We start from the raw sequence: 112184 nt of genomic DNA on the forward strand, positions 1-112184 counted from the left end.
GGGGGCGGGGGGGGGGGGGGTGGGGGGGGGGTGGGGTGTTAGGCGCCTCTGAGGGCTCTCAGCGGCGGTGGCCATGTGCAGGTCGGGGGTGTTGTGGGGGTGCTGGGGTCGTAGGAGGCGGCGTTCGGCTGGGCTGGGTTGTTGTGTCAGCACATCCAGCAGTGGATCGTCTGGCCCTGGATGGTGGCGGCTCGTGCCATGGCAGCGAGGTCGTGGAAGATGCCGGTTACCTGAGCTGCCGCCTCCTATGGGTTGGATGCCCCGTGGTCGGCTCCGTGGTGGTGCGCCCAGCGCAGGGCTGCGCCTGGGAGCGCGGCCGGTTCTGCGGTGGCGAGTGCTGCCTGCAGTTTCGGTGGGATCGCGATGACCATGTTTCGGGTGTCGTCGACCTGGGCGACGATGGCGAGGGCGTCGAAGGCGCGGGCGTAGTCGGGATGGTTGTCGCCGGTCAGGATGCTCTCCCATTCGACGAGTGCGGACAGGACATCGAAGTTTCCGTACCGCAGCGCGTCGTATTCGCCGATCGCGTCGGGTCCGCCGTGGAGGGCGGCGGCCGCCGTCACGGCGTCGGGCGCGGTGAAGAACTCGATGATGACGCTCATCCGAGCAGGATGGCCGGTGGCTGATCCGGTTGTCGAATGCCGTCGCCGTGCAGGGATATGGACCGCCTGGGCGGCACGCCGTCCCGGGTGTGGGGCTCTGACACTGCGAGTGATGCCTTGGCCGGGTTTGAGTGGTGCGCACCTCTGGGGGTGCTAGAGCGTGTCCTGTGATCATGTGATGACAGTGAGCAGGAGGTCGTCACCGACTGCGCCGGGAAGGTGGACCGCGGCCAGTGCCGGCGTGTTGCGCGATTACGAGGGCGAAGCCGTAGCCGCAGGGTCGTGCTAACACCGAGGAAACACGTCCCGCCCTAGAACTGTGGCTCGACATCTGAGTTTTCGGACTTCCACAGGGGGAGACTTCATGGTTTCGCGTCGAGCGGCAGTGGCACGCATCGCCTCGGTGGCGTGCGCGGCGCTGGCTCTGAGCGTGGCCGCGCCCGCCACCGCCTCGATATCTACCGACCCCGTCAAGGTCGGGGACGTGCAGAAGGCGATGGAAGCCTTGGTGAAGACGGGCCATGTAGTGGGCGCCATCGGCGAGGTATACGTGGACGGCAAGCGGGTCGGGAAGGGATCGGCCGGGTCCCGCCTACTCGACGGCAAGGGCGGCGCGATCCCATCGAACGCCCGCTACCGGATCGGCTCGCAGACCAAGGGCATGACCGCCACCGTGGTGCTGCAACTGGTCAAGGAGGGCAAGCTGAGCCTGGACGACAAGCTCAGCGCGGTCCTGCCGAAGGTGGCGGAAAAGGATCTGGTGGAGCGGGCCGACGAGATCACGGTACGCAACCTGATCCAACTGACCTCGGGCATCCCCGACTACATCGGCGCGGACGTGGATCCCCTGGACCCCACGCGTAACTACCGCCCGGCTGACCTGCTGGCGGCCTCGCGCAAGAAGCCTCGGCCCGTGGAGATCGGGACGTTCAGCTACTCCAACACCAACTACATCCTGCTCGGCATGATCATCGAGAAACTGGCGGGGAGGTCACTGGCGGCCGAACTCAACCGCAGGCTCTTCGCTCCGCTCGGAATGCGCGATACCTACCTGCCCGCAAAGGCGCCCGAGGGCATCAAGGGCCCACACGGGTACGGCTACACCCCGGACGAGACGGGCACACTGCGCGATGTCGACAGGCTCAACGTCACCACCATGCTCGGCGCCGGCGGCGTGGTCTCCACCGCGCGCGACGTCAGCGCCTTCCAGCGCGCCTTCCGCCAGGGCAGGCTCCTGCCGGAGTCACTGCGAAAAGTGATCACCGATCCGGCGCCTGGCATGCCGCCGCTGCCCTCGGGCGGCCCGTGCGCGGGCAACCCCGAGTTCGCCCCGGGAGGCGGGGGCAGCGCCCCCGGCTTCACCGCCGCGACCTACACCTCCTCCGACGGCCGGCTGCAGTTCGCCGTGTCCCTGACACTGGCCATGGACGATGCCGAGCGCAGCACCACGCCGTCGCGCATCACCAACGCCCTCAAATCGGTGTTCTGCCCGGCGACATAGAGCGTGTCCTGGTATCACGATCGAGGCGACATCGGTCAGAGCATGACGTTTCAGAGGTTCCTCATCCACGCTCATGCTCTACACCAAACCGGCGCCAAAGATCACAGGACACTCCCTAGTGCTCCTAGTGGGTGAACAGGGTTTGGATGGCTGTGGCGGCGGCGCCGCGTGCCCACTGTTCGAACGGGCGGGGTCGCAGGACGATGCGGCAGTCGGCCGCCGCGCCGAAGGCCTGGGCGGAGAAGGAGCTTCTGAGCTGCTCCTCGAAGCGGTCGTAGGCGGTCAGCCCGTGCACGTCGCCGGTCACGATGATCCGCTCGGGGCCGAACAGGTTGGCCATGGCGGCCATGGCCAGGCCGATCGCGTCGCCCGCCGCCGCCAGGACCTCGGCGGCACCGCGATGCCCGGCGTGCGCGGCCTCGATAGCGCCGTCGATGGTGAGCTCGGGGTCGCCTGTCGCCGCGCGGGCGGCGGTCACGATGGGCGCGGTGCCCGCGATGGCCTCTGCGCAGCCGCGCCCGCCGCAGTGGCACGGCGGCTCCGACCCGCCGACCGGGATGTGGCCGATCTCGCCCGCCACGCCGCGGGATCCGGCCACCACCTGGTCGGCCACGACGAGCCCGCTGCCGATGCCGACGCCCACCGTGACGAGCGCGAAGGACGAGGCCCCCACGCCCTCGCCGAACCACTGCTCGGCCACTGTCAGCGCCTTGACGTCGTTCTCCACGGTCACGGCCAGGCCGGTGGCCCGGGCGGCGAGCTCGCCGAGCAGGACCTGGCGCCAGCCGAGGAAGGGCGAGTAGCGCACCAGGCCTGCCGAGGTGTCGACGTCGCCGGAGACGGCCAGCCCCAGGCAGTGGCAGCGCTCACGGTAGGCGGGATCGGCGGCGAGCAGGTCGCGCACCAGCGAGGCCAGCGCGGCCACGACGCCGTCGGCTTCGCGGGTGGCCAGAGGGCGGCGGGCGGAGGTCACGACCTGGGCGCGCAGGTCGGTCACCACGCCGATGAGCTCGTCGTCGGTGATCTTCACGCCGGCGAAGTACTCGCGGTCCGGTTTGACCGCCAGCGGGCTCGCGGGCCGCCCCGCGCCCGGCCCTGACCGCTCGGTCGCCTCCAGCTCCTCCAGGTATCCGGCGTCGAGGAAGGGCCTGGCCGCCTTGGTCACGGCGGCCGAGGACAGCCCGGTGCGCTTGGCGATCTCCACCCTCGACACCGGGCCCTGCTTCAGGACCATGCCGAACACCGTGGCCGCCGCGGGAGTCATCAGCACGACCCGGAGCCTAGCATTAATTAACTTTGTCAAGAATTGAATTGGCTCGTTCTTGCACCTAGGCTCCTCTTTCATGCAACCGGTGACCTTCGACGCGGCCAGCCGTACGTGGCTGCTGCGCACGCCTGCCACGAGCTACGTCCTGCGCCTCGACGCCGGCGACGTGCCCGTCCACCTGCACTGGGGCCCGGTGCTGACGCTGGAGCAGGCCGCCGCACTGCCCTCGGGGACACGGCAGAGCAGCAGCTTCGACGGCACCGGGGCGCTCGACGAGCTCGTCACCGAGGCGGGCGCCCGCTTCCACACGCCGTCGCTGCAGATCGTCTTCCCCGGCGGCGTACGCGGCGTGGACTGGCGCTTCAAGGCGCACGAGAGCGACGGCGGCCACCTGGTGCTGCGCTTCGGCGACGCGCACGAGCCGCTGGAGCTCGAGCTGCACTACCGCGTGCACGACGACAGCGACGTGATCGAGCGCTGGACGCGGCTGGTGTGCCGGGTGCCGGTGACGCTGCTGCGCTGCGACTCGGCCGCGTGGAGCGTGCCGATGCGGGACGGTTACCGGCTCAGCCACGTGACCGGCGACTGGAGCGCCGAGCACGGGCTGCACCGTACCGAACTGGCCGCGGGAGAGACCACGCTCACCAGCAGGCGCGGCCTGACCAGCCACGCCGCCAACCCGTGGGTCATGCTCGACGCCGGCGACGCCACCGAGCGGCACGGCGAGGTCTGGAGCGGCGCGCTGGCCTGGAGCGGCAGCTGGCGGATCACGGTGACGCGCGACGCGGCGGGCCGCGCCGGCTGGACGGGCGGGTTCGGCCACGAGGGCCTGTCCTGGCGGCTCGAGCCGGGCGAGGAGTGGGTCACGCCGGTTTTCGCCGGGCTCTACTCGGCTCACGGGCACGGCGGCGCCAGCCGTACCTGGCACGACTACGTGAGCAGGCACGTCCTGCCCGAGCCCGGCGAGCTGCGGCCGGTGGTCTACAACGCCTGGGAGGCGGTCGGGTTCGACGTGGGCGAGGCCAACCAGAAGGAGCTGGCCGCGCTGGCCGCCCAGGTGGGGGCCGAGCTGTTCGTGATGGACGACGCCTGGTTCGGCGGGCGCACCAGCGACAGGGCCGGGCTCGGCGACTGGTGGCCGAACCCGGACCGCTTCCCCGGCGGGCTGGCGCCGCTGATCGACGAGGTGCACCGGCACGGCATGCGCTTCGGGCTGTGGGTGGAGCCGGAGATGGTCAACCCCGACAGCGACCTCTACCGCGCCCACCCCGACTGGGTGCTGCACCAGCCCGGCCGTCCGCGCACCGAGCTGCGTCACCAGCTCGTGCTCGACCTGTCCAGGCCCGAGGTGGCCTACTGGGCGCAGGAGTGGCTGAACCGGCTGGTCAGCGAGCACGAGATCGACTTCCTCAAGTGGGACTGCAACCGAGCCTTCACCGAGGTCGCCGACGACCGGGCCTGGATCGGCCACGTCCGCGCCGTCTACGCCATCCTCGACCGGCTTCGCGCCGACCACCCGCACCTGCGCGTCGAGGCGTGCGCGGGCGGTGGCGGCCGCACCGACCTGGGCATCCTGGCGCGCACCGACCAGGTGTGGACCTCCGACAACACCGACGCCTTCGACCGGATCGCCATCCAGCACGGCTTCAGCCAGCTCTACCCGGCCCGCGTGATGGCCGCCTGGGTCACCGACAGCCCGAACCCGCTCACCCGCCGCCGCACCCCGCTGGCCTTCCGCTTCCACGTCGCGATGGCCGGCGCGCTCGGCATCGGCGGCGACCTGCTGCGGTGGAGCCCCGAGGAGCTCGACCAGGCCGCCGCGCTGGTCGCCGTCCACAAGGACATCCGCCCTGTCGTGCAGCTCGGCGTCCAGCACAGACTGCCGTACGGCATGCAGTACGCGCACGAGGACCGCGTGGTCGTCCTGGCCTGGCGTGGCCCGGTCAGGCACGGGACGCCGGAGCCCCGGCTGCGCCTTGAGGGGCTGGACCCGCTCGGCCGCTACACCGACGAGGACAGCGGCGTGCTCCACCACGGCGCGGTGCTCATGTCCGCCGGGCTCCCGCTCGACCTGCCCGCGGACGACTACGCCAGCGCCCTGGTCCGCCTGCGCCGCGAGGCCTGAGGGCGCCCGCTCAGCCGAGCGAGCCGATTCCCCTGATGGCGATCTCGACCGCGCGGACCATCGCGGCGCCCATCTCCTCCAGCGAGTCGCCCTTGGTGACGCTGACCATCGCGGCGAGCTTGGTGGCGCCGACGAGCGCGCCGATGGCGGCCGCGGCCTCCACCTCGTCCAGCTCGTCGGGGTAGGTCTTGTGCAGCGCCTCGGCCAGCCTCACCTGGCTGTCGAACAGCAGGTGCAGCGCCCTGGCCTGCAGCGCGGGCTCCGACATGACGAGGCGGATCCGCCGCGGCGCCACCGCCAGGTCGAAGTCCTCGTCGTGGGCGGCCCACTCGAAGCTGGACCTGATCAGCCGGATCAGCAGGTCGGCCAGCGATTCGCCCGGCTCGCGGCTCGCGATCAGGTCCAGCGTGCGCTCCAGGCGCGCCGGGGCGTCGAAGAAGAGCACGTCCTCCTTGCCGGCGAAGTAGCTGAAGAACGTGCGCGTGGACACCTCGGCCTCGGCGGCGATCTCGGCGAGCGTGGTGTCCTCGAAGCCCTTCTCGTCGAACAGCCGGAGCGCGGCTTCGATCAGCGCCCGGCGTGTGCGCTGCTTCTTGCGCTCCCGCAGTCCTACCATGCGCGAACTTTACTACACACGTATGTGTTTTTCATCGGTTGAAGTTTTGCATCTGATGCTGTTTTGTGGTGATGAAGGGACCGGAAAAGGAGCGCAGACATGTCCGAACTCACTCTTCCCACCGCGAGGCAACGTCCGTTCGACCCTCCCGACGAGCTCATGAAGCTTCGAGAACAGGCGCCCATCCACCGCATGCGGTTCGGCGACGGCACCATGGGCTGGCTGATCACCGGCTACTCGCTGGCGCGCGCCGTACTCGCCGACTCGCGATTCAGCAACAGGCCCGAGCTGGCGCACCCGCCGATCGCCGCGCGGGCCGAGCTGAGCGCGCAGCTGAGGCAGCAGGAGTTCAAGATGCCGCCCGGCATCTTCCTGCGTACGGACGCGCCCGAGCACACGCGCTACCGCAAGCTGCTGACCGGCCAGTTCACGGTCCGGCGGATGAAGATGCTGGAGCCGCGCATCGCGCAGATCGTCGAGGACCACCTGGACGCCATGGCCGCCGGTGAGCGCCCGGTCGACCTGGTGGAGGCCTTCGCGCTGCCGATCCCGTCGCTGGTGATCTGCGAGCTGCTCGGCGTGCCGTACGAGGACAGGGAGCAGTTCCAGTACGACTCCAAGAAGCTGCTCGCGCTGGAGACCAAGGCCGAGGACGCGATGACCGCGCTTGGGCGGGTGTTCGGCTACCTGCACGGGCTCATCAAGCGCAAGCGTGCCGAGCCCGACGAGCACCTGCTCAGCGGGCTCATCGAATCCGGCGAGCTGAACGACGAGGAGCTCACGGGGGTCGCGTTCATCCTGCTCATCGCGGGGCACGAGACGACCGCCAACATGCTCGGTCTGGGGACCTATGCGCTGCTGAGCAACCCTGACCAGCTGGCCCTGGTGCGCGACGACCCGTCCGCGGTGGACAACGCCGTCGAGGAGCTGCTGCGCTACCTCACGATCATCCACATCGGGCCCGTACGCACCGCGCTGGAGGACGTCGAGCTGGACGGCGTGATCGTCAAGGAGGGCGAGGGCGTGGCGCTGTCGCTGCCGGTGGTCAACAGGGATCCCGCGCGCTTCCCCGATCCCGAACGGCTCGACCTGAGCCGGCAGGCCGGCGGGCACCTGACCTTCGGGCACGGCATCCATCAATGCCTGGGGCAGCAGCTCGCTAGGGTGGAGATGCGGATCGGCTACCCGGCTCTGCTGCGGCGCTTCCCCGGCCTCCGGCTGGCGGTACCGCCCGCGGAGGTTCCGATGCGCACTGACATGTCCATCTACGGCGTTCACCGCCTTCCCGTTACCTGGTAGGTCCACGATGGAGATCAAGGCAGACACTTCGGTTTGTATCGGCGCGGGCATGTGCGCGCTGACGGTGCCCGAGGTGTTCGACCAGAGCGAGGACGAAGGCACGGTCCTCGTCCTGCAGCCCAACCCGCCGCAGGACAAGGAGGCGGCCGTGCGCCGCGCCGTGACCCTGTGCCCGTCGGGGGCCATCTCGGTGGTCTAGCGGGCCGCCTGTCGTCAGTAGGCTGGCGATCGTGAACCATGTGCTGACGACCGGGCGGCTCGTGCTGCGTCCGGCGACCGTCGAGGACCAGGGCTGGCTCCTTGAGCACTGGACGGCGCCGGACGTGCGGCGGTTCCTGTTCGACGGCGAGGTGCTGGCCGAGGCGGAGATCGCCGGTGCCGTCGCCGACAGCACGGCCGACTTCGCCGCGCACGGCTACGGGCTCTGGCTCGTCCTCGAGGCCGGCGGCGACTCCCCGATCGGCACGGCCGGGCTGCGGCCGCTGGAGGAGCTGGGGCTGGAGGTGTTCTACAGCCTGGTGCCCCCGGCCTGGGGCAAGGGGTACGCCACCGAGGCGGCGGGGGCCGTGGTCGGCCACGCGCTGGGCGTGCTCGGGCTGCCGGAGGTCCTGGCCGAGGTCGACGAGGGCAACAAGGCGTCCGTCGCCGTGGTCTCCCGGCTCGGCATGGAGCCTTTCGAGGTGGTCAAGGGCGAGCTCGGCCCGATGACCCGTTACCGCACCACGGGGTTCCGCGCGCCGTAACGGCGGCCGGCCCCGTGTCACCTGAGGAGCGTCTCCCTGGACAGGGGCCGGCCGAAGTGCGGCGGGTGGCGGTGGGGCGGCCTGCCGTACCGCTAAATCCTGTGATAGGCGCCGCGGACGTGCACGGGGACGCCCTTGCCGAGCATGGCGGGCAGGGCCTGGGCGACGTTCATCGGCATGCGGACACAGCCGTGCGAGGCCGGGTACAGCGGCACCGACAGGGCGCCGTGCAGCGCGATGCCGCCGTTGAAGAAGATCGGGTTGTAGAGCTGGCCGAGGTAGGACTTGTGCCAGCCGGTGGCCCGCCAGGTGGTCTTGTAGTCGCCGGTGGGCGTGCGGGCCGAGCCGCAGAAGCGCTGGCTCTTGCCCTGCCACGTGGCCTGCTGGCAGTAGGGGACGCCGCTGCCCGAGGAGATGTGGGTGATCAGCTTCACCTGGCCGTCGACGTAGTACACCATCACCTGCTTGGTGAGGTTGACCTCGACCCGGGTGGGGGCGCCGTCCTTGATGAGGACCTTCGGCGCCTTCGGGTGCTCCAGGGCGGTCCAGGTGCGCTTGCCCACGATGCTGCTCGGGTGGATGCCGTTGACCTTCTGGAAGGCCCAGACGGCGGTCAGCGTCGAACCGCCGTAGCGGCCGTCGGCGCGGCCGGGGCGGTAGCCGAGCTGTGCGAGCCGCTTCTGCAGCCACGTGACGGCCTTGCCCTTCGAGCCGAGCTTGAGCCTGCTCGTCGGCGCCTGGACCTCGGGGCTCGGGGTCACACGCGCGCCGGCCGCCGTCAGCGCGACCGGCTTGGTCGCGGCCTGCGGTCGCTCAGCCTGAGCGGAGCCACAACCCGTGAACGCGACGACGCCAGCCGTCGCCAGTGCAGCCAGTCCGAGCAGCCGTCGTGCCGACACCCGTACCACCCCTCATATGATTAACAATCGAGTCAAAGGACCCTACACCACCAGCAGGGCCAGGTAATCCAGCGGTCAACTTGTTTAGAGTGTCGACATGTCCGAGAAGTTGCCCGCCAATGCCATCGTTGTTGAATCCGCCCTGCGCGAGCTCGGGGCCACCGGGGAGATCGTGGTTCTCCCCGAGAAGGCGCCCACCGCGGCGACCGCCGCCGCCCAGCTCGGTTGCGAGGTCGGCGCCATCGCCAACAGCCTGATCTTCGACGCCGACGGCGCACCGCTGCTGGTCCTGACCAGCGGCGCGCACCGCGTCGACGTCGAACTGATCGCCCGCACCGCGGGAGTTCAGCAGGTACGGCGGGCCACCCCCGAGTTCGTCAGGCAGGCCACCGGCCAGCCGATCGGCGGCGTGGCGCCCGTCGGCCATCCGGCCCCGGTGCGCACGCTGGTGGACAACTGGCTGAGCAAGCACGAGGTGGTGTGGGCCGCGGGCGGTCATCCGCACACGGTCTTCCCCACCACGTTCGACGAACTCATCCGCATGACCAATGGCACGGCGGTGGACGTCGAGTAAGGTGCGACGCGTGATCGAATTTCGCGGGGCGGGACCGGCCGAGTTCGTGGAGAAACTGGACACGGTCCTGGATATCTACACGGCCGCCATGCGCCCGCCCGCGGACCAGATCAACGGCCGCAAGGCCATCATGCGCAATCACGCCACATACCCCCATTTCCAATGCTATTTCGCCGAATTAAGAGATATGTCGGCTTTTGGGGCGCTTTCTGGGAGTGTTTCGCTGGACGATGCGCCCGGGGCGCCCCGCATCGTGGGCTTCGCCTACGGTTTCCACGGCGTGCACGGCCAGTGGTGGCATGACGTCGTCTTCCGCGCCCTGGACGCGCAGAGCGGCAGGAACGTGGCCGAGGCCTGGCTCGGCGACGCCTTCGAGCTCGCCGAGATCCACGTCCACCCGGACTACCAGGGCAAGGGCATCGGCCGAGCCATGATCAGGACCCTGTGCGCCGGGCGCAGGGAACGCTCAGGCGTCCTGTCCACCCACGACCAGCCCACCGCGGCTCGCCACCTCTACCGCAGCTTGGGCTTCCAGGACCTGCTGGCGCAGTTCATCTTCCCGGGAGGATACGAGCACTACGCCATTGTCGGCCGCCCTCTCCCCCTTGACTGACGTTTACCCAGGCATCACACAGGGCACCTCTAACAATACGTAGAGTAAGCCCTCCTTTACCCTCCGCCACCCGCCCGATCCCCCTGCGGGCGGGTGGCCACCATTCACCGGTCATCAGAATGTGTTCTGAATCAGGGCCGAACGACAGCACCGCCTGCGAGGAGAGCCGGCGACGCATCGTCACAACGGCCGCAATCTCGAGCAGTGGGAATTCGAGATCACCAGTGGTGGGCGCGTCCGGTATGTCATCGACGCACCGTCTGGATCGTTCACGCGTCGCCTCGGCATCCCAAGGACACCGACGCCTAGACGGCGTCCGCGGGATCGGAGTAGCCGTGCATGTGGGTGACCTGGGAGTTCTCGAAGGTGCAGACGTCGGCGACCATGGCCTCGTGAGGCGTGCCGTCGGCGAGGGCGCCCTCCACCCGACGTCGGGATGCGGCGGGGCGATGGCCTGGCAGGAGGCCAGGTCCGCCTGGTCCGGGTTCGGGTCGGCTCCATGTCCAAGAGAGCTTGTCGGGGCCGGTCCGGGACTCAGGACTGCGGGTCCTCGACCATGCCGCAGGCGAAGGGAAACGACTCCAGGTACTCCCGCCTTCCACGGTCTGGCTCGGCCTCGGCAAGGTCTTTGAGCACCTGCAGGAACCGGACGCGCTGGTCCGCCGGCAGTCGCAGCAGCACCCAGCTCACGCTCTCCATCATCTTCACCGCGGAGTCGGGATCCACCACGTCGTCCTCGCAGGTGTCGAGGAACCAGGCCATGTCGACGACAAGCCCGGCAAGCACCGGCACCAGCGGATCCATGTCAGTCATCCGGGCAACCTATCCGACGCCAGAACATCGCCTCGACCGGCGCGGACTCCCCGCTCGCCATCCCAGAAAGAACACCTCACATGACCGACAGCCCCACCGCCCTTGTTGCGACAGGGCACACGACGACCGCATCCCACTGACGCTTCCCGAAGTCCGCCGGCTGCTGGCCGCCCTCGTCCTGGCCACAACGCACACGATCACGGGCATCCTGCGGTGGTCAGACTGGCGCCGCCGCCATCAGGCAACAGCCCGACACTGCCACTACCAGCGCAGATCCCAACCATGATCGCGGGTGTGATCGGCGGGGTAGCCTGATCCGTCTCGGCAGGGCAGGTTCGGAGGGGGCGTGTATCCATGGTGCGAAAGCTGTCAGTGTTACTCGGGTTGTTCGGCTTCGGGCTGGCTGGACTGACGCTGGGAGTCTTCGTGAGCCGGGGCTATGGCAGCATCCGCGGAACAAACGTCGACCCTCGTCTGGTGGGCGGATACGTTCTCGGTGTAGCTCTCACCGCGGGAGCCCTCATCGTCCGGATCAGGCCTGGTGTGGCGAAGTCGATCGTCCTACTGGGCGGTATCGGAACATTTGCCGTGCTCCTCGCTCTTGGTGGCTTCTTCGTCTCTCTCGCCGTTTATTTCGAGTGACGCCAATCTCTCACTGGGCGCGCGTACGGCTTCGGGCGCTGGCACTAAAGATCGCGAAGTGTCACTGGAGTACTCGGGGAGGCGATCGAACGGGCCTGTCGAGCACTAGATCCGGCGTTTCGGCGAGTGAACCTTGAGGTCCTTGGAAACACCGACGCCTTCCCCCACGCGCATGTCTGGCCGCGTTACGAGTGGGAGCCTGCGCACCTGGTCAGTCACCCGGTATGGCTGTATCCGCGCGAACGCTGGAGTGACAAGCAGTTCGCTCTCAGTCCGCAGCACGATTCCGTGCGCCATGAGATCGGCCGTGAACTTGACCTGTGTCCGGCGGAGGGATATCGAGCTGGGTGTGAGCTGCATCAGGCTCTGTACGGTTCCCTCTACGTGCGCCCGCACACGAAGATCGGGCTGGCCTGGTCTACAGCAGCGTCAGCATTCGCCTCGTCTGAGCGGCTTTGGTCTCTCCGCTGGACCGTAGCAGCCAGTACAGCGCGAGAAGGCGGCGGCACTCGGTGAACCTGGCGGCTTCGTCAGCGGTCAGCTCCAGCTTCTCCAGCACCGCGGTCATGCCGGAGGTGTCGTTGCGCCACACCGATATGTGCTCGATGACCTCGGCGAGCTCGAATGCGCGGTCACTACGGCCGGAGTACTCAAAATCGATGACCCGGATGTTGGTTCCGTCCCACAGGTAGTTGGCCAGGTTCCCGTCACCGGTGCCGAACACTGGAGTGCCCGGTTGCGCCATCAACTCGTCCAACCAGGGCTGCTCCGCCCAACTCCCGGCCTCGCGAAGCGCGTCGGTGACCTCGGGATCCCCGTCGGAAGGCAGCGCCGGCGCGCACCACGATCGAACTTGCTCGAGGAGCTCAACCGGATGGCCGGCGCGAGCAGGCACCCGTTCCAGGACATGCCGAGGGATCGCCTGCTGAACCCTGTCGACGGCCTCGGCCAAGGCATCAGCCAGTTGTCCCTTGATCGGCCCATGCACGGCACCGCCGCCCAGTCGGGACATCACCACAGTCGGCGGATCAGCGTCCAGATCGGCGGTCACCGGCGCGGGCGCAAGCCCGGGCGTGTGCTCATGGAGCAGCTCCAATGCTCGCCATTCCCGTTCAGGCTGCCCATGGGTCAACGATCGGTATCGCTTGATCACCACATCGGACCGCACTTCGATCGTGTGCTTGCCCTCCTGGCCGCCCATGCGCTCTCCGATCTTCGTCGAAGGTCATGACCCTACCGGGGCATCGGCAGGCTTTCGATCACCGCGGGCGCTGCCAGTTCTCACCAGCATTTCAGCCCTTAGTGATCACCACGTGCTGCCCAGACTCACCAACATCCGCTGCTGTCCCCTGCAAAGTCACGACGGCCAGGTCCCCGCAGCCTGCCTCGCCCCCACGAGCAGGCATGATCACCAGCTCATGCCGAAGACCTCCGTCCACAACGTGCAACACCAGTTCAGCAGCGGGATTGGGAACTCCTGCCCTCCCTTGACACGTGGGTTCGGAGGGTGGGGGCGTCCTGTCCGCCGGGCCTGGCCCCGGCTCGATCCTTGCTCCCGGCGGGGCGGTCTCGCCTCAGGGGTGGGCGTCGGGCGGGTAGGGGGCCAGACGGGTTCGGGGTGGGGCCCAAGAAGCACTGTCCTCGCGTCAGCGAGGGCCTTTGCGCGCCGCAGGCGCGAAACCCTGAATCAGCACAGCCCGAGCCGGAGGCGAGGTCGGCGCGGGTGCAGGGGCGCGCCCCTGCCAGGGGGTCGTGGGGGCTGGGCCCCCCCACGGAGAACAGCCCGTAGCTGATTCGCGCGAAGCGCTGCCAACAGCGAGGGCCATGCCTTTGGAGGGGCCTAGGCGGTGAGGGCCGGGGCTGGGTGGAGGCGTTGGAAGACCTCGCGGGAGGCGCTTGAGCGGTTGAAGGTGATGAAGTGGATGCCGGGCGCGCCCTCGTCGAGGAGGCGCTGGCAGAGTTCGGCGCCGTGGTCGATGCCGAGTTGGCGGACCGCGGCGGGGTCGTCGGCGACGGCTTCGAAGCGGGCCGCGACGTCCGCAGGGAAGGGAGCGCCGGAGAGCTGCTCCGAGCGGGCGATGGTGCTGATCTGGGTGACCGGCATGATGCACGGGATGATCGGCGTGTCGCAGCCCTCCGCCGCGACGCGGTCGCGCAGGCGCAGGTAGTCCTCAGCGCGGAAGAACATCTGCGTGATCGCGTAGTCCGCCCCCGCCCGACATTTCTGGACGAAGTAGGAAGTGTCGGACTCGATGGAGGGTGAGCGCGGGTGCTTGTAGGGGAAGGCCGCCACCCCCACACAGAAGTCGCCCGCCTGGCGGATCAGGCGGACGAGCTCCTCGGCGTAGAGCACGCCGTCGGGATGCTTCACCCACTCCGCCGCCGGGTCGCCGGGCGGGTCGCCGCGCACCGCCAGGATGTTGCGCACCCCGGCGTCGGCGAAGCGCCCGACCAGGTGGCGCAGCTCGCGGATGGAATGGTTGACCGCGGTGAAGTGCGCCACAGGCGTGAGCGTGGTCTCGTGGGCCACCCGCTCGACGATGTCGACCGTGCGGTCGCGGGTGGTGCCGCCCGCGCCGTACGTCACGGACACGAACGTCGGCCGCAGCGACTCCAACTCGCGGATCGCCCGCCACAACTGCCGCTCGCCCTCGTCGGTCTTCGGGGGGAAGAACTCGAAGGAGAAGGACCGCTGGCCGGAGGCCAGCAGCTCTCGAACGGTGGGAACACGGTCCGGCAGGGTGGAAGGTCGACCAAGCGCCATGGTCACAAGGTTACCGCCCCGAGGCCCGCCTCAAGGGCAGGGAGATCGAAGCGTCTCCGCTCGGCCACTAGTCTCAAAGCATGACGAGCATGGACGCCCTGCGCACGCAGGTGGATCGTTCCCTCAGGGAGTTCGTGGAGCGGCAGGTGCCCGCCCTCGGCGATCCTGACCTCGAACCGCTGCTCAGCGCCGCGAACGAGCTGCTGTCAGGCGGTAAGCGGCTGCGCCCCGCCTTCTGTTACTGGGGCTGGCGCGGCGCGGGCGGCGCGGACATGCCGGAGATCTTCACCGCTGCCGCGTCGCTCGAGCTGCTGCAGGCCAGCGCGCTCGTGCACGACGACGTCATGGACAAGAGCGACCTGCGCCGCGGCATGCCGTCGGCGCACCGCCGTTTCCAGACGCTGCACGAGAAGGGCGGCTGGTACGGCTCGGCCGAGCAGTTCGGCGAGGGCGCGGCGATCCTGCTCGGCAACCTGCTGCTCATCTGGTCGGGCGAGATGTGGCGCACCAGCGGCCTGCCGTACGAGGCGCTGCAGGCGGCGCAGCCGGTGCACGACCACATGCGCACCGAGCTGATGTGCGGCCAGTACCTGGACCTGCTCGAGCAGGCGCACGGCGAGAACACCTTCGAGTCGGCGCTGCGCGTGGCGCTGTTCAAGAGCGGCAAGTACTCGGTCGAGCAGCCGCTCAGGCTGGGCCTGGTGCTCGCGGCCGGCGCCGCCGAGCAGTGGATCGACGACCTCTGCGTCGCCTACGGCCGGCGGGTCGGGATCGCCTTCCAGCTCAGGGACGACATCCTGGGCGTGTTCGGAGATCCCGCCCAAACCGGCAAGCCCGCGGGCGACGACCTGCGCGAGGGCAAGCGCACCATGCTGATCGCCCGCACGCTGGCGGCCGCCTCCGACGACGACGCCCGGATCGTGCGCCGCCTGCTCGGCGATCCGCACCTGGACGAGCAGGGCGTGGCCACGCTGCGCGGCATCATCGACGACACCGGCGCCCTGCAGGAGTGCGAGGACCTGATCGGCGACTATCTGGGCGAGGCGCTGGCCTCGCTCGACGACGCGCCGATCACGCCGGAGTCCAGGTCGGCCCTGGCCGACCTGGCGGTGGCCGCGACGGCTAGGAAGACCTGAGCCGCTTGGCGAACTCGGCCGCGGCCGCGCCCGGGTCCTCCGCCTCGGTGATGGCCCGCACCACCACGACCCGGCTGACCCCGTAGGACATGACCTCGTCGAGGTTGTCCAGGTCGATGCCGCCGATGCCGAACCACGGCCGGTCGGTGTCCAGCGAGGCCGCGTGCCTGAGCAGCGACGGGCCGGGCGCGTGGCGGCCGGGCTTGGTGGGCGTGGGCCAGATCGGGCCGCAGCAGAAGTAGTCGACGCCCTCCTCCACCGCGGCGGCGGACGCCTCCGCGATGGAGTGGGTGGACCTTCCGATGACCACGCTGTCGCCGAGTATCTCTCGCGCGACGGTCACGGGAAGGTCGTCCTGCCCCAGATGGAGCACGTCTGGACGGGCCGCGTAGGCGATGTCGGCTCTGTCGTTGACCGCCAGCAGCTTGCCGTGCCGGTCGCAGGCGTCACGGAAGACCTCGAGCAGCGCGAGCTCCTCGCGCGCCTCGAGACCCTTCTCCCGCAGCTGGACGATGTCCACGCCCGAGGACAGCACGGCGTCCAGGAACGCGGGCAGGTCACCGCGTTCCCGGCGGCCGTCGGTGCAGAGGTAGAGCCGAGCGTCAGAAACCAAGGGCCTGGGCACGCCGCTTGACCTCGGTATGACGACCCGCCCTGATCGCTTCGACAGGCGACCCCGGCAGTGATTCATCAGGAGTGAAGAGCCAGCGCAGCGCTTCGGCGTCGTCGTAGCCGGCGTCCAGCAGCACGGTCAACGTGCCCGGCAGGCCCTTCATCACATCCTTTCCGTCGAGGAAGATGGCGGGCACCTGGGGCCCGCCGCCGCCCCGCCGTACGCCGAGCAGCTTGTGGTCCTTGAGGAGTTGCTTGGCCCGCCCCAGTGAGAGGTCGAGGCGCTTGGCCACTTCGGGGAGCGTCAGCCAGTCGTGGACGAGCTGGTCCGTCTCCCGGTCGATCTGTGCAACAGAAAGCGTCACGAAATCACAACTACCACACGTCGTCCTTGCCTAAACAACACAATCCCGTAGAGCTACCTCGGGATCTACCAGGCGTTCCACATCCATCCGGGCGCCCGAGTCGATGATTCTACGACCCTGGACGAGGTCTCGCGGACGGTCGACGGCCAGGACCGCGACGAGGGTGTCGTCCTCGCCGAGCCAGACGGCCGACCACTTGCCCTGGGGTTCGCCCCGGTACAGCAGGCGGGCCGCGGCGGGGTGGTGTCCCGCGTACTGGACCATGTGGCCGAACTGCTCGGACCAGAAGTAAGGAACCGGGTCGTAGACCGCGTCCTCGCCGAGCAGGGTGGCGGCGGCGACCTCGGGGGCGTTGAGCGCCACGTCCCAGTGCTCGACGCGCAGCCTGGTCTGAAAGCGGCGCGACCACCAGTTGGCGCAGTCGCCGACGGCGACGACGCCGGGCATGGAGGTGCGCAGGTGCTCGTCGACGACGACGCCGTTGTGCAGGTCGATGTCGGCGTCGGACAGCCATTCCACGGTGGGGCGGACGCCGATGCCGGTGACGACCACGTGCGCCTCGACGAACTCGTCGCCGACCAGGCGGACCCCGCCCTCCTCGACGGCGCCGACCATCGTGTCGAGCCGCAGGTCGATGCCCTCGTACCAGGGCTGGGTGCGGGCGCCGATCTCGGTGCCGACGGCCTGGGCGAGCGGGGTGGGGCCCGCCTCGATGACGGTGACGTGGCATCCGGCGCGGCGCGCGGCGGTGGCCACCTCGGCGCCGATCCAGCCGGCCCCGATGATCGCCACCCTGGCGCCCGCCACGAGGCGCGCCCGCAGCTCCAGGGCGTCGTCGAGACTCCGCAGGACGTGCTGGGGTCCGTCGCCGCGCAGCGTGATCGGCTCGGCTCCGGTGGCGATCACCAGGCCGTCGTAGTCGAGGTCGCCCTCGGTGGTCTCGACCGTGCCCGCTCTGAGCGCCTTCGCCGAGACGCCGGGCCTGAAGTCGACGTTCATCGCGTCCAGGTCGGAGTCGACGAAGCTGGAGTCGGCGTCGCCGAACAGGACCGCCTTGGACAGCGGTGGCCGATCGTAGGGACGGTGCCGTTCCTCACCCAGCAGGGTGAGCGCACCGTCGTACCCCCGTGCGCGCAGCGCCTCGACGCTCCGCATGCCTGCCAGCCCGGCTCCCACCACCACGACGCGATTCACGGTGTTGACCTTAGCCGGGCCGGTGCGAGGTGTCTGCGGGGAGGCCGTAGGCTGGGGTCGTAAGACGCGCGGGAGTCCGGCCGTGACCGGGCTGAGAGGAAGGCTGCCGATCGGGCCTTCGACCGCAAGACACCTGATCCGGATCATGCCGGCGAAGGGAGCGGATGTGCATGTGATCGTGGGTGGCGGGATCGTCGGTCTGACGATCGCCTGGCGCCTGAGCCGCCGGGGAAAGCCCGTCACCGTCGTGGATCCCGCACCGGCCTCGGGCGCCTCGCACGCCGCGGCGGGCATGCTGGCGCCCGTCAGCGAGGTCACCTACACCGAGGAGCCGCTGCTGCGGCTCGGGACGGCCTCGCTGCGCCGCTGGCGGGAATTCGCGGCCGAGCTGGCCGAGGAGAGCGGCGCGGACCTGGACTACCGGGCCGAGGGCACTCTCGACGTGGCCTTCGGCTCCGACGACCTGGCGGCGCTGGACGAACTGGCCGCCTTCATGGACAAGCTCGGCCTGCCCGTCGAGCGGCTGACCGGCCGCGAGTGCCGCCGCCTTGAGCCGATGCTGGCGCCCTCGGTCCGCGGCGGGCTGCTCGCGCCGGGCGACGCCTGGGTCGACCCGCGCCGCGTCACCGGGGCGCTGCTGGCGGCGCTGGAGCGCCGCCAGGTGCCGCTGATCCGGGCGCGCGCCACCGAGCTCCTCCGCGACGCGGGATCCGTCCACGGCGTACGGCTGGCCCCGGCGGGACCCGAGCCGCGGGAGCCGTACGAGCTGGCGGCCGAGCACGTGGTCCTGGCGGCGGGAGCGTGGAGCGGCGAACTGTTCGACCTGCCGGTGCGGCCGGTCAAGGGGCAGATCATGCGGCTGCGCTCGCGCGAGCCGCTGCTGGCCAGGACGGTCCGCGGCAGCGTGCACGGCTCGCCGGTCTACCTGGTGCCGCGCGGCGACGGTGAGCTGGTCGTGGGCGCCACGCAGGAGGAGCTGGGCTTCGACCGGCGGGTGACCGCGGGCGGGCTGTACGAGCTGCTCAGGGACGCCCGCGAGCTGGTGCCCGGCATCACCGAGCTTGAGCTGGGCGAGGTGGTGGCGGGGCTGCGGCCGGGCACGCCGGACAACCTGCCGATCATCGGCCCGAGCGGCGTCGGGGGGCTCGAGCTGGCCACCGGGCACCACAGGGGCGGGGTGCTGCTCGCCCCGCTGACCGCGGCCATCCTGCAGGGCGAGGAGAGCGAGCTGGCGGCCCTGTGCGCGCCAGGGAGGTTCGCATGAAGGTGACGATCAACGGGGCCGCCCACGAGGTGGCCGAGGGGACCACGGTCGCGCAGGCCGTGCGGAATCTGACGCCGGCCACCACGGGCGTGGCCGTCGCGGTGAACGACGAGGTGGTCACGCGCAGCTCGTGGGAGACCACGGCGCTGGCCGACCAGGACAGGATCGAGGTTTTGACGGCGGTGCAAGGTGGATGACCTGATCATCGGCGGGGAGAAGTTCTCCTCCCGGCTCATCATGGGCACCGGCGGCGCCCCGTCGCTCGAGGTGCTCGACCAGGCGCTGGCCGCCTCCGGCACGGAGCTGACGACGGTGGCGATGCGGCGGCTCGACCCCGCCGCCCGCGGCTCGGTGCTCGACGTGCTGCGCGAGCGCGGCATCAAGGTGCTGCCGAACACGGCCGGCTGCTTCACCGCCGGCGACGCGGTGCTCACGGCCAGGCTGGCCAGGGAGGCGCTGGGCACCGACTGGGTCAAGCTCGAGGTCATCGCCGACGAGCGGACGCTGCTGCCCGACCCGATCGAGACGTTCGACGCGGCCGAGCGGCTGGTGGCCGACGGGTTCGTGGTGCTGCCGTACATCGGTGACGACCCGGCGCTGGCGCGGCGGCTGGAGCAGGCCGGATGCGCGGCGGTGATGCCGCTGGGCGCGCCGATCGGCTCCGGGCTCGGCATCCGCAACCCGCACAACATCGAGCTGATCGTGGAGGCCGCGGGCGTCCCGGTGATCCTGGACGCGGGCATCGGCACGGCCAGCGACGCCGCCCTGGCGATGGAGCTCGGCTGCGACGCGGTGCTGCTGGCCACGGCCGTCACCCGGGCGCAGCGGCCCGACCTGATGGCCTCGGCGATGAAGCTGGCGGTCCTGGCGGGCAGGCAGGCCTACCAGGCGGGCAGGATCCCGCGCCGCCGCTACGCGGAGGCGTCCTCCCCGATGACCCCTTAGGCGGCCCAGGACGGAGTCGTGACGGCGAGCAGGCGTCACCGAGGGCGGCGCGTCGTAACATATCGACCAATCCCCGCTGCCAGGGGTAACGGATAAGTACACGAGCACCCGCCGGGTAGCAAAAGGGCCGTAAACTCGGGCCCGTGGACACGACGACTGCGGACCCCCTCGTCGGGCGGCTTCTCGATGGGCGCTATCGCATCGAGTCCAGGATCGCCAGGGGCGGCATGGCGACGGTCTACCTCGCGCTCGACGTCCGGCTCGACCGCACCGTCGCGCTGAAGGTGATGCACCGCTCGCTCGCCGAGGACCCGTCGTTCGTGCGGCGCTTCATCGGCGAGGCCAAGTCGGTGGCGAGCCTGTCGCACCCGAACGTGGTGCACGTCTTCGACCAGGGCACCGACACCGACGTCGTCTACCTGTCGATGGAGTACGTGCCGGGCAAGACCCTGCGCGACGTGCTGCGCGAGCGGGGCAGGCTGCCCGCCCGCGAGGCGCTCGAGGTGATGATCCCGGTGCTGGCCGCGCTCGGCGCCGCCCACCAGGCCGGCATGGTGCACCGCGACGTCAAGCCGGAGAACGTGCTGCTGACCGACGACGGCCGGGTCAAGGTGGTGGACTTCGGGCTGGCCAGGGCGATCGAGGCGACCAACCAGACGCGCACGGGCGTGATGATCGGCACGATCGCCTACATGGCGCCCGAGCAGGTCACGACGGGCGCCGCCGACGTGCGCAGCGACGTCTACGCCGCGGGCATCATGCTGTTCGAGCTGGTGACGGGCCAGCAGCCCTACGACGGCGAGACGCCGATGTCGGTGGCCTACCGGCACGTCCACGACACCGTACCGCCGCCGTCGTCGCTGGTGCCCGGCGTGCCGCCGCTGATCGACACGCTGGTGGCGCACGCGACGGCCCGCGAGCCGCGCGACCGTCCTGCCGACGCCACGGCGATGCTGGTGCAGGCGGTGGACGCGCACCGCATGCTGCCGCGCGTGACGGGCGCGCACTCCCAGCCGAACCAGGCGCCGCGCTACTCCGCGCCCAACCCGACCCAGGTCCTCCAGCGCACCGAGGTGCACACCGCGCCGCCCGGGCCACCCATGCCGCCGGCGACGGGGCGCAAGCCGTTCAAGCCGAACTGGTTCCTGATGGTGCTCGCCGCGGTGATGGTGGTGGCGATCGCGCTGACGGGCTGGTTCTTCGCCCAGCCCAAGTACGTGCCGGTGCCCGACCTGGTCGGCAAGAACGTGGCGCTGGCCGAGACGAGCGCCGCCCAGCTCGGCTTCCGGGTGAAGGTGGCCGCCGGCCAGTACAACGACAAGATCGGTGAGGGTCAGGTGCTCAGCACCGACCCGGTCGCCAAGACCGATGTGGAGAGCGGCGCGGTCATCACGCTGGTGCCGTCGCTCGGTCCCAAGCTGGTGCTGGTGCCCAAGACCGAGGGCATGGGCGAGGCCGACGCCCGCACCGCGATCGCGAAGGCGGGGCTGGAGGTCGGGCAGATCCGCCGGACGCAGAACCTGCAGGTGGCGCGGAACACGGTGGTCAACTCCCAGCCCGACGCCGGGGAGAAGGTCAAGGCGGGCACGAAGGTCGACATCACGATCAGCGCCGGGCTGGTGATGCCCGACGTGAACGGGATGCCCAAGGACGAGGCCGCCAACTTCCTCGGGCAGCAGGGCTTCCAGGTGCAGGTCAACGAGGTCGACGACGACGCCGAGCCGTGCACGGTCATCGCGCAGCTGCCCAAGGCCAAGGCCGAGGTGGACAAGGGCGCGCAGGCCACGATCACGGTGTCGCGCTGCCAGGACTTCTGGCAGTGGTTCCAGCACGGCGAGAACGACGAGGCCACCGACCAGTCCGACAACAGGCTCGTGCCGACCGTGGTGGGCAAGAACGTCAACGACGCCAGGGCCGAGCTGGGGCAGCAGGGCTTCCATGTGAAGGTGCGCAAGCTGCAGCACGGCGGGGTGGTGCTGTTCCAGCGGCCGCTGCCCAACAGCGAGCGGCCCGCGGGCTCGACGGTCTACCTCTGGGAGTAGGGAACCTGGCGGCGCCCGCGACGGTATGAGACGTGTGATCCGTCGATTCGGCCTGCTGCTGGCCCTGCTCGTCCTGTCGTGTTCGCCCACGCGGGCGCCCGCGCCACCGCCGCCCACGCCCGCGAGATCCGCGCCGCTGGCGCCGCTGACGGGGGTGGCTCCGCCGGGGCCGACGGGGGTGCGGCTGCTCGCGACGGGTGGCGAACCATTCGTGTACGACGTCGACAGCCGCGCCAGCACCCCGGTATCGGGGCTGCCCAGCGGGGATTCCTGGGGGTTCGGCGCCGGTGCGCGGGCCGTCATCGGGGTGGGGACGCGCGGGCTCTACGCGCTCGCGCCGGGCGCCAGTCGCGCCCGGTTCCTGACGGCGGCCGACTTCGCGCTGGCGAGCGCCGACGGTGGCGGCGTCTGGGTGCAGTCCGGCAAGCGCTGCAGGGAGCTGCGCTTCGGCGGCGGGTCCAGGACGGCGGCCTGCGCGGGCGGCGTCGACGCCGACACGCAGCTGGGGCTGCTGATCCGGCCCGAGAGCGGCGACATGCGGCTGGCGGACCCCGCGACCGGCAGGGTCCTGCTGCGGGCGCAGCAGATCCTCGCCGTGGCCCGCGGGCAGGCGCTGGTCTCCGACGGCGGGCGCTTGACCCTGGTAGACGTGCCGAGCGGGCGCAAGCGCGCGCTCGACTCCCCGCGCACCGAGGGGTCCGCGTCCCATGGCCTGCCCAGCCCCGACGGGCGGTGGATCGCGGTGCCCTTCGGCGACCCGGCCTGGCCGGGGCCGCGGCAGTACCTGGACGTGTGGGTGCTCGAGATCTCCTCGGGCCGGTGGAGCAGGCTGCCGGGGATGCCGGTGCCCGCCGCGCTGAAGGCGCTGACGGTGTCGTGGCTGCCCGATGGGCGGCTCGCGCTGGCCGGCGCCTTCCCCGCGACGGCCGCGGTGCGTCCGGACGACGGCGACTACGCGGGCATGCTGGCGCTGTGGCGGCCGGGCGAGCCGCGCCTGGCGGTCACCCGGCTGCCGTTCGTGCCGAGGCCGGCGCCCGTCATCCTTCCGTGAGCGTGCCGAGCAGGCGGATCCTGGCCAGGCCGCCGTCGGGGTAGATGTCCACGCGCACGCTCGTCACCGGCTCCCGCGACTCCAGGCGGAAGCGGTGCGGGGTGTCGGGCTGCAGCCGGGTCCTGGGCAGCAGCTCGAACTCCCTGTCGCCGTCGAGCCCGGTCAGCTTGACCTCGCCCGGCGCGTTGAACAGCAGGTTCGTGGTGTCGATCTCGGCCAGCCTGACCACGCCCCTGGCGGCCAGCCGGACGACCAGCCACTCGTTGCCCTCCTGGCGCCGCCGCGCGGTCTCCCAGCCCTCCGCCTGATGGCGGGCCAGGCCGGGCGCGATGGCGTTGTTCGGGGCGGAGTAGAACTCGTTGGAGCAGGCCGTCACCAGCGCGCCGTTGGCCAGCGCGGCCAGGTCGAGCCCGAGCCCCTCATAGACGGACAGGTCAGCGCGGACCTCGCCGTGCACGCGCAGCCTGGCGATCCCCCCGTCGGGGAACATGTTCAGCCTGACGTGGGTGTACCTGCGCTCGTCCGACACCTCGAAGCCGTGCTCGGCGTCGCCCTTCAGCTCGCTGCGCGGCACGATCTCCACCCAGTCGGCGGCCCGCAGCTCCTCGACGGACGGGTGCCCGGGCAGCTCGGTCGCCTCGACGGAGGCGTGGGGCGGGTAGTTGCCCTTGAACCAGGCGGTGTCGATCACCACGCCGCGGATCACGCCGGGCAGGCCGAGCCGGACGATCGCCCAGTCGTGGCCGGGCTCGCCGCGCCGCCTGCGGGTCTCCCAGCCGTCGTAGACCTGTCCCTTGTTGCCGAACGTCTCCGCCTGGAACTGGGGCCGCCCCGGTCTGACGAGCGCCTCCTTCTCCGCGAACGACTCGTCGCTCGCGGCCAGAACCGCTCCGCCGTAGGAGCGCAGAGCCAGGTCGGGCAGGGCGGTGAAGCTGGGCATTCAGTGCTCTCCAAACATGAGATTTCCGTACGGCGCGCCGCTCGGGACCGCCGCACCGCCGGTAGCGGCGGCGACGACCCGGCCGCGGAGCCAGGTGGTGCGGACGGCGCCCGTGAGGGTGAGGCCGTCATAGGGCGTGACGGGGTTCTTGTGCTCGAGGCGCCGCGCGTCGACCGGGGTCCGCCCGTCGGGGTCGAAGGCGACCAGGTCGGCGTCGTTGCCGGCGGCGATGCCGCCCTTGCCGGGGATCCCGGCCAGCGCCGCCGGGTTGGCGGACATCCAGCGGGCCACGTCGGACAGGGCGTGACCGCGGCGGGACGCCTCGGTCCAGACCGCGGGCAGGCCGAGCTGCAGGGAGGCGATCCCGCCCCAGGCCGCGGCGAAGTCGGGCACCTTCAGGTCGGCCGTCGAGGGCGAGTGGTCGGAGACCACGCAGCTCAGCACCCCCCTGGCCAGGCCGTCCCAGAGCAGGTCGCGGTTGGCCGCGGACCGGATCGGCGGGCAGCACTTGTAGGCGGTCCTGCCCTCGGGCACCTGCTCGGCGGCCAGCGTCAGGTAGTGCGGGCACGTCTCCGCGGTGATGCGCACGCCGTCGGCCTGGGCGGCTTCCAGCACGTCGAGGCAGTCGGCGCTGGAGACGTGCAGGATGTGCACGCGGGCGCCGGTCTGCCTGGCCAGGGCGACGACGCGCTCGACGGCGGAACGTTCCGACGCGCCGGGGCGGGAGTCGAGGAAGGCGGCGTAGGAGGGGCCGGCGGGTTCGGCCAGCAGGTCGGGATCCTCGGCGTGGACGACCATGAGCCCGCCGAATCCCGCGATCTCCGTCAGCGCCTGCCGTACCTCGTCGTGGGAGAGCTGGGGGAACTCCTCCACGCCTGAGGGCGACAGGAAGCACTTGAAGCCGTAGACGCCGCGGTCGTGCAGGGGGCGCAGGTCCTTGAGGTTGCCGGGGATCGCGCCGCCCCAGAAGCCGACGTCCACGTGGCACTGGCCCTCGGCGGCGCGCACCTTGGCCTCCAGGGCGGCCACGTCGACGGTGGGCGGGAGCGAGTTGAGCGGCATGTCCACGATCGTGGTGACGCCGCCCGCCGCGGCCGCCCGGGTGGCGCTGGCGAAGCCCTCCCAGTGGGTGCGTCCGGGCTCGTTGACGTGCACGTGCGTGTCGACCAGCCCCGGCAGCAGCGCGACCTCTCCCAGGTCCACGTCCGCGGGAGTGTCGTGGCCGAGGACGGCCGCGATCTTCCCATCCCGTACGGCTACCGCCGCGGCGCGCTCCCCTTCCGGGGTGACGGTCCGGCGTGAGCGGATGACCAGGTCGTACATCGGACTCCTCACAGGCGGTCGGCGGCGATACGCGCGGCCAGGCGTTCCAGGAGCGGGCCCGCCTCGGCCATGCAACGCTCGGGGTCGGGTTCGAGGTCGGTGAGGGCGTAGGCCGCCTCGATCCCGGCGGCGCGCAGGTCGTCGTCGGACAGGGTGCGGCGCCCGCAGACGGCCACGACGGGCACGCCGTGCGCGGCGGCGGCCTGGGCCACGCCGACGGGGGCCTTGCCGCGCAGCGACTGCTCGTCCAGCGAACCCTCGCCGGTGATCACCAGCCGGGCGCCCTTGACGTGCTCGCCGAAGCCGAGCAGGTCGAGCAGGTACTCGATGCCGGGGCGGATCTCGGCGCGCAGGAAGGCCAGCGCGGCGAAGCCCACTCCCCCTGCCGCGCCGGCGCCGGGCGCGCCCGCCACGCCCATCGGGCGGACGACGTCGTCGTGCTCGACGGCGCCGACCAGCCCGTGGGTGCGGGTGGCGACGGCGGCCAGGCGCGACAGCGCGGACTCCAGGAGCTTGACGTCGTCGGCGGTGGCGCCCTTCTGCGGGCCGTAGACGGCGGCGGCGCCGTGCGGGCCGAGGAGCGGGTTGTCCACGTCGCTCGCCACGACCACGTCGACACCGGAAAGGTCGATGAACGCGGAGATGTCGATGCGCTCCAGGCGGGACAGTTCGCCGCCGCCGTGGCCGAGCTCCTGGCCGGAGGCGTCGAGCAGGCGGGCGCCGAGCGCCTGGGCCATGCCCGCTCCCCCGTCGGTGCTCGCGCTGCCGCCCAGGCCGAGCACGATCCGCTTGGCGCCGTGGGTGACGGCGTGCCTGACGAGCTCGCCGGTGCCGTAACTGGTGGCGGTCAGCGGCTCGTGGCCGCCGGGAAGCCGCCGCAGGCCTGACGCCTCTGACAGCTCGACCACGGCGGTGTCGTCACGCCTGCCGTACGAGGCCTGGACGGGCTCGCCGGTGGGGCCGGCGACCTCGAGCGTGACGCGGTCGAAGCCGCAGGCCACGACCGCGTCCACGGTGCCGTCGCCGCCGTCGGCCACGGGAAGCTCGACGGTGGGGACGCCCAGGCCCGCCGACACTCTGGCGGCCACCTCGGCCGCCGTCAGCGACCCCTTGAACTTGTCCGGGGCGACAAGCACGTGCTCAACCACGACGAACTCCTGCAGATGATGAACAATAGGCTGACGCGCCTTCCTGCCCGGTGCGAGCGGGCAGGAAGGCGTGCCCATCATCACACGGGTTCGAACTCGCGAACCGCGTCGATGGCGGGGCCGTGCGGGGTGTTGGCCTCCCGCTCGATCATGATCTCGACCAGCACCGGGCGGCAGGTGGCCTGCGCCTCCTTGGTCGCCCACTCCAGCGCCGGGCGGATCTCGTTCGGGTCGAACACCCGGCGTCCCGCGCAGCCGTACGCCTCCATGATCTTGACGTTGTCGGTGCCGAACTCGTCGTAGTGGATGTCGACCTGGTAGTTCATGTCGAACCCGATCGAGGCCTGCCTGATCAGCCCGAGGTACTCGTTGTTCAGCATGATCAGCACGAACGGCACGTCGTACTGCGCGGCCACGGCCAGCTCCTCGACCAGGTACTGGAAGCCGTAGTCGCCGACCACGCCGACGACCTGCGCGTCGGGGGCCGCCTTCTTCACGCCGATCGCCGCGGGGATCTCCCAGCCGAGCGGCCCCGCCTGCCCGCACACCTGGTAGCGGCGCGGCTTGCCGGCCTTCTGGTGCTGGCCGCCCCAGATCTGGTAGAGGCCGATGGCGGTGACGAAGTAGGTCTCCTCATCGAAGAACTCGTTGATCTCCTTGTAGACGCGCGGCGCCTTGACGGGCACGTCGTCGAAGTCCTCACGCCTGACGAGCGTCCGCTTGAGCTCCTGCACGCGCTCGACCCACGCTCCAGGAGTACGGCCGGCGCCGCGGGTGCGAGCCGCGGCGATCAGCGCCTGGAGGAAGAGCCTGGTGTCGGAGACGATGCCCAGGTCGGGTTCGAAGACCTTGCCCAGCTGGGTGGGCTCGATGTCGACGTGGATGAACGTGCGCTCGCCCCGGTAGACGTCGAGCTTGCCGGTGTGCCGGTCGCCGAAGCGGGCGCCGAGCGCGAGCACCAGGTCCGACTCCAGGAAGGAGGCGTTGCCGTACCGCTGCGAGGTCTGGATGCCCGTCATCCCCGCGAAGAGCGCGTGCTCCTCGTCGAACGAGCCCTTGCCCATCAGCGTCACCTGGACCGGGATCTGGAGCAGCTCGGCCAGCTCGGCGAGCTCCTCGTGCGCCTCGGCGATGATGACGCCGCCGCCCGACAGCAGCAGCGGCCGCTCCGCGGCCAGCAGCAGGTCCAGCGCCCGCTCCACCCTGGGCAGGTGTGGCTCCACGGTCTGCACGGGCAGGGGCGCGTCGATCTCCGGGTCGTACTCGATGAGCTGCTGGGCGACGTCGATCGGGATGTCGATCAGGACCGGCCCCGGGCGGCCCGATCGCGCGACCCTGAAGGCCTCGCGGAAGATCCACGGCGCCTGGCCCGCCTCCTTGATCTGCACGGCCCACTTGGTGACGGGCTCGGCGATCGCCACGATGTCGACCGCCTGGAACGCCTCCTGGTGCAGCTTGGTGGAGGCGGCCTGCCCGGTGATGCAGATCATCGGGATCGAGTCCGCCAGCGCGGTGTACAGGCCGGTGATCATGTTGGTGCCGGCGGGTCCCGAGGTGCCGATGGCGACCCCGACCCGGCCGTTGGTGCGGGCCCAGCCGTCGGCCATGTGGGTGGCGCCCTCTTCGTGCCGGACGATCAGGTGCTCGATGCCGCCCAGCTCTTCCATCGCCTTGTACAGGGGCAGGATGGCGGCTCCCGGGCAGCCGAAGGCGACGTCGACGCCTTCGTCCTTGAGCACGTGGACGACGGCGTTCATCGCGGGCATCTTCATTGCTTCGACAGCCTTTCGGTCACGAGGAGCAGGGCCGAGTGGTCGAGTGAGCCGTGGCCGAGGGCCCGGGCGGAGGCGATGAGCTGGGCGGTCAGCGCGCCCAGGGGGATGGCCACCTCCGCGCCGCGGGCGGCGTCCAGGATGATGCCCATGTCCTTGTGGTGCAGGTCGATGCGGAAGCCGGGCTGGAAGTTCCTGGCGAGCATGGACTCGCGCTTGAGCTCCAGGATCCGGCTGCCCGCCAGGCCGCCCGCCAGCACGTCCAGTCCCTTGGCGGCGTCCACCCCGGCGGCCTCCATCAGCACGATGGCCTCGGCGATCAGGGCGTAGGTGCCGCCGACGACGAGCTGGTTGGCCGCTTTGACGTACTGGCCCGCGCCGGGGCCGCCGACCCGCTCGTAGGTCCTGCCGACCGCCTCGAAGATCGGCCTGGCCGCTTCGAAGTCCTCCTGCGAGCCGCCGACCATGATGGACAGGACCGCGTCGACGGCGCCCTTCTCGCCTCCGGAGACCGGGGCGTCGAGCGTCCTGGGCCACTTGGCCGCCAGCTTCTGCGAGGTCTGGGGGGTGATGGTGGAGAAGTCGATGTAGAGCGCGCCCTCCGGGGCGTTGGCCGAGATTTCGGGAAACACGGCCTCGACCTGCGGGTCCGCGGGCAGCATCGTGATGACGACCTCGGCGTCCTTGACCGCCTCTGCCACGCTGCCGGCCCACGTCCCGCCGAAGCCGACCTCCTTCAAGTCGTACCCGATGACGTCGTGACCGGCCTTGATCAGGTGCCTGGCCATGGGCCTGCCCATGATGCCGAGTCCGATGAAACCAATCCTCACGCGGTGAACTCCTGTCTGATGGTCGTGGCCCGCACGTGACTGCGCTGGTGCGACCACTCCGCGATCCAGTCGAAGCTTCGGTCGGGGTCCTTGTACTCGAGCCCCACCCAGCCGTCGTAACCCTCGAGCAGTTGCCTGAGCGGCAGCTCGCCCGTGCCGGGGCGGCCGCGGCCGGGGTTGTCGGCGATCTGGACGTGCCCGGTGAGCGGGTGGCGCAGCGCCGCCTCCAGGTCCTCGCCCATCCGGCCCAGGTGGTAGAGATCGGCGAGGAAACGCACGTTGGGCTCCCCCACGGCCTCGATCACGTCGATCGCGGCCTTGACGGAGACGAGCGGGTAGGACGGCGACTCGTAGCTGTTGAGTGCCTCGACCAGCACCACCGCGTCGATCGCGGCGGCCTTGCGCGCCGCGAGCCGCAGGTTCTCCAGCGCCAGCTCGTCCTGCTGGGCGTCGAGCCCGTCCACCCGGTTGCCGTAGAGGGCGTTGAGCGCCCGGCAGCCGAGCCGCCCGGCGATACCGACCGCGACGTCGAGGTTGTCGCGCAGCCGCGCGCCGTCTGCGGGTCGCGAGAACAGCCCGCGACCTCCCTCGGGGATGTCGTCGACGAAGTTCAGCCCGACCAGGTGGACGCCCGCGTCCTCGATCGCGGCGACGAACGCCTCGACCTCCTTGTCGTCCGGTACGGCGCGCTCGAACGGCCACCAGAACTCCACGCCTTCGAACCCGGCGGCGGCCGCCGCGGCGGGCCGTTCGAGCACGGGCAGGTCGGTGAAGAGGATCGAGCAGTTGACGTCGAACCTCATGGAACCCACTTTCCTTGGTCGGTGATGTCGATCAGCGGCACGTGCGAGGTGAGCGGCCTGCGCAGCAGCATCGCGAACGACGAGCGGCCGTCGGCCAGCTCGATCACGCCCAGCTCCAGCTCGGGCGGCTCGGCCGGCAGCAGCCGGTCACGCAGCACGTCCAGGTCGACGTCGTACAGTTCGCCCGCGATGGCCGCGCCGCCGTGCGCGACGGGGGCCAGTGCGGGGCACCTGCCGTCCACGGAGTAGAAGCGGTACTTCGGCGCGGTGCTGGTCTCGGAGACCAGCGGCGCGCCGCCGAGCAGGTGGTGCAACGGCCCGCCGCGCATCGCGCCGCCGTTGAGGAACATCAAAGCCATTCCGGGCTCCCTCCCAGGTCCGGGGCTTCAGTACACACAGCGGGCCGGCGTCCGGACTAGCCGCAAGAGATCCGAACCTGCGCGTGACAGGCGCGGATCATCTTGTGGGTTGGTCCAAGCGGGCGTGGTTGAAGACGAGGTTCAGCACGATCACCAGCAGGCTGCCCGTGCTGATCCCGCTGTTGAGGATGATCTTGGCCCAGTCGGGGAACTGCTCGTAGAACGTCGGCGCCCCGATCGGGATCGCGGCTACTCCGATCGCCACGGCCACGATGACGAGGTTGTGGCTCTGGGCGAAGTCGGCCTTGGACAGCGTGCGGATTCCGGAGGCGGCGACCGTACCGAACATCGCGATGCCCGCGCCGCCCAGGACGGGCTGCGGGATGGCGGCGATCACCGCGCCCAGCACGGGGATCAGGCCGAGCACGACGAGGATGCCACCGGCGGTGGCGACCACCCAGCGGCTCTTCACCTTGGTGAGCCCGACCAGGCCGACGTTCTGCGCGAACGCCGTGTAGGGGAAGGTGTTGAACACGCCGCCGAGCGCGGTGGACAAGCCGTCGGCGCGCAGCCCGTCGGCGAGGCGGCGCGGCGTGAGCTCCGAGTCGGTCATCTCCGCCACGGCCACGAAGTCGCCGGTCGTCTCGGTCATCGAGACGAGCATGACGATGACCATCGAGATGATCGCGGTGGCCTGGAAGGTGGGCAGCCCGAACGCGAACGGGGTGCTGATGCCGAACAGGGCGGCATCGCCCACATGGGAGAAGTCGGTGAAGCCCAGCGGGATCGCCGCCGCCGTGCCGGCCGCGATGCCGGCGAGCACGGCCACCCGGCTGAGGAAGCCCGTGGAGAAGCGGTAGATCGCCAGGATGAGCAGGAGCACGGCCGCGGCCATCGCGATGTTCTTGGGCGAGCCGAATCCGGGGCTGCCGACGCCGCCCGCGGCCCATCGGGCGGCCACCGGCAGCAGCGAGATGCCGATGATCGTGATGATGGTGCCGGTGACCAGCGGCGGGAAGAACCGGACGACCTTCGCGAAGTACGGCGCGATGGCCACGACGAGCAGCCCGGAGACGATGACCGCGCCGTAGACGGCGGGCAGCCCGCCCTGGGCGGTTCCGATCATGACCATCGGCGTGACGGCGGCGAACGTACAGCCCTGCATGATCGGCAGCCTGATGCCGAAGCGCCACACGCCGACGCACTGGATGAGCGTGGCGATGCCGCTGACGAGCAGGTCGGCGTTGATGAGGTAGGCCAGCTGGTCGGGGGGCAGTTTCAGCGCGCCGCCCACGATGAGCGGGACGGCCACCGCGCCCGCGTACATGGCCAGGACGTGCTGCAGGCCAAGCGTGCCGAGCTGGGCGATGGGGAGACGGGCGTCCACCTCGCTGTTCACGGGCGACTCCTGATGTGCTGGGGGTTCGTTGCACTCAGTGAAACAGCGGGGATCCGGAAGGCCTATCGGATGCAACTATCAATCGTCGTAGCGGAATCGGGGTGAGGAGTGTGCGATCCTCCAAGGCATGCGGATTTCTGTGGAGCAGCGGCGGGCCAGGCTGGGCGTCCGGCAGGGGTTGGCGCGGCGGCTCGACGATCCGCGGGCGGCGGCCGAGTCGGTCGTCGCGCTGCACGCGACCGACCCGGCGACCGTGTACCTGTCTGCGGGCGCCCGGCTCACCGCGCCCGGCATCTCGGCGGTCGAGCGCGCCCTGTACGACGAGCGGACGCTGGTGCGGATGACCGGCATGCGGCGCACGCTGTTCGTGGTGCCGTCCGATCTGGTGGGCGTCGTGCAGTGGTCCTCGGCCGCGGCGATCGCCGCCAAGGAACGCAAGACGCTGTCCAGGGCGCTGCTGGAGTCCGGGTTCGACGCGGCCTGGGTGTCGGGGGTCGAGGCCGCGGTGGTCGAGGCCCTGCGCGAGGCGGGCGAGGCGTCGGGCGCCCAGCTCGGTGGCCTCGTCGGCGGCCTGCGCGAGCAGATCGTCTACGGCCGCGGCAAGTCCTACGAGACGACGCAGAGCGTCGGCATGCGCCTGCTCTACCTGATGGCAATGGAGGGCACCCTGGTACGGCAGGGCCGCCCCACCGGCACCTGGATCAGCGGTGCCCACGGCTGGGCCCTGACAGGCGACATCCCGGTGGTCGACGTCCGCCAGGCGCAGGCGGAGCTGGTGCGCCGCTGGCTGGCGGCCTTCGGGCCCGGCACCGAGGCGGACATCAAGTGGTGGACCGGCTGGACCCTCGGCGACGTCCGCAAGGCCCTGGCCTCGGTGGGCGCCGTCCCGGTCACCTTGGACGAGGGCACCGGCTACGTCCTGGCCGACGACCTCGAGGTCGGGGAACCTGAGCCGTGGGCGGCTTTCCTGCCCGCCCTCGACCCCACCCCGATGGGCTGGCAGGCACGCGACTGGTACCTCCCTGCGGAACACCGCGCCGACCTCTTCGACCGCACGGGCAACGTCGGTCCCACGGTGTGGTGGAACGGCGGGGTCGTGGGCGGCTGGGCCACCCGCGAGTCGGGCGAGATCGCCTGGGAGCTCCTGGAGGACGTGGGCTCGGACGCCCGCACGGCCATCGAGGCAGAAGCGGCCCGTCTGTCGGCGTGGCTCGGCGCCACCAAGATCACGCCTCGCTTCCGCACGCCCCTTGAACGCAAGCTCTCCACCTGAGGGGCCAGACCTCTGGGCGAACGCTGGATCAGGTTGCTGGTGTCGAGCATGAAGGCCAGCGGTTCCGGCAGCTTGCCGTACGGCACAGTGTGGACGTCCCCGTAGCGGTCGTCCTCGAGAGCCGAGAACACGGCCACCTCCCTGCGCCGGCGATGTAACCAAGCGGGCAATCGCTACGGCTTTCGCCGCGGTGTATCAGGGCTACGTCGCGTGGGCGTGGTGGGCAGGGCGACGAGTTCGGGCGTCGGCGGCCGAGGATGATCGCGGTGGCGGTCAGGGCGATCGCTGCGTGGGCGGGCATGCGGTCGATCAGCCGGCCACCGCCAGCCCCGCGGCGGCCGGCCTCGCTGTACAGCCCGTCGCCCTCTGCGACAGGTCGAGGCGGTCGGTGATGGGTCAGGCGGCGTGGTGGATGGGGCCTGTGGTGGTGGTCAGGGGTTGGGTGGTGCCGCCGCGTTGGAGGGCTATGAATTCGGCGGCGATCGAGAGGGCCGTTTCCTCGGGGGTGCGGGCGCCCAGGTCGAGGCCGATCGGTGAGCGGAGGCGGGCCAGTTCGCGGTCGGTGAGGCCGGCTTCGCGGAGGCGGTGGAGGCGGTCGTCATGGGTGCGGCGGGAACCCATCGCGCCCACGTAGGCGACGTCGAGCCGCAGCGCCACCTCCAGCACGGGTACGTCGAACTTGGGATCGTGGGTCAGCACGGCGATCACCGTGCGCGGGTCGACCTCGGTACGAGCGAGATACCTGTGCGGCCAGTCGACGACCACCTCGTGCGCGTCGGGAAAGCGCCGCCGCGTGGCGAACACCGGCCGCGCGTCGCACACCGTCACGTGGTATCCCAGAAACCGTCCGATCCCGGTCAACGCGGCGGCGAAGTCGATGGCCCCGAACACGATCATCCGCGGCGGCGGCACATGCGCCTCCACGAACACCTCCACCCGCACCCCTTCCCGGCAGATCTCCCGCACCCCCGCCCCCACCATGCCCCGCACCTCCCGCACCACCACCTCATCCCCCACCCCAGCCACCGCCGACGCACCCCCAACTCCCCCGGACACCTCCTGCACCGGTGCCTCGTTCCCAACCCCGGTCGAGGCCTCCCCAGAGACGCCAGGCGCGAGCGCGCCCCCAGAATCGCCAGACACCCCCCGCCTCACCGCCCCTGAACCAACAGGCACCGACGCGCCCTCAACTCCCCCAGACACCTCCCGCACCGGTGCCTCGTCCCGCGAACCAGCCGCCGCAGACGCGTCCCCAGCTCCGCCGGAGATCCCCGGCACCACCGCCGGGTTCCCAACCCCGGTCGGGACCTCCTCAGAGGCGTCGGGTGCGGTCCCGGAATCGCCGGGCGGTTCCAGCTCAGCTCTCGTTCCCTGCGTCAGCGGCTCGCCAGGCGGTCCGGTGAGCATGCCCAGTGGACGTCCTGATTCGGCGAAGACCTCGATCAGTGATTCGGGACGTGGGTCCCACAGCGTGCCGCGGGTGCGGTCCGGCCATACGGCCATCGTTCGGGGGGTGCCGTCCAGGGTGCGGACGAGGGTGGTCGGCTCGCCGGACAGCAGCGAGCGCAGGTGGTCGTCGAGCGTCGCCAGTTCCTCCGCCGCCGGGCTGCCCGCCCTGGCAGGGATGTACGGCCACACCAGCACCTCGATCGTGCCCCCGCACGTCAGACCCACGGCGTACGCCTCGTCGTCGCTGTAGCCGAAGACCTGCCTGGCGGGCTTCAGGTCCTCGATCGCCTGCAGGCACAGCTCGTACACAGCCCCCTCGACGCACCCGCCGGACACGCTCCCGACGACGGTGCCCTCCGCGGACACCGCCAGCGCCGCCCCGACGGGCCGCGGCGCGCTCCCGCCTGTCGCCACCACGCTGGCCACGGCGAACCGCCGCCCCTCGGCGATCCACTCCCGCAGCTCGCTCGCGATCTCCCGCACGGGTCTCTCCCTTCAGGTTCTTGTACGGCAAGCCACCCCACCGCCAGTCACCGCACTCCGGCCGATCCCCCTCCAGGGAGACGCCCCTCGGGCGCGCAAGCCGGGCAGCCGCTACGACGCCCAAACCCAGGCACCCACGACACCCCCGACCCGTGCGCCTCAACGCCCCAGATTCCCGGGATACCCCGGTCTCCAAGGCCCCAGGACCAGCCCGGACCCCAGCACCACGAACCCAGAACCCGGAGCACGCCCTGACCCGAGCACTCCGGACCGGGGCCTGGGGCATGCCCGGACCTGGCACGTCCGGACCCGGACACCCGGACCCGGACACCCGGACCCAAGGCCGGGGCACCCAAGAACGCCGGCACCGCGAACCCGCGGCCCAGGACGCGCCCGGGCTCGGGCCTAGGGACGGCCCCTGGCTCCTCTGGTCCCCCTGGGCCACGTGACCTTGCGCCGTGGCGGCGGGGCAGTGGTCCGCCGTGAGGGACACGCCGGAGGCGCGTCCCCGGCCCCGTGTGGCGGGCGGCGGGTTCCCACGGCCTGCCGTACAGGAGCCGGACAGGCCACGCATGCGCAGGACAGACACCGGACAAGCCGCACGAGAACCGGACAGACGCCAGACAAGCCGCACAACAGCCGAGCAGAATCCTGGGGCGAAGACAGGGGCCGGGGAGGCATCGGGTCAGGTGAAGAGGTGTTCGATGAAGTCGATGCCGAAGTAGGCCAGGAAGACGGCGCTGATGACCCACAGCAGCCAGTGGATCTCGCGCCACCTCCCGCGCGCCGCCTTGATGACGGTGAACGTGAGGACCCCAGCGCCGACTCCGTTGGTGATTGAATACGTGAACGGCATGAGGGCGATCGTGAGGAAGGCCGGGATCGCCAGGTCCAGGTCGTTCCAGTCGATCTTGCGGGCGGCCGTCATCATGAGCGCGCCGACCAGCACGAGCGCGGGCGCCGCAGCCTGTGAGGGCACGACGGCGGCCAGCGGCGTGAGGAACATGGCCCCGGCGAAGAGCCCGCCGGTGACGAGGCTGGCGAGGCCGGTGCGAGCGCCCTCCCCAACCCCGGCGGCCGACTCGACGACGACCGTGTTGGCCGACGCGCCGGTGGCGCCGCCGATGATGGCGCCCAGGCCATCGATCGTCAGGATCTTGCTCATCCCCTTGATCTGGCCGTTGGCGTCCGCGAGCCCGGCCTCCTCGCCGACGCCGATGATCGTGCCCATCGCGTCGAAGAACCCGGACAGCACCAGCGTGAACAGCACCACGGTGGCCGTGAGGATCCCTGCCGACCCGAACCCACCGAACAGGTCAACCTGACCAAGTAGTGAAAAATCAGGAACTGCGATGATCGTGGAGGGCATCGACGGGGTCACGACCCCCCACTTGAGACCCGGCACCACGGCGTTGATGACGATGGCCAGGACCGTGGCGAAGACGATGCTGACCAGGATCGCGCCCGGCACCCGCAGCGCGTAGAGGGCGATCATGACGAGCAGCCCCGCGCAGAACACCACGATCGGCCAGCCCGCCAGGTGCCCGCCCGTACCCAGGACGACGGGCGTGCCCTCGCCCCTGCCCACGAAGCCGGCGTCCACCAGGCCGATGAGCGCGATGAACATGCCGATCCCGACGCCGATGGCGTGCTTGAGCGGCGTGGGGATGGCGTCGATGACGAGCTGCCTGATGCCGGTCAGCGCGAACACCACGATGACCACGCCTTCGAGCACGACCAGCCCCATGGCCTGGTCCCACTTCATGTGCGGCGCGGCCTGGAAGGCGACGACGGGCGCCACCCCGAGTCCTGAGGCCAGGGCGAAGGGCGCGTTGCCCACCAGCCCCATGAGGATCGTGGTCAGCGCCGCCGACAGCGCGACGGCGGTGGTGAGCTGCGGAATGGTCAGCGTGGCGCCGGTGACGTCCTTGGCGCCGCTGAGGATGATCGGGATGAGCAGGACGATGTAGGCGACGGCGAAGAACGTGGTCAGGCCGCCGCGTACCTCCCTGCCCACGGTGGTCTCCCGCCCGGGCAGATCGAAGAACGTGCGCGGGCGGGTATCCAGTCGGGTCATGGTCGGGCCCTCCTAGCGGGCATAGTCGACCTGTGGCGCGGGCATACGGGCCCCGCCACGCGGTTCGGTGCGGTTGTGGAGTCTCTCCCGCAGAGCTGGGGGGGTGCGGGCTGCCCCTGTTGATCAACTCACCTGCCGGAGATGTGCTCCGGTCGAACCGGCACTCGGTTGAGTGCGAGCCCGGTGGCGTCGCGGATGGCGGCGACGATCGCAGGAGTGGAGGAGAGCGTGGGTGGCTCTCCGGCTCCGCGCAGCCCGTATGGGGCGAGCGGGTCGGCGTTCTCGAGAATTTCCAGCCGCATGGGCGGCATGTCGAGAATGGTGGGGATCAGGTAGTCGGTGAACGATGGATTGCGTACCTTCCCGTCGGTGACCACGATCTCCTCCATCACCGCGAGGCCGAGCCCCTGGGCGGTGGCCCCGTGGATCTGCCCCTCGAGCGAGAGACGGTTCAGGATCTTCCCGACGTCCTGTACGGCGGCCAGCTCGACCACCTTGACCAGGCCGAGCTCGACGTCGACGTCGACCACGGCCCTGTGCACGCAGAGCGCCAGCTGGGTGTGGGTGGAGCCCTGACCGGTCACCGGGTCCATGCCGGTGGTCCGGTGGTGGTGGAACTCGCGGGTCTCCTCGATGACCTCGGAGCCGAGCACGTCCTCGACGGTGGCCAGCACCCCGTCCCGCTGAGAGATGATTTTTCCCCCGACGAGCGACAAATCGTCGTAAGCGCCGAATCGGGCTACCGCAAGGGCGAAGAGACTCTCCCGTACGGCGGAGCAGGCCTCCTTGACCGCTCCCCCGGTCATGTACGACTGCCGCGAGGCGGAGCTGGACCCCGAGTCGCCCACCTGGTTGTCGGCCGGATGGATGACCACGTGCTCGATTCCCAGCTCGGTGCGAGCGATCTGGGCCTCGATGGTCACCAGCCCCTGGCCGACCTCGGCCGCGGCGGTGTGCACGAGCGCGGTGGCGACCCCGCCGATGACCTCCAGCCGGACACGGCAGGTGGAGTAGTCGTCGGCGCCCTCGGAGAAGCAGATGTTCTTGATGCCGACGCCGTAGCCGACGCCGCGCCGCACTCCCTCGCCGTGGGTGGTCTGGGAGGCGCCGCCGGGCAGATGGCGGATGTCGGAGATGTCCAACGGCGCAGGCATGGGCAGCGAGCGCGCCTGGCCGAGCATCTCGGCCATCGGCAGCGGCGCGTGGATCGCCTGGCCGGTCGCCAGGACCGAGCCCTGGGAGCAGGCGTTGACCTGGCGGACGGTCACCGGGTCGAGACCGCAGGCCGCAGCGACTCTGTCCATCATCGACTCGTGCGCGAAGCAGGCCTGCACGGCGCCGAAGCCGCGCATCGCCCCGCACGGCGGGTTGTTGGTGTAGACGCCGTAGGCGTCGACGCGGACGTTGGGGATCTCGTAGGGTCCGACGGCGAGCGAGGCGGCGTTTCCGACCACGTTGAGGGTGGCGCTGGTGTAGGCGCCGCCGTCGAGGATGATCTCCACCTCGGCGTAGAGGATCTTCCCGTCGCGGGAGGCCCCGTACTCGTAACGCATGAGCGCCGGGTGCCGGTGCACGTGCCCGAAGAACGACTCGTGCCGGTTGTAGACCATCTTGATCGGCTTGCCGGTGCGCAGCGCCAGCATCCCGGCGTGGATCTGCACCGACAGGTCCTCGCGCCCGCCGAACGCCCCGCCGACGCCGGACAGCGTCATCCTGATCTGATCATCAGACAAGCCGAGACACGGCCCGATCTGGCTGAGATCGTTGTGCATCCACTGGGTGGCGACGTAGAGGTCGAGCCCGCCATCCTCGGCGGGGATGGCCAGCCCGGACTCGGGCCCGAGGAAGGCCTGGTCCTGCATGCCGACCTCGAAGTCGCCGCTGACCACGACGTCGGCCAGCGGCTTGGCCGCCGCGACGTCCCCGACGATCACCGGCTGGTGGCGCGCGGGGTTGGTCCGCTCCTGGACCTGCGGATACGAGGGGTCGAGCGCGGCCCGCCGGGAGTCGGTGAGCGGCTCCAGGATCTCCCACTCGATCGCGATCTTCCCCAGCGCCCGCCGCGCGGTCTCGGGGTGGTCGGCCGCGACGATCGCGATGGGCTCGCCCTGGTGCCGTACCTCGCCGATGGCCAGCACGGGCTGGTCCCAGGTGTGGTCCTCGCCGTAGTGCTTGCGTCCCGGCACGTCCTCATGGGTCAGTACGGCGTGCACCCCCGGATAGGCGAGCGCGGGCGCGACGTCGATGGACACGATGCGCGCCCGGGGATGCGGGCTGCGCAGCGTCGCGCCCCACAGCATGCCGTCCACCCACAGGTCGGAGGCGTAGGCGAACTCGCCCCTGACCTTGAGCGTCCCGTCGGGCCTGAGCGTGCTCTCGCCCACTCCCCCGTTGCCGGGCGCGACGATCTCGTGCGGTGCGCGTAGCGGGGTCGTCACGTGTGTACCTCCTTGGCGGCGGCGAATCCCTGCTGCTCGGCCAGGCGCATCAGCCGGCGGTGCGCCTCGGCGCCCGCCCGCCCGGCGGCGTCCTGGGAGACGGTCTTGAGCTCGTCCTCCTCGACGACGGTCCGGCCGCCGACCAGGAGCCTGGCCAGCGGCGGCTGCCGGGTGGCGAACACCAGCGCGCATACCGGGTCGTCGACGGCCGCGGCGAAGGAGTCCGTCCGCCACAGCGCGATGTCGGCCAGCTTGCCCGCCTCGAGCGAGCCGAGCTCGCCGGAGCGGCCCAGGTTACGCGCGCCGCCCATGGTGGCCATCTCCAGCGCCTGGCGGGCGGTGAGCGCGGTCGGTCCGTGAGCGGCCCGCTGGAACAGCAGTGCCTGCCGCATCTCGCCCGACAGCGTGGTCAGCTCGGAGGAGGCGTTGCCGTCGACGCCGAGCCCGACGTTGGCGCCGCGCCTGAGCATCTCGGAGACCCGGGCGATGCCGGCGCCGAGGCGCCCGTTCGACGACGGGCAGTGCGCCGAACCGGTCCCCGTCTGGGCGAAGCGGTCGATGTCGGCGTCGCTGAGGTGCACCGTGTGCGCGAACCACACGTCGGGCCCCAGCCAGCCGAGCTTCTCCATGTAGTCGACGGGCCGCATGCCGAGTTGCTCCAGGCAGTGCTCCTCCTCGTCGAGGGTCTCGCACAGGTGGGTGTGCAGGCGCACGTTCTTCGCCCTGGCCAGCGCCGCGGCCTCGGTCATCAGCTCGGCGCTGACGGAGAACGGCGAGCAGGGCGCGACCGCGACGCGCAGCATGGAGGAGAACGACGGGTCGTGGTAGCGGTCGACGACCTCGGCGGTGGCGGCCAGGATCGTGTCCAGGTCCTCCACGACGGCGTCCGGCGGCAGGCCGCCCTGCGACTGCCCGCGGTCCATGGAGCCGCGCGCCGGGTGGAACCGGATGCCCAGCTCGCGGGCGGCCTCGATCTCGGCGGCGAACAGGTCGCCTCGCCCGCTGGGGAAGACGTAGTGGTGGTCGCTGGAGGTCGTGCAGCCCGACAGGGCCAGGTAGCCGAGCCCGGCGGTGGCCGCGCCCTGCACCACCTCGGCGTCCATTGCGCCCCACACCCGGTAGAGGGCCACCAGCCACTCGAACAGCGTGGCGTCCTGCGCCAGGCCCTGCGAGGCCCACTGGTAGAGGTGGTGGTGAGTGTTGATCAGTCCTGGGGTGGCCAGGCAGCCGCGGCCGTCGATCCTGTCCGGGTCCCGGCTTTCTGGAACCCCGGACCCGATCTCCGCGATCAGATCCCCTTCGATCCGGATATATCCGGACGCGATCTCGGGCCCGACCACCGGAGCGATGTAGACATTCTCGATGATCACTGTGCGGCGGCCTTCCTGGAGGCGGCCAGCCGTACCGCGTCGAGGATCTTCTCGTAGCCGGTGCAGCGGCAGAGGTTGCCCGCGAGCGCCTCGCGGATCTCGGCGTCGGACGGCTGGTCGACGCGGGCGATGAGGTCGTGCGCCTGGACGATCAGGCCGGGCGTGCAGAAGCCGCACTGAACCGCGCCGCACTCGACGAAGGCCTCCTGGACCGCGTCGAGCCGGTCGCCTTCGGCCAGGCCCTCGACGGTGCGCACCTGCCTGCCCTCGGCCTGCCCGGCGGCGACCAGGCAGGAGCAGACGGGCGTGCCGTCCAGGTAGACCGTGCAGGAGCCGCACTCGCCCTGTTCGCAGGCGTTCTTCGAGCCGGGCAGCCCGACCCGCTCGCGCAGCACGTAGAGCAGGCTCTCGCCCTCCCACACGTCGTCGACGGTCTCCTCGCGACCGTTCACGCTGAAGGCCACGCGCATCAGGCGGCCCTCCTTCCCAGGTAGTCGTTCCACGCCCAGCCGAGCGTGCGGCGGGCCATCACGCCGATGGCGTGCCTGCGGTAGTCGGCGGTGCCGCGCACGTCGTCGATCGGCGAGGCGGCGCCCGAGCACAGCTCGCCGAAGCGGCGCAGCACCGCCTCGTCGAGCGGGGCGTGCCAGTCGGCCTCGTCGGCCAGGAACGCCTCCGCCTCCAGCGCCCTGCGCGGGGTGGGCGCGGCCGAGCCGATCCCGGTGCCGACCCGCCGCTCCTCGGGGTAGAGGGCGATCGCGAACGAGCAGACCGCGATGACCATGGCGTTGCGGGTGCCGACCTTGGAGAAGTACTGCGGGCCCCGCGCCGCGGGCACGTGGATCGCCTTGATCAGCTCGTCCGGCTGCAGCGCCGACCGCTTCACGCCGAGGTAGAACTCGTGCGCCGGGATCAGCCGCACGCCCCGGTCACGCGACTCCACCTCGACCACCGCGTCCCCCGCGAGCAGCGGCGGATGGCTGTCACCGGCCGGGGAGGCCGCGCCGAGGTTCCCGCCCACGGTGCCGCGGTTGCGGATCTGCGGCGAGCCGACGGTCCTGGACGCCTGAGCCAGCCCGGGCAGTTGCTCGCCCAGTTCCTCGATGATCCGCGCGTACGGCACGCCCGCGCCGATCCGGTAGACGCCGTCCTCCACCGACCACTCCCGCAGCGGCGCGACCTGGTTGAGGTCGAGCAGCGCGGGGGGCCTGTGCACGTCGAAGTTGATCTCGACCATGACGTCGGTGCCACCCTGGATGGGCATCGCGTCCGGCTGGTCCGCCTTGGCGGCCAGCGCCTCCGCCCACGTGGTGGGCCGCAGGAATTCCATGTCTCTTACTCCCAGGCGAAGCCGGCGTCGGGCGCGTCGTCCCGCAGCACGGTCCCCTCGATCAGGCCGTAGGGGCGGTCGGCGGCGTAGTAGACCTCGTTGTCGTTGTCCAGGCCGAACGGCGTCAGGTCCACCAGGAAGTGGTGCTTGTTCGGCATCGCGAACCTGATCTCGGCCAGGTCGTCGCGCACGTTCAGCGCCCGCTCGCCCATCGCGTAGAGCGTCTGCTGCAGGGACAGGCTGTGGGTGCCGGCGAACGCCTCCAGCAGGGCCCGCCGTACGTCCTCATAGGACTTGGCGAAGTCCGACCTGTCGGAGACGTGCCGCCACTCGGCGGAGACCGCGGTGGCCAGGATGCGGTCGGTGGTCGGCTGGAGCGTGGTGTACTCGTCGACGATGTAGCCGTGGAACTCCGAGCCGGTGGAGTTGAGGACGACCAGGTCCTTCAGGCCGGAGACGACCGTGGTGCGGCCGTCGCGGTCGTGGTGGACCACGCAGGTGCGGACCTCCGTGCCGTTCCTGACGAAGGAGTGGTCGCCCGCGCGGTCCCACGAGTACTCCTCGATGGCGACCCTGGCGTGGTGGATGGTGGGCTGGGTGGACACGAAGTGCCTGGCCAGCAGGAGGGCGAAGTCCTCGATCTGGTCCACGCCGTGCTTCCTGGCCAGGGCGTAGACGGTGTTCTTCTGGGTGTCGGTGGGCAGTACGGCGGCGTTGCTGCCGGTCAGGTGGACCTCCTCCATGTCGCCCGACAGGGAGGAGGAGACGTTGAGATCCTTGAGGTGGTGCACGTCGCCGTCCCTGACGACGCGCACGAGCCTGGTCTCCGCCTTGCCGTAGCGGTTGGGGCCCAGGATTACTGACACGGGGCTAGCTCCCTCGGTAGGTGGAGTAGGCGAACGGGCTGATCAGCAGCGGGATGTGGTAGTGGCGGCCGGGGTCGTCGATGCGGAAGGCGATGACGACCTCGGGGTAGAAGGTGCTCGGCAGGTCGCGGAAGGTGACGCGGTGGACGCCCTCGCCCGGGTTCCAGCCCTTGATGCGGCCGTCGGCGTCGGTGCGGCCCTCGTGCAGGACCCTTCCGTCCTTTTCCAGTGTTACGGCCACGTCCGCCTCGGGGAGTCCGGTGGCGGCGTTGAGGACGTGGGTGGAGAAGGTCATGCGCCCACCAGCTTGGCCATCCGCAGGCAGGTGATCTTGGCCAGTTCGTCGCCGACGACCTTGCGCTCGGTCTCCTCGTCGTTGTCCAGCCGATCGCGCAGCTTCGTGAGCATCTGCGTGCCGGTCAGGCCGGTGGCGCAGACCAGGTAGACGTGGCCGAAGCGCTCCTCGTAGGCGCGGTTGCCCTCCGCCAGCGCCGGGCGGAGGTCGTCCTCCACGCCCGACTGCTCCTGCCGCGACCACGCCTCCTGGCTGCGCTCGCCGATGCGCGGGTGGGCCGACAGCGCCTCCAGCACGTCGGGCCAGTCCAGGGCGCGTACGGCGGAGTCGGCGGCGGCGGTCAGCTGGGCCAGGTCCCGGTAGGGACGCCGGGCGGCGACGGACCTGGCGAAGGCGCGGGAGGCGCAGCAGGCGAGCAGGTCGCGCTCGGCCTCGTCCGGATCCCGCACGTTGAAGTCGGCGAGCGAATTGGGCATGTCAGCAGTACACACACGGCCGTCCTGCCCGGTCCATCCGCAAGAACTCCGAAGTGGTCCAGCCGTTGGCCAGGACTTTTCGTGTCATGCTCCAAGTTCGCCGGCAGTTAACCTGTAGGTAGTCTCGCGGCAAGCGAGGCAAGGGATGTGGTATGCGACTCAACGCGCTGCTGGAGATGCCGGAGCTCGGCCTGTCCACGATCGTCGGCCAGGACGAGCTCGACCGGCCGCTGCGCTGGGTCGTGACGACCGACCTGCTCGACCCAGGACGGTACCTGACCGGCGGCGAGCTGGTGCTGACCGGGCTGATCTGGCGGCGCACGCCCGCCGACAGCGAGACGTTCGTGGCCGCGCTCGCCGCCGCCGGGGTGTCAGGGCTCGGCGCCTGCGAGGCCCGCTCGGGCGACCTGCCGCAGGACCTGATCGACGCCTGCCGCCGGCACCGGGTGCCGCTGTTCCACGTGCCGCAGGCGCTCGGGTTCGCCGAGGTCACCGAGCACATCGTGCGGCGGCTGTCGGGCGCGCGGGCCTCCGACGTCAAGGCGGTGCTCGACCGCCACAGGCAGCTGGTCTCCGGCGCGGGGCTCGACCCGGTGCTCGCGATGATCGGCCGCGACCTGGGCATGCGCTGCTGGGTGCTCACCCCGTCAGGGCGGCTGGTGTCCGGCTCGCACACGCTGCCCGAGTCCGCCGCGCGCGACCTGGCCAGGGCGTTCCTGACGGCCAAGCGGCTGCCGTGCGTGCGCGGCGGCTACACGATCTTCCCGGTGGACGAGCAGACGACCTCGCGGGTGGCCGACTGGTTCGTGGCCTTCGAGGGTTCCTTCGACGACTGGAGCGAGGAGCGGCGCGCGATGGCCGGGGAACTGGCCGCGGTCGCCGCGCTCGAGAAGGTCCGCCAGGACGACCGCCACAGCCCCGAGGGCCGCATCGCGCAGGAACTGGTCCGCCTGGTCATGACCGACGGCAGACCCAGCGACATCCTGCCCCGCCTGCAGGTCACCGGCCTGGCAGGCGCCGACGGCTACGTCGCCGTGGCCGCCACCGCCGACGGCGGCCTGCGCCCCGGCGAGCTGCGCGCGGTGGTCAAGGAGATCCTGTACGGCTCGGCCGCCACGGTCATCGGGATCGTGGAGGGCGAGGCGGTCGCGCTGGTGCCCGCCTCGGAGGGCGATGCCACGGCCCGCATCCGCGCCGCCGTACACGCCCTGGCCCCAGGGCTGGGCGGCTGCCATCTGACCGTGGGGGTGAGCGGGACGGCGCAGGTCACCGGGCTGCGCGGGGCCGTGGAGGAGGCCAGGTACGCGCGGCGGATGGCCGAGGGGCGGGCCGAGCCCGACGCGGTCGTCGGCCATGACGAGCTGGCCACGCACGTGCTGCTGCTCGCCTCGGTGCCCGACGACGTGCGGCACATGTTCCGGGTCCGGCTGCTCGATCCGCTGCGCTCCTACGACCAGGTGCACCGGGCGGACCTGGTGCGGACGCTCGAGGCGTTCCTGCAGTGCTCGGGGTCGTGGACGAAGTGCGCCGAGCTGCTGCACGTGCACGTCAACACGCTGCGCTACCGGATCCAGCGCATCCAGGACCTCACAGGCCGCGACCTGTCACGGCTGGAGGACCGGGTGGACTTCTTCCTGGCGCTGCGCCTGGGCTAGCACACGCCGGGCAGGCCGCACACCTTGGCGGCCATCTTCCTGGCGTCCTTGGTCAGTCCGCCGGGCTCGTAGTATCCGTCGGTGGTTGTGTAGATCATCAGGGCGCTTCCCCGGAGCGCGGCGACGCCGGTGATCGTCTGGATCACGGAGCCGTCCTGCCGGGTCGTGTAGCCCATACCCGCTGCCTCGTCACCCACCTTGACCTTGGTCGTCCGCCAGCGGATCCGCAGCTGCGGTGACGACGGGTCGCCCCTGCGCGCACACCGCTTGACGTCGGTGCGCAACTGGGTGAGCGCGGCGTGCGCGGCCCGGGGGTTCCTGTAGAGGATCAACTGCTCGGAGGAGCCGCTGGGCGCGCTGCTCCAGTAGGTGATGGTGCGCGCGGCCACCCGGCCGGCGTCGGCGGCACGGCGCCGGTTGCAGGGGTTCAGCTCCAGCGGCTTCGTGAGCTTGTCGCTGATCTTGTATCCCCCCTCGTACGCCTCGTCGGGGGTCTGCGGCTTGCGGGCCTGGGGCTCGGTCAGCAGGAAGTCCCGGGGAATCTCGCTGGTCACCGGGGCGAGCGCGAGCGCCAGGGAGAGCGCGATACTGATCATGGCCGGTTGGACGTACCCCGGCTTGGGAAAGTTCTGGCGCGCCTAGACTGGGCACCGTGAAATCCCTGATCGGCGGGCACGTCTCCGTCGCCGGCGGCCTGGCGACGGGCGGCCTGAAGTACATGGCCGAGATCGAAGCCGAAATGATCCAGGTGTTCGTCACCAACCCGCGGGGCTGGGCGCTGACGGCGGGCAAGCCCGAGGAGGACGCGGCGCTGGCCGAGTCGGGCGTCGTCTCCTTCATCCACACGCCCTACCTGGTCAACTTCGGCTCCCCCAGCCCGGAGACGCTGGCGAACTCGATCGCCATCACCCGCTACACGCTGCGGCGGGGCGTCGAGACCGGGGCCAAGGGCGTGGTCGTGCACACCGGCTCGGCCGTCACCCAGTCACGCGACGACGCCTTCCGCCAGCTGCGCGAGCACCTGCTCCCGCTGCTCGAGGAGATCCCCGAAGGCGGCCCCGACCTGCTGCTCGAGCCCATGGCCGGCCAGGGCGCGATGCTGTGCGCCACGGTCCAGGACCTCGAGCCCTACCTGGCCGCGCTCGAGTGGCACCCGCGCGCCAACGTCTGCCTCGACACCTGCCACGCCTTCGCCGCGGGCCACGACCTGGCGGCCGAGGGCGGCGTGTCGGAGACGCTCGAGGCGCTGCACGCCATCGCTCCTGGGCGGCTGAAGCTGGTGCACGCCAACGACTCCAAGGACGTGTGCGGGTCGAAGAAGGACCGTCACGAGAACATCGGGGCGGGCCACATCGGCTCCCAGCCCTTCGCCGACCTCATGCGTCACCCGGTCGCGGCGGGCGTGCCGATCTGCATCGAGACCCCGGGCAAGGCCCCCGGGCACCGCGAGGACATCCTCCTGCTCAAGAAGCTCCGCGACGCCTAGCCCTCGCCGGCTTGCGGGCGCTCACAGGCCGTCGGCGCGGAGGGCGAGGGCGACGACGGCGGCGTCGGCAGGGCGGCGGACGTCACGGCCGGTGATGGCGTGGAAGCGGGCGAAGCGGTGCTGGCTGGATGAATGATGAATGAATGAATCGTGTTGCGGTGGCATTGAACTCCTCCCCGGCCTATAAGGCCGGAGATTCTCTCGTCGCGTCGCAGTTAAGCGGCGCGCGGGGGTTGACGCTTCGCAGACCGGGCAGCCCCGAGGTCTCCACGTCCTGACACCACAGTTCCTGCGGCGTTGCGAATGTTGATCGCGGCGTTGGTGTCGGCGTGGCCGGTCCACCCGCACACGGGATTGGCGCACGAGAACCGGGTGCCGTGGCGGGAGGCCGCGTCGCGGTGCCCGCACCGGTGGCAGGTCTGCGACGTGCCCGGGGCGGGGACCTTCGCCACCAGCCCGCCGCGATCACGGGTTTTGTACTCCAGCAGGGTGACCGTTCGGCCCCACGCCTCGCCGGTGATGGCGCGGTTCAGCCCTACCTTCTGCGCCACGTTCCGGCCGGGTTGTTCGATCGTGCCCTTGGCAGAGCGGACCATGGTCGTAATCTTCAGATCCTCCACCACGACCACGCTGAAGGTGTCAGCGAGTTCGGTGGTGGTCTGGTGCTGCCAGTTAACCGCTCGGCGCTTGGCTGTCGCGCGGAGCCTGGCCATCTGGTCATAGGTGCGCCCCAGCCGATGAGAGGTCCGCTGTCCGGAAGTCTGGGCCGCGCGCTGGCGGGCGGACTTCTTCTCCAGGCGTCGCAGATGTTCGCGCTCGCCGCCGGTGAGCCAGGGGCCGTGCTCACGCGTGGTCTGGTCCGACAACGCCAAGGCGACGGTGATCCCCCGGTCGATCCCCACGGCTGGGCCGGGATGGGTGTCCATGAGCGGATCGGCCATGGTCTCGGTCCGGAACACGATCTGCCAGCCGCAGGCGTCCTTGACCAGCCGGGCTCCGGTGATCCGCCCGGCCGGACCGGCCTTGGTGACGCCGGGCAGGCCCTTGGTCCATCGAAACCGCACCCGCCCGACCTTGGGCAGGTTGACCGCACCCCACCGCCGGTTGACCCGCTTGATCTGCAGGTCGCGGGCCTGGGGCACATCGACGGCCGGCCGGGATCGGAACCGGGCCTTGAACGTCGGGCGTTTGGCGGGGTGATCAGGGTTGAAGAAGTTCACCCACGCCTGCCGATAGGTCTTCAACACCGCCTGAGCCGCCTGGGCGGGCAGTTGGCCCATCCAGTCGATCTCACGGCGAGCCGCCCGGATTGCCTCGTCACACTCCTTCAACGTTGCGAACCGGGCCTGCCGGAAGGTGAAGTACTCGTGCAGCAGGTTCCACAGCGCGCGGGCGGTGTGCGCTTGTCCGTCCAGCACCGCCACCTGGGCCGCGCTCAACTCCAGGCGGGCCACATGCGCCCGCGCCTGTTTCACCTTCTCCACGCCCTGATCGTATCGTTTGGTTTATGTCACCGAGATGGAAACCGAACCCCAATGTGCGCACGGGACGGCACGTCGTCTACAACCTTCACGCGCATTTGGTGTTCGTCACGAAGTTCCGGCGTGGTGCCTTCACCGACCCGATGCTGGTCCGATGCGAACAGATCATGCGGGAGGTCTGTGCCGACTTCGAGGTCGAGCTTCGCGAGTTCAACGGTGAGGACGACCATGTCCACCTGCTGGTCCACTATCCGCCCAAGGTCGCCTTGTCCAAGCTGGTCAACTCGTTGAAGGGGGTCTCGGCTCGGATGCTGCGCAAAGAGTTCAGCGCCCACGTCCGTAAGTACCTGTGGGGTGATCATTTCTGGTCCGGCTCCTACTTCGCCGGGTCAGTTGGCGAAGCCCCTTTGACCGTGCTCAAGCAGTACATCGAGCAGCAGAAACGGCCGGTCTGATCGGGGTGGACGCCGGTTCGTCTGACGGCGAATCAGCTATTCTTGCCCGCTACGCGGGAGGGTCCGCTTCACCCCCCAACCTGAAGGCCAGAGCACTACGGACGAACCCGGTAGAGCGCTACCGCCGTGTCGGCGATCGCGCCGCTGCCCGCCAGGTGCACGCGGATGGTCTCCAGCAGACGTTCCCGCTCCACAGCCCCCACCTTCTCTAGCGGACCCAGCACCCGGTGTGCCAGCTCGGGACTGTCCGCGGCGAACACCTCCAGCTACGAAGTCCTCCAGCCGCTGGGCCCGCCCCCGGCTGGCAGCGCGCGGGCGGTCGCCGCGCCCAGTCGTACGGCGTGCGGGAGGCGAGCGAGGCTCGTCACCCGCGGCGAGACCCCGCACGGCACTCCGGCGAGCGCGTCCTCGACCGTGACGGCACACGTGGGCAGTTGGACGGCTAGGACGTCACCGGACGGCGACTCGTGGCGGTGCCAGCGCAGCGCCGCGACCGCTGAGGGGTCGGCCACCGCGGCTACGAAGGCGCCCGAGGGGTCGAGGCCGAGCACGCGCCCGGCGTCGCGCACCACGTCGGGGTTGCGGCCGTCGTTGTCGAGCGGCCGGGCGAACCAGGTGCGGCGCTCGTCCTCGCGCGGAGGCCATCGCGGACCTACTCCTGTGGGATCAGGCCGCTGACCTGGGCATACCGTGAACGAACCAAGGAGGACACGTGCATCTGACCCCTCGAGAGCAGGAGCGGCTCACCATCTTCACCCTGGCCGAGCTCGCCAGGCGGCGCCTGGCCCGCGGCAGGCGGCTCAACGCGCCCGAGGCCACGGCGCTGATCTGCGACGAGATCCTGGAGCACGCCTGGGACGGCGAGTCGCTGGAAGAGGTGATCCGCGCGGCGCACGCCGTACTGACCGCGGACCAGGTGATGGACGGGGTGCCGGCGCTGGTGGCGCACGTCCAGGTGGAGGCGCTCTTCCCCAGCGGCACCGCGCTGGTCGCGGTCGACCAGCCGATCGGGCCTCCTGCGCCCGGCGGACCCGGCGCGGTCGAGACGGCGCCCGATGACGTCGCGATCAACGTGGGCCGCCGCAGGGCCCGCGTCTCGGTCACCAACAACGGCGACCGCACCGTGTTCGTCTCCTCGCACTTCCCGCTGAGCGAGGTCAACGCCGCGCTCGTCTTCGACCGCGACGTCCAGGGCCTGCGCCTGGACATCCCCGCCGGTACGGCCACCGCGTTCCACCCCGGCGAGACCGTCGAGGTGGAGGTGATCCCGTCTTGACGTCCTCCCCGGCCTGGAAGTCCGAGGATTCCAGCACCACCTGCGGGTGGTCTGTCGGTTCGCGGTGCGCCGGCCCGGCAACCCAAGCCCTTCCCGCGCAGCAACCGCCCGTCCGGCGGCCGTACAACACGCCTCGCTTGGTTATCGCGAGACGTGCCGACTCTAGCGCAGAGGACCGACAGATTCTGATGTTCGCTTCGCGCCCATGGCTGTCCCGGCTTCGCCTGGCCACCCCTGACTGGGTCCGTAATCCTCCCGGCCCTAAAGGACCGGGCTTCCTCCGGAGGTCTCGGTGAGGCGCGAGGAGTACAACGCGATCTACGGCCCCACCACCGGCGACCGGATCAGACTCGGCGACACCTGTCTGTGGGCCCGGGTCGACAAGGACGACGTCACCCACGGCGATGAGCTGCTCGGCGGCTGCGGCAAGACGCTGCGCGACGGCCTGCTCGCCCGCCCGCGCGGCGACAGGGAGTCGGCGCTCGACCTGGTGGTGGCCGGTGTCGTGCTGATGGACCCGGTGCTGGGCGTGCGCAAGACGCACATCGGGGTCAAGGACGGCCGGGTCGTGCCCGTCGAGGGCGCGATCATCGACTCGCACACGGCGATCGTCCCCGGCGAGGGCCTGATCGCCACGCCCGGGATCGTGGACTCGCACGTGCACCTGTCCTCGCCCGAGATCGCCCCGGCGGCGCTGGCCTCCGGCGTGACGACGGTGGTCGGGATGGGCCTGGGCGGCGTGTGGGACGTGGGTGTGAACCCCGCGCACAACCTGCACACGCTGATGAGCGCCTGGCGCGGCACGCCGCTGAACGTGGCGTTCCTGGCCCGCGGCTCGTCCAGCTCGCGCCAGTTGCTGGAGGAGGCCGTGGTGGCCGGCGCCGGCGGCTTCAAGATCCACGAGGACTTCGGCGCGACCCCGCGCATCATCGACACCTGCCTGGGCGTGGCCGAGGAGGCCGACCTGCCGGTGGCGCTGCACTCCGACTCGATGAACGAGTCCGGTTACCTGGCCGACACCGTGGCCGCCACCCGCGGGCGGACCGTGCACGCCTACCACGTCGAGGGCGGCGGCGGGCATCCCAACCTGCTGGAGATCCTGGCCGAGCCGCACATCCTGCCCTCCTCGACCACGCCCACGATCCCCTACACCGCCAACACGGTGGGCGAGCTGTTCCCGATGACGATGACCGTGCACCGGCAGAACCACCACATCAGCAGCGACGTCGAGGTGACCAGGAGCCGGGTCAGGGCGCACGGCATCGCCGCCGAGAACGCCCTGCACGACCTGGGCGCGATCAGCATCGTGAACTCCGACTCGATGGGCATGGGCCGCATCGCCGAGACCGTGCGCAGGACCTGGCAGCTGGCCCACCTGCACGGCCTGGCCGGCGACCAGGGCAACGAGCGCATCCTGCGCTACCTGGCCAAGCTCACGATCAACCCCGCCATCGCGCACGGCATCGCGCACGAGGTCGGCTCCCTGCTCCCCGGCCGGTTGGCCGACATCGTGCTGTGGGACCCGGCCTGGTTCGGCACCAAGCCGGAGCTGGTCGTCAAGTCCGGCTTCGTCGCACACGGCGTCTCGGGCAGCGGCTCGGGATCCACCCGGCTCACCCAGCCGCGCGCGTACCGCTCCTACTTCGGCGGGCTGGGTGACGCCCCCGCCCTGCTGTCGCGGATCTTCGTGGCCCGCGACGCGCTCGACTCGGCGGACGCCAGGGACGCGCTCCCCGGTGGCCTCCGTTACGCCGCGATCAAGGATGCTCGCGGACTCACCCGTCATGACATGCCCCGAAATACTGCGACACCGCGGGTGCAGGTGCCGCGCGAGCCCGGTCCCGTCCTCGTGGACGGCACCGAGGCGGCGATGGCCCCGGCGACCGAGGTGCCGCTGGCCCAACTCCACCACTTCGCCTAGGAACCCCCCTCATGAGCAACCCCCGTGGCGCCGGAATCGCGTCCTTCGTCGGAACCTCCATCGAGTGGTACGACTTCTACATCTACGGCACGGCCTCCGCGCTGGTGTTCGGCAAGCTGTTCTTCCCCGAGGCCAACCCGACCGCCGGGGTGATGGCCTCCGTCGGCATGCTCCGCCCCCGTCCTGCTGGCGCTGCTGCGCCTGGTCCAGGGCATCGCGGTCGGCGGCGAGTGGGGCGGCGCGGTCCTGATCGCCGCCGAGCACGCAGGTCCCAAGCGCGTCCTGTACGCCGCCTTCGCCCAGCAGGGCTCGCCGGCCGGGTCGATCCTGGCGACCGGCATGTTCGCGCTGGTCAGCCTGCTGCCCGACGAGGCGTTCCTGTCGTACGGCTGGCGGATCCCGTTCCTGGCCTCGGCGGTGCTGCTGGTGATCGGGCTGGTCATCCGGCTGCGGGTGGAGGAGTCGCCGGAGTTCGTGCGGATGCGGGAGCGGCAGGAGGTGGCGCGGCTGCCGCTGGCCGAGGTGCTCCGCTCATCGTGGCCGCTGGTGCTGCTCGGCATCGGCGCCAGCGGCGTCGGCATCGCCTCGGCGTACTTCACCAACACCTTCATCCTGTCGTGGGCCACCAACGACCTGGGTATCGCCAAGAGCACGATGCTCAACGTGCTGCTGGTCGTGTCGATCACCCAGTTCGTGACCCAGCCGATCGGGGCGGTGCTCGGACAGCGGATCGGCGCGGCGCGGTACATACTGATCGCGTTCTGCGTGCTGATCGTGTGCACGCCGATCACGTTCCTGCTGGTCGGGACCGGCTCGCCGGCGCCGGCCACCACCCCGCTGATCGCGACCGCGCTGCTCGGCGCCACCGGCACGATCTGGGCGGTCGTCGTCCAGTACATCGTGATCATTCTGCTCACCATGGCGTGTGTGACCGCGCTGCGCCGGATGTCGGCGCGGCGAGTCCCTGTGGAGGTTTGATGCGTCTCGACGCGCTGTTCGTCAATGGTCGTTTCACCACGCTCGATCCCGAGCGGCCGGTCGCGACCCGGCTCGGGGTGTTCGGGGAGCGGATCGCCGGGCTGGACGAGGAGCTCGACGGGCTGACCGCGGACGTGGTGGTCGACCTGCGGGGGCGGCATGCCGTACCCGGGTTCAACGACGCGCACCAGCACCTCAGCATGCGCGGGCAGCGGCTGCGCGAGCTGGACCTGCGCGGGCTGAGCCTGTCCGAGCTGTACGACGCGGTGGCCTCGGCGCCCGAGGGGGCGTGGATCCGCGGCGCGGGCTACGACCAGAACAAGCTCGGCGGGGCGCACCCCACCAGGCAGGCGCTCGACCGGGTTTCCGGCGCGCGTCCCGTCTGGCTGCAGCACACCTCGGGGCACATGGGGGTCGCCAACTCCGCGGCCTTCGCGCTGATGGGGTTCCCTGACCTGGACGTGCCCGACGTGCCCGGCGGATCCGTCGGCCGTGACGCCGACGGGGTCCCGGACGGGCTGCTGGCCGAGCAGGCGCAGGAGCTGGCGCACCGGCTGCTGCGCCCAGTGACCCAGGAGGACTTCGTCGAGGGCATCGCGCTGGCCAGCAAGGTGGCCGCCGCCGAGGGCCTGACCAGCTTCACCGAGCCCGGCGTCGGGGTGGGCCTGGCAGGCAACGGGCCGCTCGACGTGGCCGGCTTCCAGGAGGCGGTACGGCGGGGCCTGCTGCTCCAGCGGGCCACGCTCATGCCGGGCTCGCCCAACCTGCACGAGGTCGGGCCCGGGTTCGGGCTCGACCTGGGGATCGGGACCGGGCTCGGCTCCACCAGGCTGCGGATCGGGCCGGTCAAGGTGTTCTCCGACGGCTCACTCATCGGGCGGACAGCCGCGATGTGCTGCGACTACGCCGGCGAGCCCGGCAACCGCGGCTTCCTGCAGGAGGAGGCGTCGGCGCTGCGGGAGTTCATCCTGCGCGCGCACGCGGCAGGCTGGCAGGTGGCCACGCACGCGATCGGCGACCTCGCGGTCGACGTCGTCCTCGACGCCTACGCCGAGGCGCAGGCCCGCCATCCCCGGCCCGACGCGCGGCACAGGATCGAGCACTGCGCGGTCACCTCGGACGCGCAGGTGGCCAGGATCGCCGAACTCGGCGTGATCCCGGTGCCGCAGGGGCGGTTCGTCAGCGAGCTGGGCGACGGCATGCTGGCCGCGCTCGGCCCCGAGCGCTCGCGCGGCTGCTACCGGCAGCGCTCGTTCCTGGAGGCGGGCATCGTGCTGCCCGGCAGCTCCGACTGCCCGGTGGTCGAGGGGGCGCCGCTGCTCGGCATCCACGACCTGGTCAACCAGCGCACCGCCGGCGGTTCCTCGTTCAACCCCGGCGAAGCGCTCACGGTCTCGCAGGCGCTGCGCGCCTACACCGCGGGTTCGGCCCACGCCGTGCATGAGGAGCGGCTCAAGGGCACGCTGAGCCGCGGCAAGCTGGCCGACTTCGCGGTGCTGTCGGACGACCTGCTGGCCGTACCGGCGGAGCGGATCCGCGACGTCACGGTCGTCACCACCGTGGTCGGCGGGGTTGTCGTCCACGATCTGTAGCATCCAGGGCTGTGGATCTCGAGCTGAGTGATGGGCGCCGCCTGCGCGTCTACGACACCGGCGGTTCCGGCCTGACCGTCTACTGGCACCACGGCACGCCGAACATCGGCGCCCCGCCCAAGCCGCTCCTCGGCGTGCCCGGGATCCGCTGGGTGTCACACGACCGCCCGAGCTACGGCGGCTCGACCCCCGCCCCGGGGCGCGACGTGGCGTCGGTGGCCGCCGACGTGGCGAGCGTGGCCGACGCGCTGGGCATCGAGCGGTTCGCCGTGATGGGGCACTCCGGCGGCGGCACGCACGCGCTGGCGTGCGCCACGCTGCTGCCCGAGCGGGTGCTCGCGGCGGTGAGCGTGGCAGGACTGGCGCCCTTCGACGCCGGCGGGCTCGACTGGTTCTCGGGCATGGCGGACTCCGGAGTGGCGTCCCTGCGCGCCGCGGCCGCCGGGCGGGAGGCCAAGCAGGCCCACGAGGCCACGGCGGAGTACGACCCCGAGATGTTCACCCCGCGCGATCATGCCGCGCTCTCCGGGGAGTGGTCGTGGTTCGGCGAGGTCGTCGGCCCCGCCCTGGAGGGTGGTCCCGGCGGGCTGATCGACGACGATCTGGCCTACGTCACTCCCTGGGGATTCGATCCCGCGCGGATCCAGGTGCCCGTGCTCCTCCTGCACGGCGAGCAGGACAGGGTCGTACCCAGCTCCCACGGCCGGTGGCTGGCCGGTCGCTGCCCCACGGCGGAGCTGCGGCTGAGCCCCGACGACGGGCACATCTCCGTTCTCAACCAGGCCGGCGCCGCGCTGGAGTGGCTCGCCTCGGCCTAGCAGAAGACCCGGTCGCGGGCCAGGTCGAGGGCGGTCAGCACGGCTCCCTGCAGGATGGCGTTGCCGCTCACCGTTGTGGCCCGCACCTCGGTGGGCGCCGGTGACAGCTCGGCGACCTGTTCGGCCACCAGGGCGGCCAGCTCCTGCCCGCCGGCGCGGCCGGTGACGCCACCGAGCACGACCAGGCCCGGGTCCAGGATCGTGACCAGCGCGAACGCGCCCTGCGCGATCCGGCCCGCCAGCTCGGCCGGCTCGACCCCCTCGGCGGCGTGGGCGTCCACCAGTTCGCAGAACGTCAGGCCGCCCATCCGCAGCAGGCCCACCTCTCCAGCGCCGCCGGAGGTGCCACGGCGCAGCCGGCCGCCGAGCACGACCGCCGCGCCGATCCCGTCGTCCAGCCAGAGCAGCACGAAGTCCTCGCGGCCCTTGGCGGCCCCGATGCGGAGCTCGGCGACGGCCGCCAGGTTCACCTCGTTCTCCAGCACGGCGGTCACGCCCAGGCGCCGCCGTACCTCTTCCAGCAGGCCCGGACGCCAGCCGGGGACGAAGTTCTCCGACACCAGCTCGCCCGTGCGCGGGTCCACCAGGCCGGGGGCGCCCATCGCGACCGTCTCCAGCGCGCGGCCCCCCGCGGCCAGCGTCACGGCCTCGGCGATGCGGGCGGCCGGCTCCCCGTCGTGGGGCAGCGAGATGGAGCCCACGGGCGCGCCGGTGATGTCGGCGACGGTGACGTGGATGGCGCTGCGGCGCACGTCCACCCCTGCCACGTGGGCGCGGCCGGCCACGATCCCGTAGAGGCGGGCGTTCGGGCCCCGGCGGTCCTCGCCCGACTCCCCCGTCACCTCGATGAGCCCGCCCTGCTTGAGCCGCTCGATCAGGTCGGACACGGTGGGCCTGGACAGGCCCGTCAGCTCGCGCAGCTGGGGCGCGGTCAGCGGCCCGCGCTCGAGCAGCAGGTCGAGGGCGAGCCGATCGTTGATGGCGCGGGCCATGGCCGGGGTCGCGGTCTTCACGCCGACCATAATAATCAGGAAGCCTCCCTAATAGCTCTTTTCATCAGGAAGCCTGCCTGATAATTTCTGCGGCATGAGTCATCACCGGGCCATCGCCGCCGTTTTCGCCGTGCACGGCGCGGTCGCCGGCAGCCTGGCCACCCGCCTCCCCTGGATCCAGGAGCACCTGCACCTGGGTCCCGCCACGCTCGGCCTCGTCCTGCTGTGCCCGTCCATCGGGGCGTTCGTCGGCATGCCGCTGGCCAGCCGCCTGGCCTACCGCCTCGGCGGACGCGCGGCCACGCGGCTGCTGCTGGCGCTGTGGTGCGCGGTGCTCGCCGTGCCCGCGCTCGCGCCCGCTCCCGCCTTCCTGTTCCCGATCTTCCTGACGTTCGGCGTGCTGGCCGGGATGTGCGACGTGGTGATAAACGCCCACGCCGTGGTCCTCGAACGCCGCCTGGGCCGCCCGATCATCTCCGGGCTGCACGGCATGTGGTGCGTGGGCAGCCTGGCGGCGGGCGGCCTGGGCGCCCTGGCCGCGCAGGCGGGCATCGACGCCCGCCTCCACCTCGGCGCCACCTCGCTCGGCCTGCTCGCGCTGGGCGCGTGGCTGGGCCGGGGCCTGCTGCCCGACTCGGGGACGCGGGCCGACCAGCCGGCGCCGCGACGGTTCGTGCTGCCGTCGCGGGCGATCGCGGCCATCGGCGTGATCGGGTTCTGCGGCACGTTCGCCGAGGGCGCCAGCGCGAACTGGGCCGCCGTCTACGTCACCAAGGTGACCCACGCCGGCCCGGGGGTCGCGGCCGCCGCGTTCACGACCTTCATGCTCAGCATGGCCTGCGCCCGGCTGGCCGGCGACCGGATACTGCGGCTGACCGGGCCCGTCGTGGCCGTCCGCACGGGCGGGATCCTGGCCGCCGCCGGCGGCGTGCTGGTGGTCGCCGGCCGGGTGCCCTGGCTGTGCGTCCTCGGGTTCGCGCTGCTGGGGCTGGGCGTCGCGGTGATCGTGCCGCTGGTGTTCGCCGCCGCGGGCAACGCCGGGCCCAGCCCGGGCGAGGGGGTGGCGGGCGTGGCCACGATCACCTACCTGTCCGGGCTCATCGCCCCCGCGGTGACCGGGTGGGTGGCGGGCGGACTGTCCTACCCGGCCGCCTTCGCCATGATCACCGGGGTGGCCGCGCTGCTCGCGCTGCTGGCCCCCGTCCTGCGGCCCCAACCTGCGGCAAGAGGAGAAGTACGTGTCGGAGCCTAGGATCGACGCCGCGCCCTTCCGCTACCCAGGCACCAGGGCTCCCCTCCCCCGCCGCACAAGGCGCCGACCACCACCGCACACCACCTCACCGACCCGGCGCCCCGAAACGCGACCGCGAGCGCCCACGACACCAGCCCGCCGACCCCGCGCCTGGAGGGGCTGTGGAGTGGTGGGGCAAGAGCCGCGGTGCCCGGGTGACGTAGGGGCGTTGCGGCGGGTAAGGAGCGCCGACTCGCCGGAAGCGGGTCCTTGGCCGAAGTGCGGCGGGCGGCCGGTGGCGGCGGCTTGCCGTACAGGCAGAAGCACGGGAAGCGGCCGTACAGGCAGAAGCACGGAAAGGGGCCGTACAGGCAGAAGCACGGAAAGGGGCGTGCAGGCAGAAGCACGCGAAGGGGCCGTACAGGCAGAAGGCGTGAAGCCCGGGGTGGACGTGTCGGGGCGCTCGCTCTCGCGATCCGGCCGCCCCCGTAAGGCCGGATCGCGGTCCGGTCCGCGGCCACAGCGGGCGCCCCTTCACGTACTCGGCAGGCGGGCCCCACCCCCCGGTCGAGGGCCCGATTGCCGTGGTGACCTGCCCGGGTCACCAGCGGAAGCCGACGCATCAGGCCTGTGTTGAGCCGGATGGCTCGTCCCCCCCAATGCGACGGTGTGGCTCACCGATGGGGAAACACTACGGAGGCGATCTTGAACGTGAAACCCTCTTCACGAACAGCGCGCTGAACGGTCAGTAGTCAGCGATGTACGGAGCGTATACGCGGGACGAGCGGTCGTATAGCTGCGACGAGCGGTCGTCCGGACGGTGCATCCGGGCCAGCATCCGCCCCGCCTCGCGTGGCACCAACCCCGGCGTGACCAGCGAAATCACCACCATCACGGCGAACGAGCAGGCGACCGCGACGGGTGTGCCGTAGTCCAGGTTCACGCCCGCGAGCGTGAGCACGGCCCCGACGGCGAACCCGGCCGCCACTCCGGCCCCGGTGAGCCGCCGCCACCATATCCCGAGTACCAGCAGCGGGCAGAACGTTGCCGCGGACAGGCCGAACCCCAGCAGCACCAGCCCCACCGACCCGGCGGCCCCGGTGCACGCGGCGACGGCGGCCGCTCCCACCGGGTACGACAGCATCGACCCGCCGTGCGTGGCGATCCGCCCGGCCATGCCCAGGCACACGGCGGCCGAGGTGACCTCCGAGCCGATAGCCGCTCCGCACCCCTGAGCTGCAGTACGGCAAGCAGCACCCACACCGGCTGCACCACCACCGCCCCCACGGGCAGCGGCGGCACCAGCGTCAGCGCGATCACGGCCGCCACGGCGCCCACGGTCAGCAGCGCCCGCCGTAGCTGCCTGCCCATCACCAGATACCTACAGGCTGGAGGCCCCGTCCTTCAGGGCGGAGGAAAGCCGGAACGGTCGGTCACGTTGGTCCCCCGGTTTTGTCGGTGCCGGTCGGTAGGTTGACCGGCATGTCCCGCTACAGGCTACAGCCGACGCCTGCCCAAGAGGCGGTTCTGCTGGAGCATTGCGGGCACGCCCGATTCGTCTGGAATCTGGCAGTGGAGCAGCACGCGCAGTGGAAGCCGGGCCGTAAGAGCGCGCCGGGGTTCGCCGAGCAGTGCCGCCAGTTGACGGAGGCGCGAGCAGAGTTCGAGTGGCTACGCGCTGGGTCGATCATCGTGCAGCAGCAGGCGCTCAAGGACTTCGCCCAAGCCATGGCGCACTACTTCGCCAAGACTCATCGCAGGCCGACGTGGCGTAGGCGTGGACAGGGGCAAGGGTTCCGGATCGTCGCGGTCAAGGCCGACCACGTCCGCCGCGTCTCGCGCAACGTCGGCGAGGTCAAGGTGCCGAAGGTGGGCTGGGTGCGGTTCCGCTGGTCGCGTGCCGTACCCGAGGGTGTGAAGTCCTACCGGGTCAACCGGGATAGGGCAGGCCGCTGGCATGTCGCGTTCGCTGCCATCCCGGAGCCGGTTCCTGCACCGGGATCGGCTGAGGTTGTGGGCGTTGACCGTGGCATCGCCATAGCCGCCGCGCTGTCCACGGGTGAGATGCTCAACGTGCCCACACTGCGCACGGCAGAGAAGTCGCGCCTGCTGCGGCTTTTGCGGAAGCTGGCCCGCGCCAAGCGCGGCTCCAACCGGCGTGCCAAGGTCAAGAGTGCGATCGCGAAGCTGAAGGCACGGGAGTCGGATCGGCGCAAGGACTGGGTGGAGAAGACCTCGACCACTCTGACCCGCTGCTTCGCCGTGATCGCCGTCGAAAACCTGAAGATCGCTAACATGACCCGGTCGGCGTCCGGCACCCTCGACGCGCCTGGCAGCAAGGTCCGCGCCAAAGCCGGCCTCAATCGGGGCATTCTCGCTGCCGGGTGGGGCCAACTGGTTGAACGGCTGGAGCAGAAGGCACCTGGCCGAGTTATCAAGGTCAACTCCGCGTACACGAGTCAGCGGTGCTCGGCGTGCGGGATCGTCGATGCGAAGTCGCGCGAGAGTCAAGCCGACTTCCGTTGCCGGTCTTGCGGATACGCCTGCAACGCCGATGTGAACGCGGCACGCAACATCCGATTGGCCGCCGCAGGGCATGCGGTGGATGCGCGGGGAGGCGACCGGACTGCCGGGCCTGTGAACCGCGAACCTCAACGCGACCTCCTCCTCGTGGGGTAGTTGCCGTTGGAATCCTCCGCCTTCAGGCGGGGGAGGATGTCAAGAGATCATCCCGCGGTGCTGGCGGACCAGCTGCTCGCGCACCTGGCGGGTGTGGCGGCGGCTGACGGGCAGCGTCTCGGTGCCGACGGTCAGCAGCACTCTGCCGCCCTCGAAGCGCAGCTCGCTGACGTGCCGGGCGGAGACCAGGGTGCTGCGGTGCACCCTGATGAACCCGGCGGGCGCCCAGCGCCGTTCGAGCGCGGCCAGCGACATGCGGACCAGGTAGCTGCCGTCGACGGTGTGCAGGCGGACGTAGTCGCCCTTGGCCACGGCGAACCAGACGGCCTGCTGCGGCACGAACCGGGTGCGTCCGCCCAGCTCCACCGGGATGACGTCGTCGGGCCCCTGCTCGGCGGCGGGCGCGGCGGCGGCCTCCAGCCTGCGCACCGACTCGGCCAGCCGGTCGGCCCTGACGGGTTTGAGCAGGTAGTCGACCGCCTCCAGCTCGAAGGCCTGCACGGCGCAGTCGTCGTGCGCGGTGACGAACACCAGCTTGGGCGGGCTGGGGAAGCCGCCGATCAGCCGGGCCAGGTCGAGCCCGTCGAGCCCGGGCATCCTGACGTCCAGGAACACCCCGTCGAGCCGGTCGCCCGCGCCGAGCATGTGGACCAGGTCCTGCAGCGCGGAGACCGCGTCGCCGGCGGTGATGACGTGCTCCACCCTGGGGTCCTGGCGCAGCAGGTAGGCGAGCTCCTCGAGCGCCGGCACCTCATCGTCGACCGCCAGAACACGAAGCATGACGTCAACGCTGCCGCAAGAACGCCCTGCTCACAAGCGACACGCCAACTTAGTGTAAAGAATTGACTACAAAGAGCTAAGATTCGTCTTGGGCACGCGCAGCCGGACCCTGGTCCCCGCGCCCGGCGCGCTCTCCACGACCAGGCCGTATCCCTCGCCGTAGATCTGGCGCATCCGCACGTCCACGTTGGCAAGCCCGATGCCGTTGCCACTCTGCCTGGGGTCGTCGTCGAGCACGCGCCTGGCGTGCTCGAGGTCCATGCCGGTGCCGTCGTCCTCGACCGTGATGTGGGCCTCGGGCCCGGCGTCCTTGGCCACCACCCGCACCTCGCCACGCCCGGCCCGGCCGCCCATGCCGTGCTTGATGGCGTTCTCCACCAGCGGCTGCAGGCACAGGAACGGCACGGGCACGGCGAGCACCTCGGGCGCCACCTGCACGGTGAAGCGCAGCTTGTCGCCGAAGCGGGCCCGCTCGAGCAGCAGGTAGCGGTCGACGCAGGACAGCTCGTCGGCCAGCGTGGTGAAGTCGTGGGCGCGGCGCAGCGCGTAGCGGGCGAAGTCGGCGAAGTCCAGCAGCAGCTCGCGGGCCCGCTCCGGGTCGGTGCGGACGAACGAGGCGATCGTGGTGAGCGCGTTGTAGACGAAGTGCGGCGAGATCTGCGCCCGCAGCGCGCGCATCTCCGCCTTCATGGCCCGCTGCCGCGAGGAGTCCAGGTCGGCCAGCTCCAGCTGGCCGGACACCCACCCGGCGACCTCGGTGACCGTGCGCACCAGCGCGGCGCTCAGTTCGTCGTCGTAGGCGGCCAGCGTGCCGATCACCTGCCCGTCGACGGTCAGCGGCGCCACCACCGCGCCCTGGGGCTCGCCGGCGAACACCTGCGCCCGGCCCGAGGCCAGGGTGGTGCGCGCGTAGGTGAGCACCTCGTCGGTGCACGGCCCGTCCCAGGCCAGCGCCGCGTCGGTGGAGGTGATCGCGAGGGCGTCGGTGCCGAGCAGCCGGCGCAGGTGGCGCACGGCCTTCCTGGCGGAGTCACGGGTCAGCCCTGCCCGCAGGGAGGGGGCCGCCAGCGCGGCGGTGTGCAGCGTGGTGAAGGTAGCGTCGTCCTTCAGGCCTCCTTCGGGGAGCGCGGGGCGCCGCCGCCTGCCGACGGCGAACCCGAGGAGGAAGGCCGCCAGGACGAGTACCACGCACGCGGTGGTCGGCATGCGGGCAACCGTAGCCAATAACACCCCGTGTTCGGGTGGAAACGCTATGGAGGGCCTTCGCCCGGCTCCTCCTGATAGGAGTAGCGCTGCTCGAGCCAGGGATCGGCGATGTTGTGGTAGCCGCGTTCCTCCCAGAAGCCGCGCCGGTCCTCGACGAGGTACTCGATGGCGCGCACCCATTTGACGCTCTTCCACGCGTACAGGTGCGGCACGACGATGCGCAGCGGGAATCCCCTGTCGGCGCTGATGGGCTTGTCGTCCAGGTCGGTGGCGAACAGCGTGCCCGGCGCGGTGAGGTCTGACATGCGCAGGTTGGCGCTGTAGCCGTATTCGGCCCAGATCATCACGTGGCTCACGCCGGGATCCGGCGGCGCGGCCTCCAGGATGGCCGCCGGCCGCACGCCGCCCCACTCGTTGCCCATGAGTGAGAACTTCGTCACGCAGTGGAAGTCGGCGATGACGTTGGTGCGGGGCAGCCGCTCGAAGTCGGGCCAGGTGAAGCGATACTGCTCACCGGAGGCGGTGGCGCCGAACACGCGGAAGTCCCAGGTTTCCGGTCTGAACGCAGGAACCCTGCCGTAGTGGATCACGGGTCGGCCGCGCGGGACGTACTGCCCCGGAGGCAGGCGCGACTCCTCCACGATCACTCCCCTCGCCGGTCTCGTGGTCCGGTGCCATCCTGCCATCGGTGCCCGCTCGGCTCGCGGGCGGGTTCGGTGCGCTACTATTGCGCACTATGCACAGCGCATTCCTGTTTTGGTATGGCGACGGACCCGGTTCCGCTCGCCATGTGAGGCTGCGCTAGCACACAGGCGAACAGAAGGCCCCGGGTCCGACAGGACCCGGGGCCTTCTGTCTTTTCCCGACAGAGAGAGGTCAACATGGTGATCGTGATGGGCCGGGAGGCCACGCAGGACGACGTCGATTCCATCGTGTCGGTAGTCCAGGCGGCCGGCGTCGAGGCGTTCGTCAGCAGAGGCGTCCAGCGCACGATCGTCGGGCTGGTGGGCGACGTCACCCAGCTCGACGCGACCGGCCTGCGCGGCATGCAGGGCGTCAGGGACGTCATGCGCGTCTCGACCCCCTACAAGCTGGTCAGCAGGGAGAACCACCCGGACCGCTCGGTGGTGCGCGTCGGCGGCGTGCCGATCGGCCCGGACACGGTGACGCTGATCGCCGGGCCGTGCGCGGTGGAGACGCCCGAGCAGACGCTCGACGCCGCCAGGATGGCCCAGGAGGCCGGCGCGACCCTGCTGCGCGGCGGCGCCTACAAGCCCCGCACCTCGCCGTACGCTTTCCAGGGGCTGGGCGAGGCGGGCCTGCGCATCCTGGCCGACGTGCGCGCGGAGACCGGGTTGCCCATCGTCACCGAGGTCGTGGACGCCCACGACGTCGACCTCGTCGCCTCCTACGCCGACATGCTCCAGGTCGGCACGCGCAACGCGCAGAACTTCGCGCTGCTGCAGGCCGTCGGCGCGGCGGGCAAGCCGGTGATGCTCAAGCGCGGCATGAACGCCACGATCGAGGAATGGCTCATGGCGGCCGAGTACATCGCCCAGCGCGGCAACCTGGACATCGTGCTGTGCGAGCGCGGCATCAGGACCTTCGAGACGGCCACCCGCAACACGCTGGACGTCTCGGCGGTGCCGACCGCGCAGCGCCTGTCGCACCTGCCGGTGATCATCGACCCGTCGCACTCAGGCGGGCGTCGCGACCTGGTGCTCCCGCTGACCCGCGCGGCGATCGCGGTGGGCGCCGACGGCGTGATCATCGACGTGCATCCGCAGCCCGAGCTCGCCCTGTGTGACGGGCCGCAGGCGCTGGTGCGCGAGGACCTCGGGGCGCTGGCGCAGGTCCTGCGCGACCTGCCGCCGCTGCTGGGCAAGACGGCTGCCTCCGCGGTGTCCGTCTGACGTGGGTTATCGATTTCGTCCGGCGGGCGATGCCGCGCCCCTCGCCCGCCGTACTCACGAGTAACTTAAGTACTCCACCCCATGCGCCGATATTTCGCCCGGCGCGACGATTAGCGGCATGAGTAAGCCCCTTCGCCCCACCCACACGACCGCGTACTACGTCCAGGCGATCCTGTCGTTCGCCGTCTCGGTCGGGGCCGTCACGATCGCCCTGGCCTACCTGCCGGCCGACACCTGGGTCCGCGCCTTCCTCGCGCTGGGCGTCCTCTACGTGGTCACCTCGACCTTCACCCTCGCCAAGGTCGTCCGCGACCGCCAGGAACTGTCCGAGGTCACCAACCGCGTCGATCAGGCCCGCCTCGACAAACTCCTCACCGAGCACGATCCCTTCCGCGTCGAGTCTTCTTGATCCCTTCTCTTGTACGGCGAGCCGTCCTTCCGCCAGTCACCGCACTTCGGCTGGGCTCCGTCCAGGGAGACGCTCCTCCGGCGACGCGTGGCGGGCCACCGCTACGACGCCCGAAACCCACCTGTGCGGCCCCCCACCCACGGCGGGCTCGCGCGCAACGGGTAACCCTGGGCTCTCCGCGCCGGGGTCGGCGAGGGAGGTGTGCGGCGGTTGTCCGGCGCCCGGTACGGCGGGCCAGAGGGACCGTGGTGCCCGCATCACGAAGCGCCGTGGCGGTGGGCGACCGTCACCGACTCGCCGGAAGCGCCGGTCGCGGGCCCTCAGCCGAAGTGCGACGGGCGGCCGGTTGCGGGGGCCTGCCGTACAACAGAACGAGGCCCGCCATTCGACACAACAGAATGGGGCCGCCGTACAACAGGACTATGCGCGCAGATGCGCGGTGAGCCAGGAGACCGCCTGGGGGAGCATGGCGTTCCAGACGCCGTAGTTGTGGCCGCCGGCGGCGAGGATGCTGGAGAAGACCTGTGTCGGGGACTTGGCGACCGCGCGCAGGCGTGAGACGTCCATGGCTGTGGCGGCGTCCTGGCGGGTGGCCATGGCCAGCAGGGCGACCCGGGGATGGCGGTGGTCGAGGACCTTGAGCATGTCGTTGGCCGCCAGCAGGCTGGGCGAGCGGGTGACCGCGGGCGCCGTGGGCGTGAGGTAGCCCGACAGGCTGACCGCGGCGGAGAAGTCCTTCGGGTGCTGCACCGCGACCTTGACCGCGCAGTAGCCGCCCTCCGAGTAGCCCATGGTGGCCCAGCCGCGGCGGTCGTGCGTGGTGCGGAAGGACGACTCGACCATGCGCCGCACGTCGGTGGCCACCCAGGTCTGCACGCGCGGCCCGCCGGGCAGGTCGGTGCAGTCGGCGTCCATCCCGCTGCGGACCTGCGTGGTGACCGACACGAGGATCGCCGGGCGGACCTGCTGGGCCATCAGCTTGGTGATGTGCATCATCGTGAACCAGTTGTGCGCGGGCCCGGGGAAGCCCGGCAGCAGCTCCACGACCGGGAAGCGCCTGGTGGGGTCGGCCTTGTACTGCGGCGGCACCCACACGTACACCTGCGCCTTGATCCCGCTGGCGGGCCCCGAGACCGTGGCCACCCGCACGCCGTCGTTGCCGTAGGGGACGAACTTGACGTTGCCGGTGGCCGCCGAGGGCGGCGGATCGCCCACGTGCTGCTGCGGCGGCGGCGCGGCCTCGGCGCTGTTCTCGTCGAGGAACTCGCCGAGCGTGGCGTAGAACTCGTACTGCCTGTTGACGCTGATGCCGACCGCTGCCAGCGCCGTGACCTGGCACAGCACGATCAGCAGCAGCCGCTGCAGCACCTGCGCGACGGCCGGCCCCCGCAGCCGCTTCCACACCACCACGCTGAGTACGGTCACCAGCACCGCAAGCGTGATCACCCCGATCAACGCCGGGAGCCCCAAGAGGTCCACGGTCGACAGGCTAGTGACCCCCCTGGTTAGCGCCAGGTTAGAGCGTGTACTCCTGGATGGAGTCGGCCAGTTGGACGGCCAGTTCCTCGGCGTCGAGCCGCTTCTCGATCTGCTTGAGGTCCTCGATCTTGGCGCGGGTCTCGGCGCGCTTGGGGGCCAGCAGCGTGCAGCAGTCCTCGTCGGGCAGCTCGGAGATCTCCAGCGTGCCGATGCGGCGGGCCTCGGCCATGATCTCCGTCTTGTCCCAGCCGACCAGCGGCCGCAGGATCGGCATGTCGACGGCGTGGTCCTGGGCGGTGATGTTGGCCAGGGTCTGCGACGACACCTGGCCGAGCGCGTCGCCGGTGATCAGGGCGTGCGCCTTGATGCGGTGGGCGACCTCCTCGGCGGTCTTGAGCATGAGCCGCCGCTGCGCGATCACGGCCAGCCGGTCCTGCCCCGAGGTGCGGATCGACTGCTGCGCCTTGCCGAACGGCACCACCCACAGCCGCGACTGCCCCTGGAACCGGTCGAGCTTGCGGACCAGCGCGTAGGCCTTGTAGATGGATTCCGAGGTGGTGAACGGGATGCCGGAGAAGTGCAGGAAGTCCACGTGCAGCCCGCGGCGCATCATCCGGTAGGCGGCCACCGGGGAGTCGATGCCGCCCGACATGAGCACCAGGGCCCGCCCGCTGCTGCCGACCGGGAGCCCGCCCTGGCCGGGCAGCCCGTCGGTGAACATGAACACCTCGTCGCGGTCGACCTCGATGTGCAGGGTGAGGCCCGGGTTCTTCAGGTCGACGGGCAGGTGGTACTCGTCGTTGATGGCGCCGCCCACCAGGCGGTCGAGCTCGTTGGAGCGCAGCGGGAAGCGCTTGTCGCGGCGGCGGGACCTGACGGCGAACGTGGCGGGATGGCGGTCGCGGAAGAGCTCCAGCCCCGCCTTGAGCACGGTGTCGGGATCCTTGGGAACCTGCCACGCGCTGTGGATCCACACCAGCCCTGGCACGTCGGCGACGCGCTGCGCCACCGCGTCGGCCCGGTCGGCGGTGCTGCCCTGGGGGAGGAAGATCGCGATCACGCCGTGCCGCTTGCGCACGTCGACGGTGAAGTCGAACTGCTTGAGCGCCCCACGGATGTTGCCGATCAGGCGCCGTTCGAACAGCTCGCGGTTCTTGCCTTTCAGGACGATCTCGCCCAGCTTGAGCAGAACGCATGGCTCGCCCAGGGCGGACATCGTCATGGTGGAACCTCCGGTAGTCATCGGCTTTCGACCTACCGAGTTTAGTCCTCGTCCAGCCCCTGCTCGATCGCGTATCTGACGAGCTCGACGCGGTTGTGGAGCTGGAGTTTGCCCAGAGTGTTCTGCACGTGGTTCTGCACGGTCCGGTGCGACAGGACCAGCCGGTCGGCGATCTGGCGGTAGGACAGACCCTTGGCGACCAGGCGCAGCACCTCGGTCTCACGCTCGGTCAGCCGCGGCCCGTCCTCGGGCTGGGCCCTGGCCGCCAGCCTGCGGTACTCCCCCAGCACCAGGCCCGCCAGGCCGGGCGTGAACACCGCGTCGCCGTCGGCGGTCCGCTGGACGGCTTCCAGGAACTCCTCCCGGCTCGCCGACTTCACCAGATATCCCGACGCGCCCGCTTTCACGGCCTCCAGCACGTCGTCGTGCTCGGCGCTGGCCGACAACACCAGGACCCGTGGCCCCTCCCCGAGCCCCCTGGCGACCTCCGCCCCGGACATGTCGGGCAGCTGCAGATCGAGCACCACCACATCGGGCCGCACGGCCCGCGCCACCTGGATCGCCTGCCGCCCCTCCCCCACGGTGGCCACCACCTCGTAGCCCGCCTCGACGAGATCCCGCGCCACGGCGTCCCGCCACATCGGATGATCATCCACCACCATCACCCGCACCATGCCCCCAACCCTACGCACATACGATCCGTCCTCCTCCCGTACGGCAAAGCCACCCACCGCACTCCGGCCGAGCCCTGTCCAGGGAGACGCTCCTCCAGCGACGCGGGGTTGCCCGCCGCTACGACGCACGGGACCGGCTTCCCACCCCACCGGTGACCCGCCGTCGATATGCGCCTCCACCGAGCTGACCGTGATCCTGGGCTCGAGTTCCAGGTCGACGACCCGGTAGCGGCCCGGGGATCACGTTGCCGGGAGGGTGATCTCCACCTCCGTGCCGTCCGGGGAGGACGTGATCGAGACGTGCCCGCCCAGGGATTCGACGCGGCCGACGATGGACTGGGCGATGCCGAGGCGGCCCTCGGTCCTGGCCTGGTCCAGGCGGCCGTCGGGGATGCCGGGGCCCTCGTCGCGAACGGTGACCGTGATCGTGCCGTCGGCCGACTCGGCGAAGACCCACGCGCGGGCCGCGGGGCCGCAGTGGAGGCGGACGTTGTCCAGCGCGGCGCCGACGGCCGCGGCGACGTCCGTGGCCGCGGCCAGGACCATCGGCGTGGCCGGGGTCGAGACGGTCACGGTGGCCGTGCCGTACCTCATCAGGAGCGGCCGCAGGTCGCCCGAGGTGGTGCTCGAGGCGAGGGGCCGCAGTGCGATGAGCTCGCGCAGCGCCACCTCCTGCTCGCCGGCCAGCCGCCCGAGCTCGGCCGCCTCGCCGCCGATCTCCTGGCCGCGGCGCTGCACCAGCGCCAGCACCTGCAGGACCGAGTCATGGATGCCGCGGGCCAGGCGTTCACGCTCGCGCTGGGCGGCCTCGAGTTCGGTCGCCTGCTGCATGCGTTCCTCGGCCCGTTTGGCCAGCCGGGCGACGTGGCCGACCACGACCCCGGCCATGAACAGCAGCACCGCGGCGTTGAGCAGCACGGGCGCGTCGTGGGACCGCACGCGTAACCACAGGTCCGCGGCGGCCACGGCGCCCGCGCAGACGGCTCCCGCGCGCCGCCCGCCGTACACGGCCCAGGCCAGGACGGGACCCGCCACCCAGATCGCGGGCACCGGCATGGTCCCGACCTCCTTCCCCAAGGAGCCCTGGACGTACGGCGAGGCCAGCAGGCACCCCAGCGTCACCGCCAGGTCGAGCGCCAGCAGCGGCCACCGGCGCAGCGCCTGGATCGAGTAGGCGAACGTGGCGGCCGCGGTCCACAAAGCCATGACACCGATGACCAGCCAGCCCGTGTACGGCTGGGCGTACCCGGAGTGCTGGGCCATCAGGACCCCCGCGTACACCAGCGACGCGACACGGAACACGGCGATGGCCCGCCAGAACGGCCCCTCGATGCTCATGAATCTTTCTCGCATTTCGGACAAGCTGGTTGACAGATAGTGGAGATATCCATGCGAATTGGTCAGCGCTCCTGCCACAATCCGGTGACCCCCAAAATGCAAGGATTTCCGGACATATGAATCATTTCACCCACGGCCTGCTCACGCCGGTCCTCGCCTACGTGATGTCGTGCATGGGTTCGATGCTCGGTTTACGGCTCACCGCTCAGGCCCACGCCTCGCGGGGAGCCTCCCGGATGCGCTGGCTGCTCGGCGCGGCCATCTCCATCGGAGGCACCGGGATCTGGGTCATGCACTTCATCGCCATGATGGGTTTCGAGGTGGAGGGCACCCAGATCAAGTACGACGTGCCGCTCACCGTGGCCTCCGCGGTGGTGGCGATCGTCGTGGTCGGCACCGGCCTGTTCCTCGTCTCCTACGGCAAGGGCCGCGTCCTGGCCCTGCTCGGCGGTGGCCTGCTCACGGGCCTTGGCGTCGCCAGCATGCACTACCTGGGCATGTACGCGATGAACATGTCCGCCCACGTCGCCTACGACCGCGTGATCGTGGCCGCCTCCGTCGTCATCGCCGTGGTCGCCGCGACCGTGGCGCTCTGGTTCACCCTGCGGGTCAAGAAGCCCATCTGGATCACCGGCGCGGCCCTGCTGATGGGCGTGGCCGTCTCCGGCATGCACTACACGGGCATGTTCGCGATGCGCGTCAGCCTGGACGCCGAGCCGCAGCCCGTCGGGGGCGCCGACGCCCTGGACTTCCTGGTCCCGCTGATGACCGTGATCAGCCTCATCACGCTCACCATGCTCCTGATGGTCATCCTGTCGCCCTCGGAGGAAGAGCTGCACGAGGACGCCGAGCTGCTCGCCCGCCTCGAGCTGCGCAGGCGCACGGGGCAACAGCAGCTCACCTACCCCGCGCCGGCCGCGAGGCCGCAACCGCAGCCGCAACAGCAACAGCAACAGCAACCGCCACGACAGCCGCAAATGGCCCGCCGCAGAAGATAGTTGCGCTTTCGAACATCCGCCGCACATACTCCCTCAGCTCCGATGGCAAGGGAGTATGGCGCCGATCGATCACTTCTCGCACGGGCTCCTGACGCCCTGCTCGGCCTCGGAGAAGGTACTGCGCGCCGAGGCGCGCTACGGCACGCACGACGAGGGCGCGCCGGAAGTCGATCTCTTCGGCACGCCCCGCGGTTGAGCTATAGGTGCAGGTACGGCTCGCGCCACGTAGTGGGCCGCCGACTCGCCGCGGCGCGAGCCGTACCACCGATGCGGGTTGCCCCCGCTGCGTCAGAAGGTACGGCCGGCCGCTTGCAACCCGCTTACAGCTAGCCGAAGAAGACCTCCGCCTCGGCGTAGCGCTCGACGGGGACGGTCTTGAGCTCGGCGGTGGCCTCGTCCAGGCCGACCCTGACGATGTCCGTGCCGCGCAGCGCGACCATCTTGCCGTAGTCGCCCTCGTGGGCGGCGTCGATGGCCTGCAGGCCGAAGCGCGTGGCGAGCACCCGGTCGTAGGCCGTCGGGGTGCCGCCCCGCTGGATGTGGCCGAGCACGGTGGTGCGGGCCTCCTTGCCAGTGCGCTTCTCGATCTCCTTGGCCAGCACCTCGCCGATGCCGCCCAGCCGCACGTGACCGAACGCGTCCAGCTCGCCGGCCTGCAGCTCCATCTGGCCCTCGATCGGGTGGGCACCCTCGGCGACCACCAGGATCGGCGAGTAGCGGGTGCGGAAGCGCGACTCGACGTACTCGCAGACACGGTCGATGTCGAACGGCTTCTCCGGGATGAGGATGACGTTCGCGCCGCCAGCCATGCCCGCGTGCAGCGCGATCCAGCCCGCGTGGCGGCCCATCACCTCGCAGATCAGCGCCCGGTGGTGCGACTCGGCGGTGGTGTGCAGGCGGTCGATGGCCTCCATCGCGATGTTGACCGCGGTGTCGAAGCCGAAGGTGTAGTCGGTGCCCGACAGGTCGTTGTCGATCGTCTTGGGCACGCCCACGACGTTGACGCCGCGGTCGAACAGCTGCGTGGCGACGCCCAGGGTGTCCTCGCCGCCGATCGCGATGAGCGCGTCGACGCCGGTCGCGGCCAGGTTCTCCTTGATGCGGTCGACACCGCCCTCGATCTTGATCGGGTTCGTCCGCGAGGAGCCAAGGATGGTGCCGCCGCGTGGCAGGATGCCGCGCACGGACTGGATGTCGAGCTGCATCGTGTCGCCCTCGAGCGGCCCGCGCCACCCGTCGCGGAACCCGACGAACTCGTGCCCGTAGACGCTCACCCCCTTCCGCACCACAGCCCTGATGACAGCGTTGAGACCGGGGCAGTCGCCGCCTCCGGTGAGCACTCCTATACGCATGGCGGGTTCCTCCCGATGGGGTTCACGACCAGAATCGCATTGTGCCCGCCCTCGCGGGCAGTGGTCTAGACCATAGGGGAGAATGCGTGGGCGTGTTGGCGATCGACGCAGGAACAACTGGGGTCACAGCCCTGATCGTTACCGAGGACGGCCGGGTCGAATCCAGGGGATACCAGGAGTTCGCCCAGCACTTTCCCCGTCCGGGCCAGGTCGAGCACAACCCTGAGGACATCTGGCAGGCCACACTCTCAGCATGCGGCACGGCGCTGCGCGGCGCGTCCTCGCCACCCTCCTGCGTGGGGATCACCAACCAGCGCGAGACGGCCGTGCTGTGGGACCGGCGCACGCTGGCCGCGCCGTACCGGGCGATCGTCTGGCAGGATCGCCGCACGGCGGGCATCTGCGAGCGGCTGCTTCCCTTCGAGGAGCGGGTCTCGGAGCTGACCGGGCTCCGCCTCGACCCCTACTTCACGGGGACCAAGCTCACGTGGCTGGCGGAGAACGCGCCGTCGGTATGGTCCGACGTTTTGTCCGGAAATATCGCCATCGGGACGGTGGATTCTTATCTGATCGCGCGGCTCACCGCGGGCGCGCGCCACGTCACCGACCCGTCCAACGCCTCCCGCACCCTGCTGTACGGCCTGGCCTCGCACACCTGGGACCCGTGGTTGTGCGACCTGTTCGGCGTGCCCATGGACGCGCTGCCGGAGATCGTGCCCAACTACGGCCCCATCGGGACCACCGACCCGTCGGCCTTCCTCGGGCTGTCGGTGCCGATCAGCGGCGTCGCGGGAGACCAGCAGGCCGCCCTGTTCGGGCAGACGTGCTTCGGCGTGGGCGACGTCAAGTGCACCTACGGCACTGGCTCGTTCATCCTCGTCAACACCGGCGGCGAGATCGTCCGCTCGGACGCCGGGCTGCTGACCACCGTCGCCTGGCAGACGCCCTCGGGCGAGGTCACCTACGCCCTGGAGGGCTCCATCTTCGTCACCGGCGCCGCCGTCCAGTGGCTGCGCGACGGCCTCGGCCTCATCGGCACCGCCCCCGAGTCGGAGGCCATCGCCCGTACGGTGCCCGACAGCGGCGGTGTGGTCTTCGTCCCCGCCCTCACGGGCCTCGGCGCGCCCCACTGGGACCCGCAGGCGCGCGGCCTCATCACCGGCATCACCCGCGGCACCACCCGCGCCCACCTCGTCCGGGCCACCCTGGAGGCCATCGCCTTCGAGGTGCGCGACGTGGTCGAGGCGACGCCGCCCATCTCGGTCCTCAAGGCCGACGGCGGCGCCAGCGCCAACAACCTGCTCATGCAACTCCAGGCGGACCAACTCGGCGTCCCCGTCGAACGCCCCGTCATCCAGGAAACCACCGCCCTCGGCGCCGCCTTCCTCGCGGGCCTGGGATCAGGCGTCTGGTCAACCCAGGACGAACTCCGCAAAACCTGGCACCTGGACCACCGCTTCACCCCGGGCCCCCGAGACGACACCACCTACACCCACTGGCGCCACGCCATCACCCTGACCACCACCCACTGACCCACCCCGGCACGGCCCGCCCGACCCACCCAAGCGCCCGCCACGCCCGTACACACCCAGCGCCAGTCGACACTGCGCCAGTACGTCACGCACGGCTACCGTCCCGGCCTCCGACGCGCCTGCGCCCTCACGGCACACGCCACCAGTGACCCGACGCCCGCCAGCACTACGCCGGTACGGCACGTATGGTCCCGCCACCCCCACGCCCTCTCGGCACACCGACAAGGTCCGGGCGCCCGTAGAGCCTGCGCCGGTACGGCGGGCACCGTGTGCGGCGGGCACCGTGTGCGGCGGGGATCGGCGCAACGTGTACGGCTGGTCACCGGTGGGTGGGACGCCGGCCCATGGGTCGTAACGGCGGGCAACCCCGCAGCGCCGGAGGAGCGTCTCCCCCGGAGGAACATGACTAAGGATCTAGGGTTAGCTCTCGCGGACCTTGGCTGCAATCGCCTGAGCGAGCGCGTCACTCGACGCGGCCACGAACGTCTGCCGCCGGTCCATCGCGTGTCCAATGTCGGTCAGCGTCCCGAACCCGTAATCCAGCGGCAGGGCGTTTCCCGCAAGGTCAATTACAGACCCTCCTGCGGCCTGGAGGATGTAGTGACCTGGAGCAAGATCCCAGACGGCGAAGCCTTTCAGGACTTCAAGGGTGGCGTCAGTGAATCCTGCAGCCACATGACACAGGCTTATGGACCCGAAGTCCACGCCTATCCGTCCCAGCGTCGCGCCGTTCTGGGCGGGGGCTTGCAGCGCGTCAATCAGTTGGGCCTGTTTAGCCAGGTAGCGGAAGCGGTCGGGTTTCATGAGGAAGTTCGTCACCAGGGCCTCGTTGAGCGCTGTCTCCTCCCCAACCTGGAGGCGGTGTTGCTCGTCGTCCGCCGTGATGAGGCTCGCGTGGTCCTGCCCGTCGTCGTCACGGATGGCCATGTAGAGCCGGAGGTGGTGGAAGAAGTCGCCGACCACTGCCGCGATGGGGCGGGCGAGGTGGCGTGAGTAGACCATGACATGGGTGTAGCCGTACAGCGCTCGGACTGCCATCTCGCTCGTGTCCAGCGGGTCCACGAGAACGCACAAGTCCGGGTCGGGGTCGCTTCCTATGACCTGAGGGTCTGCTTCCTCTGATGCGTACACGAATGAGGGGAGGACCTTGGCGAAGAGTTCTCGATAGCGCTCATGCAAGAGGATGTCGAAATCCGACAGGAAGTTATCGGCGTGGCGCTTGTTGACCCGGTTACGACGATCGCCTGACAAGGCGGCATTGATCAACCGTGGCCGTACCTCGCCGATGACGGTTGTGACCATGGAGACAAGTTCTGTGGCAAGGGTGGTCATCGGAAATCTGGACATCGCGTCTCGCTCTCATGTTCAGCGCAGCTCCAAGGGAGGTTCGATTCCTGGCGGGCTCATAGTCGCCGCCAGGAAAACGGCCTTGAAGTCGGCGGCGCGCATGATCCCTGCGCCCGCAAGATCATCGAAGCTGCTAACCGCTAGGTCTCGTTCCTTGGCCATCGCGCCGAAGACCGCGAAATAGATCTCTGCTCCTGGGTAGCGGTTCCGGATCTCTTGGGTCGCAAACCCCACCACATCGGCATTTTTGACCTCGACGTCGCACAATACGATCGATGGAGCCTCCGGCAGGTGAGGGTAGGCCGAAGCCTGGTCAAAGGCGATGAAGTCTCGGCTCTTGTTGCACTTCAAGTATCCGATGGGGCAGCGCCCAAACTGGGCAGAGGCCAAGAAGGTTGCCATGATCAACCCGGCTTCGTTGATGCCGAAGCAGGCGTCAACGTCCACACGCTGCCCGACGTTCTTGATCTGCTGGATGAGTCGATCGATCCCATATCCGAAAGACAGCCATCCTAGATTGAGCAGTTGCCCGGGCTTTGGATTCGGCAGGGAGTAGACGAGTCGTTCGGGGTTGCCGTACTCCATGGTGGGCGCTTCAAGAATGAAGTCGGAACCGATGACGTCGCCGCTGCTGAGCTGACGCAACTCAGTGAGTGAGTCGGCCATGCGGGTGCCGGGGACGCGGGAAGCTGCGGTGTTTGTGTGCCGTTTGAGAGAGATCTGATCCTCAGGCGCTAACCGTTCGTATGCCTCCGCGACAAGGTCAAGCGGAGAGACCTGCTCCTCCGAGATACCCAGAGGACCGCTGCTGTAGGCGGCGGCCAGGATGAGCAGGCTGGAAAAGCTAGGAGGAGAACCACTCCCACCGCGCAACCGCGCCCAAGTCTCCCAAGCATTGATCGACGTACCACCCAGCCCGGTCGTGTGTCCAGTCACCTCGTTATAGCGTGCTGCCGCCTGATCTTGTGACAGCCCACATGCATACCGATAAGCCTGAAGGCTTGGTATATCGGGATGTTGATTTACAAGTTCCCGTGCGGCCGATTTGACCGACTTGAACTCTTCCCAAAGCTTCGTGCCGATTCGGGCAAGCTTTCGACCTCTGGCCTGAGGATTTGTTGTCTGACTCTTCGGAACGGACACTGGCCTCCTCCTGCTCTTTTTCGGAATGAGATTACCCATTGCAATGGGCAAACGGTTGAGTTGGAGAAGAAATGCCTGGTCGGGGCCATCCTTAATTCAGGGCGAGTCTGGTCTTTCTGGCAGGTGTGAGGCTGCGTCCGCTGGTTCTACGGTCCAGACATGTCTTCAAAACCGACAGCATCCCTCGGACCGAACAGCGAGGAACGTCCTGGCAACGACATGACGCGGCCGAACGTGGCGCGCATACACAACTGGTTCCTGGGTGATCCCAACCTGGGCGGCAAGAACGTGCGGGAGGCCGACAGAGGCCGGGGCGCCGGCTCTGGCGCGGAATCCCCGGCCCCGGGACTATGCCATCGCCAACCGGGAGTTCCTGGGGCAGCGCTGCTGCGGGAGGCACCGCCATGAGATCGAGGCGACGCGCTGAAATACGGTGCAGGGCAGGAAGGCGAGCTAGAGCACGGTCATGACAGCGGCAACGGTACCCACCGGAGGTGCACGGGTCCCGCCATATCTTCTGGTCCTCCACGCTGCAAGGCGTTGCCGGCCGGTTGAGGGAACTGGAGCGCAAGAGCACGACCAACCCATGAGTGGGAGCGACGGCCGGTGCCTTCGTGCTGGGAGCGAGACGGTGGGTGTGCTGGGTCGCTGTCCCGTTCGCGTTCGGGATCAAGTCCGTCGAAATGGAGGTGTCCGTGGCCCAGGAGCGGTTCAACGCGAACACGTCGCCATCATTGCTGGCGCACGGGAGCGAGCGTGCGACCTTGGAGGAGTTGGACCTTGAGCTGACAGGTAAATGTCAGCTTGAGTGTCTGCACTGCTACGCCAGTTCCGGGCCGCAGAGTGGTCACGGGAGCATGAGCACGAACGACTGGTCGAGCGTCATCGATCAGGCCGTCACACTCGGGGCGCGCCGAGTCCAGTTCATCGGCGGGGAGGTGACTACCCACCCCGGGTTCGGGCGCCTGCTTCAGCAAGCAGTAGACGCGGGGCTCGTCGTGGAGGTCTTCTCCAACCTGCTGCATGTCCAAGACCGACTGTGGGAGCTGTTCGCGCTGCCCGGCGTGAAGCTGGCAACGAGCTTCTACAGCGACCACGCGGAAGAACACGACGCGATTACCGCTCGACCGGGCAGCCACGCACGAACGAGGGCGAACATCGTGGAGGCGATACGGCGCGGCATTCCCATCCGGGCCGCCATCGTGGCAGTGCGCGACGGTCAACGAGTCGAGCAAGCACGTCAGGAACTTCACACGCTTGGTGTGACCCGCGTGGGAACCGACTGGGTACGGGGAGTCGGGCGAGGAGCGAACGGGCCCTGGCAGGTGTCGCAGTTATGCGGCCGATGCGGGCAGGGCAAGGCGGCCATCGGCCCGGACGGCGACGTCTGGCCGTGCGTCATCGGAAGGTGGCTGCGGGCAGGCAACGTCAAGCAAGAACTGCTCGCCGACATCATCGGAGGTGCCATCTGGAGGGAACTGGTGGCCACCGTCCCGGCTCCCCGCAAGGGGCGCGCGTGCAATCCTGAGTGCAAGCCCAGCCAGGGCGACGGCTCGGACTGCGCCCCCGCCGAAACCGACGCCTGCGACCCGTCGTACTGCAACCCCGATTAGGCAAGGACTGCGCGCGTGACATGGGAAGATCACGCCGAACGGCTGGCCGCCACTGTGACCGGATGTGGATCACGGTGGCGGCAGGCTGTGACGGCCATTCCCCGGCATGAACTCGTTCCGGCCTGGTGGGACACTCCGCACGGCTCGCCGTACGGCGTCTGGGAACGATGCGACGGCCGCTCTGACGAAGCGGAGTGGATGCGGGCGGCCTACAGCGATCAAACGCTGATCACCCAGGTTGCGGGTGTCCATGCGGAGGAGGCAGAGGCAGGCAGGAGTGTGAGCGGACGCCCGACGTCGTCATCGACCTTGCCCAGCCTGGTGGTGCGCATGCTGGGTCACGGTGACATCTACCCCGGGGCGGATGTGCTGGACGTCGCGACGGGCTCCGGCTACAGCGCCGCCCTGCTGGCTCACGTGCTCGGCGATGAACGGGTGACGAGCATCGACGTCGACCCCTACCTGACCGAGGTGGCGGCAGCCCGGCTGGGCGGCATCGGGCTGCACCCTCAGGTGCTGACGTGCGATGCGACCGGGCCCTTGCCAGGAGGGTACGACCGGATCGTGTCCATGGTTTCGGTGAAGCCGATTCCGGCAAGCTGGCTGACGGCCCTGCGGCCGGGAGGACGCCTGGTGACCGTCCTGGCCAACACGTCACTGATCCTGACCGCGACCAAGACCGACGACGGCGGGGCCACCGGGAGAATCGAGCCCGACTGGGCGATGTTCATGCCAACACGTCAGCACGGCGCCTACCCGCCGGGTCTGCATGAGCTGTTCGACTCGGTCAGCGGACAAGACGGCGAAAGCCTTCATCGAGGCCGCTTTCCCATCGTTGACGTGGCGAGTGCGTGGGAACTGCAATCGATGCTCGAGGTCGTCGCGCCGGGGATCGAGAACCGGTTCGAGGACGGCCCGGACGGACGGCGCACAGCGTGGATGTTGCACGCCGATGGGTCGTGGGCGCGTGTCGTCGCCGACGACACGGGGCTGCCGATGGTGCATCAAGGCGGGCCGCGACGGCTGTGGGACATCCTCGACGACATCCGCGAACACTGGCTGACGACCGGGGCCCTGCCGCTGCGCGGTGCTCGTGTCTTCGTGCTACCGGATGGTGTGATCCGCCTTTGGCGTGGGGGGTGGAAGAAGGTGATCCGGTAGAGGACGGTCTTGATGACCGGTAACAACGGTCGGTGCGGTTTGTAGAGCGACGTATGTGTTCCGGTGCACGCGCAAGGCCGGCTTCGAATCGATGGACTTGGGCTCGGCCAGGTATGGCTCCGCGCGCTACGGGCCGGTAGGTCGGGAGTCGTGTGGGCCGGCGGCATACCCGGAGGTCACCCGGAGGGCGAACGGAGTGAGTGCGGGCCGGGGAGGACGCGGGCGGCGTGACCCCTCCCACCACGCCCGAGCCCTCACGGCACCCACCCTCGGGGACCCGGCGCCCGCCACCCCTGCGCCGGTACGGCGGGCACCGTGTGCGGCGGGTGACCGGTGGGGTGGGACGCCGGTTCCGTGGCTCGTAACGGCGGGCAACCCGCATCGCCGGAGGAGCGTCTCCCTGGACAGGGCTCGGCCGGAGTGCGGGGGGGTGGCGGTGGGGTGGCCTTGCCGTACGAGAGGCACTCGCGCCGTATGGGAGGCACGCGGGCGGCGGGAGAGCTATTGGGCGGGGCGCCACATCAGCCAGGCGTGAGGGCCGTTGGTGGGCAGGGTGAGGTGGTCGCGGACGTGGAAGCCGAAGCGTTCGTAGAAGGGGACGTTCTGCTCCTTGGTCGTCTCCAGGTATGCCGGGAGGCCGGTGGCGTCGCTGCGGGCCAGGCCCGATTCCAGCAGCGCGCGCCCAAGGCCCTGGCCCTGGGCGGCGGGGTCCGTGCCGAGGACGGCGAGGTACCAGTGCGGCTCGGCGGGGTGGCGGGCGTCGACCGCGCCGAGCGCCCGGGCCGTCGTGAGCAGGCGCCGCCCGAAGACGCGCCCCAGGAGGGGGAGGTTACAGGGGAGCGTCAACTTGGGGTTGACGGTCCGAGTGGCGTCAACTTATGGTTGACGTATGGAAGGTACAGTTCGTCTCGACGATCTCATCAAGGCGATCAAGAATCGCCACCCCTCCGGCGACCCGCTCGGGGAGCTGTCCGATGCTGTTGAGCTGGGGGAGCATCTGGGTGAGGTGGCCGATCACCTGATCGGGCACTTCGTCGACCGTGCGCGGCACGCAGGCGCCTCGTGGACCGACATCGGGCGGAGCATGGGGGTCACCAAGCAGGCGGCGCAGAAGCGGTTCGTGCCCAAGGAGGGCTCAGGCGACCTCCCCCTGTCCGAGGTGCTGAAGGCCTACGCCCGCTACACCGACCGGGCTCGGCACGTGATCGTGGAAGCTCAGAACGAGGCCATCAGGGCGGGCGGCGACCACATCGGCGTCGGCCACATCGTGCTCGGGCTGCTGCACGAGCCGGAGGCGCTGGCCGCCAGGTCGATGCAGGCGCTGGGCGCCGACCTGCAGGTGGTCAGGGAGGCCACCGTCAACACGCTCGACCCGGCCACCGAGAACCCCCCGGACAAGCCGCCGTTCGCCGCGCAGAGCAAGAAGGTGCTTGAGCTGACGCTGCGCGAGGCGCTGCGGCTCGGGCACAACTACGTCGGCACCGAGCACATCCTGCTCGGCGTCCTGTCCGTGGAGGACAGCCCGGTGACGATCGTGCTGAACGGGCTCGGCGTCGACAAGGCCGGCGCCGAGCGTGAGATCAAGCGGCTGCTCGAGGAGTACCTGCGCAACAGGGGTTAGAGCGATCCAACGGGACCCCTGGCGAACCTGGTCAGCAGGTTCGTGGTCGCCCTGCGGGTGAAGGCGGCCGCCGCGTCGGTGACGCCGTGGCCGCATCGCCTGCCCCGCATCGCGCACACCCAGCGCATGGTGCCGGAGGCGAACACCCCGGCCCCGCTGGGCGCGGTGTAGTACGTGGTGTCGCTGACCGTGGCCCGCCCGCCGCAGCTGAGCGGCGACTGGGCCAGCACCTCGATGTTCTGCGGCGAGGCGGACGAGATCTTGTCGGTCTCCGGGCCCACCATCCCGGGGAAGCGCGTCCCACGCGTACCTTTAAAGATCCAAAAATTGGGCTTTTTCACGACATACGTCGCGTCGGCGGGGAAGCAGTCGTACATCTGCCCGACCAGCGCGCTCTCCGGCTTGGAGGCGCGCCACAGCGGGCACTTGACCTCCTTGTCGCACGCCACGGACCTGCCGTTGAGCGCGATCTTCCAGTAGACGGCGTTGGCGCCGAGGAAGGCCAGGTTGACACCGTGGTCGCGGGCCTTGGTAACGGTCTCGCGCATGGCGGGCGTCCAGTACTCGTCGTGGCCGAGCGAGACCACGGCCCTGGCGCCGTCCAGGACGCCGGGCTTGAGGTCCTGGCTGGTCAGGTAGGCCAGCGGGACCCGGCTGCGCTCGGCGAGCTCGATGGCGTCCTTCTCGAAGTCGAGGAACATCCGGGCGCCGGAGGTGTCGTAGGGCCGGTCGAAGCTGACCACGCGCGACCGGTCGGCGAACCCGCCGGGTCCCTTGTAGAGGTCGCGGCCGCCCCACATGTTGTAGGCCTGCCAGGTGGCGACGGCGTTGACGAGCACGACCTTGCCGGCGGTGGAGGCCGACCTGACGGTGATGGGCACGAACCGCTGGGCGCCGCCGGCGGCGTCGAGCCTGATCAGGTAGGCGCCCTCCGGCCAGCCGCCGGTGGCGACGGTCAGCGACGGCTTCCACGCGGCGGCGGTCACCGTGCCGCGCACGGTCTTCGCCTTGGCCTGCCGTACGCCCTTGACCTGGGTCGACTGCCAGACCTGGGTGACCTTGGCGCCCATGCGGAAGGCGCGGGCGGTGAAGGTCGGCGCGGCAGTGGAGACGTGCAGCTGGAAGCTCTCGCCGGGCAGGACGCTGACCTTGTCGGCGTAGCCCTCGATCTCGTGCTGGGCGCCGCGCCGGGTGATGCGCCACGGCACGTGCCGGTCGGCCGTGGCGGCGAACGACGGCGCGGTGGAGGCGGTGGCGACGGGGTGGGCCGGTGGCGGAGCGGGGGCCACGGCGGCGGTGCTGCAGCCGGTCACGAGCAGCACCAGGGCGGCGAGGATCTTACGCACGGCGCCATGTTGTCCGAGGCTCATCCCCGCCGCCCGGTGCTTAACCGAGCGATTACCAGGGCAGGACGCAACCGGGAGCTTCCACGGGGATCTCCCGGCCGGTGGGTTCGGGCACGCCGTCCTTCAGCGTGAAGAGTGCGACGGCGTCGGAGTGCTGGTTGGCCACGTAGAGGGTGTCGCCGTCGATGGCGAAGTGGCGGGGCCAGGCGCCGCCCGTGGGCACCTCGGCGACGGGCGACAGGTCCGCGGCGTCGAAGACGGAGATCGTGTCGGGGCCGCGGTTGGCGACGTAGACGAACCCGCCGTTCAGCTCCAGATGCGAGGGGTGGTTCACGCCCTCCTTCGTGGAGGACACGACGCTGGTGGTGTTCTCGCCGTCGATCATCGTGACGGTGCCGTCGAGCTCGCCCGCCACGTAAAGGCGGGACCCGGCGAAGGCCATGTGCCGCGGGCCGGTGCCGGGCGGCAGCTCGATCGACTCCAGCGCCTCGCCTTCCAGGGTGTAGCGGCGGATCTCGTCGGTGCCCAGGTCGGGGACGTGCAGGATGTCGTGGTGGAAGACCGCCTGGTGGGCGTGCGCGCATTCCTGCCGGTCCACGACGGGGCCGCCGCCCTGGTGACGTAGCACGATCGGCTCGCCCGCGAAGCCGCCCTGACCGTCCAGGCGCTGCACGAAAGCGGTGCCGTCGCCGTAGTTGGCCACCGCGAGCAGGTCCCCCGAGGGGTGCACGGCCACGTGGCACGGCATGGTGCCCTCGGTGGAGCGCACCTCGAGCCTGGCCAGGCCTCCCCCGGTGGAGAACGCGGTGATCGCGGCCTCTCCGAGCTCGGTCACCGCGTACAGGACCGGCAGCGTGGGATGGGCGGCCAGGAATGTCGGAGTGGGGACCGGCGTCAGCCCCTCGTCGACGGTGAGGATGCCGGGGCCGTAGCCGCCGATGTAGAGGTGCTTCACAGGGAGGATCCTCTCATGCTTGACTATGTCAATGAGTTCGTTGACTGAAGCAAGGGTTTCCGAGATCAGGGCCTTCAACCGGTTCTATACGAAGGTGATCGGCGTACTCCAGGCCGGGATGCTCGACTCCCCCTACTCGCTGACCGAGGTGCGGGTGCTGTTCGAGCTCGCGCAGGCGGAGCGGCTGGAGACAGGCGAGCTGCGCGCCATGCTCGACCTGGACGCCGGCTATCTGAGCCGGATCCTGACCCGCTTCGAGTCCGACGGGCTCATCGAGCGCGAGCGCTCGGCCGCCGACGCCCGCAAACAGCTGGTACGGCTCAGCGGCCCGGGATCCGCGGTCTTCGCCGAGCTGGACGAGCGCTCCGCCAAGACGATCAGGGAGCTGCTCGGGGCCCTGCCGGAGGAGGACCAGGGGCGCCTGGTCGCCGGCATGGCCACGATCCGCGGCCTGCTCGAACCGGCTTCCAGGCGCGAGCCGTACGTCATCAGGGCGCCGCGGCCCGGCGACCTGGGCTGGGTGGTCCACCGGCACGGCGCCCTGTACGCGCAGGAGTGGGGCTGGGGGATGGACTTCGAGCGCCTGGTGGCGCGCATCGTCGGCGCCTACGACCCGGCGACCGACGCGGGGTGGATCGCCGAGGTGGACGGCGAGCGGGCCGGGTGCGTGTTCTGCGTGCGCAAGGACGACAGGACCGCCCAGCTGCGGATGCTGCTGGTCGAGCCGTCCGCCCGCGGGCTCGGGCTGGGGCGGCGCCTGGTGGAGGAGTGCCTGGACCACGCCAGGCGCGAGGGCTACGAGCGGATCATGCTCTGGACGCGCGACTGCCTGGTCGGCGCCCGCCGCATCTACCAGGCGACCGGGTTCGAACTGGAGTCGGAGGAGCAGGGCGAGGAGAACGGCCTGCCGGTCATCGAGCAGGTGTGGTCGCGCACCCTCCAGGCCACCGGTTCAGCGGCCCAGCCAGGCGCATGAGGGCGGGCACGAGGTGGCGCCGCCGTACCAGTCTGTGACCGAACCTGTGCAAGATGCGATCATCGGGCGAAACTCGGTAAACTACTCGTGTTTCGATCAGGAATACAAGTGAACGCTCGTACTTGTCCACGGAGCGGCTCATGGTTGAGCGGGTGGTGCGACGGCAGGCGCGCGGGTTGAAGCGCATGGCGGAGATCCTCGACGCCGCGGAAGAGGTGATCGCGGAGGTCGGGTACCCGGACCTGACCACCAACCAGGTGGCGGCCAGGGCGGGGATGTCACCCGGTTCGCTGTACCAGTTCTTCCGCAACAAGGAGGAGATCCTGGACGGGCTGGTGGCGCGGTACACCGACGACCGTCAGGTGTTCTGGGCGGCCAAGCTCGCGGCGGTGACGCCCGACGTGCCGCTGGAGGCGCTGGTGGGGTCGCTGGTGGACGAGAGCGTGGCCTTCAAGTCGCGCGCCCCTGCCTACTGGTCGCTGCTGTACGGCGCGGCCACGGGCGACAAGCTGGCCACCGAGTCGCGGCGCCTGCACGGGGTCATCGCCGAGCAGGTGGCCGGGATGCTGCTGCGCCGCAACCCGGCGCTCGACCCCTCGCACGCGGTGGTGCAGGGGACGATGACGGTGGCGATCGTCAAGGCGGTCCTGCCGCTGGTCACCTCGGCCCCGCCCGACCGCGCCGCCGACCTGGTCGCCGAGCTCAAAACCGCGCTGATCCGCTACCTGACTCCCTGACTTTCTTCCCGTACGGCGAGCCTCCGCGACCCGCCGCCCGCCGCACTCCGGCTGAGGGCCCGCGACCGGCGCTTGCGGCGAGTCGGGGATTCTTGCTCGCCGTCACGGCGATACGTGCTGCGGGCACCACGGTCCCCCTGGCCCGCCGTACCGGGCGCCGGAGGACCGCCGCACGCCTCCTCACCGACCCCGGCGCGGGCAAGCGGGCGGCCGGCCTACCGCGCGGTGATCGCGCTGGCCGGGCTTCTGGCCGCGTGGGCGGCTCTGGTGGCGGCGAACGGGCCGGTTACCTCGAAGGTGTAGCCGTCGCTGCCGGCGAGGTCGCCGGTCCTGCCCCGCTGGGAGGAGAAGTAGAGCCGGCTGCCGTCGGGCGAGAACGCGGGCCCGGTCAGCTCCGACTTGGCGTGCCCGTCCAGCCGCAGGAAGGGCACCACCCGCCGGTCGGGCGTGATGACCGCGATCTCCATGGTGTCGAGCGTGACGAACAGCTCGCCGGTGGGCGCCGCGGTGAGCGAACCGACCGAGTCGCACACCCGCTCCAGCCGGGAGGTGACCGCGTCGTAGGCCCACAGGCCGCCGTTGCCGGTGGTGGTGAAGTAGCAGACGCCGCCGGCGTAGTGGCAGTCGCCGCCGCCGGAGAAGTGGCGGGCGCCGTCGACCTGGTGGCGGGTGGCCCTGGGCAGCGCGGCGGGCGAGGGCACCGGGCGCCAGTCGCCGGTGCCGCACAGCACCTCCAGCGTGCCCTCGGTCAGGTCGCCCCAGTCGTCGGGCACGAACCGGTACAGGCAGCCGTCGGGCTCGTCCTCGGTCAGGTAGACGACCTCGCGGTCGGGGTCGCAGGCGGCGGCGCCGTGGCGGAAGCGGCCCATGGCCAGGCGCGGGCGCGCGGCGCGCGAGCCGTACGGGTCGCACTCGAAGATCTGCCCGCGGTGCGTCTCCTCCCCCGACAGCCAGGTCTGCCAGGGGGTGGCGCCGCCGGCGCAGTTGAGCTCGGTGCCGGACAGGATGCGGTAGGCCTCGACGACGGAGCCGTCGGCGGCGAAACGGATCGCGGACGCGCCGCCCAGCAGCGGGATCTCGGAGTTGGACACGTAGATCCAGCCGTCGCCGTCGGGAAAGCAGGCGCCGCCGTCGGGTGCGGGGTGCCAGGTGAGGTCGGCCACCTTCCGGCCGGAGCGCGCGACGATCCGGGCGGTGAACCCGCCCGGCAGGGCGAGTGATCTTGGCGACATCTCGAAGCCTCCCCAGTGCTTGCCACGCTAGTCGATCCCGCGGACATGAATAGAAGGGACTCGGGACTTCAAACTCTGCGCAAATCCCCGGCCACCGGGGGCTCCGGGTCGGCACATTCCGGCTCATGACAGCTGTGCAGCTGGCCCCTGTGATCCGCGCGCGCAGGGCGCTGGTGTTCCTCGACGGCACTCCTGCCCCGCGGCGCTTCGCCCACGCCTTGCGCGTATCGGGATTCGAGGTGCGCACCGAGGAGGCGGACGCGCCGCTGCTGTCGGACTTCCTGGCCGGCGCCGAGCCGGGCGAGCTGCTGGTGATCCGCTGGCCGTCGGGGCCCGCCTGGGCGCCGAGCGCGTTCACCGAGCTGATCGTGGAGTTCGGCCGGGTGCTCGGCGAGTCGAGCGCGGCCGCGCTGCTGCTGGTCGTTGACTTCGGCTGGGTGGTGGACGGCGGCGGCCTGGCCCGGCTGAACGTGCCCGGCGACCCGCCCGTCGCCGCCGCCGCGCTGACCGCCTCGCTGTCGCGCGGCCCCCGCCCAGGGGTGGCGCCCACGCTGACGGAGGTGCTGGCCGACGGCCTGCTCGCGGGCGGGAGCGCGCTGACGGTCGGCGACCTGTACGGCATGGCCGCCCGCCGCTACGAGGACCTGGGCTGCGACCTGCGGGCGATGCTGTTCAGCCACGGCGACATCGCGGAGGTCCCGGTGTCCACCGGGCGCAGGGCGGCGCCCGAGTGCGAGCTGCCGCACACCGCCAAGCGGCTGGCCGAGCGGGGCGAGCGTGACGTGCCCGTGTCCGCGGCCGAGCTGGTGGCCCGGGTGCACGACCTGTACCTGAGCGAGCCGGCCAGAACGCTGCTGCGCCGCGCGGCGCTGCTGCCCGACCAGGAGAGGCTGGGCGCCGACCTGGCCGAGGCGCTGCTGCCCGGCCGTGCGGGGACGGCGCTCGGCGAGCTGGAGTACTGGGGGCTGGCCGGGCCGCCCCATCCCGACGTGCGCGAGTACGGCCTGCGCCAGCTGAACCCCGCCGAGGCGGGCACGGTGTCGGCGTTGCTGCGCCGACGCGGCGTCGAGGGCCGCCCCGTGCCGCCCAGGACCCGGCTCAGCTCCGACCGGTGGACGCTGGACGACCGGCTCGGCCACCGCGTCTACGCCGAGGCGATCGCCGCGTTCATCCGCCACGCCGACACGCTGCCGCCGCTGACGATCGGCATCAAGGGGCCGTGGGGCGCGGGCAAGACATCGCTGATGCGGATGGTGCAGGCGCTGCTCGACCCGGGAGGCGGGTTGCGGCTGCCCCGCCGTACGGGATCGCTGGTCACCAACGCGGACCTGCTGGGCAGGCTGCGCGGCCGGTCGGCGCCGCGGGACAGTCCCGAGCCCGCGGCGGATTCGTCGTGGCGGCCGACGGTGTGGTTCAACCCGTGGATGTACCAGAGCGGGGAGCAGGTCTGGGCGGGGCTCGCGCACGAGATCATCAGCCAGGTCACCGGGCGGCTGCCGCGGGCCGAGCGCGAGCGGTTCTGGCTGGAGCTGAACCTGTCCAGGATCGACAGGGAGGAGGTGCGGCGCCGCCTGTACTGGCTGGCGCTGACGCGGCTGGCGCCGGTGGCGCTCGGGCTGCTGGTGACCGGGCTGCTCACCGGCGCCTGCGCCGCCGCGTCCGCGCTGATCCCCCAGCTCGGCGGTACGGCCAACGCGGTGCTCGCGACCGGTGCGGTGGCCTCGGTCGGAGCCGGGGTGGTGCGGGTGACCCGGTTCCTGTCGGAGTCGGCCGACGGGGCGTTCGGCTGGCTGGTGCGGCAGCCGGACCCGCTCGGCCGCATCGGCGCCCAGAACGACGGCTACCAGGACCAGGCGGGGTTCCTGCACGTGGTGCTGCGGGACATGCGTCGGGTGCTCGACCTGGTGGCGCGCGAGCGGCAGCCGCTGGTCGTCTTCGTCGACGACCTGGACCGCTGCTCCCCCGGCACGGTCGCCCGCGTCATCGAGGCGATCAACCTGTTCCTCGCCGGGGAGTTCCCCAACTGCGTGTTCGTGCTGGCGATGGAGCCCGAGGCGGTGGCCGCGCACGTGGGGATGGCCTACCGGGACCTGACGGGGTGGCTGCCCGACGACTCCGCCGAGCGGCTCGGGTGGCGCTTCCTGGAGAAGATCGTCCAGTTGCCGCTGAGCGTGCCGCTGCTCGACGAGCGCGACCGGCTGCCCGGCTACATCCAGACGCTGCTGAGCACGCCGCCTCCCCCGCGGCGGCCCGCCGAGACCGCAGCGCCGCCCGAGGACCTGGCGGCGCGGCTGGAGAACGTGATCCGCGGCTTCCACCCGACGATGGAGACGCTGGACGAGGCCGCCCGCCGCGCCCAGGTCGCCATCGGCGCGCCCGCCCAGCAGGGGCGGCTGTCGGAGGCGGCCATGCGGGCCGCCGACCGGGTCTTCACCGACCTCTACAGCGACGAGCACGCCCGCAGGGCGATCGAGTCGGTGCTGCCGGGGATCACGCTCACCAACCCGCGCGAGGTCAAGCGGTATCTCAACGTGTTCCGCTTCTACTCCTTCATCACCTACCGCACCCGGCCGGGGACGAGCGGCGAGGCGGTGGCCAAGCTGGCCGCGCTCACGGTCGGCTGGCCGCACCTGCTGTCCACCCTCACGCGCGAGGCCCACCCGGGCGCCACCTTCCTCGACCGGCTGGAGCCGGCCGCGCTGGCGGGCGACGGCGACGCCTGGGCCAGGGCGCTGGCCGACGCGTCACTGACCGACGAGGACTCCCTGCGGCAGCTCCTGGCCATCCGCCCGCCCGTCGCCGCTCTGGCGCGCGCCCTGCTGTGAGTCAAGGAACTCGCGCATCGTGCGTTCGCGGCCGTAGCGGCGGCGCATCCACTGGTAGGCCAGGAACGCGGGCGGGCCGAACCAGGTCTGCGCGGGGACCACGATGTCGGCCCTGGCGTCGACGAAGTTGATGACCAGCGGCGCCACCGCCGGGGCCACGACGCCGAACACCAGGATCACCGCCATGGCCACGCGGCCGCCGCGCCAGCCGTACGCCTTGTAGGAGGCGATCAGGAACAGCGAGTAGATGAGCAGGTCGCCCAGCCCGAGCGCGGCGTTGTAGGTGCCGATGCGCATGCCCATGGACGGGTCGAGCGGGAAGCCGAGGAAGTCCTCGACCAGCGCGTTGGTCAGCGGGTACACCGCGGTGAACAGGACGTCGTAGCCGGCCAGCACCAGCGCGAACCAGGCCACGTGGCGCAGCCGCATGCCGCCCTGCACGTACAGGTTGGAGACGGCCACCGCGGTCATCAGCATGATGATGTCGCCCTCGGCCCAGAACAGCTGCCAGCCCAGTACGGTGCCCAGCGCGTTCTGCCCCAGATACAGGTTGAGCCCGATCAGCGTGCCGACGACGAGCCACAGCCGAGCCGGAGCCAGCAGCGGACGGTAGCCGATGGACAGCGCCCCGGTGAAGGTGATCATGAGCAGGCCGGTGACGGCCCAGCGGGGCAGCGCCAGGTAGACCAGCGGCAGCGTGGCCAGGATCACCACCAGGATCATGATGTCGCGCCCGTTGAACACGCCGATGGGCGGGCGCTCCAGGCGGACGCGGCGCAGATAGGCCAGCGCGCACAGGCTGGTCGCGGTCACGCCGATGAGGGCGACCGACAGCTGGAAGAACGTCGGGAAGAGTGACATCTCAGACTCCGGCTCCGGCGAACGTGGTCTCGTGCAGGTCACTGCGCAGCAGCCGCAGCGTGGCGGCCTCCTCGTCGGGCACCACGACGATGTCGGCGTTCAGCTGCCTCTTCGTGGCCTCCACCCCGAAACCGGCCACGGCCGACTCGGGAAGCGTGATCCGGATCCCCTGTTCCGTCTGCTCCACGCGGAACCGGGCCGGCCATGGCCTGGTGGGCAGCGCCTCGATGGCCTCGACGAGCTCCCTGGGCGTCACCACGGCGCCGCCGGCCCGCAGGAGCCTGTCGGCCTTGCCGAGGATCGGGCTGGTGGCGGGCAGCCCCGCCCGCTCGCACGTCAGCTCCTGGTCGGGCAGCGTCCTGACCAGGTCGCGGGTGTCGTAGCGGAAGACCGGCATGCAGTCGCGGTAGGGGAAGAACGGGGTGACCACCAGCGTCGCCAGCGCGCCCGGCCCTGCGGGCTCGCCGGTCTCCAGGTCCAGGTACTCCACCAGGCCGGTGATGATGTCGTGGTGCAGGTGCCCCTGCGAGCAGGTGCGGGCCGTCACCGGGATCGCCTCGGTCAGGCCGTAGTTGTCGTGGATCGCGCTCACCCCGAAGGTCTCCCGTACGGCTGCCGCCACGCTCGCTGACAGCACCTCGCCGCCGGAGAACACGCTGCGCAGCCGGAAGTCACCGGGTCCCATCCCGCGCCGCCGGGCGGCCACCACCATCTCGGCCAGGTAGCTCGGGCTGGCCGTCCACAGCGTCACCCGGTCCGTGAGCGCGTCCAGCGCCTCGTCCACGGGCACGACCCCGAGCACGCGGCACCCGGCATGCGCCAGCCGGCAGCCCGCCACGTCCAGGTGGACGGCCGCGGTCGCCCGGGAGCTCAGGTTGACCTGCATCACGTCGCCCGGCCGCAACTGGTCGGACAGCACCGCCGACAGCGCGCCCATGGCGGGCCAGAGCTCCATCTCGTAGCGCGACAGCCAGATCTCCGCGGGCTTGCCCGTCGTGCCCGTCGTCCTGGTCGACAGGTGCGGCGTGACGCCCTCGCACAGGAACTCCGCCGGGCGGGCCACCAGGTCCGCCTTCACCGTCACCGGGATCCCGCCCAGGTCCTCCGCGTCGAGCTCCCCCGTCTTGATCCCCTTCAGCCGCCTGGCGTAGAAGGGCGAAAGCTCGGCCAGCCGCGTCGCCGTGCGCCGGACGCCCTGCGTCGCCATGTGGCGGCGGGCCTCCCGGTCGTTCAGCGGGCCCTCGATGAGCTGGCGCACGTCGGCGCCCGGCTCGCCGAACTCGGCCAGCGTGGCCAGCGCGTCGTCGACCAGGCGCGCTATGACGTGCGGCTTGAACCGCCGCCCCCAGACCATCCCCATCGCCATCCGGAACTGCCTGACCCCGGTCTCGAACATCGCCCCTCCTCCTGCACTCCGCACTCATCCCTGTCCTGTACGGCGGGCCCCCGGCACCACCGCATTGCCAGCCGCCGGTCGGCGAGCCGAAAAACGGCGCCCCCAGCACCGACCGGCGACCGCGGCCCCCTCTGGCCTTCCCGGGCGCCCAGCCAGCGAGCCGCGCATCAGCGACGTGACACCGGCTGAGCACCCAGACACTCCTGGGCCCTCTCGGGTGTCCCGCCTGCGAGCCGAGAAACGGCACCCACGGGTGCCGGGTCGGCGCCCTGCACGGCGGCCGTCCCGCTGCCTGCCGTACGGGTGCTGTGAGACCTCGAACCTGGGGTGACCGGGGGCGGGCGCGGGCCGACCCCCGGTCTTCGTGTTAGAAGGCCTCGCCGACAGTGCCGGCGAACAGCACGGCACTGAGCGAACCCATCACGTAGCGAGCGTGCTTGACGCTGGCGATGAGAGCGGACATGGCTACCTCCCCTCGGAGCACTTGTAGGTGGAACCGGTACGGCCGCCCGTACCGGGGCCTAGGCGCACGATCCGGCGGAGCAGCAGCCGCACGGGGTGACGATCACCTTGACCGTCATCTCGGGATGAACCGAGCAGGTGAGGTAGAAGGTGCCAGGCGTGGTCCACGTCCCGGTGCTGGCGACGTCGTCGGTCTCCATCAGTTTCAGACCCGTCATCGGCACGCCCCTGGTGTCGACGACGTGCCCGTCGCGTCCTGCGCCGATGATGTGAACCCAGCGGGAGTTGTTGGCCATGGTCAGCCGCCCGCCCTGGCGGAGGGTGACGACCTTGCTCGTGAACTCCTCGTGCTCCATGCCGAGCGCGCCGGGCGGCGGCTTGGCGGGCTCGGCGCCGAGCGCGGGCATGAACAGCCCCGCGGCCAGCAGCGGTAAGGCGAACATGATCCGTGGAATCGGCATCGTCGGCCTCCGGCCCTCGGCGCTGAGTGGACTGGGTCCACGGTGACAGCGCAACCGGGGCTCCAGCATCCGGGAACACCGCAGTACTGTGGGGCGCCGATGAAGGCTCTCATCACCGGCATGTCCGGCACCGGCAAGTCCACGGTCCTGGCGGCCCTCGCGGCCCGCGGCTACCGCACGGCGGACACGGACTACGACGACCTGACGGTGTGGGACGAGTCCGCCGAGGAGTGGCTCTGGGACGAGCCCCGCATCGATGCCCTCCTGTCGGCCCCGGACCCGCTCTTCCTCAGCGGCACGACGCGCAACCAGCTGCGCTTCTATCCCCGCCTGGACCACGTCATCCTGCTGAGCGCGCCCGCTCCGGTGATCGTGCGACGTCTGGAAACCCGGACGTCCAACCCCTACGGCAAGACCCCCGAGGAACGCGACCTCGTCCTCCACCACCTCGCGACGGTCGAGCCCCTCCTCCGCCGCGGCGCCTCCCTGGAGGTGGTCACCACGATCCCGATAGCCGAGGTCGTGACCCGCATCCTCACCCACTGCGGCCTGCAGTAGCCCCACCACGCCACCCACCCCACCAATCCGGCATGCACGGCTTGCCCGACGTACAGGGGGACGCAGGCCTGGTGCTAGGCGCGGCGGCGGAGGTGGTAGGCGAGGGTGGCGGCGGCGAGAGCCGTACCCCAGACCGGCCAGAAGCACTCAGGGAACCAGGCTCCCCAGGAGTCCCAGGACCACATGCCCGAGAGGGCCCGGCGGAGATAGGTGAGGCCGGCGACGGTGATGATGATGGAGACGAAGGTGGCGGGGACGATGGCGAGCAGGGGCGGGACTCGCTTGCCTCGCAGGCCCGGGATCCAGCGGGGGAAGATCTCGCCCCAACGCTGCGTGAGACCCAGCGTGAGCAGGCCACCCAGGGCGCCGAAGGTAGCCAGATAGGCGCCCGCCATCCAGATGCCCGGGGCCTCCTTGGCCGACTGCTCGAGGAAGTCCCTGGTGATGCCGAGCGGGATGCCCAGAGCCCACGACCAGCGGGTGGCGCAGTACAGCAGGGGCGTGGCCACGGCGACCGTGACCGCCCAGCGGCCCCAGCGGGCGGCCGAGCCCGGCGTGGTCCACCGTCCGGGGGCGCTGCGGCTGCTGCGCAGGGCGGCGGCGGCCAGCAGGATGCCGCCCAGGACGCACAGGAGCTGGTTGAGCACCGGCCACGGCCACAGGTCGGCCAGCGTCAGCTCACCCCACGGCCCGTCCACGAACGGCGCCACGAACAGGAACACCGGCGTGTAGGCGACACCCATCATCAACCGCGAATCAGGCACCACCACAACCAGGAACGCCGCCATCACCCAGGCCATCCCAAGCCCCACCGACACACGACCTCCCGCGGAAGTCGCGGCCACTGTCGAGGCGGTGTCCGTGGTGGGTTCTGGAGTGGGGGTTTTGGGGAGGGTCAGGGCGAGGGCGGCGGTCAGGGCGCAGGTGGCGGCTATCCACCAGCCGCCGGGGGTTGGGGTCAGGGCGGCGAGGATGGACAGGGCGCCGTCGGGGTCGGGGTCGGTGCGGCCCCAGGGGAAGCCGGGCAGGCCGAGTGCCCAGGCGATGCCGAGGGCGCCGTACATGATCGACCAGGCGACTGTCAGGCGTGCGAAGTTCATGGATCGAGCGTCGCGTCCGAGGACACCCGTGGGACAGGTGCCGAAATGCAGGGATGTGGGGTGGAGGCGGGAGGTACCCGTGCCGTTCGACACCCGTAGGGTGGCCGGCGTGAGACAGCGCATCGCCCTGGTCGTGGCCGTGGTAGTAGCCGTAGCGGGGGCGGTGGTCGCGCCGGGGTTCTGGGTGGCGGCCGCGGGGCTGGTGTGGGTGGGCGGTGGATGGCCGCGGAGCCGGGCGAGCCTTCCGGTGGTGGCGACGGCCGCGGGGGTGGTTTCGCTGGCCGTCACCGCGGCCATGCTGGCCGGGCTGCTGCCGGCCGCGGGTGAGGACGCGTGGGGGCTGGCCGAGAGTGTGGCGCTGATCGCCCTGACGGGGGTGACGGCTCGGTGGGCTCCGGTACGGCGTGCCGTACCGGCCTGCGTGGTCAGCGGGATCGCGGCGAGCACGTGGCTGCTGCGGTACTTCGCGCCCGCGTCGCCGCTGGAGGCGGTGGGCGCGTGCGCGTTCTGGTCGGTGGGCGTGGTGGGGGCGACGGGCGTGGGGGTCTACCTGCGTTCGCTGGAGACGGGGCGGGCCAGGGCAGTGGCCGCGGCGAGGGCGGCGCAGAGGTTGCACCTGGCCAGGGATCTGCACGACTTCGTGGCCCACGACGTGAGCGAGATGCTGGCCCAGGCGCAGGCCGGGCAGGTCGCGGGCGCGAACGATCCGGAGCAGGCCATGCGGGCGTTGCGGCGTGTGGAGGAGGCGGGCCTGCGGGCCATGGCCACCCTCGACAGGACAGTCCTCGAACTGCACGACGACCCGACCCGCGAGAACAACCCGACGGGCGAGGCCGACGCCACCACAGACGAGGGCAGAGTGACGGGTGAGGGCAGCGCAAACGATGAGGGCGCAGCGACGTCGGGTGAGAGCGGCGCAACGGGTGAAGGTGGCGTGGCAGGCCCGGTGGGCGTCGCGAGCCAGGAAGGATTCGCGGGCCGCGAGCAGGCCAGGGGTCAGGAAGACAACCCAGGCCGGGAAGACGTCGCGGGCCCAGGAGGCATCGCAGGCCGGAAAGGCGTGGTGCGCCGAGGAGGCGTGGTGGGCCAGGGGGGCGTCGGGCCTGGGGTGCGGGGGGTGGGTGGGTTGGAGGAGTTGGGGGTGCGGTTCGAGGGGGCGAGTCGGGCGAGGGTGAGTGTGAGCGTGGGTGAGCTGCGGCTGCCGCCGGAGGTGGATGTGCTGGTGTATCGGATCGTGGTCGAGGCTCTGACCAACGTGCGCCGGCACGCGCCGGATGCGGCTCGGGTCGACATCGCGGTGTGGCCGCAGGACGAGGCGGTGGTGGTCGAGGTGGGGAACGACGGCGTCGGAGAGGGCACGAGCAGCAGGGGCGGGCTGGGGTTGAGGGGGCTGGCGGAGCAGGTCGAGGCGCTGGGCGGCGAGCTGAGCGCGGAAGCCGTGAAGCAGGGAGGGTGGGCGCTGCGGGCGCGCCTGCCTCTGCCACGATGAGCGGCATGTCCACCCGCATCCTCATCGCCGACGACCAGGAAGGCATCCGCAGCGCCTTCCGGCTGATCCTGGACGCCCAGCCCGACATGACGGTCGTGGCCGAGGCCGCCGACGGCAGGACGGCCATCGAGCTGGCCAGAACGGTGCGGCCCGACGTGGTGCTGGCCGACATCAGGATGCCGCGCGCCGACGGCATCGAGGTGGCAGAGGCGCTGGCGGGCACAGACGTCCGGGTGGTGGTGGTCACCACGTTCGGCCAGGAGGAGTACGTGCGGGCAGCGCTGCGGCACGGCGCGTCCGGGTTCGTGCTCAAGCGGTCGGGCCCGGCACTGCTGGTGGAGGCGGTGCGCGCGGCGATGAGCGGCGACGTGCTGATCAGCCCGCAGCTGACGGTGAGCCTGCTGCGTCAGGCGGGGACGGCGGACGACGTCCCGGAGGATCCGGGGCTGACCGAGCGCGAGGAGGACGTGGCCCGTCTGGTCGCGCAGGCCAGGACGAACGCCGAGATCGCCGAGGAGCTGTTCCTGTCACCTGGCACGGTCAAGAACCACATCGCGAGCATCCAACGCAAGCTCGGCGCCCGCAACCGCGTCGCGATCGCCGCCTGGGCCTGGAACACCGGCCGCACCCAGCCACGCCACCCGTAGCGGGTCGAGATCTTGCCCCGCTACGGCCGGCGCGGGTCGAGATCCTCGTCCTGCTCAGCGAGCCCCAGGTGGCGGCGCGGCTGCTACGCACGCTCGCCCAGACCGTCCGCGACCAGAGGCTCGGCGCCGAGATTCGTGGTGCGGATGGCCTTCGACGATGACCCGCGGCGGCTGGAGGTGCGGCCCGTCCATCGTGAGCATCTGACCAGGCGGCGGGCCGCGGGCGGAGCCGATGCTATGAGCGCTTCCAGAAGGCGCGGCGGGGCTCCTGGTCTCCTCCGGTCAGCGAGGTGAGCACCTCGATGGCGCGAGCGCGCAGCCCGGGCACGTCGGCGGAGGCCAGCTCGGCCGTCTGCAGCTCCCTCGCGAGCGCCTGCAGCTCGGCGTGGCCGCCCAGGTAACTGGCCAGCGCCTCCAGACGCGACCCCAAGTCGACCAGGTACACCGCGAGCCCGGCGGCCGCGACCGAACGCAGCCGTTCGAGCTCGGCCCGCAGCTGCGGCACCACCGAGTCAAGGCCGTGCGTGACCCGGGCACGTCCTGGACGGCCGAACCCGCGGGCGGGCCGCGGCGGCACGATCCCGCCTGCCGACCCGCCGCCGCCCGGAGCGGCCGGAGGCGCCCCGCCTGCCAGGAAGTCGGGCACGTCGAGATCGTCCGCGGCGAACACCGCCATACGGGGAGGCGGAGATGCCATGGCGGCGAAGGCGCGGGGCATCATGGGCGGCCCCGACGGCATCTCCCACCCGCTGGGCGACTCGACCGGCTGGATCACCCGGTGCTCGGGCTCCCCTCCGGCCACCTGGCGGGTGTCGACGGCCACGTAGGCGGTGAAGCGGCACAGCACGCCGTACTCCAGCGAGATCCTGACGATCTCGGCCTCGAGCGCGTGCTCGCCCATCGCGTAGCGGTCCTCCAGTTCGCGCAGGCGGGCGCGGGCCCACAGCGCGGGCAGCGCCGGGTTGTCGACCAGGGTGCCCGTGACGTGCTGCTCCCACGGCGCGCCGGCGGCCAGGCCGTGTACGGTCACGGCGTCGCCGGAGCGGCGCCTGCCGTACACGCGCAGCGGGACGCCGGGGAAGATCGAGCCCAGGTGGGTGACGTCGGCGGCGTCCAGGCCCTTGAGCGACAGGTCGGTGACCAGCGGGGCGCCGATGCGGCGGTGGATCTGCTCCATGGCGGCGTCGAGCCTGTCCTCGGATTCGACCAGCTCGCAGCGGCCGGCGCCGAGCCCGGCGAGCCTGCCGAGGAAGCCGGCGTTGACGGCGCGGTCGATGCCGACGACGTGGACGCGCATGGCCGACAGCGCGCCCCCGGTGCGCTCCAGGATCTGGTCCTCGTTGCCGACCTGGCCGTCGGTGACCAGCACGAGCACGCGCTCGCGGGACGCACCGCCGTCGCCGAGCAGCGCGATGGCCTGCAGCATCGGGTCGAGCAGTTCGGTGCCGCCGCGGGCGTCCACCCTGGCCAGGTGCTCGACGGCGCGGTAGCGGTTGCGGTCGGAGGCCTCGGCCAGCCCGTCGAAGGCCCGCTCCACCTCGGAGTCGAAGGTCAGCACCGCGAAGCGGTCATGGGCGGTCAGCGTGTCGACGATGCGGGCTGCGGCGCGGCGGGCGGCCACCATCTTCCAGCCGCTCATGCTGCCCGAGCGGTCGAGCAGGAGCACCAGGTCGCGGGGCGCGCGCGGGGACTCGAGCGCGGGCGGCATCACGGTCAGCGCGAACGCGCCCTCCTCGGTGAGCTGCAGCGCCGTGGAGGCCTCGAACGTCAGCCGCAGGATGAAGTCGCGGTCGAGCCGCTCGCCGGGATGCAGGCTGACCGTGTCGCCCTCTTCCTGCACGACGTGCAGGCTGGAGGCGAGCTCGCGCAGGTCGAGCCCGGCGGCGTCGACGGTGGCCCGCAGCGACAGCGCCACCGGGTTCGGGAAGCCGGGCAGCAGGACCGGGGGCGTGATCCGGGAGGCGTCGGGGACAGCGTCGGTGTCCGGGGCGACGCCGTCGCCCGCCGGGGGCCCGTCCAGCGGGGTGCCGGGGATGTAGCGCGGCGCCACGACCAGGGGGAAGCGGAAGGTGGCCGCCCCGTCCTCGTACGGCAGCGGCTGGCTCAGCGTCAGCCGTACCAGGACCTTCTCGCCGGGGACCAGGTTGCCGACGCGGATGGTGAACACGTCGGGCCTGTCCTCCTCGGCGATCGCGGCCCTCCTGCCCTCGCGCAGCGCCTGGTCGTAGTCGGCCCTGGCCTGGCCGCGCTCCTTCAGCACGCCCTCGATCACCCGGTCGTCGGCCTCCATGCGGAATCCGGTCACGGCCGCCCTGGCCGGCAGCGGGAAGACGTAGGTCGCCTCCAGCGTCACGTCGAACGGGTTTCTGAAGCCCTGGGTCACCTCGACCCCAGCCACAAGTCCCGAAATATCAGCCTTTACGTCGACGCTCTCGAGCGGCAGGTTGCCCCGCTCGGTGCGCAGCGCCCCGAACCCCGCGTCGGGCACCGGCACGCACCGGCTCGGTTCGAGCGAAGTGATCTTCATGCGAGCTTCCTCTCTTCGAGCACCGCGAGCAGCGGCCCCGCCGCGGCGAGCACCGCCTGGACGTCCTCCTCCGACGGCAACCGGCCCCCGCCGTCCACCGTCACGGTGACCCCGTCGGCCACCTTCACCCCCCACACCAAAGGCTTTCCTGTACGGCGAGCCTCTCCGCTTCCCTGAGTACGGCGAGCCTGCCCCTCCCCGCCTTCCTGAGTACGGCGAGCCGCACGCAGGGCGGCGCCTTCGTGGGCCGCCCAGAACCGTGCCCGGCCCTCGGCCGCAGGTGCGGCCTCCTCGTCGGCGGCCGTTGCCGCCGGTCGGGGAGGCGGCAGGATCGCTTCTTCGGGAGCGGCGATCTCCTGGAGCATCGCGTCCGTGGCGCCGGTCAGGGCGGCCTGGATCTCGGCGATCGAACGGCCCGCCGCCTGGAGCCGCTTGATGGCCACGAGCTGGAGCAGGTGCCGCCTGCCGTACTGGGCGATCCTGCCGCGCCTGGTCAGCGGCGGGTCGACAAGACCGATCGTGGTGTACCACCGGATGAGGCGCTCGCCGGGCACGTCGCGGACCCGGCCGTTGACCGGCTGGCTGTGGGCGCGCAGCTCGTCCGCCGCCCGCTCCGCCAGCTCGCCGATGGTCCAGGTCTCGCTCATACCTTCACAATGACACTGTCACTATTGCAGTGTCAATGGAAGAAGCCCCAGCGGCGATGTGTTCTTCAAGGGGAGAGATGAAACCAACGGGGAGGTACAGCCATGGCTACGATCACCGGCCCGCTCTCGGGCGCCGCCAAGGAAACCGTCGCGGAAGCCCTGCAGGGCGCACTGGTAGATCTCATCGACCTGTCCCTCGTCGCCAAGCAGGCCCACTGGAACGTCGTCGGCCCGCACTTCCGTCCGCTGCACCTGCAGCTCGACGAGCTCGTCGCGGTGGTGCGCGAGCACGCGGACACGATCGCGGAACGCGCCGTCGCGCTCGGCGTCAACCCGGACGGCCGGTCGGCCACGATCGCCAAGTCCACGAAGGTCACGCAGCCGGACGCGACGTGGATCGAGGACGGCAAGGTCGTGGCGACGTTCACGGACGTCCTGGAGGCGGTGTCCAAGCGCATGCGCGACCGCGTGGACGCCACAGCCGAACCCGACCCGGTCACCCAGGACCTCCTGATCGCCGTCACCCAGGACATCGACAAGCAACACTGGATGTTCCAGGCCCAGCGCTGAAGGTCCTCGCTTTCGGCAGCGCTTCGCGCGACACAGCTGCGGACCGGCCTCATGGGGGAGCCAAGCTCCCCCAAACCCGCTTGGACCACCACCCACCCTGAGGCGGGGACGCTCTCTGGAGACCGCGAGGCGAGACCGCCCTCCGGGGAGCTGACCGGGTGGCAGGGATCGCCCATTACGAAGAACGCGGCCGTGGGGTGGGCTTGTGGGTCTAGGCGAGCGCGGGACCAGTCGGGACAATCGGCCGCATGGCCACGACTGTGTTGCTGCTCGGGCTCAAGGGCGTCGTCGTTGACGAGGCCAGGGCCCACCTTGACCTTCCGGACCTGGAGATCCTGTCCGGCACCGGCATCGACGACGTGCGCGACGCCGGACCACGGGCCGGGCTGGCCGGGTGAGCGCCTACGAGGGGTTCGGCGGGCGGGTCGGCAGGACGTTCGCGGGGTCGGAGTCCTGGTGGCCGGAGCGGCCGGCGCCGCGGGGGCCGAACGTGGTGATCGTGCTGGTCGACGACGTGGGCTTCAGCGACCTGGGATGCTACGGCTCCGAGATCCCGACCCCGCACCTGGACGCGCTGGCGGGCGACGGCGTCCAGTGGACCGACTTCCACGTCACGCCGATGTGCTCGCCCACCAGGGCCGCGCTGCTGACCGGCGTCAACCCGCACCTGGCGGGCGTCGGGCACGTGGCCAACTCCGATCCCGGCTTCCCCGGGTACGCGGGCGAGATCTCGGCGCAGGCGCCGACGCTGGCCGAGGTGTTCAGGGCGGCCGGGTGGCTGACGATGGCCGTGGGCAAGTGGCACCTGACCAAGGACTCCGACATGTCCGACGCCGGGCCGCGGCACACCTGGCCTTTACAGCGGGGTTTCGACCGTTTCTACGGGTTCCTGGAGGCGTTCACCAACCATCACCACCCGCACCGGCTCATCAGGGACAACTCCGCGGTCGAGGTGGACCGCTACCCCGACGGCTACTACCTGGCCGACGACCTCACCCGCGAGGCCGTGGACCTGGTCACCCAGGCCTCCCTCGCCGGCCGGCCGTTCTTCCTGTACCTGGCGCACGGCGCGGCCCATGCGCCACTTCAGGCTCCCGCGGGCGAGATTTTGCGCTTCCGTGGCAAATATCAGGACGGATGGGACGCTGTACGGCAGCGCCGCTTCGCCAGGCAGCGGGAGCTGGGCATCCTCCCCGAGGGGACCCGCCTGGCCCCGCGCAACCGCGAACCCGGCGACGACGTGCCCGCGTGGGACGAGCTGACCGACGGGCAGCAGCGGGTCTTCGCCCGCTACATGGAGGTCTACGCCGCCATGATCGCGAGCATCGACCGCAGCGTCGGCACGCTCCGCCGGACGCTGGCCGACCTGGGGCAGCTCGATGACACGGTGTTCCTGTTCACCTCCGACAACGGCGCGTCCAGGGAGGGCGAGGAGCACGGCACCACGCAGTACCTGCGGACGCTGCTGTCGTCCAACAGCCGCCACGACCGCGAGGACCCGGACGCCGACCTGGCCCGCCTCGACCTCATCGGCGGCCCGCGCACGCTGGCCCACTACCCGCGCGGATGGGCGATGGCCTCCAACACGCCCTTCCGCCTCTACAAGCGCAACACGCACGCGGGAGGGCACGCCGTACCGCTGCTCATGTCGTGGCCCGGCGGCCCGCGCGGCGAGCAGCGGCACGACTGGGCCTACGTGACGGACATCTTCCCCACGCTGATGCACCTGACGGGCGTCGAGGCGCCCGAGGGCCTGCCGCGCGAGGGCACGTCGCTCGAAAGGGACAGGCCGCCGCGCGGGCAGTACTCCGAGCTGCAGGGGCACCGGGGGTACGTGCGCGGCGAGTGGGAGATCGTGACGCGGCACGCGCCGCTGACCCCGTTCGGCGAGCACGAGTGGGAGCTGTACCACCGCCCTACCGACCGCACCCAGCTCGACGACCTGGCCGCCCGCCATCCCGAGGTGGTCAAGGAGCTGGCCGGGGCCTGGGAGGAGGCGGCCCGGGCCAACCAGGTCTATCCGCTGGACGAGGGCTCGCGCCTGCGCTACCTGCTGCGCCCGCCCTGGCAGCAGGACGCGGTCCCGGTACGGCTGCCGCCGCACGCGCACACGCTGGAGCGGTGGCAGGCGCTCCAGCTGATCCAGTGGCGCTCGTTCACGGTCACCGTCCGCATCGCCAGGCCCGGCGAGGGCGTGCTGGTCGCGCACGGCGGCCAGGGCGGCGGCTACCTGCTGTACATCGAGGACGGCGAGGTGGTCTTCGTCCAGAACGGGTACGGCGTGCCGCACGAGCTGCGCGCGGGCCCGCCCGGCGAGACCGTGACGCTGGCGGTCACCGCGCCGGGCGACTGGGAGTGGCGGGCCCGCGTCGAGGTGGACGGCCAGGTCAGGGGCGAGCTGGCCGGGCTGCCCATGCTGGCGGCGTTCTGCCCGATGGAGGGCGTCGACGTCGGCGTGGACCGGCGCTCACCGGTGTCGTGGGAGGTCTTCGAGCGCCACGGGCCGTTCCCGTTCAGCGGCGAGCTGCGCGAGGTGGTCTACACGCCCGGCGCGTTCGCCCCCGACGCCGGATCCGCGTTCGTGGACCTCGTCCGGCAGATTGGATTGCGCTACGAATAAGTACTCTTTATCGACTCAAAGTGATAGATGACGGCATTGTTCGGCCTGGTGTTCCAGGGACCATACTCTGGATGGGTGAGCACTCTCGTCCTGGACGGCGGTCTGTCCACCCACCTGGAGACGCTCGGCGCGGACCTACGCGACGAGCTCTGGTCCGCGCGCCTGCTTCTTGAGGACCCGGCGCTGATCAGGCGGGTGCACACCGACTACTTCGCGGCGGGGGCGGACGTGGCGATCACCGCCAGCTACCAGGCCTCGATCCCCGGATTCATGAAGCGCGGCCTGGACCTGGAGCAGGCGGTCCGGCTGATCGCGCGGTCGGTCGAGCTGGCCGCCCAGGCCCGTGACGAGGCCGGCGGCGGGCTGGTCGCCGCGTCCGTCGGGCCGTACGGGGCCTATCTGGCCAACGGGGCGGAGTACACCGGCGACTACGACCTGGACGAGGACGGCCTGGTGACCTGGCACAGGCCCCGCTGGGAGATCCTCGTGGAGGCCGGGGCCGATCTGATGGCCGTCGAGACCATCCCGTCGTACCCGGAGGCCAGGGCGCTGGCCCGGGTGCTCGAGGAGACGCCGGACGTGAAGGCGTGGATCAGCTTCTCCTGCCGCGACGGCGAGCACATCAACGACGGCACCCCGATCCGCGAGGCCGCCGCGCTGTTCACCGGCAACCCGCAGGTCGTGGCCGTGGGCGCGAACTGCACCGCGCCGCGGCACATCCCCGGCCTGATCGAGTCGCTCAAGGGCGGCCTGCCGATCGTGGTCTACCCGAACTCGGGCGAGACCTGGGACCCGGCCGCGCACCGCTGGCAGGGGCTGACCGACCCGGTCGAGTACGGCCAGGCCGCCAAGGAGTGGCAGCAGGCGGGCGCCGCCATGGTCGGCGGCTGCTGCCGGACCACCCCCGAGCACATCGCCCAGATCCGGGCACACGTCTCCTAAGGCGCGCTGTCCCGCAGCCCGGTCAGCGTCACCAAGCCGCCGACCAGCACCACGGCGGCGACCACCCGGTACCCGGCGGCCATCCCGTGGGTGGCCGTCACGGTGCCCATCACCGCCACGCCGAGCGCGCTGCCGAGCTCCCTGGTCGCGCTGTTGAGCCCGGACCCGAGCCCGGCCCGCTCGCGCGGCAGCGCCGCCATGATCTCGTGCGACAGTACCGGCAGGCACAGCCCCATCGAGGCCCCCATGACCAGCAACCCCACCGCATAGAGCGCGTACGGCATGGCCGCGTCGGCCAGCGACAGCATCAGCAGCCCCAGCACGTTCCCCGCCAGGCCCGCGATGACGGCCACCCGCCGGTCGAAGCGCGCCGACAGCCGTGACAGCACGATCATCGGGATCGCCAGCGGCACGATCGCCACCCCGGTCAGCAGCGGCGAGAACCCCTTCACCGACTGCAGGTAGCGGGCGTTGACGAAGAACAGCGCGAACAGCCCGAAGAACATCACCGCCACGCCCAGCGTCCCGGCGCGCAGCCGCGGCAGCCGGAACAGCCGCGGGTCGAGCAGCGGGCGCGCAGCCCGCAACTGGTGGCCGACGAACACCGCGAACAGCACGATGGCCGCGGCGAACGAGCCGAGCACGAGCCCGCTTCCCCAGCCGGCCTCAGGGCCCTGGATGATCCCCGACAGCAGCGCCACCGACGCCACCGTCAGCAGCCCGGCGCCGGCGAGGTCCAGGTCGGCGTGGTGGCGAGGCATCCGCGGCGCGGACAGCGCGACCAGCAGCACCAGCACGGCGGCCAGCCCGATCGGCACGGCGAACAGCGCCCGCCAGGGCAGCCACTGCATCACCGCTCCCCCGCCGAGGTTGCCGATCACGCCGGCCGCGCCGGTGGCCGCGGTCCAGGTGGCCACCGCGTGCCCGCGCTGGCGTGGCGGATAGACGCCCACCGAGATCGCCAGGGAGGCGGGCATGACCATGGCGGCTCCCGCGCCGCTCAGCGCCCTGCCGGCGATCAGCACGGCCACGTCCTGCGCCAGCGTCGCCACCAGGCAGCCGAGCGCGAACACGCCGAGCCCGGCCAGCATCACGCCCTTGCGCCCGAACCGGTCACCCGCGGCTCCGGCGGGGATCAGCAGGCAGGCGAACACGATCACGTAGGCGTCCACCACCCACAGGATCTGGGCCTGGGTCGGGTGCAGCTCGCCGGCGGCGAGGGTCGGGATGGCCAGGTTGACGGCGGCGACCAGGCTCACGGCGAGCACCACGGCCGCCGCCATGACGGCCAGGATCCTGGCGCGCGCCGGATGACCGGCCTCCTGCGCGTCGTGGGTCTCCTGGGTTTTCGGGTCGATCGCGGGCATGCGAAACCCCTCTGAACGAGTCGGTGATGGAACGGGAGGCCTCCGCGAAGCTCACCGTAGACTCGGACCTGACATAACCTCAAATGCATCTTTGGCAGGCGATATATGCATCAGACGCAACCCAGCCTGGACCTGCTGACCGCGCTGGACGTGCTGCTCGAGGAGGGCAGCGTGTCGGGCGCCGCCGCGCGCCTGCACTTGTCGGAGCCCGCCATGAGCCGGACGCTCGGGCGGATCCGCAAGGCCATGGGCGATCCGATCCTGGTCCGGTCGGGGCGGCGGATGGTGCCCACGCCGCGGGCGCTGGCCGTACAGGGAGAGGTGCGGGCGCTGGTGGAGGCGGCGCGGCGGGTGTTCGTGTCGCCCGCGGAGCCCGACCCGGCCACCCTGGTCAGGGAGTTCGTCATCATGGCCTCCGACCCGGTCACCGCGGCGATCGGGGCGCCGCTGCTGGCCGAGGTGGCGCGGCAGGCGCCGGGGGTGACGCTGCGGTTCGTGCCCGAGGGGCCGGGCGAGCTGCGGCCGCTGCGGGAAGGGGTCGCGGACCTGCAGGTCACCGTCCTGGACGAGCCGGATCCCGGCTCGCACGTGGAATCCCTGATCACCGACCAGCCGGTCGCCGTGGTGCGGCCCGGCCACCCGCTGCTGGACGGCGAGGTGACCCCCGCCAGGTTCGCCGCGGCGGACCACGTGGTCACCTCCCGCCGGGGCCGCACCTGCGGGCCCATCGACCATGCGCTGGCCGCCCTGGGGCTGCGGCGGCGCGTGGTCGGCTCGATGCCCACCTTCACGGCGGCCATGTTCGTCGTCCTGGCCTCGGACCTGGTCGGCATGGCGGGCGGCGACTGGCTCATGTGCGGCGCCATCGAGACCCTCGGCCTCGTCTCGTTCCCCATCCCCCTGGACCTGCCGCCGATCCGCATCTCCCAGGCCTGGCACGCCCGCTACGACGCCGACCCGGCACACGCCTGGCTCCGCGCCCAGGTCCGCGACGCCTTCCATGCCCCCGGTACGGCGCGCCGCCGCTGAAGGGTTACGCGGGAACGCGGGTGCGGCGGGTGAACAGGCGGTCGAGGGCGAGCGCGCCGCCGCCGGTGAAGCCGACCGCGAGGGCCGCCGCCGCGAGCCCCAGGACGAACTCGTAACCGCCCTTGGTGGCGTCCATCCCGTTGGCCCCGTGCACGAAGACGATGGCGCCGATCATGTCGAGCGCCAGCAGCGTCCCCGCCACCGGCAGCGCGACGCCCAGGATGAGGGCGAGCCCGCCCGCGACCTCCAGCACCGCGATCCCCGGCGCGGCGACACCCGCCAGCGGGATCCCGGCCGACTCGAAGAACTTGGCGGTTCCCGCGATCCCCATCGTGGCGAACTTCTGATAGCCGTGCACGAGGAAGATCACGCCCACCGCTACCCGGGCGATCAGCAGGACTACGGAACGTGCCTGACCGAGCATGCGAAAGACTCCTTAGTTCAGATTTGAACAACACCCTAGCCGGAAAGTTCAAATCTGAACAACAAGTACACTGACGTCGTGACGGATACCCGGTGGCTCGATGAGGAGGAGATGGCCGCCTGGCGCGCGTTCCTCTCCGCCTCGCATCTGCTCGAGCGGCGCATCGAGGAGCAGCTCAAGGCCGCTGCCGGCCTTACCCACCCCCAGTACGAGATCCTGGTACGGCTGGCCGACGCCCCAGGGCGCCAGATGCGGATGACGGAGCTGGCCAGGGGCGTGATCGTGTCGAAGAGCGCGCTGACCTACCAGATCACCCAGCTGGAGAAGGCCGGCCTGGTGGAGCGCACCACCTGCCCTGGCGACGATCGCGGCGTGCTCGCCGTGCTGACCGACGCGGGGATGGCCTGCCTCAGGCGCGTCGCGCCCGGCCACGTGGAGGTGGTGCGCGCCTACCTCATCGACCGCATGACCCGCGAGGAGCTGCGCACGATGGCCACCGCCATGGGCAAGTCGGAGAAGTCGCTCCGCGCCCAGTAAGGGGCGCTACGCGCCCTTCTGGTCGTTCTTGGCGGCGCGCGCCGCGCGCTCCATCTCGACCTTGGCGCTGGCGGCGTACTTGTCGACGTACTCCTGCCCCGACAGCTCCATCAGCGCGTACATGATCTCGTCGGTGACCGCGCGCAGGACCAGCCGGTCGTCCTCCATCCCGTAGTAGCGGGAGAAGTCCAGGGGCTTGCCGAAGCGGACGCCGGGCCGGATGCCGAGCTTGGGCAGCGGACGCCCGGGCGGCATCATCTCGTAGGTGTTGACCATGGCCCACGGGATGACCGGCGCCCTGGACATCAGCGCCAGCCGCGCCACCCCGGTCTTGCCCTTGTACAGGCGGCCGTCGGGAGAACGAGTACCCTCGGGGTAGATGCCGAGGATGTTGCCCTCACGCAGCACGCGCAGCCCGGTGCGCAGCGCGGCCTCGCTCGCCTTGCCACCGGATCTGTCGATGGGCACCGTCCCGACGCCGCTGAAGAACAGCCGGGTGAAGAAGCCCTTGATTCCGCGCCCGGTGAAGTAGTCGGACTTGCCGAGCGAGATCACCTTGCGCGGCAGATGGAGGGGCCCGAAGAAATGATCGGCGAACGACAGGTGGTTGCCCGCCAGGATCACGGGACCCTGCCGGGGCACGTTCTCCGTCCCTTCGGACCACGGCCGGAAGATCAGATGGAGGAACGGCCCCAAGATGGCCTTGACCACCCAGTAGAACACGCAGCCACCTCTTCCCAGACCATCAACCCGAGCGTAGTCATCTTCGCATCCCAGAGGCGATGCTCCTAGCCAGCCCTCGAGGGATCGTGCGACGATCGGGCAATTCGGGGATGAAATCCCATCGAGGAGCTGTTATGCCGCTCATGCCAGGCGCGGAGCCCTACCACCACGATGCCGGACAGGTCGGCGTGCTGCTGTGCCACGGCTTCACCGGCACCCCGCAGTCGTTGCGGCCGTGGGGTGAGTTCCTGGCGGGGCACGGCCTGAGCGTCTCGCTGCCCCGCCTGCCGGGCCACGGCACCACCTGGCAGGAGATGAACCACACCCGCTGGGACGACTGGTACGCCGAGGTGGAGAAGGCCTTCGAGGACCTGCAGGGCCGCTGCGCCGAGGTGTTCGTGGCGGGCCTGTCGCTGGGGGGCTGCCTGGCGCTGCGCCTCGCCGAGGTGCACGGCGAGGCGATCAGAGGGGTGATCGTGGTGAACCCGTCGATCGCCAACGACGTGCCGCTGCTGCGGCTCGCCCCGGTGATCAAGTGGTTCATCCAGTCCGTCCCCGGTGTGGCCAACGACGTCAAGAAGCCCGGCATGACCGAGCTGGCCTACGCCCGCACCCCCGTCAAGGCCGCCGCCTCGCTGCCGGACCTCTGGGCGCTGGTCCAGGCCGACCTGGCCGAGGTGAAGCAGCCACTGCTCGTCTTCCACAGCACAGAGGACCACGTGGTGAAACCCACCAGCGTGGCGATCATCCGTCAGAAGATTCCCCAGGCCACGATCGAGGAGCTAGCCGATAGCTATCATGTTGCGACCCTGGACAACGACGCCGACAAGATCTTTGCCGGGAGCCTCGACTTCATCAGGACTCACGCCTCGGTACCCTTGCAGAGGGACTGAACGCACCCAGGGGGAAGGCGCGTAGGTGACGCCTCAGAGTGACGAGGACGAGGTCTGGCGCCAGATCGTCGCGTCCTTCAACGAAACCGCCGAGCGCGACTCGGCCGACCAGCCATGGCCGGACAGCGAGAACGTCCCGGCCGAGCCGGTCGAGCCGCCGCGCCGGATCGTCAAGCCGCCCGAGTTCGCCGACGACGAGGCGGACGACGAACGCGCGGACGACGAGGACGAGGGTCACTTCGTTCCCCCGCCCCCGCCGCCGCTGCCCAAGCTCGACCTGCCCACCAAGCTGGCCTGGGTGGCGCTGTTCGGCGGGCCCGCCTACCTGCTGATCGCCGCGATGGCCGAGTGGCACATGGAGGGCTGGGCGCTGTTCACCGCCGTGGCCGCCTTCATCGGCGGGTTCGTGGCGCTGGTGGTGCGGATGGGCGACGGCCCGCCCAACGACTCGGGCTGGGACGACGGAGCGGTTCTCTGACGGAGCCGCGTCCTGGCGGTCAGAAGCCCGTCGGGTCCGGCGCCTTGGGGCCGAAGGACTCCACCACGTCGGTGTAGCGGTCGTTCCTGTCGACCGAGTGGCCCACGGCCCACACCGCGCCCTTGCCCGGCAGGTAGGTCACCGCCTGCAGCCGGACGCTGCTACGGCCCTTGACCGGCTCGCCGCGCAGGGTGGTGCAGGCGCCCTTCTCGCAGCGCAGCACGAACGCCTCCGCCGGCTGGGCCGGGTCGTAGCCGGCGATCCAGAACCGGCCCTTGCCGTCGTCCGTGACCCCGTAGAGCCGGGCGCGGCCCGCGGCCGTCTTCTGCCGCTCCCACTTCTTGCCGTCCCACGCCAGCAGGAGCGGGTCCACCCGGCCGTCGGCCGTGTGGACGCCACCCACCGCGATCGCCCGCTTGGCGCCGTCGGTCTGGACGTCGCGCAGGTAGCCGCCGGGAATCGAGGGCACCGGCACGGATTTCCATGCATTATCGGCATATTTCAGGATCAGCGGGACGTTGCCGTTGTCGCCGACGGCGAACATGCCCGAGACGGCGTAGAGCGTGCCCTTCTCCTTGGTGGCCTGCGCCGTCCACGCGCCGCGCTCGCCGGTGACGATGAGCCCGTTGTTCTCGCGGCTGCCGACCGCCACCACCCGCCCCGGCCTGGCGTCGATGCCGCCCAGCCAGTCGCCGACCCGCAACTGCTGCGGCCTGACCCGGTCGAACCCGGTCACGTCGCCGTTGGCCAGGTACGGCACGCCGTCGTGCCCGTCGCCGACCACCCACACGTCGGAGGGCGAGGTGGCGGTCACCCCGCGCAGGTTGTCGGCGCCGGTCGCGTCGCGGATGGCGGCCTCGGCCCACGAAGTCCCGTTCCAGTGGCGGATCGTGCCCCGGTTCTGCCAGACGTCCCAGATGCCCTGCTGGCCGACGGCCCACACATCGTTGGCCGACAGTGCGAACACGTCGGACAGCGAGCCGTCGGAGTCCAGGCGAGCGCTCATCGAGTGCTGCCACGCCTCCACCGTGACGGGGCGTGGATCAGCGTGCGCGGCCTGGACCTGCGGCAGGGCGAAAGCCAGCACAAAGGTCAGGGAGAGCACACGCCGCCGAGAGCGACGGGTCATGAGCAAATGGTACGGGTTGCCTGACCTCTCACGCCCCTCAGGGGGCAACAGTGAGCTCAGCGACCACTGGCAGGTGGTCCGTGGCCGCCACCAGATCGGCGGCCTCGGCCTCGGGCACACCGCACGAGACGACGGACAGCCCGGCCCCTGCGAAGATCGCGTCGATGCGCTCCTTGGGCTGGCGGGCGGTGAAGGTCAGCCCGTTGCCCCTGGGCGCGGCCGGGTAGCAGTCGGCCAGCTTTCCGGCCAGGTAGCGCCAGGCGGGCTCGTGTTCCTGCTCGTTGAGGTCACCGGCGATCACCGGGATGGCGCCCTGGCTCTCCGCGGCCCTGTCGAGCAGGGCCATCGCCTCGTTGACGTGGTAGAGGCGGGCGGGGGCGTTGAGGTCCAGATGGATCGAGCCGACGGCCAGCCGTACCCCGTCGACCTCGAGGACGGCCAGCGCCATGCCGCGGATCTCCAGGCCGAGGAAGACCTTCAGGACCTGGTTCTGGGCGTACAGCACGCGGGCGCGCGGGCCCGCGTAGACGGCGACGCCGCCGAGGCGGCCACCCGCCGCCACCGTCATGCCGCAGGCCTGGGCCAGCTCGGTGCGCTTGCCGCGCCAGTTGAAGAAGCGCGGCGCCTCCTGCACGCACAGCACGTCGGGCCGCATGGCGGTGATGACGCGCACGAGCGCGGGCACGCTGTCCTGCATGCTGCGCACGTTGTAGGTACCGATCCGCAGGACCGTCACGGACGGAATGTAGTCCCGTCAGCGCTGCCTGGCCAGATCCGCGGCACCGGCCACGCCCGCCCACGGGCCGAGCTCGGCCAGCCTGACCTCGGCGACGGGACGGTGGCCGCGGCCGGTCAGGCGCGCGGCGAAGGCCTCGCGGGCCCGGTCGATGAACAGGTCGGCGGCCCTGGAGACGCCACCGCCGATGATGAAGCAGCCGGGGTCGAGGACGGCGGCCAGGTCGGCCATGCCCTGGCCGAGCCAGTCGGCGATGTTGGCGAAGGCCCTGAGCGAGGCCTCGTCGCCCTTGCGGGCGGCCTCGGTCACCTCCTCGCCCTCGATCTTGCCGTCGGCCAGCTCCAGCAGGATCTTGGCGCGCTGCGGCTGCACGTCGGCCAGGTAGCGGGCGTCGTGCACGAGCGCGTTGCCGCTGGCGTACTGCTCCCAGCAGCCGTCGTTGCCGCAGCCGCAGGGCCGCCCGCCGGGCACCACCTGCATGTGGCCGAGTTCGGCGGCCATCCCCCAGCGCCCGCGGAACAGCTTGCCGTCGAAGACCAGGCCGCCGCCGATGCCGGTGCCGACGGTGATGCAGATGACGTGCGTCTGGCCGCGGCCCGCGCCGAACCTGGTCTCGCCCCAGGCCATCGCGTTGGCGTCGTTCTCCACCACGACGGGCAGGCCCACCAGGTCGGTGATCTTCTTCTGCAGCGGCTCCTCGCGCCAGGCCAGGTTGGGGGCGAAGCGCACGATCGAGCGGGTCTCGTCGATGAATCCGGCGGCGCCGACGCCGACGGCCTCGATCTCCCTGCCGGAGGACAGCTCGCGGACCACGTCCGCGACGGTCTCGGCGACCACGTCGGGCCGGTCGGCCGCGGTCGGCCGCAACGCCTCCTGGAGGATCTTGCCGTCCTCGTCGACCACGCCCGCGGCCACCTTGGTGCCGCCGATGTCCACTCCGATCGTGAGCATGCCCCGCCACCCCTATCCCAGGTCGATGTGTTCCACGTTGTCGCGACTGCGGTCGTCGCGCGGCCTGCGGGGGGCCGGCCTGCTCAGCGCGTCCAGCGCGCCGCGCACCGCGGCGAACAGCTCGCCGCCCGCCGCGACCAGGTGCCCGGTCACGTCGGAGCCGGACTCGCGCTGCGCCGCGATCGCCCGGCACACCGGGCAGGCGCGGCAGATGTACTCCTCGTGCTCGGGCTCGGACACCGCCTCTTCCCACACGTCGCGTTCCCTGCGCCCGCCACCGCCGCCGCCTCCGGTGACGGTGTTGATCACGGTCTTGCCGACATGGCGCGTGGCCTTGCCCTGGATCGTGTCGAAAAGCTTGCGCGCTTCTTCGGCCACTGTCCCGATCGGATCCCGCTCGTTGCTGTTGTCAGTCATCAGGCCCTCCTGAGACGAACCGTACCCGCAGGACGCCGTCGCGGAGCGCCGCCCCGCTGATCTTCCTGCGGGCCAGCGCCGCGGGCAAGGCCAGAATCCTGCGGTACGGCCCGGCCGTCACGATCAGCTCGTCCCCCTTGCGCCCCAGGTCCACCTCGTCGCGGTCGGCGCCGGGCAGGGCCAGCGAAAGCTCGTCGGCCGACAGCCGCAGCGGCGGCTCCACGTCGGGGCGGGCGAACGGGTCGCTGTCGCCGTACAGGTCCTGTCCCACCTTGGCCAGCGCGTCCACGCCCACGGGTTCGGCGGGCAGGTAGGGCACGACGTGCACGGGCAGCGGCGCGAAGGACTCCTCGGCCTCGGTCAGCAGCCTTGACTGGGCGGCCACCCACTGGGAGCGCCACTCGTCGGCGCCGCCGGCGGGGAAGACCCGGTTGGCCACGACGGCGTCGACGCGGTAGCCGTACAGGTTGAGTGAGGTGAGCGTGCGCCTGGCCTCGGCGAGCACCACCGACTCAGGGGTCAGCACGAGGCGGACGGAGGCGTGCTCGCCGGTGAGCAGCTCGCGGACCTCCATCAGGCCGCGGTGGAAGCGCTCTCCCGCGCTCATCACCTCCTCGCCGGGGGCGCTGACGCGCGCGACGGTCTTCATGAACGGCGATACGACCTTCATGATCTTGCGGCCGACCGGCAGGAGGCGGGTGACGTGCCAGTCGAGCGCCTCGGGCAGGGCCAGCAGCCGCAGCGTCTCCGCGGTGGGCGCGCAGTCGACGACGATGACGTCCCAGCGGCCCTCCTGGGCGTGCTCGCGCAGCTCGAGGAGGGCGATGACCTCCTCGGCGCCGGGCAGCACCGTGATCTCCTCGGAGGTGACCTGGTCCAGGCCCAGCTCCGTCAGCAGGCCGCGGGCGTATTCCTGCAGCTCGCCCCAGTGGCGCTCCAGCGACTTCTGCGTGTCGACCTGGTGCAGGTGCAGGCCGGGCGCGACCTCGCCGGGCTCGACGCCGAGCGCGTCGGCCAGCGAGTGCGCGGTGTCGGTGGAGACGATCAGCGTCTTCAGCCCGCGCCTGGCCGCGAGCGTGGCGGTGGCGGCGGCGACGGT

General features: G+C 70.9%; 107 protein-coding genes, 3 pseudogenes and 1 riboswitch (1 of these 111 running past the window's edge). Of the genes and pseudogenes, 48 read left to right on the forward strand and 62 right to left on the reverse strand.

Features of this window, described 5'->3' with window-relative positions; all coding sequences use genetic code 11:
- Positions 1-245: 245 nt before the first annotated feature.
- Positions 246-602, reverse strand: a complete 357-nt coding sequence (locus KIK09_RS49270) for a hypothetical protein (RefSeq protein ID WP_214326513.1) — start codon at positions 600-602, stop codon at positions 246-248.
- Between the two features lie 364 nt (positions 603-966).
- On the opposite strand from KIK09_RS49270, the gene KIK09_RS49275 reads away from it, so the two are divergent.
- Positions 967-2103 carry a serine hydrolase domain-containing protein gene (locus tag KIK09_RS49275; protein ID WP_214326514.1) on the forward strand — a complete coding sequence of 379 codons (1137 nt, stop codon included), beginning with the start codon at positions 967-969 and terminating at the stop codon, positions 2101-2103.
- A 124-nt stretch (positions 2104-2227) separates the two neighbouring features.
- Here the strand turns inward: KIK09_RS49275 and KIK09_RS49280 are convergent, their stop codons facing one another.
- On the reverse strand, positions 2228-3367 hold the full coding sequence (locus tag KIK09_RS49280) for an ROK family transcriptional regulator (protein ID WP_250575069.1): 1140 nt from the start codon (positions 3365-3367) through the stop codon (positions 2228-2230).
- Between the two features lie 79 nt (positions 3368-3446).
- Here KIK09_RS49280 and KIK09_RS49285 point away from each other — a divergent pair, with 79 nt between their 5' ends.
- Positions 3447-5495, forward strand: coding sequence for an alpha-galactosidase (locus KIK09_RS49285; RefSeq protein WP_214326516.1), 2049 nt, complete (start codon positions 3447-3449; stop codon positions 5493-5495).
- A 10-nt stretch (positions 5496-5505) separates the two neighbouring features.
- Here the strand turns inward: KIK09_RS49285 and KIK09_RS49290 are convergent, their stop codons facing one another.
- Complete coding sequence (locus KIK09_RS49290; protein WP_214326517.1) at positions 5506-6111, reverse strand: TetR/AcrR family transcriptional regulator; 606 nt, start codon at positions 6109-6111, stop codon at positions 5506-5508.
- 99 nt (positions 6112-6210) lie between these two features.
- Between KIK09_RS49290 and KIK09_RS49295 the strand changes: the two genes are divergently transcribed.
- The 3 genes from KIK09_RS49295 to KIK09_RS49305 are packed head-to-tail and all read left to right on the forward strand — an operon-like array spanning position 6211 to position 8153.
- Positions 6211-7410 (forward strand): cytochrome P450, encoded by a 1200-nt coding sequence (locus KIK09_RS49295; protein ID WP_214326518.1) that lies wholly within the window; start codon positions 6211-6213, stop codon positions 7408-7410.
- Between the two features lie 7 nt (positions 7411-7417).
- Complete coding sequence (locus KIK09_RS49300; protein WP_214326519.1) at positions 7418-7609, forward strand: ferredoxin; 192 nt, start codon at positions 7418-7420, stop codon at positions 7607-7609.
- 31 nt (positions 7610-7640) lie between these two features.
- Positions 7641-8153, forward strand: coding sequence for a GNAT family N-acetyltransferase (locus KIK09_RS49305; RefSeq protein ID WP_214326520.1), 513 nt, complete (start codon positions 7641-7643; stop codon positions 8151-8153).
- Between the two features lie 92 nt (positions 8154-8245).
- Here the strand turns inward: KIK09_RS49305 and KIK09_RS49310 are convergent, their stop codons facing one another.
- Positions 8246-9052, reverse strand: coding sequence for a L,D-transpeptidase family protein (locus tag KIK09_RS49310; protein WP_308164761.1), 807 nt, complete (start codon positions 9050-9052; stop codon positions 8246-8248).
- Between the two features lie 97 nt (positions 9053-9149).
- Between KIK09_RS49310 and KIK09_RS49315 the strand changes: the two genes are divergently transcribed.
- On the forward strand, positions 9150-9626 hold the full coding sequence (locus tag KIK09_RS49315; RefSeq protein ID WP_214326521.1) for a YbaK/EbsC family protein: 477 nt from the start codon (positions 9150-9152) through the stop codon (positions 9624-9626).
- 10 nt (positions 9627-9636) lie between these two features.
- The gene (locus tag KIK09_RS49320; RefSeq protein WP_308164762.1) at positions 9637-10239 is read left to right on the forward strand and encodes a GNAT family N-acetyltransferase; all 603 of its coding nucleotides are present in this window, start codon (positions 9637-9639) and stop codon (positions 10237-10239) included.
- Positions 10240-10773: 534 nt separating this feature from the next.
- Here the strand turns inward: KIK09_RS49320 and KIK09_RS49325 are convergent.
- Positions 10774-11052 carry a hypothetical protein gene (locus KIK09_RS49325; RefSeq protein WP_214326523.1) on the reverse strand — a complete coding sequence of 93 codons (279 nt, stop codon included), beginning with the start codon at positions 11050-11052 and terminating at the stop codon, positions 10774-10776.
- A gap of 121 nt (positions 11053-11173) precedes the next feature.
- Here KIK09_RS49325 and KIK09_RS60980 point away from each other — a divergent pair.
- Positions 11174-11338, forward strand: a pseudogene (locus KIK09_RS60980) (IS701 family transposase); the annotation flags it as partial.
- Positions 11339-11406: 68 nt separating this feature from the next.
- Positions 11407-11694 carry a hypothetical protein gene (locus KIK09_RS49330; protein WP_214326524.1) on the forward strand — a complete coding sequence of 96 codons (288 nt, stop codon included), beginning with the start codon at positions 11407-11409 and terminating at the stop codon, positions 11692-11694.
- 418 nt (positions 11695-12112) lie between these two features.
- Here KIK09_RS49330 and KIK09_RS49335 read toward each other — a convergent pair whose 3' ends face one another.
- Together KIK09_RS49335 and metF are read right to left on the reverse strand one after the other, a co-directional pair.
- Positions 12113-12895: a phosphotransferase family protein gene (locus tag KIK09_RS49335; protein ID WP_214326525.1), complete on the reverse strand. Its 783-nt coding sequence runs from the start codon at positions 12893-12895 to the stop codon at positions 12113-12115.
- 639 nt (positions 12896-13534) lie between these two features.
- Positions 13535-14458 (reverse strand): methylenetetrahydrofolate reductase [NAD(P)H], encoded by a 924-nt coding sequence (metF, locus tag KIK09_RS49340; RefSeq protein ID WP_214326526.1) that lies wholly within the window; start codon positions 14456-14458, stop codon positions 13535-13537.
- An 89-nt stretch (positions 14459-14547) separates the two neighbouring features.
- Between metF and KIK09_RS49345 the strand changes: the two genes are divergently transcribed.
- Positions 14548-15594 carry a polyprenyl synthetase family protein gene (locus KIK09_RS49345; protein ID WP_214326681.1) on the forward strand — a complete coding sequence of 349 codons (1047 nt, stop codon included), beginning with the start codon at positions 14548-14550 and terminating at the stop codon, positions 15592-15594.
- Here KIK09_RS49345 and thiE read toward each other — a convergent pair.
- Genes thiE through KIK09_RS49360 form a run of 3 tightly spaced genes read right to left on the reverse strand, consistent with a single transcriptional unit; the run spans position 15581 to position 17765 of the window.
- Positions 15581-16219, reverse strand: a complete 639-nt coding sequence (gene thiE, locus KIK09_RS49350; RefSeq protein ID WP_308164763.1) for a thiamine phosphate synthase — start codon at positions 16217-16219, stop codon at positions 15581-15583. The two genes, KIK09_RS49345 and thiE, sit on opposite strands and share 14 nt — an antisense overlap.
- Complete coding sequence (locus KIK09_RS49355) at positions 16197-16571, reverse strand: Rv2175c family DNA-binding protein (RefSeq protein ID WP_214326528.1); 375 nt, start codon at positions 16569-16571, stop codon at positions 16197-16199. Before KIK09_RS49355 ends, thiE begins: the two co-directional genes overlap by 23 nt.
- 30 nt (positions 16572-16601) lie before the next feature.
- Entirely contained in the window at positions 16602-17765 is a 1164-nt protein-coding gene (locus KIK09_RS49360) for an NAD(P)/FAD-dependent oxidoreductase (RefSeq protein WP_214326529.1), read from the reverse strand.
- Between the two features lie 58 nt (positions 17766-17823).
- Positions 17824-17942: riboswitch (TPP riboswitch) on the forward strand.
- On the opposite strand from KIK09_RS49360, the gene thiO reads away from it, so the two are divergent.
- The 5 genes from thiO to KIK09_RS49385 all read left to right on the forward strand — a co-directional run bounded on the left by thiO (position 17932) and on the right by KIK09_RS49385 (position 23067).
- Positions 17932-19029, forward strand: coding sequence for a glycine oxidase ThiO (gene thiO, locus KIK09_RS49365; protein ID WP_308164764.1), 1098 nt, complete (start codon positions 17932-17934; stop codon positions 19027-19029). (Overlaps the previous riboswitch by 11 nt.)
- Complete coding sequence (gene thiS, locus KIK09_RS49370; RefSeq protein ID WP_214326531.1) at positions 19026-19226, forward strand: sulfur carrier protein ThiS; 201 nt, start codon at positions 19026-19028, stop codon at positions 19224-19226. Before thiO ends, thiS begins: the two co-directional genes overlap by 4 nt.
- The gene (locus tag KIK09_RS49375; RefSeq protein WP_214326532.1) at positions 19219-19974 is read left to right on the forward strand and encodes a thiazole synthase; all 756 of its coding nucleotides are present in this window, start codon (positions 19219-19221) and stop codon (positions 19972-19974) included. Before thiS ends, KIK09_RS49375 begins: the two co-directional genes overlap by 8 nt.
- 143 nt (positions 19975-20117) lie before the next feature.
- A complete protein-coding gene (gene pknB, locus KIK09_RS49380) occupies positions 20118-22016 on the forward strand; it encodes a Stk1 family PASTA domain-containing Ser/Thr kinase (RefSeq protein WP_214326533.1) in 1899 nt (632 codons plus the stop codon).
- 34 nt (positions 22017-22050) lie between these two features.
- Positions 22051-23067, forward strand: a complete 1017-nt coding sequence (locus KIK09_RS49385) for a hypothetical protein (RefSeq protein ID WP_214326534.1) — start codon at positions 22051-22053, stop codon at positions 23065-23067.
- On the opposite strand, the gene alc is transcribed toward KIK09_RS49385, so the two are convergent.
- From alc to KIK09_RS49425, 8 genes are all read right to left on the reverse strand, one after another.
- Positions 23054-24007 carry an allantoicase gene (gene alc, locus KIK09_RS49390; protein ID WP_214326535.1) on the reverse strand — a complete coding sequence of 318 codons (954 nt, stop codon included), beginning with the start codon at positions 24005-24007 and terminating at the stop codon, positions 23054-23056. The two genes, KIK09_RS49385 and alc, sit on opposite strands and share 14 nt — an antisense overlap.
- On the reverse strand, positions 24008-25330 hold the full coding sequence (gene allB, locus KIK09_RS49395) for an allantoinase AllB (RefSeq protein WP_214326536.1): 1323 nt from the start codon (positions 25328-25330) through the stop codon (positions 24008-24010).
- 8 nt (positions 25331-25338) lie between these two features.
- A complete protein-coding gene (locus tag KIK09_RS49400) occupies positions 25339-26478 on the reverse strand; it encodes a glycerate kinase (RefSeq protein WP_308164765.1) in 1140 nt (379 codons plus the stop codon).
- 80 nt (positions 26479-26558) lie between these two features.
- Positions 26559-28244 (reverse strand): glyoxylate carboligase, encoded by a 1686-nt coding sequence (gene gcl / locus KIK09_RS49405; RefSeq protein ID WP_214326683.1) that lies wholly within the window; start codon positions 28242-28244, stop codon positions 26559-26561.
- 2 nt (positions 28245-28246) lie between these two features.
- On the reverse strand, positions 28247-29080 hold the full coding sequence (locus KIK09_RS49410; RefSeq protein WP_214326537.1) for an NAD(P)-dependent oxidoreductase: 834 nt from the start codon (positions 29078-29080) through the stop codon (positions 28247-28249).
- Positions 29077-29883, reverse strand: coding sequence for a hydroxypyruvate isomerase family protein (locus tag KIK09_RS49415; RefSeq protein ID WP_214326538.1), 807 nt, complete (start codon positions 29881-29883; stop codon positions 29077-29079). Before KIK09_RS49415 ends, KIK09_RS49410 begins: the two co-directional genes overlap by 4 nt.
- The gene (locus KIK09_RS49420) at positions 29880-30242 is read right to left on the reverse strand and encodes an allophanate hydrolase-related protein (RefSeq protein WP_214326539.1); all 363 of its coding nucleotides are present in this window, start codon (positions 30240-30242) and stop codon (positions 29880-29882) included. The genes KIK09_RS49415 and KIK09_RS49420 overlap by 4 nt, the downstream gene beginning before the upstream one ends.
- A gap of 97 nt (positions 30243-30339) precedes the next feature.
- The gene (locus KIK09_RS49425; protein WP_214326540.1) at positions 30340-31641 is read right to left on the reverse strand and encodes a nucleobase:cation symporter-2 family protein; all 1302 of its coding nucleotides are present in this window, start codon (positions 31639-31641) and stop codon (positions 30340-30342) included.
- Positions 31642-31768: 127 nt separating this feature from the next.
- On the opposite strand from KIK09_RS49425, the gene KIK09_RS49430 reads away from it, so the two are divergent.
- On the forward strand, positions 31769-32914 hold the full coding sequence (locus KIK09_RS49430) for a winged helix DNA-binding domain-containing protein (RefSeq protein ID WP_214326541.1): 1146 nt from the start codon (positions 31769-31771) through the stop codon (positions 32912-32914).
- A 396-nt stretch (positions 32915-33310) separates the two neighbouring features.
- Here the strand turns inward: KIK09_RS49430 and KIK09_RS60985 are convergent.
- The 10 genes and pseudogenes from KIK09_RS60985 to uraD form a co-directional block, all read right to left on the reverse strand.
- Positions 33311-34036 (reverse strand): annotated as a pseudogene (locus tag KIK09_RS60985) (XdhC family protein); the annotation flags it as partial.
- Positions 34037-34630: 594 nt separating this feature from the next.
- Positions 34631-34846: pseudogene (locus KIK09_RS60990) on the reverse strand (XdhC family protein); the annotation flags it as partial.
- A gap of 685 nt (positions 34847-35531) precedes the next feature.
- Positions 35532-36923 carry an NCS2 family permease gene (locus KIK09_RS49440; RefSeq protein ID WP_214326543.1) on the reverse strand — a complete coding sequence of 464 codons (1392 nt, stop codon included), beginning with the start codon at positions 36921-36923 and terminating at the stop codon, positions 35532-35534.
- Positions 36924-37051: 128 nt separating this feature from the next.
- Positions 37052-39361, reverse strand: a complete 2310-nt coding sequence (locus KIK09_RS49445; protein WP_214326544.1) for a xanthine dehydrogenase family protein molybdopterin-binding subunit — start codon at positions 39359-39361, stop codon at positions 37052-37054.
- Complete coding sequence (locus tag KIK09_RS49450) at positions 39358-40725, reverse strand: 8-oxoguanine deaminase (RefSeq protein WP_214326684.1); 1368 nt, start codon at positions 40723-40725, stop codon at positions 39358-39360. The genes KIK09_RS49445 and KIK09_RS49450 overlap by 4 nt, the downstream gene beginning before the upstream one ends.
- A gap of 2 nt (positions 40726-40727) precedes the next feature.
- Complete coding sequence (locus tag KIK09_RS49455; protein WP_214326545.1) at positions 40728-41201, reverse strand: (2Fe-2S)-binding protein; 474 nt, start codon at positions 41199-41201, stop codon at positions 40728-40730.
- A complete protein-coding gene (locus tag KIK09_RS49460; RefSeq protein ID WP_214326546.1) occupies positions 41201-42061 on the reverse strand; it encodes an FAD binding domain-containing protein in 861 nt (286 codons plus the stop codon). Before KIK09_RS49460 ends, KIK09_RS49455 begins: the two co-directional genes overlap by 1 nt.
- A gap of 5 nt (positions 42062-42066) precedes the next feature.
- Complete coding sequence (pucL, locus tag KIK09_RS49465; RefSeq protein WP_214326547.1) at positions 42067-42927, reverse strand: factor-independent urate hydroxylase; 861 nt, start codon at positions 42925-42927, stop codon at positions 42067-42069.
- 4 nt (positions 42928-42931) lie between these two features.
- On the reverse strand, positions 42932-43222 hold the full coding sequence (locus KIK09_RS49470) for a hydroxyisourate hydrolase (RefSeq protein ID WP_214326548.1): 291 nt from the start codon (positions 43220-43222) through the stop codon (positions 42932-42934).
- Positions 43219-43698 (reverse strand): 2-oxo-4-hydroxy-4-carboxy-5-ureidoimidazoline decarboxylase, encoded by a 480-nt coding sequence (uraD, locus tag KIK09_RS49475; RefSeq protein ID WP_214326549.1) that lies wholly within the window; start codon positions 43696-43698, stop codon positions 43219-43221. The genes KIK09_RS49470 and uraD overlap by 4 nt, the downstream gene beginning before the upstream one ends.
- 152 nt (positions 43699-43850) lie before the next feature.
- Between uraD and KIK09_RS49480 the strand changes: the two genes are divergently transcribed.
- Entirely contained in the window at positions 43851-45353 is a 1503-nt protein-coding gene (locus tag KIK09_RS49480; protein WP_214326550.1) for a PucR family transcriptional regulator, read from the forward strand.
- Here KIK09_RS49480 and KIK09_RS49485 read toward each other — a convergent pair.
- The gene (locus KIK09_RS49485; RefSeq protein ID WP_214326551.1) at positions 45350-45949 is read right to left on the reverse strand and encodes a hypothetical protein; all 600 of its coding nucleotides are present in this window, start codon (positions 45947-45949) and stop codon (positions 45350-45352) included. The genes KIK09_RS49480 and KIK09_RS49485 overlap by 4 nt on opposite strands.
- Before the next feature lie 56 nt (positions 45950-46005).
- Between KIK09_RS49485 and KIK09_RS49490 the strand changes: the two genes are divergently transcribed.
- Positions 46006-46839 (forward strand): deoxyribonuclease IV, encoded by an 834-nt coding sequence (locus tag KIK09_RS49490; protein ID WP_372455798.1) that lies wholly within the window; start codon positions 46006-46008, stop codon positions 46837-46839.
- A gap of 21 nt (positions 46840-46860) precedes the next feature.
- Here KIK09_RS49490 and KIK09_RS49495 read toward each other — a convergent pair whose 3' ends face one another.
- Both KIK09_RS49495 and KIK09_RS49500 read right to left on the reverse strand, forming a co-directional pair.
- A complete protein-coding gene (locus tag KIK09_RS49495; RefSeq protein WP_214326552.1) occupies positions 46861-47004 on the reverse strand; it encodes a helix-turn-helix domain-containing protein in 144 nt (47 codons plus the stop codon).
- Positions 47005-47054: 50 nt separating this feature from the next.
- Positions 47055-48293, reverse strand: coding sequence for an RNA-guided endonuclease InsQ/TnpB family protein (locus tag KIK09_RS49500; RefSeq protein ID WP_308164766.1), 1239 nt, complete (start codon positions 48291-48293; stop codon positions 47055-47057).
- Between the two features lie 53 nt (positions 48294-48346).
- On the opposite strand from KIK09_RS49500, the gene tnpA reads away from it, so the two are divergent.
- Complete coding sequence (gene tnpA, locus KIK09_RS49505) at positions 48347-48775, forward strand: IS200/IS605 family transposase (protein WP_214326553.1); 429 nt, start codon at positions 48347-48349, stop codon at positions 48773-48775.
- 266 nt (positions 48776-49041) lie between these two features.
- Here the strand turns inward: tnpA and KIK09_RS49510 are convergent, their stop codons facing one another.
- Positions 49042-49344 carry a hypothetical protein gene (locus KIK09_RS49510; RefSeq protein ID WP_214326554.1) on the reverse strand — a complete coding sequence of 101 codons (303 nt, stop codon included), beginning with the start codon at positions 49342-49344 and terminating at the stop codon, positions 49042-49044.
- Between the two features lie 143 nt (positions 49345-49487).
- On the opposite strand from KIK09_RS49510, the gene ureA reads away from it, so the two are divergent.
- The 5 genes from ureA to KIK09_RS49535 all read left to right on the forward strand — a co-directional run bounded on the left by ureA (position 49488) and on the right by KIK09_RS49535 (position 55360).
- Entirely contained in the window at positions 49488-50051 is a 564-nt protein-coding gene (gene ureA / locus KIK09_RS60395; protein ID WP_214326555.1) for an urease subunit gamma, read from the forward strand.
- Positions 50052-50343: 292 nt separating this feature from the next.
- Entirely contained in the window at positions 50344-51972 is a 1629-nt protein-coding gene (locus KIK09_RS49520; RefSeq protein ID WP_214326556.1) for an urease subunit alpha, read from the forward strand.
- A 213-nt stretch (positions 51973-52185) separates the two neighbouring features.
- Positions 52186-52950: an MFS transporter gene (locus tag KIK09_RS49525; protein WP_308164778.1), complete on the forward strand. Its 765-nt coding sequence runs from the start codon at positions 52186-52188 to the stop codon at positions 52948-52950.
- Entirely contained in the window at positions 52950-54542 is a 1593-nt protein-coding gene (locus KIK09_RS49530) for an amidohydrolase (protein ID WP_214326557.1), read from the forward strand. Before KIK09_RS49525 ends, KIK09_RS49530 begins: the two co-directional genes overlap by 1 nt.
- A gap of 11 nt (positions 54543-54553) precedes the next feature.
- Positions 54554-55360 carry an alpha/beta fold hydrolase gene (locus KIK09_RS49535; RefSeq protein ID WP_214326558.1) on the forward strand — a complete coding sequence of 269 codons (807 nt, stop codon included), beginning with the start codon at positions 54554-54556 and terminating at the stop codon, positions 55358-55360.
- Here the strand turns inward: KIK09_RS49535 and KIK09_RS49540 are convergent.
- A complete protein-coding gene (locus KIK09_RS49540; protein WP_214326559.1) occupies positions 55357-56373 on the reverse strand; it encodes an ROK family transcriptional regulator in 1017 nt (338 codons plus the stop codon). The two genes, KIK09_RS49535 and KIK09_RS49540, sit on opposite strands and share 4 nt — an antisense overlap.
- Positions 56374-56446: 73 nt before the next feature.
- Here KIK09_RS49540 and KIK09_RS49545 point away from each other — a divergent pair, with 73 nt between their 5' ends.
- Complete coding sequence (locus tag KIK09_RS49545) at positions 56447-57604, forward strand: MFS transporter (RefSeq protein WP_214326560.1); 1158 nt, start codon at positions 56447-56449, stop codon at positions 57602-57604.
- Between the two features lie 724 nt (positions 57605-58328).
- Here the strand turns inward: KIK09_RS49545 and KIK09_RS49550 are convergent.
- Positions 58329-58760, reverse strand: coding sequence for a hypothetical protein (locus KIK09_RS49550; protein WP_214326561.1), 432 nt, complete (start codon positions 58758-58760; stop codon positions 58329-58331).
- 305 nt (positions 58761-59065) lie between these two features.
- On the opposite strand from KIK09_RS49550, the gene KIK09_RS49555 reads away from it, so the two are divergent.
- Positions 59066-60262, forward strand: coding sequence for an RNA-guided endonuclease InsQ/TnpB family protein (locus KIK09_RS49555; protein ID WP_214326562.1), 1197 nt, complete (start codon positions 59066-59068; stop codon positions 60260-60262).
- A gap of 39 nt (positions 60263-60301) precedes the next feature.
- On the opposite strand, the gene KIK09_RS49560 is transcribed toward KIK09_RS49555, so the two are convergent.
- The 3 genes from KIK09_RS49560 to KIK09_RS49570 form a co-directional block, all read right to left on the reverse strand.
- Complete coding sequence (locus KIK09_RS49560; RefSeq protein WP_214326563.1) at positions 60302-61042, reverse strand: LytR/AlgR family response regulator transcription factor; 741 nt, start codon at positions 61040-61042, stop codon at positions 60302-60304.
- 66 nt (positions 61043-61108) lie between these two features.
- The gene (locus KIK09_RS49565; protein WP_214326564.1) at positions 61109-62248 is read right to left on the reverse strand and encodes a sensor histidine kinase; all 1140 of its coding nucleotides are present in this window, start codon (positions 62246-62248) and stop codon (positions 61109-61111) included.
- Between the two features lie 44 nt (positions 62249-62292).
- Positions 62293-62889, reverse strand: coding sequence for a molybdopterin-dependent oxidoreductase (locus KIK09_RS49570; RefSeq protein ID WP_308164767.1), 597 nt, complete (start codon positions 62887-62889; stop codon positions 62293-62295).
- A 240-nt stretch (positions 62890-63129) separates the two neighbouring features.
- On the opposite strand from KIK09_RS49570, the gene aroF reads away from it, so the two are divergent.
- Positions 63130-64161: a 3-deoxy-7-phosphoheptulonate synthase gene (gene aroF / locus KIK09_RS49575; protein ID WP_214326566.1), complete on the forward strand. Its 1032-nt coding sequence runs from the start codon at positions 63130-63132 to the stop codon at positions 64159-64161.
- Between the two features lie 118 nt (positions 64162-64279).
- Positions 64280-64570 (forward strand): YiaA/YiaB family inner membrane protein, encoded by a 291-nt coding sequence (locus KIK09_RS49580; RefSeq protein ID WP_214326567.1) that lies wholly within the window; start codon positions 64280-64282, stop codon positions 64568-64570.
- A gap of 420 nt (positions 64571-64990) precedes the next feature.
- Here KIK09_RS49580 and KIK09_RS49585 read toward each other — a convergent pair whose 3' ends face one another.
- The 4 genes from KIK09_RS49585 to macS form a co-directional block, all read right to left on the reverse strand.
- The gene (locus KIK09_RS49585; RefSeq protein WP_214326568.1) at positions 64991-66049 is read right to left on the reverse strand and encodes an alpha/beta hydrolase; all 1059 of its coding nucleotides are present in this window, start codon (positions 66047-66049) and stop codon (positions 64991-64993) included.
- A gap of 37 nt (positions 66050-66086) precedes the next feature.
- Entirely contained in the window at positions 66087-67271 is a 1185-nt protein-coding gene (thiI, locus tag KIK09_RS49590) for a tRNA uracil 4-sulfurtransferase ThiI (RefSeq protein ID WP_214326569.1), read from the reverse strand.
- 41 nt (positions 67272-67312) lie between these two features.
- Positions 67313-67945, reverse strand: a complete 633-nt coding sequence (locus KIK09_RS49595) for a response regulator (RefSeq protein WP_250575064.1) — start codon at positions 67943-67945, stop codon at positions 67313-67315.
- A 240-nt stretch (positions 67946-68185) separates the two neighbouring features.
- Positions 68186-69283 carry a MacS family sensor histidine kinase gene (gene macS / locus KIK09_RS49600; RefSeq protein WP_214326570.1) on the reverse strand — a complete coding sequence of 366 codons (1098 nt, stop codon included), beginning with the start codon at positions 69281-69283 and terminating at the stop codon, positions 68186-68188.
- A gap of 116 nt (positions 69284-69399) precedes the next feature.
- Between macS and KIK09_RS49605 the strand changes: the two genes are divergently transcribed.
- Positions 69400-70281, forward strand: coding sequence for an MHYT domain-containing protein (locus tag KIK09_RS49605; protein WP_214326571.1), 882 nt, complete (start codon positions 69400-69402; stop codon positions 70279-70281).
- A 55-nt stretch (positions 70282-70336) separates the two neighbouring features.
- Entirely contained in the window at positions 70337-70477 is a 141-nt protein-coding gene (locus KIK09_RS49610; protein WP_214326572.1) for a hypothetical protein, read from the forward strand.
- Between the two features lie 130 nt (positions 70478-70607).
- On the opposite strand, the gene KIK09_RS49615 is transcribed toward KIK09_RS49610, so the two are convergent.
- Positions 70608-71633 (reverse strand): 6-phosphofructokinase, encoded by a 1026-nt coding sequence (locus KIK09_RS49615; RefSeq protein WP_214326573.1) that lies wholly within the window; start codon positions 71631-71633, stop codon positions 70608-70610.
- Between the two features lie 86 nt (positions 71634-71719).
- Between KIK09_RS49615 and KIK09_RS49620 the strand changes: the two genes are divergently transcribed.
- Entirely contained in the window at positions 71720-73165 is a 1446-nt protein-coding gene (locus tag KIK09_RS49620) for an FGGY family carbohydrate kinase (protein ID WP_214326574.1), read from the forward strand.
- A gap of 420 nt (positions 73166-73585) precedes the next feature.
- Here the strand turns inward: KIK09_RS49620 and KIK09_RS49625 are convergent, their stop codons facing one another.
- Both KIK09_RS49625 and KIK09_RS49630 read right to left on the reverse strand, forming a co-directional pair.
- Positions 73586-74512, reverse strand: coding sequence for an inositol monophosphatase family protein (locus KIK09_RS49625; RefSeq protein WP_214326575.1), 927 nt, complete (start codon positions 74510-74512; stop codon positions 73586-73588).
- Between the two features lie 18 nt (positions 74513-74530).
- On the reverse strand, positions 74531-75655 hold the full coding sequence (locus tag KIK09_RS49630; RefSeq protein WP_214326697.1) for a hypothetical protein: 1125 nt from the start codon (positions 75653-75655) through the stop codon (positions 74531-74533).
- Between the two features lie 695 nt (positions 75656-76350).
- Between KIK09_RS49630 and KIK09_RS49635 the strand changes: the two genes are divergently transcribed.
- Positions 76351-77268, forward strand: coding sequence for a radical SAM/SPASM domain-containing protein (locus KIK09_RS49635; RefSeq protein WP_308164768.1), 918 nt, complete (start codon positions 76351-76353; stop codon positions 77266-77268).
- 15 nt (positions 77269-77283) lie between these two features.
- On the forward strand, positions 77284-78429 hold the full coding sequence (locus KIK09_RS49640; protein WP_214326576.1) for a methyltransferase domain-containing protein: 1146 nt from the start codon (positions 77284-77286) through the stop codon (positions 78427-78429).
- Between the two features lie 501 nt (positions 78430-78930).
- Here the strand turns inward: KIK09_RS49640 and KIK09_RS49645 are convergent.
- The gene (locus KIK09_RS49645) at positions 78931-79275 is read right to left on the reverse strand and encodes a GNAT family N-acetyltransferase (protein ID WP_214326577.1); all 345 of its coding nucleotides are present in this window, start codon (positions 79273-79275) and stop codon (positions 78931-78933) included.
- A 43-nt stretch (positions 79276-79318) separates the two neighbouring features.
- On the opposite strand from KIK09_RS49645, the gene KIK09_RS49650 reads away from it, so the two are divergent.
- On the forward strand, positions 79319-80050 hold the full coding sequence (locus KIK09_RS49650) for a Clp protease N-terminal domain-containing protein (RefSeq protein ID WP_214326578.1): 732 nt from the start codon (positions 79319-79321) through the stop codon (positions 80048-80050).
- Here the strand turns inward: KIK09_RS49650 and KIK09_RS49655 are convergent.
- Complete coding sequence (locus KIK09_RS49655; protein ID WP_214326579.1) at positions 80047-81396, reverse strand: N,N-dimethylformamidase beta subunit family domain-containing protein; 1350 nt, start codon at positions 81394-81396, stop codon at positions 80047-80049. The two genes, KIK09_RS49650 and KIK09_RS49655, sit on opposite strands and share 4 nt — an antisense overlap.
- Before the next feature lie 52 nt (positions 81397-81448).
- Positions 81449-82351, reverse strand: coding sequence for a lactonase family protein (locus KIK09_RS49660; RefSeq protein ID WP_214326580.1), 903 nt, complete (start codon positions 82349-82351; stop codon positions 81449-81451).
- Positions 82352-82382: 31 nt separating this feature from the next.
- Between KIK09_RS49660 and KIK09_RS49665 the strand changes: the two genes are divergently transcribed.
- Positions 82383-83327, forward strand: coding sequence for a bifunctional helix-turn-helix transcriptional regulator/GNAT family N-acetyltransferase (locus KIK09_RS49665; RefSeq protein WP_214326581.1), 945 nt, complete (start codon positions 82383-82385; stop codon positions 83325-83327).
- Between the two features lie 140 nt (positions 83328-83467).
- The gene (locus tag KIK09_RS49670) at positions 83468-84064 is read left to right on the forward strand and encodes a TetR/AcrR family transcriptional regulator (RefSeq protein WP_214326582.1); all 597 of its coding nucleotides are present in this window, start codon (positions 83468-83470) and stop codon (positions 84062-84064) included.
- A gap of 215 nt (positions 84065-84279) precedes the next feature.
- Here KIK09_RS49670 and KIK09_RS49675 read toward each other — a convergent pair whose 3' ends face one another.
- Positions 84280-85296, reverse strand: a complete 1017-nt coding sequence (locus KIK09_RS49675) for a TolB family protein (RefSeq protein WP_214326583.1) — start codon at positions 85294-85296, stop codon at positions 84280-84282.
- 125 nt (positions 85297-85421) lie between these two features.
- Between KIK09_RS49675 and KIK09_RS49680 the strand changes: the two genes are divergently transcribed.
- Positions 85422-88121, forward strand: a complete 2700-nt coding sequence (locus KIK09_RS49680; protein WP_214326584.1) for a KAP family P-loop NTPase fold protein — start codon at positions 85422-85424, stop codon at positions 88119-88121.
- On the opposite strand, the gene KIK09_RS49685 is transcribed toward KIK09_RS49680, so the two are convergent.
- From KIK09_RS49685 to KIK09_RS49695, 3 genes are all read right to left on the reverse strand, one after another.
- On the reverse strand, positions 88041-88982 hold the full coding sequence (locus KIK09_RS49685) for a hypothetical protein (RefSeq protein ID WP_214326585.1): 942 nt from the start codon (positions 88980-88982) through the stop codon (positions 88041-88043). The genes KIK09_RS49680 and KIK09_RS49685 overlap by 81 nt on opposite strands.
- Position 88983: 1 nt before the next feature.
- A complete protein-coding gene (locus KIK09_RS49690) occupies positions 88984-90378 on the reverse strand; it encodes a phenylacetate--CoA ligase family protein (protein ID WP_214326586.1) in 1395 nt (464 codons plus the stop codon).
- Positions 90379-90899: 521 nt separating this feature from the next.
- Positions 90900-91301 (reverse strand): cupredoxin domain-containing protein, encoded by a 402-nt coding sequence (locus KIK09_RS49695; protein ID WP_214326587.1) that lies wholly within the window; start codon positions 91299-91301, stop codon positions 90900-90902.
- A gap of 99 nt (positions 91302-91400) precedes the next feature.
- On the opposite strand from KIK09_RS49695, the gene KIK09_RS49700 reads away from it, so the two are divergent.
- Positions 91401-91859 carry an ATP-binding protein gene (locus KIK09_RS49700; protein WP_214326588.1) on the forward strand — a complete coding sequence of 153 codons (459 nt, stop codon included), beginning with the start codon at positions 91401-91403 and terminating at the stop codon, positions 91857-91859.
- A gap of 74 nt (positions 91860-91933) precedes the next feature.
- Here the strand turns inward: KIK09_RS49700 and KIK09_RS49705 are convergent, their stop codons facing one another.
- A complete protein-coding gene (locus KIK09_RS49705) occupies positions 91934-92959 on the reverse strand; it encodes a hypothetical protein (protein WP_214326589.1) in 1026 nt (341 codons plus the stop codon).
- Positions 92960-93068: 109 nt separating this feature from the next.
- Between KIK09_RS49705 and KIK09_RS58715 the strand changes: the two genes are divergently transcribed.
- On the forward strand, positions 93069-94448 hold the full coding sequence (locus KIK09_RS58715; RefSeq protein ID WP_214326590.1) for a histidine kinase: 1380 nt from the start codon (positions 93069-93071) through the stop codon (positions 94446-94448).
- A gap of 5 nt (positions 94449-94453) precedes the next feature.
- Positions 94454-95095 (forward strand): response regulator, encoded by a 642-nt coding sequence (locus KIK09_RS49715; protein WP_214326591.1) that lies wholly within the window; start codon positions 94454-94456, stop codon positions 95093-95095.
- A gap of 235 nt (positions 95096-95330) precedes the next feature.
- Here KIK09_RS49715 and KIK09_RS49720 read toward each other — a convergent pair whose 3' ends face one another.
- Together KIK09_RS49720 and KIK09_RS49725 are read right to left on the reverse strand one after the other, a co-directional pair.
- Positions 95331-97622, reverse strand: coding sequence for a VIT domain-containing protein (locus KIK09_RS49720; protein ID WP_214326592.1), 2292 nt, complete (start codon positions 97620-97622; stop codon positions 95331-95333).
- A complete protein-coding gene (locus KIK09_RS49725) occupies positions 97619-98269 on the reverse strand; it encodes a MerR family transcriptional regulator (protein WP_214326593.1) in 651 nt (216 codons plus the stop codon). Before KIK09_RS49725 ends, KIK09_RS49720 begins: the two co-directional genes overlap by 4 nt.
- Before the next feature lie 102 nt (positions 98270-98371).
- Here KIK09_RS49725 and KIK09_RS49730 point away from each other — a divergent pair, with 102 nt between their 5' ends.
- The 4 genes from KIK09_RS49730 (at position 98372) to mmuM (ending at position 102401) form a co-directional block, all read left to right on the forward strand.
- The gene (locus KIK09_RS49730; protein WP_214326594.1) at positions 98372-98839 is read left to right on the forward strand and encodes a Dps family protein; all 468 of its coding nucleotides are present in this window, start codon (positions 98372-98374) and stop codon (positions 98837-98839) included.
- Between the two features lie 248 nt (positions 98840-99087).
- Positions 99088-99237 carry a hypothetical protein gene (locus KIK09_RS49735; protein WP_214326595.1) on the forward strand — a complete coding sequence of 50 codons (150 nt, stop codon included), beginning with the start codon at positions 99088-99090 and terminating at the stop codon, positions 99235-99237.
- Positions 99234-101459: an arylsulfatase gene (locus KIK09_RS49740; protein WP_214326596.1), complete on the forward strand. Its 2226-nt coding sequence runs from the start codon at positions 99234-99236 to the stop codon at positions 101457-101459. Before KIK09_RS49735 ends, KIK09_RS49740 begins: the two co-directional genes overlap by 4 nt.
- Positions 101460-101534: 75 nt before the next feature.
- A complete protein-coding gene (gene mmuM / locus KIK09_RS49745) occupies positions 101535-102401 on the forward strand; it encodes a homocysteine S-methyltransferase (RefSeq protein WP_308164769.1) in 867 nt (288 codons plus the stop codon).
- Here the strand turns inward: mmuM and KIK09_RS49750 are convergent.
- A complete protein-coding gene (locus tag KIK09_RS49750; protein ID WP_214326598.1) occupies positions 102398-103768 on the reverse strand; it encodes an MFS transporter in 1371 nt (456 codons plus the stop codon). The genes mmuM and KIK09_RS49750 overlap by 4 nt on opposite strands.
- 105 nt (positions 103769-103873) lie before the next feature.
- On the opposite strand from KIK09_RS49750, the gene KIK09_RS49755 reads away from it, so the two are divergent.
- Positions 103874-104797 carry a LysR family transcriptional regulator gene (locus KIK09_RS49755; RefSeq protein ID WP_214326599.1) on the forward strand — a complete coding sequence of 308 codons (924 nt, stop codon included), beginning with the start codon at positions 103874-103876 and terminating at the stop codon, positions 104795-104797.
- A 4-nt stretch (positions 104798-104801) separates the two neighbouring features.
- Here KIK09_RS49755 and KIK09_RS49760 read toward each other — a convergent pair whose 3' ends face one another.
- On the reverse strand, positions 104802-105221 hold the full coding sequence (locus tag KIK09_RS49760) for a DoxX family protein (protein ID WP_214326600.1): 420 nt from the start codon (positions 105219-105221) through the stop codon (positions 104802-104804).
- A 78-nt stretch (positions 105222-105299) separates the two neighbouring features.
- Between KIK09_RS49760 and KIK09_RS49765 the strand changes: the two genes are divergently transcribed.
- A complete protein-coding gene (locus KIK09_RS49765; RefSeq protein ID WP_214326601.1) occupies positions 105300-105758 on the forward strand; it encodes a MarR family winged helix-turn-helix transcriptional regulator in 459 nt (152 codons plus the stop codon).
- 6 nt (positions 105759-105764) lie between these two features.
- Here KIK09_RS49765 and KIK09_RS49770 read toward each other — a convergent pair whose 3' ends face one another.
- On the reverse strand, positions 105765-106481 hold the full coding sequence (locus KIK09_RS49770; protein WP_214326602.1) for a lysophospholipid acyltransferase family protein: 717 nt from the start codon (positions 106479-106481) through the stop codon (positions 105765-105767).
- A gap of 134 nt (positions 106482-106615) precedes the next feature.
- Between KIK09_RS49770 and KIK09_RS49775 the strand changes: the two genes are divergently transcribed.
- Both KIK09_RS49775 and KIK09_RS49780 read left to right on the forward strand, forming a co-directional pair.
- Positions 106616-107374 carry an alpha/beta hydrolase gene (locus tag KIK09_RS49775; protein ID WP_214326603.1) on the forward strand — a complete coding sequence of 253 codons (759 nt, stop codon included), beginning with the start codon at positions 106616-106618 and terminating at the stop codon, positions 107372-107374.
- 25 nt (positions 107375-107399) lie between these two features.
- Complete coding sequence (locus KIK09_RS49780; protein ID WP_214326604.1) at positions 107400-107852, forward strand: hypothetical protein; 453 nt, start codon at positions 107400-107402, stop codon at positions 107850-107852.
- Between the two features lie 19 nt (positions 107853-107871).
- On the opposite strand, the gene KIK09_RS49785 is transcribed toward KIK09_RS49780, so the two are convergent.
- The 5 genes in view from KIK09_RS49785 to KIK09_RS49805 are tightly spaced (at most 37 nt apart) and all read right to left on the reverse strand, a layout consistent with a single transcriptional unit that may run on beyond the window.
- Positions 107872-108981, reverse strand: coding sequence for a hypothetical protein (locus KIK09_RS49785; protein WP_214326605.1), 1110 nt, complete (start codon positions 108979-108981; stop codon positions 107872-107874).
- Between the two features lie 37 nt (positions 108982-109018).
- Complete coding sequence (locus KIK09_RS49790; protein WP_214326606.1) at positions 109019-109717, reverse strand: endonuclease/exonuclease/phosphatase family protein; 699 nt, start codon at positions 109715-109717, stop codon at positions 109019-109021.
- Between the two features lie 18 nt (positions 109718-109735).
- On the reverse strand, positions 109736-110668 hold the full coding sequence (locus KIK09_RS49795; protein WP_214326607.1) for an ROK family glucokinase: 933 nt from the start codon (positions 110666-110668) through the stop codon (positions 109736-109738).
- A 12-nt stretch (positions 110669-110680) separates the two neighbouring features.
- Positions 110681-111085 carry a DUF5304 domain-containing protein gene (locus KIK09_RS49800; RefSeq protein WP_214326608.1) on the reverse strand — a complete coding sequence of 135 codons (405 nt, stop codon included), beginning with the start codon at positions 111083-111085 and terminating at the stop codon, positions 110681-110683.
- Positions 111078-112184 carry the 3' portion of an ArsA family ATPase gene (locus KIK09_RS49805; RefSeq protein ID WP_214326609.1) on the reverse strand. 45 nt of this gene lie beyond the right edge of the window, so only the last 1107 of its 1152 coding nucleotides appear in the window; its start codon lies beyond the right edge, outside the window — the gene reads right to left on this strand; its stop codon occupies positions 111078-111080. Before KIK09_RS49805 ends, KIK09_RS49800 begins: the two co-directional genes overlap by 8 nt.

It is taken from the genome of Nonomuraea sediminis, from assembly GCF_018531495.1.
Taxonomy (GTDB): Bacteria; Actinomycetota; Actinomycetes; order Streptosporangiales; family Streptosporangiaceae; genus Nonomuraea; species Nonomuraea sediminis.

Excerpts from the sequence above, each read along its gene's own strand:
- KIK09_RS49270 (WP_214326513.1), bottom strand. The coding sequence starts at position 602 with ATGAGCGTCATCATCGAGTTCTTCACCGCGCCCGACGCCGTGACGGCG.
- KIK09_RS49300 (WP_214326519.1), top strand. The coding sequence starts at position 7,418 with ATGGAGATCAAGGCAGACACTTCGGTTTGTATCGGCGCGGGCATGTGC.
- thiS (WP_214326531.1), top strand. The coding sequence starts at position 19,026 with ATGAAGGTGACGATCAACGGGGCCGCCCACGAGGTGGCCGAGGGGACC.
- KIK09_RS49625 (WP_214326575.1), bottom strand. The coding sequence starts at position 74,512 with ATGTCCAGATTTCCGATGACCACCCTTGCCACAGAACTTGTCTCCATG.
- KIK09_RS49685 (WP_214326585.1), bottom strand. The coding sequence starts at position 88,982 with ATGTCACTCTTCCCGACGTTCTTCCAGCTGTCGGTCGCCCTCATCGGC.
- thiI (WP_214326569.1), bottom strand. The coding sequence starts at position 67,271 with ATGACGATGTCCGCCCTGGGCGAGCCATGCGTTCTGCTCAAGCTGGGC.
- KIK09_RS49545 (WP_214326560.1), top strand. The coding sequence starts at position 56,447 with ATGAGTCATCACCGGGCCATCGCCGCCGTTTTCGCCGTGCACGGCGCG.
- KIK09_RS49295 (WP_214326518.1), top strand. The coding sequence starts at position 6,211 with ATGTCCGAACTCACTCTTCCCACCGCGAGGCAACGTCCGTTCGACCCT.
- KIK09_RS49720 (WP_214326592.1), bottom strand. The coding sequence starts at position 97,622 with ATGAAGATCACTTCGCTCGAACCGAGCCGGTGCGTGCCGGTGCCCGAC.
- KIK09_RS49730 (WP_214326594.1), top strand. The coding sequence starts at position 98,372 with ATGGCTACGATCACCGGCCCGCTCTCGGGCGCCGCCAAGGAAACCGTC.
- KIK09_RS49700 (WP_214326588.1), top strand. The coding sequence starts at position 91,401 with ATGAAGGCTCTCATCACCGGCATGTCCGGCACCGGCAAGTCCACGGTC.
- aroF (WP_214326566.1), top strand. The coding sequence starts at position 63,130 with ATGGTGATCGTGATGGGCCGGGAGGCCACGCAGGACGACGTCGATTCC.
- KIK09_RS49755 (WP_214326599.1), top strand. The coding sequence starts at position 103,874 with ATGCATCAGACGCAACCCAGCCTGGACCTGCTGACCGCGCTGGACGTG.
- KIK09_RS49675 (WP_214326583.1), bottom strand. The coding sequence starts at position 85,296 with ATGTCGCCAAGATCACTCGCCCTGCCGGGCGGGTTCACCGCCCGGATC.
- KIK09_RS49315 (WP_214326521.1), top strand. The coding sequence starts at position 9,150 with ATGTCCGAGAAGTTGCCCGCCAATGCCATCGTTGTTGAATCCGCCCTG.
- KIK09_RS49440 (WP_214326543.1), bottom strand. The coding sequence starts at position 36,923 with ATGACCCGACTGGATACCCGCCCGCGCACGTTCTTCGATCTGCCCGGG.
- KIK09_RS49690 (WP_214326586.1), bottom strand. The coding sequence starts at position 90,378 with ATGTTCGAGACCGGGGTCAGGCAGTTCCGGATGGCGATGGGGATGGTC.
- allB (WP_214326536.1), bottom strand. The coding sequence starts at position 25,330 with ATGTACGACCTGGTCATCCGCTCACGCCGGACCGTCACCCCGGAAGGG.
- KIK09_RS49725 (WP_214326593.1), bottom strand. The coding sequence starts at position 98,269 with ATGAGCGAGACCTGGACCATCGGCGAGCTGGCGGAGCGGGCGGCGGAC.
- KIK09_RS49550 (WP_214326561.1), bottom strand. The coding sequence starts at position 58,760 with ATGGCCGGGCGGATCGCCACGCACGGCGGGTCGATGCTGTCGTACCCG.
- KIK09_RS49650 (WP_214326578.1), top strand. The coding sequence starts at position 79,319 with ATGGAAGGTACAGTTCGTCTCGACGATCTCATCAAGGCGATCAAGAAT.
- KIK09_RS49470 (WP_214326548.1), bottom strand. The coding sequence starts at position 43,222 with ATGACCTTCTCCACCCACGTCCTCAACGCCGCCACCGGACTCCCCGAG.
- KIK09_RS49345 (WP_214326681.1), top strand. The coding sequence starts at position 14,548 with ATGGACGCCCTGCGCACGCAGGTGGATCGTTCCCTCAGGGAGTTCGTG.
- KIK09_RS49565 (WP_214326564.1), bottom strand. The coding sequence starts at position 62,248 with ATGCCGACCACCGCGTGCGTGGTACTCGTCCTGGCGGCCTTCCTCCTC.
- KIK09_RS49290 (WP_214326517.1), bottom strand. The coding sequence starts at position 6,111 with ATGGTAGGACTGCGGGAGCGCAAGAAGCAGCGCACACGCCGGGCGCTG.
- KIK09_RS49420 (WP_214326539.1), bottom strand. The coding sequence starts at position 30,242 with ATGGCTTTGATGTTCCTCAACGGCGGCGCGATGCGCGGCGGGCCGTTG.
- KIK09_RS49555 (WP_214326562.1), top strand. The coding sequence starts at position 59,066 with ATGTCCCGCTACAGGCTACAGCCGACGCCTGCCCAAGAGGCGGTTCTG.
- KIK09_RS49760 (WP_214326600.1), bottom strand. The coding sequence starts at position 105,221 with ATGCTCGGTCAGGCACGTTCCGTAGTCCTGCTGATCGCCCGGGTAGCG.
- KIK09_RS49615 (WP_214326573.1), bottom strand. The coding sequence starts at position 71,633 with ATGCGTATAGGAGTGCTCACCGGAGGCGGCGACTGCCCCGGTCTCAAC.
- KIK09_RS49680 (WP_214326584.1), top strand. The coding sequence starts at position 85,422 with ATGACAGCTGTGCAGCTGGCCCCTGTGATCCGCGCGCGCAGGGCGCTG.
- KIK09_RS49335 (WP_214326525.1), bottom strand. The coding sequence starts at position 12,895 with ATGGGCGGCCAGGAGGGCAAGCACACGATCGAAGTGCGGTCCGATGTG.
- KIK09_RS49595 (WP_250575064.1), bottom strand. The coding sequence starts at position 67,945 with ATGGTGCGGGTGATGGTGGTGGATGATCATCCGATGTGGCGGGACGCC.
- KIK09_RS49485 (WP_214326551.1), bottom strand. The coding sequence starts at position 45,949 with ATGATCAGTATCGCGCTCTCCCTGGCGCTCGCGCTCGCCCCGGTGACC.
- KIK09_RS49795 (WP_214326607.1), bottom strand. The coding sequence starts at position 110,668 with ATGCTCACGATCGGAGTGGACATCGGCGGCACCAAGGTGGCCGCGGGC.
- tnpA (WP_214326553.1), top strand. The coding sequence starts at position 48,347 with ATGTCACCGAGATGGAAACCGAACCCCAATGTGCGCACGGGACGGCAC.
- KIK09_RS49415 (WP_214326538.1), bottom strand. The coding sequence starts at position 29,883 with ATGAGGTTCGACGTCAACTGCTCGATCCTCTTCACCGACCTGCCCGTG.
- KIK09_RS49530 (WP_214326557.1), top strand. The coding sequence starts at position 52,950 with ATGCGTCTCGACGCGCTGTTCGTCAATGGTCGTTTCACCACGCTCGAT.
- gcl (WP_214326683.1), bottom strand. The coding sequence starts at position 28,244 with ATGCCCGCGATGAACGCCGTCGTCCACGTGCTCAAGGACGAAGGCGTC.
- KIK09_RS49460 (WP_214326546.1), bottom strand. The coding sequence starts at position 42,061 with ATGGAATTCCTGCGGCCCACCACGTGGGCGGAGGCGCTGGCCGCCAAG.
- macS (WP_214326570.1), bottom strand. The coding sequence starts at position 69,283 with ATGAGCATCGAGGGGCCGTTCTGGCGGGCCATCGCCGTGTTCCGTGTC.
- KIK09_RS49735 (WP_214326595.1), top strand. The coding sequence starts at position 99,088 with ATGGCCACGACTGTGTTGCTGCTCGGGCTCAAGGGCGTCGTCGTTGAC.
- KIK09_RS49715 (WP_214326591.1), top strand. The coding sequence starts at position 94,454 with ATGTCCACCCGCATCCTCATCGCCGACGACCAGGAAGGCATCCGCAGC.
- KIK09_RS49285 (WP_214326516.1), top strand. The coding sequence starts at position 3,447 with ATGCAACCGGTGACCTTCGACGCGGCCAGCCGTACGTGGCTGCTGCGC.
- KIK09_RS49560 (WP_214326563.1), bottom strand. The coding sequence starts at position 61,042 with ATGCTTCGTGTTCTGGCGGTCGACGATGAGGTGCCGGCGCTCGAGGAG.
- KIK09_RS49495 (WP_214326552.1), bottom strand. The coding sequence starts at position 47,004 with ATGCCACCGCAACACGATTCATTCATTCATCATTCATCCAGCCAGCAC.
- KIK09_RS49670 (WP_214326582.1), top strand. The coding sequence starts at position 83,468 with ATGGTTGAGCGGGTGGTGCGACGGCAGGCGCGCGGGTTGAAGCGCATG.
- KIK09_RS49480 (WP_214326550.1), top strand. The coding sequence starts at position 43,851 with ATGCGACTCAACGCGCTGCTGGAGATGCCGGAGCTCGGCCTGTCCACG.
- KIK09_RS49705 (WP_214326589.1), bottom strand. The coding sequence starts at position 92,959 with ATGAACTTCGCACGCCTGACAGTCGCCTGGTCGATCATGTACGGCGCC.
- metF (WP_214326526.1), bottom strand. The coding sequence starts at position 14,458 with ATGGCGCTTGGTCGACCTTCCACCCTGCCGGACCGTGTTCCCACCGTT.
- KIK09_RS49610 (WP_214326572.1), top strand. The coding sequence starts at position 70,337 with ATGGCGCCGATCGATCACTTCTCGCACGGGCTCCTGACGCCCTGCTCG.
- KIK09_RS49695 (WP_214326587.1), bottom strand. The coding sequence starts at position 91,301 with ATGCCGATTCCACGGATCATGTTCGCCTTACCGCTGCTGGCCGCGGGG.
- KIK09_RS49325 (WP_214326523.1), bottom strand. The coding sequence starts at position 11,052 with ATGACTGACATGGATCCGCTGGTGCCGGTGCTTGCCGGGCTTGTCGTC.
- KIK09_RS49280 (WP_250575069.1), bottom strand. The coding sequence starts at position 3,367 with ATGACTCCCGCGGCGGCCACGGTGTTCGGCATGGTCCTGAAGCAGGGC.
- KIK09_RS49750 (WP_214326598.1), bottom strand. The coding sequence starts at position 103,768 with ATGCCCGCGATCGACCCGAAAACCCAGGAGACCCACGACGCGCAGGAG.
- KIK09_RS49275 (WP_214326514.1), top strand. The coding sequence starts at position 967 with ATGGTTTCGCGTCGAGCGGCAGTGGCACGCATCGCCTCGGTGGCGTGC.
- KIK09_RS49455 (WP_214326545.1), bottom strand. The coding sequence starts at position 41,201 with ATGCGCGTGGCCTTCAGCGTGAACGGTCGCGAGGAGACCGTCGACGAC.
- KIK09_RS49330 (WP_214326524.1), top strand. The coding sequence starts at position 11,407 with ATGGTGCGAAAGCTGTCAGTGTTACTCGGGTTGTTCGGCTTCGGGCTG.
- KIK09_RS49430 (WP_214326541.1), top strand. The coding sequence starts at position 31,769 with ATGCGGATTTCTGTGGAGCAGCGGCGGGCCAGGCTGGGCGTCCGGCAG.
- KIK09_RS49605 (WP_214326571.1), top strand. The coding sequence starts at position 69,400 with ATGAATCATTTCACCCACGGCCTGCTCACGCCGGTCCTCGCCTACGTG.
- KIK09_RS49775 (WP_214326603.1), top strand. The coding sequence starts at position 106,616 with ATGCCGCTCATGCCAGGCGCGGAGCCCTACCACCACGATGCCGGACAG.
- uraD (WP_214326549.1), bottom strand. The coding sequence starts at position 43,698 with ATGCCCAATTCGCTCGCCGACTTCAACGTGCGGGATCCGGACGAGGCC.
- KIK09_RS49665 (WP_214326581.1), top strand. The coding sequence starts at position 82,383 with ATGAGTTCGTTGACTGAAGCAAGGGTTTCCGAGATCAGGGCCTTCAAC.
- KIK09_RS49785 (WP_214326605.1), bottom strand. The coding sequence starts at position 108,981 with ATGACCCGTCGCTCTCGGCGGCGTGTGCTCTCCCTGACCTTTGTGCTG.
- KIK09_RS49800 (WP_214326608.1), bottom strand. The coding sequence starts at position 111,085 with ATGACTGACAACAGCAACGAGCGGGATCCGATCGGGACAGTGGCCGAA.
- KIK09_RS49580 (WP_214326567.1), top strand. The coding sequence starts at position 64,280 with ATGAGTAAGCCCCTTCGCCCCACCCACACGACCGCGTACTACGTCCAG.
- alc (WP_214326535.1), bottom strand. The coding sequence starts at position 24,007 with ATGCCCAGCTTCACCGCCCTGCCCGACCTGGCTCTGCGCTCCTACGGC.